Genomic DNA, 114,894 nt, shown 5'->3' with positions numbered 1-114,894 from the left:
GAACCGGTCGGCGTACCGGCGGCCGTGCGCGGCGTGGTCGCGGTGGGTGAGGAGTACGTCGGTGACGGGCCCCGGCGCCTCGTAACGGGCGGCGAGCGCCGGGCTCCAGCGCGGGGTGTCGATCATCATCGACGTGCCGTCGGGGCGGCGCAGGAGGTAGGAGTTGGCGCCGGCGGTGTGCGGCGAGTTGTGCCCGCACAGCAGCACGGTGCCGGTGCCGGAGCCGGTGTCGTCGGCCAGGGGCATCGGGAACGGGTCCCGGGCCGGGTCCAGCCGCCCGCCCGGGGGCCGGACGGACCGGGTGGGGCAGGCGTGCGCCGCAGCGTGCAACCGTGCCGCCTCCGCCGGGTCGCGCGGCTGGCGCAGTACGGCCGAGCGCCCCGCCACCTCCCCGATGAGTCCCGGGGCGAGCTGCCGCGCGACGTCGCAGTTCGTGCAGCGCCCGTCCACCCGCCAGCCCCGTTCGGCCTCTTCGATTCCCATGACCCCGTCCTCTTCCGTTCCCGCACCGCCGGTCGCCCGGTCGCCTGGTCGCCTCAGAGGTATCCCCGGCGGGACGGAAAGCGGAAGGGGGCCAGGATCTGGTGGTTACGGCAAGGGGCTGCTCTGCCGAAGACGCCTCACGGCGGCTCACATCGGCTTGGGCTTGAAGACCGCGAAGGCGGCGCCCTGCGGGTCGGCGACCACGGACATGCGGCCGGCCATCATCTCGAACGGCGGTGCGATCACCGTGCCGTTCCGCTTGACCAGGGCGTCCACGGTGGAGTCGACGTCGTCGACCGCGAAGTAGGTGAGCCAGTGCGGCGGGACGCCGGGCCGGTCGTCGCCGAGCCGGGCGGCGCCGCCGACGCCCCGGCCGCCGACGTTCAGGGACCAGTAGGTCCCGTCGGCGCCCTCCATCGGCTGGATCTCGATCCCGAAGGCCTCGCCGTAGAAGCCGGTGGCGCCGGGTACGTCGCTGGTGTTCAGCTCGTTCCAGATCAGCGCGCCCGGCTCGTTGACCACCCCGGCGCCGTGGAACTCACCCGGCTGCCACACCCCGAACACCGCGCCCTGCGGGTCGGCGGCGATCAGCATCCGGCCGATGGTGCCGACGTCCATCACCGGGGCGATCAGCGTGCCGCCGGCCGAGACGATGGTGTCCTGGGTGGCCTGGGCGTCGGTGCTGGCCAGGTAGGTGGTCCACACGGTCGGCGGCTCCGGCTGCCCCTCCGGCGCCATGGCCGCGCCGATGCCCGCCACCGGCCTGCCCCGCAGCGTGCAGACCGCGTACCCGCCGAAGTCGGCCCCGCCGACCTCGCCCTGCCAGCCGAACAGGTCACGGTAGAAGTCCAGCGCCGCCTGCTGGTCCTGCGCCATCAGATCGACCCAGCACGGGGTGCCGGTCGCGTACGGAGTGGTGATCTCGGGCATGTGCAGCTCTCCCTGCGCGCGAAGAAGTTCCCCGCCGCCCACCATCACCGCCCCGGCGATTTCCCGCCACCGGAGCGACCGGGGTTTCCACGCTCGGCTCACCTACGCGCCCCCGATCCCGCAAGCCGTGGCGGCCAGGTGATGACGGTGACGGCAGCCCCCTACCGCGGTCGCCGCACGCGGAACTCGTTGCCGTCGGGGTCGAGCATCAGGACGCGGACACCGTCGTCCTCGCCGGTGTCGGGGCGCGTCGCGCCCAGCGCGACCAGGCGGCCGACCTCCGCCTCCCAGTCGGCGCCGGCGGGAGTCTCCAGCTCGAAGTACAACCTGTTCGGACCCGTCTTCGGCGCCACGGGCGGACCGCCCCACGTGATCTTCGTACCGCCGCCCGGCGACTGGATCGCGGTCTCCTGGTCCTGGTCCCACACCAGCGGCCACCGCAGCGCCTCGCTCCAGAAGCAACCGACCTCCCGCGTACCGTCGCAGGCCAGCGCCCCGATGAAGCCGGTGTCGGCGAGGAACTCGTTGCCCGCCTCGATGACGCAGAACTCGTTGCCGTCCGGGTCGGCGAGCACGACATGCCCCTCTTCCGGGCGCTGCCCCACGTCGATGTGTTTCCCGCCGAGCTCCAGCGCCCTCGCCACCGTCTGCCGCTGCTCCTCCGGGGAGGCGCTCGTCAGGTCGAAGTGCGCCCGGTTCTGCCCGGTCTTCGGCTCCTGGCCCGGCAGGAAACGGATGCGGAACCCGGCGGCGCCCGGGGGCAGGATCGCCACGCCGTCGTCCGGACCGTCGGCCGGTTCCCAGCCCAGGACCCCGGACCAGAACCGCGCCAGGTCCGACGGCCGGGTGGCGTTGAAGCAGATCGCGTACAGCTGACTGGCCATGTCCCGGGCATCTCCGATCCGCTGACGGCCGATACGTCGCCTTGCCCTTCCCGCGGGCGGCAGCCTAGGGGGCCGCGTGGTGCCCCCGCATCCGAAAATCCGGCGCGGGCGGACCGTCGGGTCCGTCGGCCCTCCGGGGCTACCCGGCGTCCTGGTTCGAGGTCGCGTGGAGCGAGCCGAGCAGGGCGAGGGCCTGGGCGCCGGGGCTGCCGGGCTCGGCCTGGTAGACGACGAGTTGCTGGCCCGGAGCGTCGCGTACGTCGAAGGCCTGGTACGTGAGGGTCAGGGGGCCGACGTCGGGGTGGAGCAGGTGTTTGGCGTCCTGGGTCTTGCCGCGGACGGCGTGGGTGTTCCAGAGGTGGGTGAAGTCCGCGCTGTGCCGGGCGAGGCCGTGGACGAGTTCCCGCAGGCGTGGGTTGTCCGGGTCGAGGCCGGCTGCCTGACGCAGATGACCCACGATGGTCTGTGCCGTGTCGGTCCACCGGGTGTAGAACTGCCGCCCCGCCGGGTCGAGGAAGGCCATGCGAGCCAGGTTGTCCGCCGGTTCGAACGGTGAGTGCAGGGCTTCGGCCAGCGTGTTCGCGGCCAGGATGTCCAAGGTCCGGTTGAGGACGAACGCGGGGGCGCCGGGGTAGCCGTCCATCAACTGGCGAAGGGCGGGACCGACCCGGTCCGTGGCGTGGCTGAACTGGTCGCCCGGCACGGTCCCGGCCAGCCGGTGCAGGTGGGCGTGGGCGTCGGCGTCCAGCCGCAGGGCGCGGCCGAGCGCGTCGAGGACGGGGGCCGAGGGGTGGCGTTCGCGGCCCTGTTCCAGGCGGGTGTAGTAGTCCACGTTCACCCCGGCCAGGACGGCGACCTCCTCGCGGCGCAGTCCGGCGACCCTGCGCACGCCGTGGCTCGCCATGCCGACGTCCTGCGGCCGCAGGGCCGCCCTGCGTGCGCGCAGGAACTCTCCCAGGTGGTGGTCGGTCATGCGCCCAGGCTAGGACGCCGGTGCCGGGTGCTGCCTGGGTGCGGTACACCCAGGCAGCACCCGCCCTGGCCGACCGCCTCCCACCTGCCCAGACTCGGCCGGGTGGGCGGCATGCGCGACGGAGAGCTCTCCCACGAACACCTCGTGCTCCACCGAGAGGAACAGCAGGCATGACGACGACAGACACCGCCAAGGTCGTGGCGGTCACCGGAGCGAGCAGCGGGATCGGTGAGGCGACCGCCCGCCGGCTCGCCGCCGACGGCCACCGCCTGCTCCTCGGAGCGCGCCGCACCGACCGTCTCGCAACGCTCACCGAGGAGATCACCACCGCGGGCGGCACCGCGGCCTTCCGACGGCTGGACGTCACGGACGCCGCCGATGTCCGGGCCTTCGTCTTTGCCGCCCGTGAGCGCTACGGCCGCGTGGACGTGCTCGTCAACAACGCCGGGGTCATGCCGCTCTCGCCGCTGGAAGCCCTGCGGACCGACGAGTGGGACCGGATGATCGACGTCAACGTGCGGGGTGTCCTGCACGGCATCGCCGCCGCCCTGCCCGTGATGCGCGCGCAGGGCGGCGGCCACTTCGTGAACATCGCCTCCGTCGGGGCGTACGAGGTATCTCCCACCGCCGCCGTCTACTGCGCCACCAAGTTCGCCGTCCGCGCGATCTCCGAAGGACTACGACAGGAGTCCACCGGCGCCGTCCGGGTCACCCTCGTCTCCCCGGGCGTGACCGAGTCCGAACTCGCCGAGGGCATCTCCGACCCCGCGGCCAGGGACGCCATGAAGACCTACCGCGCCGTGGCACTCCCCGCCTCCGCCGTCGCGGAGGCCATCGCCTACGCCGTCTCCCAGCCCCCGCAGGTGGACGTCAACGAAATAGTCGTCCGTCCCTCCGCGAGCGCTCAGTAGTCCCGAGCGGTCTCGTCGACGAAGCGCAGCAGCACGGCGGCCTCCGCGCGCAGCCGCCCGGCCCGGTCGGCGTGCGCGGGTGAGGTCAACTGCGCGGCGGCGTCCAGTCGTTCGGTGGCCTCCGCGTGTACGACACGCACCACGTCGCGCTCGCTCAGCTCACGCCGCGCCACCTCGGTTGCACCGGCCCCGACCGGCGACGCCTCAAGGGCCAGGCCACGCAGTTCCGTCCCGTCCACGGGCACCGCCTCGGCGTTGTCCAGCGCGGCGAGCGTGGCGCGCAGGGCGCTCACCGCGACCTTGTCACGGGCACGCATGGCTTCCGGCAGGGCTCGACGCATACGGAGGCGTACAGACTGGCGGGGAGCATCAACCATGCGCTGTATCCGGAGTTCGTGGTGAAGCGGCAAGTCGTGTCGGCATCCGTTCGGCGAGCCGCGGACAGTGACCGGCTGTCAGCGTAGTGGGAGAGTTCGACGCGTGCCCACCTCGGGCGGGATGAACTCCTGGCCGCAGCCGGTTCAGCGACCCCTGGAACCCGCGATCGCGTAGAGATGCTCAACGTGGGCTTTCCTGGCCGTGTAGTCGGGGTCTCGCGAGGTCTTCCAGGTCTTCAGGCGTTGAAAGGCGACGCCTCCTCGCGCAACCTGATGCGCAGGCCCTCAAGACTGATGTCGTCGACCGGCCCTCGCCGACCAGGAAGTTGGCCGGCTCGCCAGGCTCCGGGCGAAAACGGCAGGTTGTCCCCGGTCGGTCGGCCTGGACTTGGCGATCTTCTTGATTCACATCGTTCGGGCAGTGCGAAGGTCTTCGGTCGGCCGCCCTTGTACTTCGGGTGAAGGGAGTCGAAGCCGTCGGCACGGCGCCGCCTCGGCGAGTTGTTTGTCGATCGGTCCCGCGCCGCGCAGCACGGCGGCGTCGTAACCGAGTTCTCGCCTCAGCCTCCGAGCCTTGTCCGGTGAGCCGGTGCTGCCGACCACCCGGGCGGCACCCAGCAGCCGGGCGATCTGGCCCGCCAGGGTGCCCACAGCACCGGCGGCCCCGGTCACGAACACGGTGTCGCCCTCGTGGACCTTGGCCAGTCGGGTCAGCGCGCCGTACGCCGCAGAGCCCTGGGCGAGGTGGGCCACCGGGTAGGGCAGCGAGTCCGGACGCTGAGCCCGACCCATGGGGCAGGGGCAAGACCTGGCTGAGGATGCCGTTCAAGGTCGAAGCCACCGGCATCGCTGTTCAGAGGCACTGTCTGCTTTCGCGATCACGGGCGGGACAGTCCGCTTCGTGAAGACGCGAGGCCAACGGTGACGAGATCTCCGAGCCGGTGATCCGTGCTCACTCCGCCGGGTCGAGGTCCACGTAGGTGCGCACCCCGAGGTTGGCCGAGAGGATTCCTGACAGCGTGAGGCTGCGGTCGGCCGGCATGGGCAGCAGCACGGCGAGCGGGATGATCGCGTCGTACCAGGAGCCGATCGCGGAATCGTAGACGGGGATGTTGACCTTGCCGGCGGTGACGACGGCGCTGGCGGAGAAGCTGTAGATCGGGCTGCCGACGGTGACGAACGCCACCGCGCGGACCTTGGTGTGGGCCGGAACGTTGATCGTGACGGTGTTTGTCCACGTGGCGGTGTTGGTGGTGGTCTGGGACTGGGTGCCGGTGAAGCTGAACTCGCCGCTGACCGTCCACTCCGTGCCGGCGAAGGGCACGCCGGCCTTGAACTTGGCGGACACGCCCACCTTCAGCCCCTCGGTGAAGGAGAAGGTGAAGGTGTCGGTGGTGGTCTTGGAGTAGCTGAACTGTTCGGTGACGGTTGCGTCGGAGTTGTTGTCGATCTCCTTTTCGTCGACCAGTTCGGGGATCAGGACGCCGGGCAGCGTGTTGGTGAACTTCCAGTCCTCGACTGCCAGGTCGTAGGTGTAGAGGAAGGCGTCACCGCCACTGAGCTGGGTGATGGCGGCCGAGTCGGGGTAACCGGTCTGGACGAGGTACTGCTTGACGCGGGAGAGCATGTCCGGCCCGGACTTCTTCGCGATGGTTGTCTCCACCACCGCCTGCGGGTCCTGCGCGGTCCCGGCGGCGGACTGTCGGTGGTGGACGTGCTTCCTGGGCTCCGGAGAGCCGAGAGATGGCTCGGTGACGGTCATGCGATCTCCTTGAGTCGTGTCCCGACCTGCTGACCACCCCACTGTTCCGGACAGGCGTAAATATTTGATATATGCCGAATAATCGGGCGTATCGAGAATCGATCCCCGGGCTTGTCGGCTGGCCGACCGCAAGGCGGTGGTTCGAGTCCCGCGCCGGTCGTGGAGAGCCGGGGTGCGGACCGCGTCAGACGTGGATGCGGGCGCGGGGCTGCCCGTCGGTGCGACTGACCTCGATACACAGCCACGGTCCCCGCTCGGAAGCGGCGGCCCGGTCGCCCCTGCGGGGGCGGGGGGTCGAGCAGGAGTTCCGCGACGTGGCGCAGCTTGATGTTCGTGTGCTGCGGAACGTTCCGGTCAGGGCGCAAGGCGCTGGTGCCCGCCTACGCCGCGGCCAGCTCGCACCACACGTATTTCCCCCTGTTGCCGAACCTCGACAGCGGCTGCCAGCCCCACAGATCCGAACAGGCCCGCACCAGCGCCAGCCCCCGCCCCTCCTCCACCTCCCCGAGCCGCTCCAACGGCACCGGCGGCTCGGGCGGTTCGGGGTCCGCGTCCCACGCGCCGATCCGGAGAGTGCCGGGCGGCGACCAGCGGATGCGCAGGGCGGCGGGGCCCTTCGTATGCCGTACGGCGTTGGAGACCAGCTCGGTGGCGAGGAGTTCGGCGACGTCGAGGAAGGGGACGAGTTCATGCGCGGTGAGGACCAGTCTGAGCGTGTGCCGGCTGACGGGGACGGCGCGCAGGTCGTTGGGGATGGTGAGCGTGTACTCCCAGGCTGCGGGCATGCGTCATCAACTCCGGTGGTCGTGAGGGAGTTTGCCGCAGGGTGGCGTTGTCGCGGCCGTCGTGGCAGGACGGGGCGGTGCACTTCCGCTGCGTGTGTGGTGCGTCACTGACGGTACGGCTTTCATGTAAGACGGGGCAAGTCGATCGCGTAATCTGACCCCGAACGAGCTGCGTTCGCAGGCATGTTGAACCGGGGAGCAATTGATGGTCCTGAGGCGCGAACCAACCGCACGGCAGTTGCGCCTGGGGGCCGAGCTGCGCAGGCTCCGCGAGGCCGCGGGGCTCACCGCCATAGAGGCGGCGGCTCTGCTCGGTGCGAATCGCGTCCAGATCACCCAGATCGAATCCGGGCTCTCAGGCGTGAGCGAGCAGCGAGTGCGGCGCCTCGCATCGCACTATGCGTGTACGGACGATCAATTCATCGATGCTCTGGTGGCGATGGCCACCGATCGCACGCGGGGCTGGTGGGAGGAGTACCGGGGCCTGTTGCCCACTTCGTTCCTGGACCTGTCCGAGCTGGAGCACCATGCCGCATTCCTGCGTGATGTGGCGATCCTTTTCGTGCCGGGGCGCTTGCAGACGGCTGACTACGCCCGCGCCGTTTTCTCGTCCAGGCTGCCCGAACTTACCGGCGACGAGATCGAAGTGCGGGTCCGGCACCGGTTGGCGCGTCAGGAGCACGCTATCCCGCATGAGGTCGTCATCCATGAGGCGGCCCTGCGTATGAGGGTCAGCGACCGCGCCACTTCCAAGGCTCAGCTCTCTCGGCTGCTTCAGTTCTCCGAGGCGGACCACATCACCCTGCGGGTCGTCCCCTTCGATCTGGACTACTTCGCCGGGGCCTCGGGTGCGATGACGTACGCGGGTGGCCCGCTGGCCAAGTTGGACACGGTGGTACGTGACGCACCCTACGGTTCGGTGCTCATCGATTCCGAAGCTCAACTCAACACCTACCGAACAAGCTTCCGTAGAGTGGAGACGGCGTCCCTCGATGTCGACAGGTCGCGTGACTTCATCTGCAAGCTGGTAGAAGAGCTGTGAGGCATAGCGTGGACAACTGGCGGAAGTCGTCTTACTCCGGCGAGGGCGATGGCAACAGTTGCGTGGAGATCGCGGCCACTCCCCTCCGGATCGCCGTCCGCGACTCCAAGGCCCCCACCCGAGCCACCCTCACCTTCCCGGCAGGAGCCTTCGCCGCCTTCGTCGGGGAGATCAAGTCCGCGGGCTCGCCTGGACGCTAGGCGGCCGCGCCCTGACGCGCCGTGACCCGCTCGATGACCAGCCCCACCAGCACGGCCGCCGCGAGCATGAGTGCCTCCGTCACCACGAGGCAGGCCATCGAGCCGGGGGCCACTCGGCTTGCCAGCACGAGCAGCAGCGCGTGCCCGACCCAGGCGGCCCACCACAGATTCACCAGCGCCGTGTCCCGCTTCTCCCACGACGCGGAGCCGGCGCGGCCGATGTCGAGGACGATCCGGCGCGGGGCGACGAGGTTGACCACCGGTATGAACCAGGCGCCGATCGTCCAGCCCGGACTCGGGACCGCGGCCTCGGGGGACAGCTCCTGGGCGGTGCGCCGGGAGCGGGCGAGCCATACGAGGAACAGCACGGTCGTGAGGGTCATCAGATAGACGAAGATCATGGAGATGAGGCCGGACCTGTGCAGGGACGCGTCCGTGGGGTGCAGGTAGTGGTCCCGGAGGGCCACCGCGCGGAACAGGTCCGCCACGGCCGCCGCAGCTGTGAGCGCCTGCGCGGAGCGGGCGAGGAGGCGGGGAGTCGTGCGGGCGGCGCTCGTCATCGTCTTCGGCCTGTCTCGGAGGTGTGCGCCGTCGTGGCGGACGCTGGGGCGGAGTGATCATAGGGCCGGGCCGAGACCGGACGTCAGGACGCCGGCGGGCAGGGACGGGGACGGCCGGCCGGGATCGGGGCGCCAGGCCCGCCAGTCCGCCTCCCTGGTGAACGGGGTGCGACGCTCCTCGATCATGCGCACCGCCTGCGCGCGGGCCTTCTCGACGGCCCGGTGATCGGCCTCGCTGACCACACCGAGCCGGCGGCCGTGGGCGTACTCGTCCTCGTCCTTCCACTCCCACCGGGACAGGTCGGGCGCCACCACCAGGTCCAGGAGGAGGTCGAAGGTGTCGAAGCCGAGGTCAGTGCGGTGCACGGGCCGCTGGAAGTTGACGTACCAGTTGGCCAGCCGGTGGCCGTCCGAGACGTCGTAGAACGCGTTCACGCTGAACCAGGTGTCCGGCGGGACCCACTGCAGATGTGCCGTGTCGCGCCAGGACCAGCGGCCGAGCCGCCAACTGCCGTCGGCCAGGTTGGGCAGGGCCCGGATCCTGGCTTCCTCGTCCCCGGTCAGCAGCCACTCGATCCAGGTCGTCGGCGCCAGCACGTCCGCGCCGGGCAGGCAGCCCACGACCAGTGCCTCGGCGCCGTCCTCGACGACATGGAGCGCTTGCGCGCTCCACACCTTCCCGCGGAACACGTCACGTCGGACGGCGGTCTCACCCGGCCGGAACCATGCCATGGCGCATTATGACGCGCGCCGCCGCGGCGGCTGCACTCTCTCGGCGCCCTGAACAGAACAGAGAACCGGCGTTGTCGGCACGGTCTTGACGAGGCGTCCGTACCCCGCGCCTCTACGTCGCTGCTGCGGTCGTCTGTTCGTCGTGTTCGCGCAGCATCCGCATGCTCGCAAGACCGATCTCGCCGGGACACCAGTGCCGTATGGCCGTGGAGCCTCATCCGTGAGCCCTACGGGCCGGGATGGACGCTCGCAGGGAGCCACGGTGGGCGCGCCAGGCCGAAGTGTTCCTCAAGCATCAGCTCCGCCTGGGTGAGCGTGCCGTAGACCCACCCTTGCCCGGTCGACCAGGCATCTCCGCAGACGTACAGGTTGGCGTCGCGGAGTGGGCGGCGCATGCGCGGCACGACCTCCCAACTCTTCGCCCCTTACCTGCCAAAAGCGGTAGGCGGCTCCGCACGGGCCCTGCACCCAGTTCCGGAAGTAGGCGGCCGTCGGTTCGGGGTTACGGGCCTCGGGGTCGTGCAGTTCGCGCAGCTGGAGCTGTGCCTCGTCGACCAGCGGCCCCGACGCCGTCGCGCGCAGCGGACGGGGCGTCCGAGGCACCGCCACCGGGGCGAGACGGTTCGGCCGGGCCAGCAACTCGTTCCGGAACTCGACGTCGTTGAGGTCGTTGTAGGAGGCCAGCAGAAGGGCGTTGCGGCTGTCGGGGTCGGCCCCGGCGCGCAGGCCCAGATCCTCCCACCACGGCCGGTCGTAGCCGAGGAAGAGCTTGGAGGCGGGCCTCGGGACGATCGAGCCGAGGTCGGACATGAACCGGTCGCTGGTGAAAAGGGTCTGGGCGCGTGGGCCTTCGGCCGCGCTCGGCTGGGGCGCCGTACGGCCGCGGGCGGCAGCCGGAGCGCGTAGATCGTTGTCACGGCACACGCGAACACCGAAGGCGGTACATGGGCGCATCCTCCGCCGCCGGAGGCAGTTACTCCGGTACACCCCTCGCCCGGACGATCGGCATCAAGCCCGCACAGCAGGTGCGACTGTGTCACGCCCCCGCGCCGTGGGGCGTTCTGGGGCTGCCGTGAGGTCGCAGAGGGGGCCGACCGGAGCGGACGCCACCGTGGAACTGCCAGTAATCCGGACGGAGTCTGCCGGTGAACACGCACCGGGCCAGGCAGTCGTCACAGTTGGTCGTGGTTCAGCGACCCGGTGGGCGGACAGTTGGCGGTCCGTCGATCCGGTGTCTGCCGCCGTCCTCGCGCTGGAGCGGCAGCGCTGAAAGGGCTGAATGGGTGCTCTTCGGCAGAGCGGACCGGCGCACCGCAGCACGCTCCGAACCAGGCCTGTATCTCTGTCTGGAACGGCACCTGAGGCGATGGAAGGCTGGAGAAGATGGCTTTTGAGCGAAGGAAATTCCTCATGGCCGACGCCATGGGGGGTGCGGCCATGCTTCCACAGGGTGTTCTGGGGGCGCGGGCGTATGCGGCGACGGCTCACGAGGCAACGTGTCCGGGCGGCCCGATCCCGCACACCCCTTCGCTGAAGAAGTACGTCGACCCGCTTCCCACGCCGTTGACAGCCGTCCCGGATCCCTCCGCCTATCCGGGCCGACTACTACGAGATCACGATGCGACAGGACTCGTGGCGCTTCCACCGGGATCTCGGGCCGGCAACCGTGTGGGGTTACTGGGCCAACAACCCGCACGATCCGCACAAGCCGACCGGCATGGGCTACCTCGGGCCGACCATCAGCGTGAGCACGGACCGTCCGACGGTCGTCAAATACCGCAACGAGCTGCCGACCACCCACCTGTTCCAGTTCGTGATCGACGCCATCCGCAGCGGGTGCGACGAGCTCACCCCGACCCCTCCGCCTCCCTACAAGCCCGTCTTGCCTTTTCCCTCGAATGTCAATGTGTGGAACGTCGTACATCAGCACGGCGGTTTCACAGCGCCACAGTCCGACGGAATGCCGATGCAGTCGTTCAGTCCGGACGGTATCCACGCCGCGCACTACACCACCTTGGAACCGGGCCGGGTCGAACCCAACGAAGCGATCTACGCCTACACCAACCACGACCGTTCGTGCATGCTCTGGTATCACGATCACGGCATGGGGATGACCAGCCTCAACGTCTACGCGGGCCTGGCCGGGCTCTGGCGTATCGGTGACCCCGCCGACGAGCGGCTCGGGCTGCCGCGAGGCGAATTCGAGGTCCCCCTCGTCCTGCAGGACCGGACCTTCCACCCGGACGGCTCGCTTGCTTACACCATGACCCTGCAGGAAGGCGAGGACACCCCGATCGTGAACGGGAAGGCGTACCCCTTCCTGACCGTCGAGCCGCGACGCTACCGGCTGCGCCTTCTCAACGCTTCGAACGAGCGTTTCTGGCGGCTGAGGTTCGAGACCCAGCCCAGGGACGCAGTGCCTGAGGCCCAACTGCCGTTCTGGCTCATCGGCACCGACAGCGGTTTCCGCGCCCCGTTGCAGATGCTGAACTTCCTGATCTCGCCGGCCGAGCGGTACGACCTGATCATCGACTTCAGCCAGGTGCGCATGGGTACGAAGGTCAGACTGGTGAACTACCATGCGCCGGTCCACTACCCCGGCATGCCGGGCGAGGGGCCGGAAATCCGGGACATCATGGAATTCCGGGTCACCAAACCGCTGTCCGGAGGCGTGGACAGGTCGAGGCCGCCCAGGGAACTCAGGCTGCCGACACCCGCACCGGTCAAGCCGAAACCGCACACCCGTCGCCGGCAATGGGTCGTGTACCAGCACCAGCTGTTCAGGACCATGACGTTCAACGCGGTGCCGTTCGAGGCGCCGTCCCAGGACTTCATCGAGGAGGGCTCGACCGAGATCTGGGAGTACATCAATCCCAACCACGACGCCCACCCGATGCACGTCCACCTTGTCAACTTCCAGGTGCTGGACAGGCAGCCGATCGACGCGGCCGCCTACCAGGCCGATTACGACAAGTGGATTGACGGTGGCCGCAAAACGAAGGACCTGCCGGTGCTGGAGAACTATTTCACCGGCCCACCGGTACCGCCGGACCCGGACGAAGCACGGTCCAACAAGGACACGTTCAAATCCTATCCGGAGACGGTCACCAGAATCATCATCCAGGAATTCACCCCGCCGACGGCTACGATCGCGTCGATTCCGGGCAGCGGTACCAAGCTCCCGGCGACGTACATCCACCACTGCCACATTCTCGAACACGAGGACGACGATCTGATGCGCCCGTGGACGATCGTCGAACACGGCGACCACAGCGGTGGCGGCCATGACGGCGGCCACGGCCGCTGACGGGATCGATCGACCCGCGTGTGCCGGTCCGCGCCCACAAGGGGCCCTGACCGGCACTGACGCCGTCCGGCCTCGCCCTGCGTCCCAGCGCGGTGCGAGCTCAGCGATCAACTCGCCGAGATGCTGGGCTGAATGCCCACAGAACGCACGGTGGGACATGGCGGCACGAGCCTTCTTGATCTGCACACCCCAAGAACCCACACGGGCGTCGTCAGTCACGGCAGAGTCCAGTGGATCGCTCCTGTCTACCCTCACCCGTATGACGATCGACTGGATAGCGGAAGCCCAACGCCTGGCCCATGGGCGACGCTTTGACGAGTTCAGCTGTCCGTCCTCGGGACAGGACTCCTCCCCGGCGCCGCTGTCCGAGTACGAGGTGTTCCAGGAGCGCAAGACGTCCGGCGCCGTGTTCATCCAGGACAACGGCTGTGGCTTCTCGACACTGCTCGTCGTCACTGGTCCGCACCGAGGCACGATGTGGTTCGACGGCCGCGCGACCTGTGACCAAATCCTTCCGCTCAATCTGGAGGGTCGGCCCGTGTCGTTCACGGACTGGCTCGGTCGGAGTTCCATGGATCTGCTCAACTGGTGAACGCGCCGAGCCGACACCCGGCCAGATCAGGAGCGGTCAGATCAATCGCGGGTCAGGTCGTTAGTGGTCGGCTCCGGAAGTCCTTCGAGGGCTGACGTGAGTCAGATTGGGTGCGGGTTCTCGGGAGGGCGAGGTAGCGGCCGGTCGCGCAGTCCAAGACATGCTCGGGGGACCGAGGGATTCATCCGTGGGCAGGAAGCCGTCTTCATGCCTGTCGGATCTGGTCAGGCAGGGAACGTGGGAGTGTCAGGTGATGGCCGAGTCGCTGTCATCGAGGGGCTCGCTCCGCAGCAGCTCGCTCGCCGCCCGGTGGACCTTCGCCAGGGCGTTCAAGAGGGATTCGCGTTCGGTCTCGGTGAGATCCGCGGTGACCTTCTCCTCAATCAACCGCCGTTCCGCCTCCACCGGTTTCTGTAGCGCACGCCCCGCGTCGGTGAGCCAGAGGCGGACGAGGCGGTTGTCCCGGTCGTCGCGGCGGCGGATGAGCATCCCGGCCGCGGTCATTCGGTCGGCCATCTTGACGACGGTGGGCGTCGTGACGTTCAGCGCGGCGGCGACTTCGCCGGGCGTGCTGCCGTCCCGCTCCCACAGCACGGCGAGCAGGTAGTTCTGTCCGACGTGCAGCCCGTGGCGTCGCATGGCCGCGTCGGCCAGGGCCCGGAGCACCTTCGACGTTCTGCCGTGCAGGTCCAGGAACTCTGACATTGCGGCCTTTCGGTGATGTGCGGGAGTGACTGCCCAGCCTCAAGCAAGTCGATTGACGGCTAATCATTCACCGGCTAGCGTTCTCTCGATCTCGTTAGACGGCAAACGACTTTGGGGAGCCATGATGATACTGGTCACCGGAGCCACCGGGAACATCGGCCGCGAACTCACCCGCGAACTCGACGCGAAAGGCGCGAAGTTACGTCTCCTCGTCCGCGACCCCAACCGCGCCGCCGGACTGCCCGAGGGTGCCGAGCGCGCCGTCGGCGACCTGGGGGAACCCGCGACACTGCCTCCCGCCTTCGCCGGCGTCGACAAACTCTTCCTGCTCACACAGGGCATCGGCACCGAATACACCGCCGCCGCCATCGCCGCCGCCGCCGGGGTGCACCACATCGTGCACCTGTCCTCTTTCCACGTCGTCCTCGACCCGATACCCGCCATGGGACGCTGGCACCACGATCGCGAGGAGATCATCCGCGCCTCCGGCATACCCGCCACCTTCCTGCGGCCCGGCGGCTTCATGACCAACGCGCTCGACTGGCTGCCCACCATCCGCGAGGCAAACTACGTCCTCGACCCGGTCGGCCCGGGCCGCTATGCGCCGATCGACCCCGCGGACATCGCCGCGGTCGCCGCCCTCGCCCTGACAGAGGCCGGCCACCAGGGCAAGGAGTACGTCCTCACCGGCGACGAGATGTTCACCGTCACCGAGCAGGTCCGGATCATCTCCGAGACGATCGGCCGCGACATCGAGGTCCGGGAAGCGGCCACACCGGCCGAGGCCGTACGGTTCCGCTTCCCCAACGGGGCACCCCAAGCACTCGCCGACGCTCTCACGGAGGGCCTCACCCTCATGCGTGCCGACACCGTCGGGTTCCGGACGGACACCGTGGAGCGGCTGCTCGGACGCAGCCCGCGGACTTTCGCGGACTGGTGTGCGCGTAACGCCGACGCGTTCCGGCGGCCTGAAACCGCCTGAGCCGACGGACGACCGCGCCCTCTTCTGCTTCTGCTGATCGGTCTGCCTGCTGTTGCCGGCCGCCTGCCGGACAGCGCGGCGCTAGCGCACCGCAGCAACACCGGAACCGTCGCGGCCACTCGGCTACGCCGGCCGTCGCCGAGTGGACGGGGCCGCCGTCCGCATGGGGCAGTCGGCCGTCCCGGGCAAGTGTCCATTGTCCGCAACAGCGTTCATAAGATGGTCGGCATGCTGTCTCTTCGGAGCATCCCCCGCAGGGTTCGCCGCCTGACCCCGCTCACCGAGGTGGCGCACGTCCGCGTGCTCGACGAGTTCAACGCCGCCGTGCGATGCCCCGACGCGCACGGCGGGCTCGCTCGCTTGCCGCTCCTCCTCGATGTCCTCGCCCAGGACGAGGACCGGCCCGACGGCACGCGGTGGATCGTGGACGACAACGCGCGGCTGGACATGGCGGCATTGCTGCGCTCCTTCTTTCCTCAGCCGGAGATTCACGTGGTGGCCGCGGAGTACGGCGCCGCAGCTCACAAGCATGGTTGGCTGCGTCTCGACCGAGCCCTGCGGACTGACGAGTACACGAGCCTCGTCGAGACAGCCGAAGGCTGGGCGGAGACCGACCGCACCGTCGACGACGTTCTGCGGGTCCATGGCCGGCCTTCCGTGATCTTCGGCGACCAAGACCCGCGTTCGGCCAAGACCCTTGGCTACGCCTCCGGCGACCGGACCTCCCCGCTCGCTGTTTTCCACTTCGACGCGGCGGGAGACGCCCCATCGGCACGCCTGCTCGCCTTCCGATGTGGTGACGGCCTGTTCGGAGGGAGCATGGGCTTCACGCCGTTCGGCGACGCCCTGGCTGACGAGCGCGAGCGGCTCCAGCACTGACCCGGCCGCTCTCACGCGAGGTCGGGCCCAAGAACGTCACGCACCGCCGCGTCCTGCATGGTCACCTGTGACAAGGCGCCCGGGACCAGGCGACAATCCAGCACATGGATGACGCGTTCACCCTACTTCGGCAGGCCGCCGACCTGCTGTCCGAGGACGCCGTGGCAGAGAACGGCCAGACGGTCGCAGACGTTCGCAGGGACATCCAACTCCAGGAGTGGGAGACGGCGCTGGACGTGCTCATCGAGATCGCAGATACCCATCCGGCATCCGTCACCTTCTGGGAGAAGCTCGCCGAGGCCGCTCGGCAGATGATGCTCGACCGCAGTCGCCGTTGGTGCGATTGGCGAGGCTGGGAGGTCAGACACGGCACGATCCGTGCGACGTTGACCCTGCTGCGTGCCGACGAGGGCGGACGCCAGAGTGCCTTCTCCGGAGACGGCGTGCTCAGGCCTCTGTGGGACATCGGTCACCGCACCGCAGCCGGACAGCAAGATCTGAACATCGCGCTGCTCTGGGTGGAGTTCGCACCGCGGCTCGGCCCGGGGGAGACAGCCGACGTTCGCCTGGCTCCTCTGCAGCCCGAGCAGTGGCGGCATCTGCAGCCCGGTGATGTGATCACCATGCACGAGGCCCAACCTGTTGCCGGAATCGCCGAGATCATCGAGGTCCTGCCGCCTCGTGCCTGAGATCGCCGGAACCAAGCCGGCAGCTCGTACGAGTACGAGCGCAGAGAGGCCGGCCTGTCGTCGTCGGCGAGCATGTCGGGCGTTCCCCGTACGACTTCAGTTAACGACGCGTCCGCGAGCCCCAGCTGCTCGGCCAGCCACTCGGCCACCTCCGGCGGCACCTGCCGCGGGCCCGGCATGAACCGGCTCCGGGAACCGCACGCTCATGAGCTGGACCGCGAGCCCGAGCCGGTGGTGCGCCCGTCGCTCGACCCGAACTGTCTCCCGGCCCTCTCTGTGCCCGGATGTCCACACCCCACCGCCGGCTGTCAGTCCGCACCAGTACCGTCGGATCATGGCTCAGCAGGCGGGGACCCCCACAGGCGAACGACGACTCGCCACCGTCGAAGGCGTGCTCGAACGCATCACGTACGCGAACGAGGAGAACGGCTACACGGTCGCGCGGGTCGACACCGGCAGAGGCGCCGGCGATCTGCTCACGGTCGTCGGCGCGCTGCTCGGTGCCCAGGTGGGGGAGTCGCTGCGGATGGAGGGCCGCTGGGGATCGCATCCCCAGTACGGCAAGCAGTTCACCGTCGAGAACTACACGACCGTGCTGCCGGCCACCGTGCAGGGGATACGGCGCTATCTGGGGTCGGGGCTCGTCAAGGGCATCGGGCCGGTGTTCGCGGACCGGATCACCCAGCACTTCGGTGTGGACACCCTGCGGATCATCGAGGAGGAGCCGAAGCGGCTGGTCGAGGTGCCCGGTCTCGGGCCGAAGCGGACGAAGAGGATCGCCGACGCCTGGGAGGAGCAGAAGGCGATCAAGGAGGTCATGCTCTTCCTCCAGACCGTCGAGGTGTCGACGTCCATCGCCGTGCGGATCTACAAGAAGTACGGGGACGCGTCGATCTCCGTCGTGAAGAACCAGCCGTACCGGCTCGCGGCCGACGTGTGGGGGATCGGGTTCCTCACCGCCGACAAGATCGCCCAGTCCGTCGGGATTCCGCACGACAGTCCGGAGCGGGTGAAGGCGGGGCTGCAGTACGCGCTGTCGCAGTCCGCCGACCAGGGGCACTGCTACCTCCCCGAGGAACGGCTCATCGCCGACGCCGTGAAGCTGCTCCAGGTCGACACGGGGCTGGTCATCGACTGCCTCGCCGAGCTGGCGGCGCCACCCGAGGACGGGGAGGACCCGGGTGTCGTACGGGAGAAGCTCCCGGGCCCCACCCCCGACGCCGAACCCGTCACCGCGATCTACCTGGTCCCCTTCCACCGGGCCGAAGTCGCCCTCGCCTCCCAGCTCCTGCGCCTGCTCCGCACGGACGAGGACCGGATGCCGTCGTTCCAGGACGTCACCTGGGACAAGGCGCTCGCCTGGCTGAAGGGCCGCACCGGCGTCGACCTCGCCCCCGAGCAGGAGGCCGCCGTCAGGCTGGCGCTGACGGAGAAGGTCGCGGTGCTGACCGGCGGGCCCGGCTGCGGCAAGTCGTTCACCGTCAGGTCGATCGTGGAGCTGGCGCGGGCGAAGCGGGCGAAGGTGGTGCTCGCCGCCCCCACCGGCCGTGCGGCCAAGCGGCTCGCCGAGCTGACCGGGGCGGAGGCGTCGACCGTCCACCGGCTGCTGGAGCTGAAGCCGGGCGGCGACGCGGCCTACGACCGGGACCGGCCGCTGGACGCCGACCTGGTGGTCGTGGACGAGGCGTCGATGCTGGACCTCCTCCTCGCCAACAAGCTCGTGAAAGCCGTACCCCCCGGTGCGCACCTCCTCTTCGTCGGGGACGTCGACCAACTGCCCAGCGTCGGGGCGGGGGAGGTGCTCCGGGACCTGCTCGCGGAGGGCGGTCCGATCCCGGCGGTGCGCCTGACGCGGGTGTTCCGGCAGGCCCAGCAGTCCGGCGTGGTCACCAACGCGCACCGGATCAACGCGGGGCAGCACCCCGTCACCGACGGCATGAAGGACTTCTTCCTCTTCGTGGAGGACGAGACGGAGGAGGCCGGCAAGCTCGCCGTGGACGTCGCGGCCCGGCGGGTTCCGGCCAGGTTTGGGCTCGACCCGCGGCGCGACGTGCAGGTCCTCACCCCCATGCACCGCGGGCCCGCGGGTGCCGGCGCGCTCAACGGCCTGCTCCAGCAGGTCATCACCCCGGCCCGCCCCGACCTGCCCGAGAAGCGGTTCGGCGGGCGGGTCTTCCGGGTCGGTGACAAGGTCACCCAGATCCGCAACAACTACGAGAAGGGCGAGAACGGCGTCTTCAACGGCACCGTGGGCGTGGTCACCGCGCTCGACCCGGTCGACCAGCGCCTGACGGTGCTGACGGACGAAGATGAAGAGGTGTCGTACGAATTCGACGAACTGGACGAACTGGTGCACGCCTACGCGGTGACCATCCACCGTTCACAGGGCAGTGAATATCCCGCCGTGGTGATTCCGGTCACCACCGGAGCCTGGATGATGCTCCAGCGCAACCTGCTCTACACGGCGGTCACCCGGGCCAAGCAACTGGTCGTCCTCGTCGGTTCGCGCAAGGCGATCGGGCAGGCGGTGCGCACGGTCTCGGCAGGCCGGCGCTGTACGGCCCTGGACTTCCGGCTCGGGCGGAGCGGATCTCCGGAAAAATGATCGATCAAATGAGTCGTGAAGGTCACAAGGGCCTTCCAGTTGGGGAAACAAGGGGGCAGGATGAGCAGGTTGGCGGCACTGAGTGCCGCCGACAGGCCCAATGGTCGACCCCGAGTGCACTCTCCTGAGCCAAATGGGGGATGGTAGAGACAGTCAGGGCACCTCGAAGATGAGGCACTACGTCGGTGAGGGAAGACGTGAGCGACAACTCTGTAGTACTGCGGTACGGCGACGGCGAGTACACCTACCCGGTGGTCGACAGCACCGTCGGCGACAAGGGCTTCGACATCGGGAAGCTCCGCGCCCAGACCGGTCTCGTGACCCTGGACAGCGGCTACGGCAACACCGCTGCCTATAAATCCGCCATCACCTACCTCGACGGCGAGGGGGGCATCCTCCGCTACCGCGGCTACCCGATCGAGCAGCTGGCGGAGCGCTCCACGTTCCTGGAGGTGGCCTACCTGCTGATCAACGGTGAGCTGCCGACGGTCGACGAGCTCACCACGTTCAAGAACGAGATCACCCGGCACACCCTGCTCCACGAGGACGTCAAGAACTTCTACCGGGGCTTCCCGCGCGACGCCCACCCGATGGCCATGCTGTCGTCGGTGGTCTCCGCGCTGTCCACCTTCTACCAGGACAGCCACAACCCGTTCGACGCGAAGCAGCGCGACCTCTCCACGATCCGCCTGCTCGCCAAGCTTCCGACCATCGCCGCGTACGCGTACAAGAAGTCGGTCGGCCACCCGTTCGTCTACCCGCGCAACGACCTCTCCTACGTGGAGAACTTCCTGCGCATGACGTTCTCGGTGCCGGCGCAGGACTACGAGCTCGACCCGGTCGTCGTCTCGGCCCTGGACAAGCTGCTGATCCTGCACGCGGACCACGAGCAGAACTGTTCGACGTCGACGGTCCGCCTGGTCGGCTCGTCGCAGGCGAACATGTTCGCGTCGATCTCCGCCGGTATCTCCGCGCTCTGGGGCCCCCTGCACGGCGGTGCCAACCAGTCTGTCCTGGAGATGCTGGAGGGCATCCAGGCCAACGGCGGTGACGTCGACTCCTTCATCCGCAAGGTGAAGAACAAGGAGGAGGGCGTCCGCCTGATGGGCTTCGGCCACCGGGTCTACAAGTCCTTCGACCCGCGCGCCAAGATCATCAAGTCGGCCGCGCACGACGTCCTCTCGGCCCTCGGCAAGTCCGACGAGCTGCTGGACATCGCGCTGAAGCTGGAGGAGCACGCGCTCTCCGACGACTACTTCGTCTCGCGCAACCTCTACCCGAACGTCGACTTCTACACCGGCCTGATCTACCGCGCCATGGGCTTCCCGACCGAGATGTTCACGGTCCTGTTCGCCCTCGGCCGGCTGCCCGGCTGGATCGCCCAGTGGCAGGAAATGATCAAGGAGCCGGGCTCCCGCATCGGCCGCCCGCGCCAGATCTACACGGGCGTCGTCGAGCGCGACTTCGTGCCGGTCGAAGAGCGCTGACGTTTCGACGCCGCCGGCTGTCCACGGCCACCGCGGCAGGCCTGAGGCGAGTGAACCGAAGGGGCGCCGACTGTGGCGCCCCGGAGGCCGATGAGCTCTGAGAAAAGCGCAGCAGAAGGCGCCCTGGAGCGCCGGTCCCCCCACGGGCCGGCGACCAGGGCGCCTTCCCGTGTCCCGGTGCGGATTCCCCCCACGGGATCCGGCCGGGCGCTCGGTACGGCAGCGCCTGAATCGCTGCGTTGAGCACAACGAGCAGAACTCGCCGTACTTCGTCCAGTGATGCGGTGCGATCTGCCGGGACCCGCACCGCACGGGAGGGCCGCTCAAAGCTTCCCGTCGTCCGTGCCCCGGCAACGCATCTCTGAGGAAGTCCCCCAAGACATCCCCAGATGCCAGGTCAGCGCCCCCCAAGACGCATCCCTGACATCGCCAACTTAGACCTTCGAAGCCCTTCGATGGTTACGTTCACATCACTGTGATCTGCGTCTCTTGCATCGGTCCGTTGGATGCGCAAGAGCCCCGATACGGTGATCGGGACTCAAGCGTAAGGATGATGCGCGAGCCTTGTGAAGAGCTTATGTGAGGCACGCGTTGGACTCCAGGGGGACTCCTACATCCACTGCGGCGAACCGGCGGTAACTTTCACCGGAAGGTGCGCAGCCGCAGGCTGTTGGTCACCACGAACACCGACGAGAAGGCCATCGCGGCGCCCGCGATCATCGGGTTCAGGAGCCCCGCGGCGGCCAGCGGGAGCGCGGCCACGTTGTAGCCGAACGCCCACACGAGGTTGCCCTTGATGGTGGCGAGGGTCCGCCGGGAGAGCCGGATCGCGTCCGCCGCCACCCGCAGGTCCCCGCGCACCAGGGTCAGGTCGCCGGCCTCGATCGCCGCGTCCGTGCCGGTGCCCATGGCCAGCCCGAGGTCCGCGGTGGCCAGCGCGGCCGCGTCGTTGACGCCGTCGCCGACCATGGCGACCGTCCGCCCCTCGCTCCGCAGCCGCCGTACGACGTCCACCTTGTCCTCGGGCAGCACCTCCGCGATGACCTCGGTGATCCCGACCGCCCGCGCGACCGATTCGGCCACCGCCCGGTTGTCCCCGGTCAGCAGCACCGGCGTCAGCCCGAGCGCGCGCAGTTCGCGCACCGCCTCGGCGCTGGTCTCCTTGACCGTGTCGGCGACGGCGAGGACACCCCGTGCCTGCCCGTCCCACCCGGACAGGACGGCCGTACGCCCCTCCTGCTCGGCCCGGGAGCGGGCCAGGGCCAACTCCTCGGGCACCACGTCGAAGAGGCGCCCCACGGCCACCTCGCGGCCCTCCACGCGCCCGCGTACGCCCCGCCCGGGGACGTTCTCGAAGTGCTCGACCGGCGGCAGGCCTCCGACCCGCTCCGCGGCGCCGGCCGCGATCGCCTTGGCGACCGGATGCTCGGAGGCGTGTTCGAGGGCGCCCGCGAGCCGCAGCACCTCGTCCGCGTAGTCCTGGTCGGCGCCCTCGGCGACGTACACCTCCTGGAGGCTCATCCGCCCGGTGGTCACCGTCCCGGTCTTGTCGAGGACGACGGTGTCGACCCGGCGGGTGGACTCCAGCACCTCCGGGCCCTTGATGAGGATGCCGAGCTGGGCGCCGCGCCCGGTGCCGACCATCAGGGCGGTCGGCGTGGCCAGGCCCAGGGCGCACGGGCAGGCGATGATCAGGACGGCGACGGCGGCCGTGAACGCGGCGGCCGTGTCCCCGGTGACGCCGAGCCAGACCCCGAAGGTGCCGAGCGCGACGAGGATGACGACGGGGACGAAGACGGCGGAGATCCGGTCGGCGAGGCGCTGCACCTCGGCCTTGCCGTTCTGCGCCTCCTCCACCAGCCTCGCCATCCGGGCCAACTGCGTGTCGGCGCCGATCCGGGTCGCCTCGACGACCAGCCGCCCGCCCGCGTTGACGGTCGCGCCCGTGACGGCGTCGCCGACGGCCACGTCCACCGGCACCGACTCGCCGGTCAGCATGGACGCGTCCACCGCGGACGCCCCTTCCACCACGGTGCCGTCGGTGGCGATCTTCTCCCCGGGCCGTACGACGAACCGGTCGCCGACCGCCAGCGACGCCACCGGGACCCGCACCTCGCGCCCGGCCCGCAGGACCGCCACGTCCCGGGCGCCCAGCTCCATCAGCGCCCGCAGGGCCGCTCCCGCGCGCCGCTTGGAACGCGCCTCCAGATAGCGGCCGAGCAGGATCAGGGCGACGACCCCGGAGGCGACCTCCAGGTAGATGGTGGACGCGCTGTCCATGCGCGAGACGGTGAACCGGAACTCGTCGTGCATCCCCGGCATGCCCGCGTCGCCGAAGAACAGCGCCCACAGCGACCAGCCGAACGCGGCCAGCGTGCCGACCGAGACCAGGGTGTCCATGGTGGCGGCGCCGTGCCGGGCGTTGGTCCAGGCGGCGCGGTGGAACGGCCCGCCGCCCCAGACGACGACGGGAGCGGCGAGCGTCAGCGACAGCCACTGCCAGTTGTCGAACTGCAGCGCCGGGACCATCGCGAGCAGCACGACCGGGGCGGCCAGCAGGGCGGAGACCAGGAGGCGGTGCCGCAGACCGGCGAGTTCGGGATCCGGCGCGGCCTCGGTGTCCTGCCGCGGCTCCGGCTCCGGGGGCGCGGGCTCCTCGGCCGTGTACCCGGTCTTGACGACCGTGGCGATCAGGTCGGCGACCTGGACCCCCTGGGGGTATGTGACCTTCGCCTTCTCGGTCGCGTAGTTCACGGTGGCGGTGACGCCGTCCATCCGGTTGAGCTTCTTCTCGACCCGCGCGGCGCAGGAGGCGCAGGTCATACCGCCGATGAGCAGCTCGACCTCGGACTCGCCGGCCGGGTGCGGCGCGGCTATCGGTGTCTGTGCGGTGCTGGTGGTGCTGCTGGTCATGTCCGGACTCCAGACGACGGCCGGACCGTACGGAGCCAGTATCAGCTGGTCGGCACGGCCCGGCGGAGAGATGGCGTTTCCGTCGTACGTACTGCTCGCGGTGCTTGCCGTGCGGGCGGTCAGGCGCGGCCGGCGAGCTCGAAGCCCGCCTCGTCGACGGCGGCGCGGACCGCCTCCTCGTCGAGCGGGGCCGCGGAGACGACCGTGACCTCGCCGCTGGCCGCGACGGCCGTCACCGAGCTGACGCCGGGGAGCCCGGAGATCTCGGCGGAGACGGAACCCTCGCAGTGTCCGCAGCTCATGCCGGTGACCTTGTAGACGGCGGTCACGGAGCCCGGGGTGTCGGTCTGGGCGGTCATGTCGTTCTCCTCGTCGAGACGGGCGGGGCCGGTGGGGCCCATGAGGGAGCCCCACTGTCGCCAGACTATACCCCTAGGGGGTATTTCTCCAAGAGGTGCACCGGCGCGCCAGCGAGTGCACCCAGGCGACGCCGAGCAGCGAGACGAGGACCAGCAGGCCGACCGAGAACAGCGTGAAGAGGTGCTCCTGTGCCGCGCTGGGACGCGGGATGTACCCCGCGGCGAACAGCCGCCGGTCCGCTCCGGTGCCCGCCAGGCGCGCCACCAGCCAGATCGCGATGCCCTGCGTGGAGTCCCACAGGGCGTGCAGCAGGGCGGCCCCCAGGCAGGCGGAGACCACCGGGGCGGCGAGGCGGAACCGGCCGTTCGGGCGGCGGAAGGAGAGCAGGACGGCGCCGGTGATCGCCGTCCACAGGCCCTGTCCGAAGGGAGCCGGCACTCCGCGCAGAAGCTCCGTCTCGATCAGGGCGCGCAGATCGACGCCCTCGGTGGAGACGGCGGCGTCGAACGCGTACCCGGCGCTCTCCAGGGCCGCGAAACCGAAGCCGACGGCGGCGCCGAGCACCAGCCCGGCCCGGATGCCCCGGATCCCGGGCATCCGGCGCAGCACGAACACCAGCGCGCCGAGCTTCACCGCCTCCTCGGCCAGGCCGACGCAGACGAACATCCCCCAGGAGGGGCGGACCAGGTAGGACTCCGTCACCGAGGCGCCCAGCACCCCGAGCGCGCCGCCGGTCAGGAAGCAGCCGAGGATCGCGCTGACCCCGAGGTCGCGGGCGTGCCGCTCGTACGCCCACAGCACGAACACGACCGGGCCGAGGAAGCTGCCGAGCAGGATCAGCGTCGGCAGCGAGGCGGTGTTCCCCGTCGCGTACGTGAGCGCCGCGGTCAGCACCCACAGGGCGAGCCCCCCGCCGAGGCAGCGCTTCCACAGGCCGGCGCGGATCCGGGGGTACGGCGGTGGCGGCTGCTGCGGACCGGGGATACGGGCCCGTGGCCGGCCGGACTGCGGAGAGTGGGTCAAGGCGGGTCCCCTTGTGCTCCTGCGGGTACGGGTGGCGCTCGTCGGCTCGGAACCGGGGCGTTTATCCGCACTTTAGGCAGACGCGCCGCATGTCGCAGTCCGGGTGGTTCGCAGGAGTGGTCGTCCGGTGCCGTGCGGTGGTGGGGGCGTGCCGCGGGGGAGTGGCGGGCCGGCCGGCGGGTCAGCCGGCGGCGCGGCCGACCCGGTCGCCGACCAGGGGTTCCAGGTAGCGGGTGAGGACGTTCTTGATCTCCTGGATGTACGCCTGGCGCTCGGCGCCCTCGTGGCTGAGCACCAGCTCCAGCCCCGACTTGTAGATGCCGAGGCTGACGTGTGCCGTACGTGTGATGTGGGCCTTGTCGGTGTCCGGCGGCAGGAGCGAGGCGAGCAGGCCCTCGATGCGGCCGAGCAGGTTGGTGTGCAGCGCGTCGTGGGCCTCGGTGATCCCGCCGGGCACGTCGGGGCCGTGCATCAGCGCGAAGAACACGGGGTGCTCGGTGTTGAAGGCGGTGAGGCGGTCCACGGTGGCGCCGACCGCGTCCGTCAGCGAGGTGCCGGGGTCGATCGGCGCGAGTGCCTCGCCGTAGGTGGTCCGCAGGTCGTGCATGAGCCGGCCGCCGAGCTCGATTGCGATCGCTTCCTTGTTCGGGAAGAACTGGTAGAGCGTGCCGGGGGAGACGCCGGCCTCGCGGGCGATGGCGTTGGTGCTGGCGGCCGTGTAGCCCGTGGTGCAGAAGACCGAGGCGGCGGCTTCGAGCAGCTGCTGGATGCGCCGCTCGCCGCGGGCCTGCCGCCGGCGCGGCTGCTCCTTGCCCGGGGCCGTGCCGCCGGGCTGCTCTGGCATGTCGGGCTTGTCGGGCACGCGTTATCCCCAGCTCTTCGAACGCGATTGACAAATGCGAGCGGTCGCTCGCATTCTGGTGGAACGCGAGCGCCGACTCGTGTTTGCCAGTCTAAAAGGCAATGGCCGACCCATGCTGCCCTGTGCACGAAGCGGACGTGTACCGGCAGGCAGTGGTCATGGTGAAGGGGACACCGCAGGATGACCGGAGTCGACAAGCCCTCGGAGGCCGGGAGCGGGGCCCGCCCGGGAGGCTGGACCAGGTTCGTGACCGCCCGCCCCCGGCTCTCCCTGCTGCTCGCCCTGGTCATCACCGCGCTCGCCGTGCTGGCTGGCAGCGGGGTCGCCGACCGGCTGGGCAGCGGCGGCTGGGAGGACCCGGCCGCCGAGTCGACGTATGCGACGAAGGCACTGGAGCGCGAGTTCCCGGACTCCCAGCCCAACCTGCTCCTCCTGGTGGACGCGCGGGGCGGCTCGGTGGACAGCCCGGCGGTGTCGGCCGAGGCGAAGGACCTCGCCACCCGGCTCTCCGGCGAGAAGGGCGTCATGGGCGTCGGCTCGTACTGGCAGACCAGGTCGCCGTCCCTGCGCGCCGAGGACGGCCACGAGGCCCTGATCGCGGCCCGCATCACCGGTGACGAGAAGGCGGCGGCCGACACCCTGGACCGCATCGCCCCGCACTACCGGGGCGCGCACGGACCGGTGACGGTCAAGGTCGGCGGCATGGTGGCGGTCCGCGGCGACATGCAGACGATCATCAAGGAGGACCTGGCCCGCGCCGAGCTGATCGCCCTGCCCATCACCCTGGTCCTGCTGGTGATGGTCTTCGGCAGCGCGATCGCGGCCCTGCTCCCGCTGGGCATCGGCATCGTCGCCATCCTCGGCACGAACGCGGTCCTGCGCGGCATCACGTCCTTCACGGACGTCTCGGTCTTCGCGATGAACCTGACCACGGCCCTCGGTCTCGGCCTGGCCATCGACTACGCCCTCTTCATCGTCCGCCGCTTCCGCGAGGAACTGGCCACGGGCGCCGCCCCGCTGACGGCGGTCGGCACGACACTGCGCACCGCGGGCCGCACCGTGCTCTTCTCGGCCCTGACGGTGGCCGTCTCCCTGGCGGCGATGCTCGTCTTCCCCCAGTACTTCCTCCGCTCGTTCGCCTACGCCGGCATAGCGGTGGTCCTGCTGGCTGCGGCGGCCGCCCTGATCCTGCTCCCCGCGGCGCTGATCCTGCTGGGCGACCGGGTCAACGCGCTGGACCTGCGGCGGCTGTTCCGCAGGGGCCGGGAAGCCCGGCCCTCGGGCGCCGAGGGCACGGCCTGGGCCCGTACCGCCACCCTGGTGATGCGCCGCGCCCCGCTCTTCGCCGTCGCCACCACGGCTTTCCTGATCGTCCTCGGACTGCCGTTCCTCGGCGTGAAGTTCGGCACCGCCGACGACCGTCAGCTTCCGGCCGGCGCCGAGTCCCACGTCGTCCAGCAGCACATCCGGGACGGCTTCCCGGGCAACCCCGGCGGCGACCTCGAAGTCCTGGCCGAGGGCGGGGCGACCCAGGCGCAGTACACCTCGTACAAGGAGCGGGTGGCGGCCCTGCCGGAGGTGGCCGGGGTGGCAGGTCCCCTGGTCAAGGGGGACGCGGCCTACTTCACCGTGCAGCCGAAGGGCGAGTCTGTGGACGACGGCGCCCAGCGCCTGGTGGGCGAGCTGCGCGCGCTGCACACCCCCTTCGACACGAAGGTGACGGGGACGGCCGCGGTCCTGGTCGACTCCAAGCACGCCATCGCAGAGCGCCTGCCCTGGGCGGCGGCGATCATAGCGATCGTCACCCTGCTGCTGGTCTTCCTCCTCACCGGCAGCGTCCTCATCCCCCTACAGGCGGTCCTGCTCAACGCGCTCAGCCTCACGGCGATGTTCGGCGCGGTGGTCTGGGTCTTCCAGGACGGTCACCTCTCGAACCTGCTGGGCTTCACCAGCCCCGGCTCGATCGAGACCACCCTCCCGGTCCTGATGTTCTGCGTGGCCTTCGGCCTTTCGATGGACTACGGGGTGTTCCTGCTCTCCCGCATCAAGGAGGAGTACGACAGGACCGGCGACCACGAGCGGGCGGTCCGCCTCGGCCTGCAGCGCACCGGAGGCCTGATCACCGCGGCGGCGATCATCCTGGCGGTGGTGATGGTGGCGATCGGCACGTCCCGGGTCACCAACACCAAGATGCTGGGTCTCGGCATCGCCCTGGCGGTCCTGATGGACGCGATGGTCGTCCGCAGCCTCCTGGTCCCGGCCATCATGCGCCTGACGGGCAAGGCGACCTGGTGGGCACCGGCCCCCCTGCGCCGCTTCCACACCCGGTTCGGCCTGAGCGAGGGCGAGCCGCAGACACCCCCGTCAAACAGGCCCCGGTCGGACACGACCCCGGTCGCACACGCCTGAGCCGGACGCGCCCCCCGGTCGCACACGCCTGAGCCGGACGCGCCCCGCTCGGACGCGGCCCCCGGTCGCACACGCCTGTGCCGGACGCGCCCCAAAGGGGCGCGGGGAACTGCGCGACCAGCCACGACGGTGCCGCAGACGGCAGACGGCAGACGGCACATCACGGCACTCCCAGCGGAGCGCCTACCCTTCGCGCAGCCCCCGAAAGGAGCACGCGCGATGCGAGCCGTCGTCTTCGACCACTACGCCACCCCAGCCGAGGTACGGGACGTCCCCGACCCCCGCCCGGCCCCCCACGGAGTGGTCGTCCGCGTGGAGGCCACCGGCCTCTGCCGCAGCGACTGGCACGGCTGGCAGGGCCACGACCCGGACATCACCCTCCCGCACGTCCCCGGCCACGAGCTGGCCGGGGTCGTCGAGGAGGTCGGCACCGGGGTGACCGCCTGGCACCCCGGCGACCGGGTCACCGTCCCCTTCGTCTGCGCCTGCGGCAGCTGCCCGTCCTGCGCGGCCGGCGACCAGCAGGTCTGCGAGCGCCAGACCCAGCCCGGCTTCACGCACTGGGGCTCCTTCGCCCAGTACGTGGCGCTGGACCACGCCGACGTGAACCTGGTGGCGATCCCGGACGGCATGCCGTACGCCACCGCCGCCTCCCTGGGCTGCCGCTTCGCCACCGCCTTCCGGGCCGTGGTGCAGCAGGGCAGGGCCGCGGCGGGGGAGTGGGTGGCGGTGTACGGCTGCGGCGGCGTGGGCCTGTCGGCGGTGATGATCGCGGCGGCATCCGGGGCGCGGGTGGCGGCGGTCGACGTGTCACCCCAAGCCCTGGACCTGGCAAGGAAGTTCGGCGCGGCCCACACCGTGAACGCGACGGACACCGAGGACCCCGCGGCGGCGGTCCGCGACCTGACCTCCGGCGGCGCCCACCTCTCCCTGGACGCCCTCGGCTCACCGGCCACCTCGGCCGCCTCGGTCCACTCCCTGCGCCGCCGCGGCCGTCATGTCCAGGTGGGCCTGCTGCCGTCCCCGGACGGCAACACCCCCGTGCCGCTGGCCCGCGCGATCGCCCTGGAGCTGGAGCTCCTCGGCAGCCACGGGATGGCGGCCCACGCCTACCCCGCCATGCTCGAACTGGTCCGCGCCGGCGCCCTCCGCCCCGACCTCCTGGTCACCTCGACGATCACCCTGGACGCGGCCCCGGCGGCCCTGGCGGCGATGGACCGGGCACCGGCGGCGGGCGTGACGGTCATCGAGCCCTGGGCCTGACGCGGTCGCGCCCCGCCCCGGCGGGCGGGGGCATCCCGCGACCGGGCTCAGAAGTCGCCGCGCCCGCGGTTGCGCGGCCGGGAGGCGACCCAGGCCCGGACCGTGTCGGCGTACCAGTAGGGCTTGCCGCCCTCGACATGGTCGGGCGGGGGAAGCAGCCCGTGCTTGCGGTAGGAGCGGACGGTGTCCGGCTGCACCCGGATGTGCGCCGCGATCTCCTTGTAGGACCAGAGCCTTCGGTCGGTCATGAGATGCACCTCCCTGCGCGCACCGCGGGGGCGACCGGAGGCGGTCGTCGGGGGAGCCGGGCGCTGCGCTGGCGATCACAAAGCCTGCGCTCGGTGAACGACGGAGAGTGACTGTGGGCAAGCGGCTGTCGACCTGATGTGACCGAGGACCCGCGTAGGCGTGACATGTGTGACACAAGGGGGGTGTTTGTGACGCGGCTGATACGCGGGTGCGCGCCAAGTCTCGTCCGAATGTCCGGACAAAGCATTGACACGACCTCCTGTCCCGGACTACAAACCACGGGAGAGCCATGACGAAGGGAAGCCGATGGCGTACGACCTGATCACCATGGGGCGGATCGGGGTGGATCTCTATCCGCTCCAGACCGGAGTCCCGCTCGCCCAGGTGTCGTCCTTCGGCAAGTTCCTCGGCGGGTCGGCGACGAACGTGGCGGTGGCCGCCGCCCGCCTCGGCCGGAACACCGCGGTCATCACCCGCACCGGCGAGGACGCCTTCGGCGCCTACCTGCACGAGGCCCTCCGGGGCTTCGGCGTGGACGACCGCTGGGTCACCTCGGTACCGGGCCTGAACACCCCGGTCACCTTCTGCGAGATCTTCCCGCCGGACGACTTCCCGCTCTACTTCTACCGGCAGCCCAAGGCCCCGGACCTGGAGATCGACGCCCACGAGCTGGACCTCGACGCCGTCCGGGACGCCGGCATCTTCTGGGTCACCGGCACCGGCCTGAGCGAGGAGCCCAGCCGCACGGCGACCCTCGCGGCCCTCGCCCACCGCGCCAAGGCGGGCACCACCGTCTTCGACCTGGACTGGCGCCCCATGTTCTGGGGCAGCGACATCAGCGACTCCCGCCGCGGGCCGGAGGCCGCCCGGCCGTTCTACGCCGAGGCGCTCCGGCACACCACCGTCGCCGTCGGCAACCTCGACGAGGTGGAGGTGGCGACCGGCGTGCGCGAGCCGCAGGCCGCCGCCCAGGCTCTCCTCGACGCCGGTGTCGAGATCGCCGTGGTCAAGCAGGGACCCAAGGGCGTCCTCGCCGTCAGCCGCGACGGCGACCGTGCCGAGGTCCCGCCTCTGCCCGTGAACGTCCTGAACGGCCTCGGTGCCGGTGACGCCTTCGGCGGCTCCCTCTGCCACGGCCTGCTCGAAGGCTGGGACCTGGAGAAGACCATGCGACACGCCAACGCGGCCGGCGCGATCGTCGCCTCCCGCCTGGAGTGCTCCTCCGCGATGCCGACCCGCGAAGAGATCGACGCCGCGCTCGCCGCCGGAGCGGTGCTGTGAGGGCCGGCCGCGTCACGGGCGCGCACCACGACGGCGGAGCCGGCGCCCCCGCCGGGCAGGTGAAGGTGGACGTCTCCGCCCTCGTCCACACCCGCACCCACCACCCCGAGGCCATCGCCGAGGCGGCCGCCCGCCGCACCCGCCGTCCGCTCCTCAACGAGGACGGCAAGCTGATGATCGTCGCCGCCGACCACCCGGCCCGCGGCGCCCTGGGCGTGGGCGGCGACCGGCTCGCCATGGCCAACCGGGCCGAGCTGCTGGAGCGGCTCTGCCTGGCGCTGTCCCGGCCCGGCGTCGACGGCGTCCTCGCCACCGCGGACATCCTGGACGACCTGCTGCTGCTCGGCGCCCTCGACGGCAAGGTCGTCATGGGCTCGATGAACCGCGGCGGACTACAGGGCGCCTCCTTCGAACTCGACGACCGGTTCACCGGCCACCGCGCCGAGGACATACAGCGCCTCGGGTTCGACGCCGGCAAACTGCTCCTGCGCATCGACTACGACGACCCGGGCTCCCTGACCACCCTGGAGTCCACCGCCCGCGCCATCGACGACATGGCCGCGCGCCGGCTGCCGGTCTTCGTCGAGCCGTTCATCAGCCGCCGCACCGCCGAGGGCAAGGTCGGCAACGACCTGTCCGCGGAGGCGGTCACCAGGTCGATCGCCATCGCCTCGGGCCTCGGCGGGAGTTCGGCCTACACCTGGCTGAAGGTGCCGGTCACCGACGACCCCGACGACATGGCCCAGGTCATGGAGACGTCCACCCTCCCCGCCGTGCTGCTGGGCGGCGAGGTGGGCGAGGACCAGGACGGCGCCTACGAGAAGTGGCGCAGCGCCCTCCGACTCCCCACCGTGCGCGGCCTGGTGGTCGGCCGCTCGCTGCTGTACCCGGCGGACGGCGACGTGGCCGCCGCCGTGGACACCGCCGTCGGACTCCTGTGAGGGCGAGGAAATGACGACCAGCGAGCTGCATCTCACCAAGGGGTCGACCGCGAACGCGCAGTACGCGCTCGACATCGATCCCCAGCGGGCCGGTTGGGCGCACAGCAGTCTGCGGATCGTCGAACTGGCCCCGGGAGGAATGCATTTGTTCACCACCGGGGACAGCGAGTGGATCGTGCTTCCGCTCCAGGGCGGTTGTACGGTGCGAACAGAGGGAAACGAGTTCCAGATCCTGGGCCGGGAGAGCGTGTTCAGCGGGGTCTCCGACTTCGCGTACGTGCCCCGGGACGCCCAGGTCCAGATCGCCTCCGGCGCGGGAGGCCGCTTCGCCCTGGCAGGAGCGAAGTGCGAGCGACGACTCCCCGCCCGCTACGGCCCCGCGCCGGAGGTCCCCGTCGAAGACCGCGGCAGCGGCACCAGCGCCCGCCAGGTGCGCAACTTCGCCTCCGCGTCCGCCTTCGACTGCGACAAGCTGATCGCCGTCGAAGTGATCACACCCGGCGGCAACTGGTCCTCGTACCCGCCGCACAAGCACGACGAGCACCGGCCCGGCGAGGAGTCGGAGCTGGAGGAGATCTACTACTTCGAGATCGACGGACCGAACGGTATCGGGTATCAGCGCGTATTCCCCTCCCGTGAGGGCGGTACGGACGTCCTCGCCGAGGTCCGCTCCGGCGACGCCGTGCTCGTTCCCGACGGATGGCACGGGCCGTCGATCGCGCAGCCCGGGCACGACATGTACTACCTGAACGTCATGGCGGGGCCCGGTGCGACGCGGGAGTGGCGGATCTGCTTCCACCCGGACCACACGGAGGGTTACCGATGACGATTCGGCTGACCGTCGCGCAAGCGCTTGTCCGCTTCCTCGCCGTCCAGTTCACCGAGCGGGACGGCGAGCGCCGCCGCCTGATCGGCGCCACCTGGGGCATCTTCGGCCACGGCAACGTGGCCGGGCTCGGCCAGGCACTCCTCCAGCACGGCGACGAGATGCCGTACCACCAGGGCCGCAACGAACAGGCCATGGTGCACGCGGCGGTCGGCTACGCGCGTCAGTCGAACCGGCTCGCCACGCACGCCGTGACCACGTCCATCGGTCCGGGCGCCACCAACCTCGTCACCGGCGCCGCCCTCGCCACCATCAACCACCTCCCGGTCCTGCTCCTGCCCGGCGACGTCTTCGCCACCCGCCCCGCCGACCCGGTCCTCCAGCAGCTCGAAGTCCCGCACGCGGCCGACGTGTCCGTGAACGACTGCCTGCGCCCGGTGTCGAGGTTCTTCGACCGGATCAACCGCCCCGAGCAGCTGATCCCCTCCGCCCTCGCCGCCATGCGCGTCCTCACCGACCCCGTCGAGACCGGCGCCGTGACCCTCGCGCTCCCGCAGGACGTCCAGGCCGAGGCGTACGACTGGCCGGAGGAGTTCTTCGCCGAGCGGGTGTGGACGGTACGCCGGCCGGGCGCCGACCCCGCCGAACTCGCCGCCGCGGTCCAGGTGATCAGGAGCGCGCGCCGACCGATGATCATCGCCGGCGGAGGGGTCCACCACAGCCGGGCCGAGGCCGTCCTCGCCGAGTTCGCCGCGGCCACCCGCATCCCGGTCGCGTCCACCCAGGCCGGCAAGGGCTCGCTGCGCTGGGACCACCCGCAGGACGTAGGCGGCGTCGGCCACACCGGCACCGCCACCGCCGACGAACTCGCCCGCACCGCCGACCTGGTGATCGGCGTCGGCACCCGCTACACCGACTTCACCACGGCCTCCGGCACCCTCTTCGAGAACCCGGACGTCCGCTTCCTCAACCTCAACATCGCCCCGTACGACGGCCACAAACTCGCCGGTCTGCCGCTGGTCGCCGACGCCCGCAGCGGTCTCGCGGAGCTGAGGAAGGCCCTGGACGGCCACCGGACCGCCGACTCGTACGTCAGCGAGTACACCGAGGACAAGGAGCGCTGGGAGCAGCGCGTCGACGCCTGCTACGAGGCCGACGAGCCGGACATCCGGCCGACCCAGCCGCAGGTCCTCGGTGCCCTGGACGCGCTCGTCGACGAGACGGACGTACTGATCAACGCGGCCGGCTCCCTGCCCGGCGACCTGCACAGGATGTGGCGGGCGCGGTCGCGGGACCAGTACCACCTGGAGTACGGGTACTCGTGCATGGGCTACGAGATACCGGCCGCCATCGGCGTGAAACTCGCGGCGCCGGAGCGCAACGTGTGGGCGCTGGTCGGCGACGGCACGTATCTGATGATGCCGACCGAGATCGTCACCGCCGTGCAGGAGGGGATAGCCATCAAGGTGCTGCTGGTGCAGAACCACGGCTACGCCTCCATCGGCGGCCTGTCCGAGTCGGTGGGCGGCGAGCGGTTCGGCACCGCGTACCGCTTCCCCTCGGACGACGGCACCTTCACGGGCGCCCCGCTCCCCGTCGACCTCGCCGCCAACGCGGCGAGCCTCGGCATGCGGGTGCTGCGCGCGAAGACCGTACGGGACCTGCGCACGGCGCTCGCCGAGGCGCGGGCCGCCGACACTCCCACATGTGTCTACGTGGAGACGGAAACGGCCGACACTGTGTCGGGCCCGCCTCCCGCGCAGGCCTGGTGGGATGTACCTGTGGCCGAGACCGCGGCCCGAACCGCCGCGGTCAAGGCACGTGAGCTCTACGAACGGCACGTCTCGACCCGACGCCGCCATCTGTGAAGGAGTAACCGGTCATGACGAAGATCGTCAACCACTGGATCGGCGGCAAGTCCGTCGACGGCACGTCGGGCACCTACGGTCCGGTCACCGACCCGGCCACCGGCGCGGTGACCACGAAGGTCGCGTTCGCGTCGGTCGACGAGGTCGACGCCGCGGTCGCCGCCGCCAAGGACGCGTATCTGACCTGGGGCCAGTCGTCGCTGGCCAAGCGCACGGAGATCCTGTTCCGTTTCCGTGCCCTGCTGGACGCCAACCGGGACGCGATCGCCGAGCTGATCACGGCCGAGCACGGCAAGGTGCACTCCGACGCCCTCGGCGAGGTCGCCCGCGGTCTGGAGATCGTGGACCTGGCGTGCGGGATCAACGTCCAGCTGAAGGGCGAGCTGTCCACGCAGGTCGCCAGCCGTGTCGACGTCTCCTCGATCCGTCAGCCGCTCGGTGTCGTCGCGGGCATCACGCCGTTCAACTTCCCGGCGATGGTCCCGATGTGGATGTTCCCGATGGCCATCGCGTGCGGCAACACGTTCGTGCTGAAGCCGTCCGAGAAGGACCCGTCGGCGTCGATCAAGATCGCCGAGCTGCTGGCCGAGGCCGGGCTGCCCGACGGCGTCTTCAACGTCGTGCACGGTGACAAGGTGGCCGTGGACCGCCTCCTGGAGCACCCGGACGTCAAGGCGGTGTCCTTCGTCGGCTCGACCCCGATCGCCCGCTACATCCACACCACGGCCGCCGCCAACCACAAGCGCGTCCAGGCCCTGGGCGGCGCCAAGAACCACATGCTGGTCCTCCCCGACGCCGACCTGGACGCGGCGGCCGACGCGGCCGTCTCCGCCGCCTACGGCTCCGCGGGCGAGCGCTGCATGGCCATCTCCGCGGTCGTGGCGGTGGGTGCGATCGGCGACGAGCTGGTGGCGAAGATCCGCGAGCGCGCCGAGAAGATCAAGATCGGCCCCGGCAACGACCCGGCGTCCGAGATGGGCCCGCTGATCACGGCCGTGCACCGCGACAAGGTCGCCTCGTACGTCGAGGGCGCGGCGGCCGAGGGCTGCGAGGTGGTCCTGGACGGCACCGGCTACACGGTCGAGGGCTTCGAGGACGGCCACTGGATCGGCATCTCGCTGCTCGACAGGGTGCCCACCACCGCGAAGGCGTACCAGGACGAGATCTTCGGCCCGGTGCTGTGCGTCCTGCGCGTGGACACCTACGAGGAGGGCGTGGCGCTGATCAACGCCTCCCCCTTCGGCAACGGCACCGCGATCTTCACCCGGGACGGCGGCGCGGCCCGCCGCTTCCAGCTGGAGATCGAGGCCGGCATGGTCGGCGTGAACGTGCCGATCCCGGTGCCCGTCGGCTACCACTCCTTCGGTGGCTGGAAGGACTCGCTCTTCGGCGACCACCACATCTACGGCAACGACGGCACGCACTTCTACACCCGCGGCAAGGTCGTCACCACCCGCTGGCCCGACCCGGCGGACGCTCCCGCGGGCGTCGACCTGGGCTTCCCGCGCAACCACTGAGCGCGACCGCTTGACCTCGTCGAGGCCGTCCGGTATCCGGACGGCCTCGACTTTTTTTGCCCACGCGGCTGCGGTTATCGTTTCGAAGGGATGAAACGGATGCCTTAAGTTCTTTGTGTTCATGACCTTCAAAAGCAAGGTCATGCGACGAGAAATCTTGATGATTGACTCACGTGACCTTCTTCCCCTGCGAAAGCGATGTGACGCGCATCGCTTTAAGAGTGCGGAATCCGAAGGTAAACGGCCATTGACGCAATGGTTTTCGTCGGGGTTCCATGCAGCACGGCCCAACCGCCGGAGGCATCCGCACGAGTCGATCGGAACCGCCCGCATGACCGACACGCTCCGCCCTGTCGACAACGCCGCCCCAGAGGCGTCCGACAGTCCCCAGACGCTCAAGCGCTCCATCGGAGTAGTTGGCGGCACCCTTCTTACCCTCTCCTGCGTCACCCCCGCCTCCACGCTCTTCGTGGTCGTCCCCGACCTCTTCGGCTCCCTCGGGACCGCCACCGCGCTCACGATCGCCATCGGCTCCCTCCTCTGTATCGCCGTGGCGTTCTGCTACTCCGAGCTGGGCACCCTGATCCCCAGCGCGGGCGGCGAGTACGCCATGGTCTCGACGATGGCGGGCCGCCTCGCCGGCTGGCTGGTCTTCGTCCTCTCCCTCCTGGTCGTGATGATCGTGCCCCCGGTGATCGCGATGGGCACGGCCGACTACCTGGCCCCGATCGTCCACCTGGACCCGGCCATGACCGGCGCCGGCGTGATGCTCCTCGCCACCCTCGCGGGCCTCCTGGACCTGCGCGCCAACGCCTGGATCACCGGCATCTTCCTGGTCCTGGAGGTCATCGCGGCGGGCTTGGTGGCCGTGCTGGGCTTCTCCCACAGCCACCGCGGGATCGGCAGCCTCACCTCCATGCAGGTGGCCGACGCGGGAGGCCACACCACCACCGTCACCGCGATGCTCGTCGTTTCCGGCCTGGCCATCGCCCTCTTCGTCACCCAGGGCTTCTCGACGGCCGTCTACCTCTCCGAGGAACTGGAGGACCCGCGCCGCAACGTCGCCCGCACGGTCCTCGCCACCCTCGCCATCTCCACGGTGATCATCCTGGTCCCGGTGGCCGCGATCACCATGGGCGCGACCGACATCAAGGCCCTGACGGGCGGCGACATCAGCTCCATGGTCACCGCCTGGTCGAACTCGGCGGTCGGCACCTTCGTCAGCCTCTGCGTGGCCCTCGCGATCATCAACGCGGGCATCGTCATGGTCATCCAGAACTCCCGCGTCCTGTTCGCCTCGGCCCGCGACAAGGCCTGGCCGACCCCGGTCAACACCGCCCTCTCCCGCCTGGGCCGCTTCGGCTCCCCCTGGGTCGCCACCCTCGCGGTGGGCGTCCCCGGGGCCCTCCTCTGCTTCGTCAACCTCGACACCCTGTACGGCGTGACGGGCGTCTCGGTGACCGGCATGTACCTCCTGGTCGCCGTCGCCGCCCTGCTCTCCCGCCGAGCCCACCACAAGCACACCCCGGCCTGGCGCATGCCCCTGTGGCCGGCCATGCCGGTCCTCCTCATCGCGGTCCTCGCCTACATCCTCACCCAGCAGGAAACCAGCTACCTCCTCTGGACCGGCGGCATCACCGCCACAGCCACCCTCTACTGGGCCTTCTACCTCCGCCCCCGCAAGGAAACCCACTGGGTGGTCTCCATCCCGGAGGACGCCCAACCGTAAGCCCCCCACCGACCGGCCCGGCACCGCCGAACACCGCCGTCGCGGCGGGCTCGGGGGCGGCGGTATGTGTGAGTGCCGGGTGCGGCAGCCGACCTCAGGGGCGCGGGGAACTGCGCGCTCGACCCCCACCGGCCCGCGCGTCCCCACCGACCGGCCCGGCACCGCCGAACACCGCCGTCGCGGCGGGCTCGGGGGCAGTCGCGGAAGGGGGACGGCGCGGAAGGGGCAGTCGCGGAACGGGGCGGCGGCGGTATGTGTGAGTGCCGGGTAGGGCGGCCGACCTCAGGGGCGCGGGGAACTGCGCGCTCGACCCCCACCGGCCCGCGCCCTTTTCGTCGGCCGAGCGCCCGCCGGGCCTCGCACCCGAGGCCAACCCGGCATACCGCACCCGGAGTACAGGTCAACGCCCCCGTACTTCCCGGGGATGGCCCGGTGTTCACCCCTCCGTCGGCATCGGACGTCAGTCCCTGCCCGTACCGTTGAAGCATGGATCTTCGACCCCCCGGCCTACGAGCCCTGCTCCGGCGGCCGCGACGGCTCCTGTCCGCCGCGGCCGCCGTCGTCGTGCTCGTGGGCGCCGGCACGTGGACGGCCGTCGCCTCCGGCGGCCCGGCCCCCGTGCACCGCACCGACAAGGTCATGGCGGTGGACGGGGTGCATCTCGACACCTCCTTCTTCACCACGTCCGGCACCGGCCGACGCCCCGCGGTCCTCCTCGCCCACGGCTTCGGCGGCAGCAAGGAAGGCATGCGCACCGAGGCCGAGGACCTCGCCCGCCACGGCTACGCGGTCCTCACCTGGTCCGCCCGCGGCTTCGGCGACTCCACCGGGAAGATCGGCCTCAACGACCCCAAGGGCGAGGTCGCCGACGTCTCCAGGCTCATCGACTGGCTGGCGAAGCAGCCCCAGGTCCAGCTCGACAGGGCCGGCGACCCGCGCGTCGGCATGGCGGGCGGCTCCTACGGCGGCGCGATCTCCCTCCTCACCGCCGCCTACGACCACCGCGTCGACGCCATCGCCCCCTCCATCACGTACTGGAACCTCGCCGACGCCCTGTTCCCGGACGGCGTCTTCAAGAAGCTGTGGGCCGGGATCTTCGTCAACACCGGCGGCGGCTGCGCCGACTTCCAGCCCGAGCTGTGCGCGATGTACAACCGGGTCGCCGAGTCGGGCAAGCCGGACGCGGCGGCCGTGAAGCTCCTCGAGGAGCGGTCACCGTCGGCCGTCGGCGACCGCATCAAGGTGCCGACCCTGCTTTTCCAGGGCCAGACCGACTCCCTGTTCACGCTCTCCCAGTCGGACGCGGCGGCGAAGGCGATCCGCGCCAACGGCGCCCCGGTGGACGTCGACTGGATCGCCGGCGGCCATGACGGCGGCGACCTGGAGACCAGCCGTGTCGAGGCCCGGACGACCGCCTGGTTCGACCGGTATCTGAAGGGCGACAAGGCCACCGGCACCGGGCCCGCCTTCCGGATCACCCGTACCGGAGGTCTGGACTCCACCGACGGCGCCGCCCAGTTGCGCGGCGCGAGTGCCGACAGCTACCCCGGTCTGGAGAGCGACCGGAAGAGCATCGCGCTGACGGGCGGCACCCAGCGCGTCGACAACCCGGCCGGCGCCAGCCCGCCCGGCGTCTCCGCGCTGCCCGGCCTCGGCGGCGCCGGCGGCCTCGCCCAGCTCTCCTCCCTCGGCGTCGGCGTCTCCCTCGACTTCCCCGGCCAGTACGCCCGCTTCGACTCGGCGCCGGTCACCGGGACCGTGCAGATCACCGGCACCCCCACGGCCACCGTCCACATCACCTCGACGGCCGACGACGCCGTCCTGTTCGGCAAGGTGTACGACGTCGGCCCGGACGGCACCCAGCAGGTGCTGCCCTCCCAGCTGGTCGCCCCGGTCCGCGTCGAGGGAGCCAAGGCCGGCAAGGACGTCACGATCACCCTCCCGGCCATCGACCACGAGGTGCAGAAGGGCCACCGGCTGCGCCTGGTCCTCGCCTCCACCGACCTCGGCTACGCCTCCCCGACCGCCCCGGCGACCTACACGGTCTCCCTCAAGGGCGCCCTGAGCGTGCCGACGGCACCCCAGGTGGACACGGCCGCCGCGCCGCTGCCCGCCTGGGTGTGGTGGCTGCCGCTGGCCGGCGCGGTGGCCGCCCTGGCCCTGCTGCTCACCGGCCGCCGCCGTACCGCCGGCCCGGCACCGGCCGCCGAGCTGGCCGAAGTGCCCCTGCACATAACGGATCTGAGCAAGCGCTACGCGGGCTCGACCGACCGGTACGCGGTCCGCGAGTTGTCCTTCCGCGTCGAGAAGGGCCAGGTGCTCGGCCTCCTCGGCCCCAACGGCGCGGGCAAGACCACCACCCTGCGCATGCTGATGGGTCTGATCAAGCCGGACGGCGGTGAGGTCCGCGTCTTCGGCCACGCCATCCGCCCCGGCGCCCCCGTCCTCTCCCGGGTCGGCGCCTTCGTGGAGGGCGCCGGTTTCCTGCCGCACCTGTCCGGCCGGGAGAACCTGGAGCTCTACTGGCAGGCCACCGGCCGCCCGCCCGAGGACGCCCACCTCGACGAGGCCCTGAAGATCGCCGGCCTCGGCGACGCGCTGGCCCGCGCGGTCCGCACGTACTCCCAGGGCATGCGGCAGCGCCTCGCCATCGCCCAGGCCATGCTCGGCCTGCCGGACCTGCTCATCCTCGACGAACCCACCAACGGCCTCGACCCGCCGCAGATCCGCGAGATGCGCGAGGTGATGATCCGCTACGCGGCCGCCGGCCGTACCGTGATCGTCTCCAGCCATCTCCTCGCCGAGGTCGAGCAGTCCTGCACCCACCTCGTGGTGATGGACCGCGGCCGGCTCGTCCAGGCCGGGCCGGTCGCCGAGATCATCGGCTCCGGCGACACCCTCCTCGTCGGCACCGGCACCCCCGTGGCGGAGCCGGTCGTGGAGAAGGTGGCCGCGCTGCCCGGCGTGGCCACCGTGACCAGTACGGACGACGGCCTGCTCGTCCGCCTGGAGCCCGGCGGCAGCGCCCCGCAGCTGGTCGCCGAACTCGTCCGGCTCGACGTTCCGGTGGCATCGGTCGGCCCGCACCGCCGTCTGGAAGACGCCTTCCTGACCCTGATCGGAGGTTCCGCATGAGCACGCTCACCGAGGAGTCCGCGGTCGCCTCCGGCTACCGGGCGGGCCGCACCCTGCCGCTCCGCGTCGAACTGGTCCGCCAGCTCAAGCGGCGCCGCACCCTGGTGATGGGCGGCATCCTGGCCGTACTGCCCTTCGTACTGCTGATCGCGTTCGCGATCGGCGGCCGGCCGGGCAGGGAGAACGGCCAGGTCACCCTGCTGGACACGGCCACCGCGTCCGGCGCCAACTTCGCCGCGGTCAACCTGTTCGTGTCGGCGGGCTTCCTGCTGGTCATCCCGGTCGCCCTGTTCTGCGGGGACACGGTCGCCTCGGAGGCCGGCTGGTCCTCCCTGCGCTACCTGCTCGCCGCACCGGTGCCGCGGGCCCGTCTGCTGTGGTCCAAGCTGGTCGTCGCGCTCGGCCTCAGCCTGGCCGCGATGATCCTGCTGCCCCTGGTCGCGCTGGCCGTCGGCACGGCCGCCTACGGCTGGGGCCCGCTCCAGATCCCCACCGGCGGCGCACTCGACACCGCCACCGCCACCCAGCGCCTCGTCGTCGTCATCGCGTACATCTTCCTGTCCCAACTGGTCACCGCGGGCCTGGCGTTCTGGCTCTCCACGAAGACCGACGCCCCTCTCGGCGCGGTCGGCGGCGCGGTCGGCCTGACCATCGTCGGCAACGTCCTGGACGCGGTCACCGCCCTCGGCCACTGGCGCGACTTCCTGCCCGCGCACTGGCAGTTCGCCTGGGCGGACGCCGTACAACCGCACCTGGAGTGGTCCGGCATGATCCAGGGCACCGCGGTCTCGATAACATACGCCCTGGTGCTGTTCGCCCTGGCCTTCCGGGGTTTCGCCCGCAAGGACATCGTCTCCTAGGTCACCGGACGATCTCCCTCCGGCCTCGGAACCCCTGGTCCGTGGCCGCTTCGAGATCCATCCGCAACGCATCGGGGCGCACGTTCCGGCCCCCTGTGCCGTCAGAGTCGACGACAAGTCAGGAAGTCGACTCCGACCGGCACAGGGGGCGCACGCGATGAACCGACACCGGACACGACGACAGACCTATGGGGCGCTGCTCGCCCTCACCACCGCCGGCACCCTGCTCCTGGCGGGCTGCGCGGCCGACGGCACAAACCATTCCAGCGGACCGGCCAACACCCGCGCCCCCGCCCCCTCCCAGGCCCAGGGCGCCGAGACCGCCCCGGCCTCCGACGACCTCTCCACCTTCGCCCTCGACGTCGACACCGCCTCCTACGGCTACGCCCGCCGCACCCTCGCCGACGGCGGCCGCCCCGACCCCTCGACCGTCCGGCCCGAGGAATTCGTCAACAGCTTCCGCCAGGACTACCGCACCCCCGAGCACAACGGCTTCACGGTCACCGTCGACGGCGCCCGTACCAGCAGGCCGAACTGGTCCCTGGTCCGCGTCGGTCTCGCCACCCGCCCCGACGACACCGGGGAACGCCCGCCGGCCGCCCTCACCTTCGTCATCGACGTCTCCGGCTCCATGGGCGAGCCGGGCCGCCTCGACCTCGCCAAGAAGTCCCTGGACACGATGACCGACCGGCTGCGCGACGACGACTCGGTCGCCCTCGTCACCTTCAGCGAGCACGCCGAGCGGGTCCTGCCGATGACCCGCCTGGGCGGCCACCGTGCCGAGATCCACGACGCCGTCGACGGTCTCGACGCCCTCTCCTCCACCAACCTCGGCGAGGGCGTCGAGACCGGCTACGCCACCGCCGTCGAGGGCCTGCGCAAGAACGCCACCAACCGTGTCGTCCTCATCTCCGACGGCCTCGCCAACGACGGCGAGACCGACCCCGACGCCATCCTCAGGCGCATCGACGGCGACCGCCGCGAGTACGGCATCACCCTCTTCGGCGTGGGAGTGGGCAGCGACTACGGCGACGCCCTCATGGAACGCCTGGCGGACAAGGGCGACGGCCACACCGTGTACGTCGCCGACACCAAGGCCGCCGCCGATGTCTTCTGCCGCCAACTCCCGCAGAACATCGACCTGGTGGCCCGCGACGCCAAGGCCCAGGTGGCCTTCGACCCGCACACCGTCGCCGAGTTCCGCCTGATCGGCTACCAGGACCGCAAGGTCGCCGACCGGGACTTCCGCAACGACCGGGTGGACGGCGGCGAGATCGGCCCCGGCCACACGGTCACGGCCCTCTACGCCGTCCGCACCAACCCCGGCACGGACGGCCACCTCGCCACAGCCACCGTCCGCTGGCTGGACCCCGAAACCCGCACCCCGCACGAGAACACGGGCGCGATGGAGACCGACGCCCTGCACGACGACGTCTGGTCGGCCTCCCCGCGCTTCCAGGTGACGGCGGTGGCGGCCTACTTCGCGGACGCGCTGGCGGGCGGCGACTACGACATCCCGGGAGCACCGGGCCTGACGAAGCTCCAGTCCCGGGCAGCGACTCTGGCAGAGGTGACTGAGGACAAGGAAGTCGCCGGACTCTCGACAGCGATCAGGGAGGCAGCGTCCCTCTAGGGGCGCGGGGCCGTATCAATGCGCGGCTCCGCCGCGTGGGCGCGACCAGCCACGACGCACCCGCACCCGGCGTATCACCGTACCCCCTGCGGCGAGACCCATTGACCTCCCCTTACTTCCGAGTAAGTTGACGGCCCATGAGCGTACGCGGCGACCTCGAACGAGCCCGTCAACGAACCGACCTGGCCGACCGGGGCAAGGTCGAGGTCATCAAGGACGCGGCCGGGGCCGTACGGGAGGTGCGCCGGGAGCGGCTGGCCCCGCCCCTCACCACCGGCTCCCTCGCCGACCTTCCGTACACCAACGCGGCCGGGGAACCCCACGCCACCGCGGTCCGCCGCGGCGAGGGCACCGTCACGGCGGCCGCGTTCGCCGCCCAGGTGACCTCGGTGGCGAAGGGGTTGATCCGCGCCGGCCTGTCCGCGGGCGACCGCGTGGCCGTCATGTCCCGCACCCGTTACGAGTGGGCGGTCCTCGACTTCGCCATCTGGGCGGCCGGCGGTGTGACCGTCCCGGTCTACCCCACCTCCTCCGCGGACCAGGTGGACTGGATCGTCCAGGACTCCGGCGCCCGTCACGTCGTCACCGAGACCCCGCAGAACACGGCGACCGTCATCACCGGCACCGCCTCCCACCCGCACCCCCCGCGCACCTGGGAACTCGACGGCGGCGCGCTCGCCGACCTCGCCCTCCTCGGCGAGGGGATCCCGGACGAGGAGGTGACCAGGCGCCGGGCCGGCCTCACCCCCGGCAGCGTCGCCACGGTCTGCTACACCTCCGGCACCACCGGCCGCCCCAAGGGCTGTGTCCTCACCCACGCCAACCTGCACGCCGAGGCCGCCAACACGGTCGAGCTGCTGCACCCCGTCTTCCAGGCGGTCACCGGGCAGACCGCCTCGACCCTGCTGTTCCTGCCGCTCGCCCACATCCTGGGCCGTACGCTCCAGATCGCCTGTCTGATGGGCCGGATCGAGATGGGCCACTTCCCGAGCGTGAAGCCGGACGAACTCCGGCCCGCGCTGCGGGAGTTCCGGCCCACCTTCGTGGTCGGGGTGCCGTACCTCTTCGAGAAGATCCACGACACCGGGCGGGCGACCGCGGAGAAGATCGGCCGGGCCGCCTCCTTCGACCGCGCCGAGCGGATCGGGGTGCGGTTCGCCGCGGCCCACCTGGAGAAGTTCCTCGGCACAGGGAAGGGACCCGGGGCCGGCCTGTACGCCGCCTGGGCGCTGTACGACCTGCTGGTCTACCGCCGTATCCGCAAGGAACTCGGCGGCCGGATGCGGTACGCCATCAGCGGCGGCTCACCCCTCGACCGCGACCTCAACCTGTTCTTCCACGCGGCCGGGATCGTCGTCTACGAGGGCTACGGTCTGACCGAGACCAGCGCGGCCGCCACGATCGTCCCGCCGCTGGCGCCCCGCCCCGGCACGGTCGGGCAGCCGATCCCGGGTACGGCCGTCCGGATCGCCGACGACGGCGAGGTGCTGGTGAAGGGCCCCGTGGTGTTCGGGTCGTACTGGAACAACCCGGCCGCGACCGCCGAAGTGCTGTCGGACGACGGCTGGTTCGAGACCGGCGACCTCGGCGAGCTCGACGCGGACGGCTATCTCACCATCACCGGCCGCAAGAAGGACATCCTGGTCACCTCCGGCGGCAAGAACGTCTCCCCGGCCGTGCTGGAGGACCGGCTGCGCAGCCGGTCGCCGGTCGGCCAGTGCCTGGTCGTCGGAGACAACCGGCCCTTCGTCGCCGCGCTCATCACCCTCGACCCGGAGGCCGTCGCCCACTGGCTGTCCGTGCGGAAGCTCCCGCCCGACACCCCGCTCGCCGAGCTGGTGCGCGACGACCGGATGCGGGCGGAGGTGCAGAAGGCGGTCGACCACGCCAACCTGGCCGTCTCCCGCGCCGAGTCGATCCGCGCCTTCGCGCTGGTCGAGGGCGAGTTCAGCGAGGAGAACGGGCTGCTCACCCCGTCCCTGAAGGTCAAGCGGCACGCGGTGCTCGCCCGGTACGCGGCCGAGATCGAGGCGCTCTACCGCGGCTGACGCGGCGATCGCCGCCGTGCCGTCCGGGTCCCCGGCGGTCACCCACCCGATCGGCCCTGCTCGCGTGAGGGGCCGGATCTGTACACGGGTATGCCTCCCCGAAAGGCGCATGAAGGACATGTCAGGCGCCGTGGTCAGAGGCCCGGTCGTCGTGGGCGGCGGGCCCGATGAACTCCTGGGAGGACCAATGCCTCGCCGTATGCTCCGCTCGGCGGCCACCGTGCTGGTGGCTTCCGCGCCGCTCTTCACCGCCGCACACGCACGGGCCGCGTCGGGGGACTTTCCCTGCGCCGTGGCCATCCAGAAGTTCAGCACCCCGACGGTGAGTCAGATCAGCCTGAGCCTGTACTGCGGTCAGGCGCGGACCGTCGACGTGAGCGTCGCGGCAGGCGGTGTCGAACTCGCGAGCCTCCAGGAGGCCGTCCAGGCCGGCGTCCAACGGACCGTCACCCTCGCCGTGCCCAAGGCCCCTCAGGTCTGCGCCACGCTGCGGACCGACGGTGCGAGCACCGTGGTGTGCACCCCCGACAACAGCCGATTGTCCGAAAAGAGTTAATAGTTCGATTAATTGCACTCGGTTGGGTGTGTCTGGAATGTGGGGCTAAGTGAGGTGCGTGTTATCGTCTGTGACGAGTCAGGCACGGTCCGTAAGGAGGGTCGTGTGCGTGAGGAAAACGGAGACATCATGCAGAAGCTCAAGAAGGCCGCTGCCGTGGCGGTCATGGTCGGCGGCATCGGGCTTGCCGGTGGAGGGGTTGCCAGCGCGGGGGACTTCAACGACCCGTACCCGGTTGACGTCGCCGCCAACAACGTTCAGCTCGCGGACTGCCAGCAGACGTTCGACTCCGGCGCCGCCTTCGCTCCTGTCAATGGCGCGGTCACCGGCGACCTGAACCAGAACATCGGCAACTTCTGCGCGAACGTCAACGTTCCGCGCTGATTTCAGAGGTGCTTCGGAGAGCCGACCTCGCGCTGCCGCACGAGGTCGGCTCCTCGTTGTGTGTCGGATAGGGCCAGTTACAGAATTTATAGGCCTGTTGTCGGCACTCGTTGGAGTATGTCTGGAATAACACGTTAAGTGAAGTGCGTGTTATGGTCTGTGACGAGTCGGACACGGTCCGTAAGGAGGGCCGTGTGCGTGAAGGAATCGGAGACATCATGCAGAAGCTCAAGAAGGCCGCTGCCGTGGCGGTCATGGTCGGCGGCATCGGGCTTGCCGGTGGAGGGGTTGCCAGCGCGGCGAACTGTGACGACCCGTCCCCTGAGGTCGCCGTCAACAACGTTCAGCTCGCCGACTGCCGGCAGTCGTTCGACTCCGGCGCCGCCTTCGCCCCCACCAACGTCGCGGAGCTCGGCGGCAACCGTACCCAGGACTTCGGCAACTTCTGCGCGAACGTCAACGCTCAGCGCTGATCAAGGGTGTTGCGGAGGGCCGGTCTTGTGCTGCTGCGCGAGACCGGCCCTTTGGTGTGTGCCGGGCCTTCGGCGGGTGAGGGCGGGCGGGTGCGAACTCGCTCTTCCCATGTCCGCCGGAGGCTCTTTTCCGTGTATGGCCCGGTGGGCCGGGTCCTGGTCTGCCGCTCGGGCGAGTTACGTGATTTATAGGCCTTATGGCGCTATTAGTGCCACTCAAATGGGTGTGTGTGGAATGTGGCGTTAGGTGAAACGCATGTTATTGTCTGTGACGAGTCGGACACGGTCCGTAAGGAGGGTCGTGTGCGTGAAGGAATCGGAGACATCATGCAGAAGCTCAAGAAGGCCGCTGCCGTGGCGCTCATGGTCGGCGGCATCGGCGTCGTCGGCGGTGGCGTCGCCAGCGCCAATGACGGTCCGCACGTCATCGTCGACAACCTGCAGGTCGCGCGCTGCCACCAGGACTTCGACGGGGGCACGGCCTTCGCCCCCGTTGGCGGTGCCGTCGCCGGTGACGAGCACCAGAACATCGGCAACTTCTGCGCGAACGTCAGGTAGTTCCGCTTCTCAGGACGCCGGCGGCAGTCGGGTCCAGGCACGAACAAGGGGATGTCGAGCAACGAGAGCTCGGCATCCCCTTGCCGTGTCAGTCGCATCCCGCCGCGCGGCGGTCGGGGGTCAATACATGGAGGTTACGTGCGCAGGTTCAAGAAGGTCATGCTGATGACCGGCGTTATCAGTGGCGTCGGCCTGGTGGCCGCGGGTTCCGCCCAGGCGGCGGAGTGCGGCCACGAGCCGCCCCCCGCCAATACGCAGCTCCTTAACTGCGAACAGACGTTCAAGTCCTCTCTGGTCACCATCAACGCGCCGATCACGGTGGGCGGGGACGTCACGGAGAACATCGGCAATTTCTGCACCGCCCTCGCGCCGCACCAGTGACCGGCGGGACGGCCCGGCGGCAGGCCGGGTGAGCCTCCGGGCTCGTGCGCAGAGATGGATCACAAAGTCAGCGGCCGTCACGTGCGGTCGCTGACTTTTTTCACATCAAAGCGCGGACCGCCAATCGCAATTAACACCAATCGTCCTATGGCTCCAGGCGGATGAAAACCGGCCGCGGCTCGGCCGAAAGAGGGGTTACCGCTTGATACGGGTTTTCCTGCTGAGGCACCATCTGGTTCATCCTTCTGCTGAAGAGGGTGTGAGCCGGTCCGCGCCTCGGAGGGGACATGAGCAATTCGATCATCATGCCGCGCTGTCCGCAGACGGGGAAAGCGTCGTTCCGCACCGAATCCGAGGCGCGATGCTGGCTCATCAAGCAGCCGCTGCTGGAGAGAATCCCGGACCGCATCTACCTCTGCTCGGAATGTCGCTATTGGCATTTCACCGGATCCCATCACTGGACCAGTCAGAAAATCAGATGGCAGCGAAACTACGGCAGACGTGAGGCAGCTTCCCGGCGCCACGGCGGACGGCGGAAGAAGAACTGACCCCTCTACCTGCCGGCAGCCGCCCGCTTTCCTCTTCCAGCTTCTTCTTCGACCAGAAAGACAACCAGAATGCGACAGAACCTGACCAAGGGAATGATCGTGGCCGGTTGCGCGACGACCCTCCTGTCGCTGTGGGGCATCCCGGCGCTCGCGGACTCGCGGACCGACGCGAGCACGGCCGAGGCACCCGACACCCTGCCCGCACAGAGCGCCGCCGACGTCCAGGCGGACGCGCCGGCGAAGACCGCCGAGGCGCCGGCCCACAGGGCGCAGGGCGCCGAGCAGCCCGCCGAGCGCGGTGACGCCGGCAGGACCAGTGACCACGGTCGCGCCGGCGGTCAGCGGGACGTCGACGGTTACGGCGACGACACCGCCGCCGGCCGCGGGGCCGCGCAGGGTGACACGAGCGCCTCCGGGCAGACGGCCGGACACGGTGACGCGGACGGCGTCGGCCGGGTGGTCGGGCAGGGGGTGGAGAATGTCTCCGAGATCATCGCCGGACACGGTGACGCGAACGGCTCCGACTCGATCGCCGGACACGGTGTCGGCAGCGGCCGGGACGACGTCGTCACCGGCGGCTACGGTGACGACGAGACTCCGTCCCCGACTCCCCCCGCCCCGCAGCCGACTTCGCCGCCCCGGGCGGTGACGCCGCCCAAGCCGGCTCACCACGTGCACACCCCGTCCCCCAAGCCGTCGACGGCGCCGCCCGCGGCACGTCCCGAACAGCCGTCGTCCCTCGCGCACACCGGCGTCGGAAGCGAGACCATGGCCGCCTCGGGCGTCGCCGCGTTCCTGATGGCGAGCGGGGTCGTCTTCTACCGACGGGGCCGGGCCGGGTCCCGTCGGTAGTGATCTTCGTCAGGGGGGGCCGGACCTGCCACGTCCGGCCCCGGGACTGACCGTCAGCAGCGGGCCCGGGACGGTGTTTCCGCGGCGCTCCATCCCACCCGCGCGGGCGACGCGTCGCTGAGCGGTGTGTCGCGCAGGCGGCGGCGCACCCCTCGTACCAGTGCCGTGGCCGTGAACGTGGCTCCGTGGACGAAGCGCATGGCGGGGCCGAACGAGGAAGCGGTCAGCAGGCCTGCCAGGAAAAGCCCCGGGTGCGAGGACTCCAGGTCCCGCCCGGCGACCGGGGAGCCGTCGGGCGCCGTCGCGAGGCCGCCGCGCAACTCGTCGGAGAGCAGGCCGAGCCGGTCCAGGGTCGCCCGGAACCCCGTCGCGGCGATGACGTGTTCGGTCTCCAGTGTCAGCGGCCCCCCGGTCAGGCCGGCCGTGTCCAGCCGCACCCCGCCCGGTACCGCACGAGCCGCGGTGATCTCCCGGTCGAGCAGCACCTCCACCACCGGCTCCACCCGGTCCCGTACCCACCAGGCTCCCGCCGGGCCCAGCGCGGTGGCCGCGACGCGGGTGCGCACCGACTCCGGGAGGCGTCGGAAGAGGCCCGGGCGCTCGGCGTAGAACCAGTTGCGCCAGCCGCAGCCCAGGCCGCTGTGCGGCATGCGGGCCGACTGCCACCAGGGACGCTGCCAGGGAGGCGGCACATCGTTCCAGTGCAGCCGGTCGGCCCGGGCCATCACCCGCACCCGAGTGCCCTGTTGGGCGAGCAGCGCCGCGGTCTCCAGGGCCGCCTGGCCGCCGCCGACCACCGTGACGTCCCGGCCACGGAACTGTTCGAGATCACCGTGATGGCTGCTGTGCGAGACGAGCGAGGGATGCAGACGGCGCAGCGGAGCCGGGATCTGCGTGAAGGGCATGACACCGACCGCCAGCGCCACCGTCCTCGCGTGCAGCACCTCGCCGTCCTCGGTGACCGCCTCGAACCCGGCCGGATGGGCCGCCACCCGGCTCACCATGCGCTCGTCCACCGGGGGGACGGCGTTCGACGCGAACCACAGACCGTACGCGGCGAACGTCGTCACCGGGATCGGCTCGGCGTGACGAGCCGTCATCCCCCGCGTGGCGCAGTACGTGTCCAGCCGCCAGCGGCCCTCGGGATCCGCGAGGTTGGAGGCCCACGGCTCGGACTTCAGGAACATACCGGGTGGCATGTGGTCCCGCCAGGAGGCCATCGGCCGTCCCAGCACACGCAGGTTCAGCCCGGCGGCCGCCGCGTGGGACGCGATGGACAGGCCGTACGGGCCGGCACCCACCACTAGAAGGTCGTACATCAGGAGCTGCTCGCTTTCTCGTCGTCGGTCGAAGCAGACGTGGTTCTTCGGGGGTCCGGGCCTGCCGGAGCGGGAGCCACCGGGGCGGGGCGCAGCCGCTGCCGCAGCCGGTGCGCGACATGCCGGCACCACAGCGCCCGCATCGCGCGGCCGGGGGCGGGGTCGTCCGGCGCGTGCCAGGCGAGTTCACGTCCGCCCGGGGCCGGTCGCAGCGCGGCGAACGGCGCGTAGTTCTCCACCACGAACGCCCGCCCCGCCCTCGGCGCCGCCCTCGGCAACGGACGGTGTGTCAGGTCGAGGTGCAGGGCTCGTACGACGTCCAGGCCGCCGGTGTCGGAGAACAGCCGGAACTGGGCACCGGGACGTGGGTTGAAGTCGAGCAGGTGATACCGGCCCGTGGTGCCGCACTGCCGGAAGTCGATGTCGAGGACGCCCCGGTAGCCCAGTTCGCAGGTGAACCGCTCGGCCAGCGCCCGCACCTTCGGGTTCGGTGTCCAGTGACCGACCGCGGTCAGCCCGGCTCCGGGCGGCCAGGCCCGCCGTTTCTGCCCGACTCCGCCCGCTCGCACGGCGCCGGAGCGGTCGGCGTACCCGTGGAAGAACCAGTCGCGGCCCGGCCCCGGTGGCAGACGCTGCTGGAGCAGCAACGGGCTGCCGGCGTCCTCGGCGCGCGCGTACAACTCCCGCGCCTGCCGGGCCGAGGTCACCACCGTCGTGCTGCGCAGTCCGCTGCCGGCCGGCAGCAGCCAGGGCCGGCTCCACTTCGCCACCGCCGGCAGACCCAGCCGAACGGCGGCGGCGACGGCCTGTGCCGGACTGTCCGGAACCAGGGTCACCGGATGCGGAACGCCCACGGACGCGCACAGGGCGGCCAGTTCGCCCTTGTCGGCGAGGCGTTCGGGCAGCTCACCGGAGACGGCCGGCAGCAGAAAACAGGGTGCCAGCGTCCCGCCCGTGCGGCCCACGGCGATCGCGCTCGCGTCGTCCATGGGGATCAGGACGGCGGGAGTCCTGATCTGGGCGGCCACCCTCAGCAGCACGTCGGCGATCTGGCCCGGGGAGGCCCCGAGCGGCGGCGGAGTGTGCAGCCGGTGCAGAAATCGCGATTGCGACACGGGACTTCCGGTGGAATCCGCGACCACATGTACCTCCACTCCGGCTCTGCCGAGTGAGCGCACGGCCCCCAGCGTTCCGTGGTGAAAGGGATTCCGGTCCACCCGCAGCACAACGGCGGGGACGCGGATGTCGAGCAGTGACAAGGGCTTTGTTCCTTCGCGTCGGCTCACCCGTCCGGGCGAGCAAGGCACTCGAAAGCCATGGGACGGTGGCGTATTTCCATTTCATGTGACTGACTTCAGATGACAGAGCGTCAACAACGCGAAAGCGCGGACGCAGACGATGCGGCAGCGGAGAGGAAAAGGAATGGCCCCACAGCACGGCTGGACCCGAACCGGGCGTCTGGCGGTGACGGCCGTGACGGTCGCCGCCGCGATGGCGCTCACGTCCGCCCCCGGCTTCGCGGCGGGGACGGTGCGTCCGGCCCACCCGCCCCTCCCGCCCCTCCCCACGCCGGTCACGACGCCGTCGCCGTTGCCGTCGCGGGTGACCACACCGTCCCCGTCGGCAGCGAAGGTCCCCGCCGCCACACCGGTCCCCGTCGTCACACCGGTCCCCGCCGCCACGCCGGTCCCGTCCGTTTCCAAGCCGCCGAAGCAAGTCCCGTCCGCGCCCGCCACCGGGACACCGGCACCGACGCCCCGGGAGGAGACTCCCGCCTACGGTGCCTTCCTCGGTTCCGGCGCCCTGGGGGTGGCCCGCATCGCGTCCTTCAGCAACTGGCTCGGCGGTGCCGACGTGCGGGTCGGACACACCTATCTGCCGGGCGACCGCTGGAGCAACATCGAGGGCGAGCCGGACTTCCTCGGCGTGTGGGCGGACTGGCGCGGGGCGAAGGACAACCGGATGTTCGTCCTCAACGTGCCCATGCAGGAACGCAACGAGGAGAACGTCTCCGACGCCGCCGTCCGCGTGTTGTTGCGGCAGGGCGCGGCCGGAGAGTTCGATCAGCACTTCCGGGTCCTCGCCCAGCGGCTGGTCGCCGCGAAGGTGCCGGACACGGTCCTGGTGCTGGGGTGGGAGATGAACGGCACGACGTACACCCACCGCTGCGGGCCGGATCCGGAGGCCTGGAAAAATTACTGGAAAAGAATCGTCACCGTCATGCGTTCGGTGCCGGGCCAGAGGTTCCGGTTCGACTTCGCGCCGAGCCGCGGTCTGGACGCCGTCCCCTGGACCCGGTGTTACCCGGGGGACGACACGGTCGACATCATCGGAATGGACGCGTACGACCAGCCGCGCGGTCTTTCCTTCGACGAGCAGGTGAAGGAGCCCTACGGACTCCAGGCACAGGTGGATTTCGCGAAATCCCACGGCAAGCCCATTTCCTATCCCGAGTGGGGTCTCTTCCGAAACGGCGACAACCCCGTGTACATGCGGCGCATGCTTGCGTGGATGGACCAGCACAAGCCGGTGTACAACACACTGACCGACTACTGCCCTCACGGTGTCTGGGAGTGCAACCGGTACTCCCTCTCGTCCCTGGTCTACCGGTCCGCCCTCTTCTCTTCCGCGAGCCGGCCCACCGCGTCGGCCACACCCGTGACACCCGTGACACCCGTGACCCCCGTCCTACGGCCGCCCGCGACCGGTTGCTCGCCGCTGGACACCGGTGACTGGCTCCAGCACTGGCCCGGCGTGCTGACGTGTCTGCGCCCCGAGTCGTGGTTGCGGGCCCGGTGACGGTCCTGGCCGACGGCCGCCTCCGGGGCCGGCCCGCCGCCGTCACCACGCGTGGCGAAGCGGCGCAGCACCTCCTTGCCGCGCCGGCGCGCGACCACGTCCCAGGCGACCGCCGACATCAGCGGAGCGGTGGGCCGCCGGGCCAGCAGCAGCCGGTGGTTGGGGACCGCCCGTGGCCGCCAGTGGTGCTTGTACGGCTCGTCGCCACGCAGGAGACTCAGCGTGGCCGGCCCGTCCGCATGCATGTGCCGGGCGCACGCGTCGAGCAGCATCACCGCCACGTCCGCCTTGCGTTCCCGCAGGCGCGGATGGGCGCCGTACAGGTAGGCACCGGCGAGCGGCCGCGACAGCAGGGTCAGATCCACGGCCACCACGTCGTCGTCGATCCGGAACTCGGTGACCATCGCGCTGCCCGAACGCACCATCGGCCCCACCGACCGCACCAGGTGTTCGCAGAACCGGCTGCGCAGGTGCTCCGGCGTCACCTTTCGGCCCTGCCACTGGAGCCGGTGCAGCTCCAGCAGTCTGCGCAGCGCCGCGTCCACCTCGTCCGGCCGTGCGACGTGCCGCTCCACGCCGAGCGTCTGGAGCCTGCGGAGCTTGGCCCGCACCCGCTGGGCCTTGCCCGAGGGCAGCCGGGAGAGCAGTTCGTCCATGGGTACGGCGGGCAGTTCCAGGCACAGGGAATCCTGTATCCGCAGCCGGGGGCCGCCCCAACGGTCGTACACCCGCTCGACGGCGCTGCCGGGGCGTACTTCGCGGAAGTCGATCAGCGCGGTGCGGGCGGCGGCCGACAGGCCGTCGGCGAGGGCGGCGGTCGCACGGTCGGCGCGCTCGTCGTCGACCAGTACGTCCGCGTGGTCGGAGATGTCGCCGCCGAGCGGGATCAGCACCGGCAGCGGGCGGCGCCGCAGCATCAGGGGGGCGGCCGCGACCAGGTCGCCGCCCTCCCGGACCAGGAGCACCCGGAGCCGGCCTTTCCGGCCGTAGGACAGCCACCACGAGTGCAGCCAGGCGTGGCTCTGGAACGGGGTCGCCGTGCCGCACCGCGCGTACAGCCGTTCCCAGTCCGCCGCCAGTTCGGCGAAGGCGGACGCTTCGGTCACGAGTTCGGTGGAGAACGCGGGCCTCACCGGGTGCTCCGTTCGCACTCCGGACGCCGACGGTGTGTGCTGCGCGGGAACCGGTCCTGCACAGTTGCCTCCCTTGCGAGGAATCCGGGCGGTGTCAGTGCGCGTCGACGGCGGCGTCGGCGTCGATGACGGCGGCGGTATCGGTGTCGATGACGGCGTCGGCGGCGACGGCCGGCCCCGGAACGAGCGCCGTGGGCACGGCATCCTCCTTGGGCCTCCGGGGCCGCGCGAGCAGGAACAGGCCGCCGAGCAGGCCGCCCGCGCTCGCGCCGACGGCACACGTCACCACCGGCGACGCGGACGTCGGCACAGTCGGCCGCACCGCCGGGGAGAATTCGAGGAGCTGGATGTGGGTGCTGCCCTTGGTGCCGTTCGCGTGCCGGACCAGCGCGCGGGTGACCCCGTTGGCCATGCCGGAGGCGAGGCGGGGCCGCGAAGAGGTCGCCGAGACCGCGACCACCGGAGCGTCCGGAGAGGTCGCCGTCCGCACACTGTGCTGCAGTGTCCGGACCGGCACGTGCGCCTCCGCCTGGGCGTCCAGGAGGACCGCGAGCTGGGTGGCGGCCCGGCCGTACGCCTGGGCGAAGCCGAGCGCGGTGCCCGGGTCGAAGCGGTCGGTCGGGACGACGACGACGTAGCTGGTGGCCGTGTACACGGGGCCCCGGTACACGGCGTAGCCGCCGCCCAGCGCACCGCCCACGAGGGTGCAGCCCGCGAGCAACGACCAGGCCAGCAGGGCCCGGCGGGCCGAGCGGCTCAGCCACCTGCGCCGCGTGGGGTTGTCGGTCATGGCGAAGTGACTCCCTGAGGTGAGGAGGAGGACGAACTGGACACCGCCGCCGCGTACACGTCCATGAGCCGGGCGGCACTGCGGGCGATGCTGTAGTGGCGGGCGGCGTCCGGGGCCGATCGAGGGCCGGGGCCGGCCGCGCGGATCTCGGCGACGGCATGGGCGTACGCCTCGGGGCCGCCGCGGACCCGCCGGGCGGCGGGGGCGGCCTGCGGGGGCAGGTCCTCGATCGCCGGACAGGAGGCGTAGACCACGGGCAGTCCGCAGCCGAGGGCTTCCACGACGGCCAGTCCGAAGGACTCGTCCGGCGACGGCGACGCGAGCAGGTCCATCGCGCAGGTGAGGGCGGGCAGGTCGACGCCGTCGGCATCGTCGGACAGGTAGGGGCGCTCGCCGGCGAACACGACGCGGCCGGCCACGCCGGCCTCGTGGGCCGTGCGGCGCAGGACGCTCTCCTGCGGGCCGCCGCCGACCAGCAACAGCCAGTGATCGTCGGGAAGCCGGGAGATCGCCCGGACCAGGACGCCGAAGCGCTTGCCCTCGGCGAGCCGGCCGACACAGCCGACGACGTACGCCTCGTCCGGCAGTCCCAGACGGCGGCGGGCGCGGTGGCGTCGTACCGGGTCGAAGCGGAAACGGGTCAGGTCGATGCCGTTCGGGACGACCTCGATGCGTGGGGCGGGCACTCCCCAGCGCCTGAGACGGTCGGCGACCGTGGGAGAGACGGCGACCGTGGTGGAGCCGAGCCGCTCGGCGGCCAGGTACAGCGCTCGGACGCCCGTGGTCAGCCTCCGGCCCTCCAACTGCGCCTCGCCGAGGGAGTGTTCCGTCGCCACGACGGCTCTGACACCGGCGAGCCGGGCGGCCGGCCGGCCGTAGACGCAGGCGCGGTACAGATGGGTGTGCACCAGGTCGTAGCCGCCCGCGCGGATCAGGCGGACCAACCGCGGAAGCGCGGCGAGGTCGCGGTTGCCGCGCATGCCGAGGTGGTGCACGCGGACACCGTCGGAGATGAGCCCGGCGGCGACGGCACCCGGATTGGTGAGGGCCGCCACCTCGCCCTCCACGGGAAGATGCCGCAGCAGCAGGCGCAGTTGCTGTTCGGCGCCGCCGATGCCGAGGCCGGTGATGATGTGCAGCACCCTCATGTCACACGCCCCCCACCGGACGCCGACGCAGCCGGTGGAGCCGGTACTTGAGGTGGAGCCGCCAGGAGGTGTCGTTCTGGCCGATGTGCAGTCGGGGCAGGGCGTGCCGGCCGGTCAGCGGACCGGGATCGATGGCGCAGGCGTAGGCGTAGCCCGCGTCGCGTACGGCGGTGACCGCGCGCCGGTCGACCGTGCCGTACGGGTAGCAGAAGCCGTCGACCGGTTTGCCGGTCAGCTCCTCCAGCAGCTTCCTGCTGTGGGCGGCCTCGGCGGCGAGGGTGATGTCGTCGACCCGGGTGAGGTCGACGTGTGTCAGCCCGTGCGAGCCGATCTCCACCCCCGCGGCGGCCGCGTGCCGGACGCCTTCCGCGGTGAGCAGCGCCTTGCGCGGGCCGAGCGGATCCCAGGAGTTGACGCCGCCGAACCGCCCGGGCAGCACGAAGAGGGTGGCACCGCAGTCCCAACGGCGCAGCACCGGAAGGGCGTGGGTGAGGAAGTCGGCGTATCCGTCGTCGAAAGTGAGAGCGACCAGGCCGTGCCCCTCGCCCCGGGCACGGGCGGCGAACAGCTCGCGCAGCGTCACGGCGCGCAGTCCGCGTCGGTGCAGCCAGGCCAGCTGCCGCTCCAGCCGCCCGGGGGTGACGGTGATGCGGTACGGGTCGTCCGAGCAGTCGCCGACGGAGTGGTACATCGCCACCCACGGCACCGTGCCGGGGCGCACCGCCGGGCGACCGCCGATGACGGCGGAATCAGTGGGAACGGCCATGAGTCAGCCTTCGTGTGACGGTGTGTGCGGACTGGAAGACGGCCGTGCAGCCCTGGGCGCCCAGGGCCCGGCCGAGCAGGACGAAGACGGCGGTCACGGTCAGGCTCCCGGCCGCGAGGCCCGCCACCGGGGAGTCCGGCCCGCGCGCGGCGAGCGTTCCCGCCGTCGTCGCGACCGCGGCCGCCAGGGCGGGCTTGCTCAGCTCGGCCAGTACCTGCCGGACCCGGATCGGGACTCCACGGGCGCCGCCGTGCGGCATGAACCCTCCTCGGGGCGCCGGTGCCGGTGCCGGGACCGCGACCGCGACCGCGACCGTGCCCGGGGCGTCGGGCCGCTCGCCGCTGCCGGGGTCCGCCGCGCCGCAGGAGGGCCCGGCGTGCGGGACCTCGGCCGTGGCGTGCGGGACCTCGGCCGCGGTGGCCGGGACCTCGGTCGCGGCGTTCGGCTCGCCCGCGAAACCGACGAGCAGCAGTGCCGCCGTGACGGTGATGCCGGCCGCGTTGGCGGCGGCGATCCCCGACACGCCCCAGGTGCCCACGGTCCCCACCCCGATCCAGGTGGTGGTGACGATGCCCGCGGTCATGGTGAAGAACGGGTACCAGGTGGCCCGTCCGGCCGAGAAATAGGAGCGGATCAGGACGCCCACCAGGGTCTGGCCGAGCAGACCGAGGGCGTACACCCGCAGCACGTCCGCCGTGGCGGCCGTGTCCTGCGCGGTGAACGCGCCCCGTTGGAAGAGGACTTGGATGATCTGCGGGGCGCAGGCGATCACTCCGGCCGCGCCGAGGAGCACCAGGCAGGAGGCCAGGGCGAGGTCCCGCTCCACCCGGTCCCGGGCCCGTTCGAGGTCGCCGTCGGCGATGGCCCGCGCCACCAGCGGGAAGGTGACGGTGCACAGCATCAGGGACAGCGTCATGGGGATCTGGGCGATCTTCTGCGCGTAGTTGAGGTGCGAGATGGCCCCGGCGGACAGCGTGGAGGCGAGGAAGCGTTCGATCAGGACCTGGGACTGACGGCACAGCGCGAACAGGAGAACCGTGGCGACCAGGGCGAGGCTCATCGGCCGTGCCTCGGCCGGGGCACCGGCGGCGGCACCGGCGCGTCTGCGCAACTGCCGCCACAGGGAGGGAAGCTGCACCATCGCCATCAGGCAGCCGCCCACCGCGACTCCGGCCGCCGCGGACCGCACGCCCCAGCCCCGGCCGAGCAGCAGCATCGAGGCGATGATGCCGGCGTTGTAGACGACGTAGATGGACGCGGGCGGCAGGAAGCGCCGGTGCGCCCGAAGGGCCGCGCTACAGTACCCGGCCAGGCCGAAGGTCAGTGCGCAGGTCGCGGTCAGCCGGGTGCAGTCGACGGCGAGCCGCGGGTCGGGCAGGCCGGGGGCCAGCGCCTCGACCAGGTAGGGGGCTCCGCCGGCGGTCAACGCGGACACGGCGACGAAGCCGAGGGACAGGCGGGGCAGGGTGGTGGCGACCAGGCTGCGGACCGGATCCCCCGGCGCTCCTTGCGTGCGCCGTGCCAGCGCCATGCTGAACGCCGGGATCAGCGCAAAAGCCAGTCCGTCCTCGATGAGCAGGGTGGCGGCGAACTCCGGCACGGTCCACGCGATCAGGAAGGCGTCTGTCTCACTGCCCGCCCCGAACAGGCGGGCCAGCGCCTGGTCGCGTACCAGTCCGAGCAGCGCCCCGAGGACCGAGAGCGACGCGGTGATGAGCGTGGCCCTGGCGAGAAAGCCCCCGGTGACCGCGGTGGATTCGGCATGCTCCCCGGCCCGCGCGTCGGCCGGCGCGTCGGCCGGCGCCGTGGGTCCGGCCGCGCCCTCCCCGGGAGCGCCGGCAGCACGCCGGGTGCGGGCGGTCGTCGTCGTCATCGCGCGACGGCCTCCTTCGCCGTCAGCGGCATCGCGACCGGTGCCGCTGCCCCCTCCTCGCCGGTCCCGCCCAGCGCCCACCACGCCACCAGCCCGAAGGCCATGGAGGTCACCACCGTGGAGTGGCCGCCGATGTCGCTGTAGGCGAAGTCGGTCAGCTGCCACACCAGCAGTCCGCAGGCGACGAGCCCGGAGTCCATGCCCTGTCGCGGCGTGCTCCGCGTCCGCCGCAGCGCGCACACCAGCAGGGCCAGCCAGCTGCCGACGAGGCAGAGCAGCCCGATCAGACCCTGTTCACCGAGGACCAGCAGATACATGTTGTGCGGTGACAACAGCGGCTGCCTCAGGTACGCGGAGCCCGCGCCCTCGGTGTCGCTGGCCGACGACAGCGCCACCGAGGCGTAGCCGTCCCGGTACTCGGGGAAGCCCTTCAATCCGACGCCGGTCACCGGACGTTCGCGCCACATGGCGGTCGAGGCCGACCACATCGCGTACCGGTCGGCGACGGACTGGTCGGGGGCGTCGGCGACCTGCGTGATGCTGTCGATCCGTTCCTGCAGCATCTGGGTGCCGACCCCCAGGCCGCCCACCAGGACCACGCACGCGGCGGCCGTGGCCGCGGCGACCTTGAGCGCGCGCCGCAGCCCGGCCAGCACCAGTTGCAGCGTGCAGGCCACGGCCGTCGCGATCCACGCACCCCGGCTGAAGGACAGCGCGAGCGGCAACAGCAGCGCCAGCGCGCACCCGGCGGCACCGACCCGCTGCCGTACGCCGGTGTGCCCGAGCGCGAGACCGACCGCGCACACCATGCCGACGGCGACCACCGTCGCCATGCCCATCACGTCCTGCGGCCCGAACGTGCCCACGGCCCGGATGTGCGCGCCCCGGTAGGAGGCACCGGTCCCGGTGACGTACTGGTGCACGCCGACGGCGCCCTGCCACAGGGCGAGCCCCACGAACGACCACGTCAGCAGCCGGACGTCCGCCCGGTCGCGGACCAGCAGCAGCACGGCCGCCGGCACCAGGACGAAGATCTGCAGATAGCGGGCCAGGCCGATGATCCCGCCTTCGGCCGAGGGCGCCCCCAGCGCGGCGACCGTGACCCCGACGACCGGCAGGCCCAGCACCACCGCGGCGGTATGCGACAGGGGGCGCCGCCGGTCCCGTACGAGACGGAGCACGCAGACCAGCACGACCAGCCCGGAGGCCACGTCGGCCGGCCCCGGGCCGTCCGTGCCGCCCGCGGAGGGCGGCAGCGCCAGCAGGCCGAGCACGGCGACCGCGGGCAGTACCGGCAACAGCGCGGCGATACGACGGGACGGCGGGGCCGGGGCATGGCTCACTGTGGTCAGCTTCCCGTCGGGCGTACGAGCGCGGCGGCGGTGCGCAGCAGGATGCAGACGTCCTGCCACAGCGACCAGTTGTCGATGTAGGCGTTGTCGAACCGGCAGCGGTCCTCGATCGAGGTGTCACCGCGCAGCCCGTGCACCTGGGCGAGGCCGGTGAGGCCGGTCCGCACCCGGTGACGCGCCGCGTAACCCGGATGCTTCTGGCTGAACTGCGTGACGAAATAGGGACGTTCGGGGCGCGGTCCGACCAGGCTCATGTCCCCCCGGAGCACATTCCACAGCTGGAGCAGCTCGTCGAGCGAGGTGCGTCGCAGAATGCGGCAGAACCGGCGCATCTCGTGCTCGTTCGCCACGCTCCACCGGGTCGCCGCCTCGTGTGCGTCGGCCGGGCGGTGCGTGCGGAACTTCAGCAGCGTGAACGGCCTGCCGTCCTTTCCGATCCGCTCCTGCCGGAACACCACGCCCGGCCCGTCACAGATCCGCAGCACCACCGCACAGGCCAGCAGCAGCGGGCTGACCAGCAGCAGCAGCGACCCGGACAGGACGACGTCGAGCGCGCGCTTGCCGGCACCGCCGCGGCGCCGCGAGGTCATCTCCAGGCGCCGGCACGGAAACCCGGCCAGCCGGCCCCTCGGCCCGTACGACGGTGTCTCCGCGTCGACCTCCCAGATCAGGCAGCCCGACTCGGCCAGAGCCCGCAGCAGCGGTCCCTGCTCGGTCCGCACCGAAGGGTGGACGGTCAGCACCGCGCGCACCCCGTTCTGGATGGCCGCCCGCTGGACCTCCTCGCCCGTCGTCAGTACCGGCAGACTCCCGGTGCCGTCCGCCCGGTCGGACACGACGCCCACCGGGCGCACCCCGCACCCCGGATGCCGCAGCACGGCCGCCGCCACGAGCTGGGCGGTGGCCGCCGGGCCGATGACGAGCGCGGTGCGCGGGTGACGCAGCAGCGCCGCGCGTCGCCTCGCGTGCACGGCTCCGCGCAGTGCGCAGCTCGCCGCGATCTGCACGGCGAGGCCCGCCAGCAGCACACGGAGGGACAGCGTGTGCTGCGGCCGGTACATCGCCACGAGGGCCGCGAGCGCCAACCAGGCGACCGCGATCCGCCCGCACACGGCGGGCAGTTGCTCCAGGAACCCCTCTTCCGGCGGTCGTGCCCGGTCCGGACGCAGCAACAGCGACGCGGCCACGAGCACGCCCACGGACAGCGCGGGAGGCGCCGTCGCGAACGGCGTCAGGCCGGCCAGCACAGCGGCCGCGCCGTCGGCGACGAGCAGCGGCACCGGCGAGGGGAACCGGGCCGGTGCCCCGCGGACGGGGGACCGGAACCCAGGGGGGGTGCCGCCGCGCGGCGGCAGGACCGAGACGGGCGAGAATCCGTGGTTCCGACGCTGTGCGCCGGGGAGGGGAACGGTGCTTTCCGCGGTCACGAGTGGATGGACTCCCTGTGCGAGGTGGGCGCGGAGGGGGGCGCCGCCCACGGGCCGATCAGGTCGCGGTAGAGGTCCGCCATCGCCCCGGTGGCGTGCCGTACGTCGTGCCCGGTGAGTACGTGGTTGCGTCCCTGGTGACCGAGCGACTCGCGCAGCGGCGGGTCGAGCAGGAGTGCGGCGAGCGCCTCGGCCAGCGCTGTCGGGTCCCCGGCCGGGACCAGGCAGCGCGGGGCCAGTGCGGGTGGCAGGCTTTCGCGGGCGCCGGCGACGTCCGTGACCACCACCGGCCGTCCGCAGGCCATCGCCTCCAGCGGGGCCAGCGCCATGCCCTCCCAGCGCGACGGCAGCACGACCAGATCCGCCGCCTGGTACCAGGGGACGACGTCGGCCGCGCCGCCCGCGAACAGCACCGAGGCCGGCGCCCGGCGGAGCAGGAGACCGCGGTCCGGTCCGTCGCCGACCAGGGCGAGACGCGCGCCGGGGACCCGGCGGGCGACCTCGTGCCACGCCTCCAGCAGGACGTCCTGGCCCTTCTGCCGGCACAGGCGTCCCACGCAGACGACGAGCGGCGTGGCGGGGTCGAGCCCCCGTAGCGGTGCCGGCCGGCTGTGTCCGGCACCCTGGGGGGCGGGCCGGTACCGCTGCGGATCGACGCCGTTGGGAATGACGCTCCACCGGGCCTCGACCCCGGCGCGCACACCGGCTGCCCGTTCCGCCTCGCTGACGCACACGACGCGCGAGGCCCAGCGCGCTCCCCACCGCTCCCACCGCAGGGCGAGCGCCGAGGTGAGACCGCCCACGGCCTGGAACGACCACGCGTGCGGCTGGAAGACGGTGGGCAGGCGCCCGCGGACGGCGAGCCGTCCGGCGATCCCGGCCTTCGCGCTGTGCAGGTGCACCAGATCGGGGCGTACCTCACCGACGACGCGGGCCAGGTCACGTACCTCCCGGACGAGTGACGCACCGGGTGACCGTGTCGCGTGCCAGCGCCGTACGTCCGCGCCCAGCGTTCCCAGTTCGGCGGTGAGCGCGCTGTCGGGGCAGGCGACCGTGACGGCCGCTCCGGCGGCGCGCTGAGCCCGTACCAGGTCCGCCACGACCCGCGCGACTCCGCCGTCCACGGGTTGCGTGACGTGCAGGACACGGGGCCGAGGGCCGGTTGCTGACAGATGCATACGCGATGTCCTCGCTCACAGTGGCGCTCGGTTCGGCGGGGGAGTACGTCTGACCGTCAGACGTCGACGGCGACGAAGAACGCGCCTGCCCAGGCCCTGTCCTGACGGGATGTCAGCCGGAAGGCCAGCCGGTCGCCGCCGTCCCGCAGCGCTGGTGCGAGGTCGAACACGTCCGAGTCGTAGCCGAGGGTGTTGGCGTAGGCGGGCACCCGGTCCGGCTGGGCCGCACCGGGCTGGCTGATCGTCGAGTTGAGGACGTCGTCCACCGGGTCGGCCGGACCGGCGAGCGCGGTGACGGCGGTGCGCTCACCGCGCTCGGTCTCGCGGGTGGTGGCGAGGCGGAGCGTGTCACCGCGCACGCCGCGGTCGCCGTCGTACGCCACCAGGCCCGCGCGGCCCCCGCTGCCCGCGGGCAGCGGCCAGGAGAGTTTCCCGAGTTCGACCTCCCCGGTCGGTGCCAGCGCGTCGAAGCCGTCCCAGAGAGAAAGCTGCCGCAGTGGATCCGCCGGGTTCTCGTACGCCACCACCAGCGTCCAGCCGCCCCACGCGCCGGCCTGGGACGTTCCCTTCGCCACGTTGACCTGGCCCACCGTGTACAGGCCCGGCTTGCTGTCCCGTACCAGCTCCGTCACGTCGGCGGAGGCCTGGAAGGCGTCGGCGCCGTTCGCCACGCGGTGGCCGACGACCGTGTCCGCGAGGACCTCCTTGTACTGCCCGCCGGGTTCGGCGATCAGCACGCGCCCGTTGTCCTTCGGCGGCTTCTGCTCGCCGACCCGGAGGTTGCCGCCCCAGTACAGCCGTGCGTAGCTGACCCGTGCTCCTTCGGGAAGACGGACCTCCGCGCGCGAGGAGTTGTACGTGTTCGGGTCCCGGTCGACGTCGATGTACGTCATGTCGAAGGCGCCGTTCACCCCGGTCTTCCCGGCGCGCACCGCAGGACAGGCCGCCGTCGCCGTCGTGGGAACCGGTTGGTCCGCACGGCAGGTGATGGAGGAGTTGGCGGCACGCACGATGCCGCCGTGCTGCAGGGCGTTGTACCGCTCGGTGAACGGGACACGGTCCGCCTCCGGTGCCGGTGCCGGCGGCGCCGCGGACGCGGCGGCCAGGGCGGCGGGCGCCAGGAGCCCGGCCAGGGCGAGGGCGGTGACCGTCCCATGGCGCAGCGGGGAGAGCAGGAAGTCGCGCATGACCGGGTTCGGGCCTTCCGGAAGGTTGTGAAAGGAGGAGGGGAGGACGCCGTGGAGTCGATGCGTGCGCCGCGCGGGGCACGCCGGAGGTGAGTAACTCTAGACGCTAGTGGTACTAATCCGGCGAAACCGAAGAAAGTGTCGTAATTGCGAATTTCGGTCGAGTGTCGTGCGGTCACGCCGGAACAGGCCGGTTCGCGTCCTCCGCCGCACCGGCGTGCCCTGGTCGGCTCGGTGTGCCCGCACCGGCATGACGCGCTCGCGCGGATCGCTGCCGGGCCGGGTTCGGCATCCGCGTCGGCGTCGCCACCGCACACGCCCGCGCGACGACCGCCGTCGGCCTGCTCGCCGCGCCCGCGCACGGTCCCACTGCGGCCGAATCGAATCTCGTCGGTCTCCGCGGCCGTCCTCACCCTGGCCTCACTCTGGAGCGGCGGCGCTGAAAGGGCTCCGTGACTCATGGATCTCATATGAGGACTCGGTAATTTCGGCCCGCCCGGTTTCCGGATCGTCCGGGGCTCGTTGATTACGACGACAGCATTACCGCTGGCTGTTTACCCGTCGAAGAAAGGAACACCAATGAAGTCTCTGAAGGCCGCCGCCGTTGTTGCCGGGTCCCTCGTCGTGGCCGGTGCCGCCGCACCCGCGTTCGCGGTGGACGCGCCGTCCGGCCTGAACGGCACGGTGAAGAGCGTGACCCAGGGAGTGGACGGGCTCGGTGTCACGAAGAACAGCCCGGTGAACCGCACTCTGCAGGGCGCCACCGGCGCTTTGAACGGTCAGAAGCCGCTTGTCGGCGGTCTGCCCCTGGGCGGCTGACGATGCCGCGATCTCCGCTGGCCGCCGGTTTCTGACCGGCGCTCACCGGCGTATCGGTTTTCGAACAGGCCGATTCCGTACGACGCGGAGTCGGCCTTCGGTCTCTTCTGCGCTCCGCACCGGCTTTCGCAGGAGCGGGCGGGCGGGCGGGAAGAAACCATACGGCAGAGTCGGTTCCCGCGGCTTTGAATGCGTATGGGGAATTTTCCGTCGAGGGGGTTTCCGGCGTCCTAGTGGTTCGTTGACCGTGAGGGGGCCGTGCTCTTCGCGGACCCGCATGTTTCACCGATGAAAGGAAACCACCATGAAGCCCATGAAGGCTGCCGCGCTCGTCTTCGGCGCCCTGACCGTGGCCGGTGCGGCCACGCCCGCCGTCGCCCACGGCGGCACCAGCGCCGAGGACGCGGGTCTCGCCGGAGTGGTGAAGCAGGTCACCGGGGGGCCTGTCAGCGTGCAACCGCTGCAGACCCTGCACTCGGTCGCCGCGAAAGGGGAGGGGGCCCTCCCCGGCCCCCTCAAGGACGAGGGGCACGCCGTGCACCAGCGCACGGTCGGCCGGTTGATCGGCGGACTGTAGAACGGGCCGGTGCCGGAACCACATTCGACGGGAAGTTCGGAGGAGCGTTGACCGTACCGGTGAACACCGCGTCGAAGCCCCCGGAGCGGCGTCGGGTGCTGTGGGGGCTGCTGGCCACGGGAACCATGGCGGCGATGGCGCCGGCCCCGCCGGCGCCGGGGCGGTCCGCTCCCAAGAAGGCGCGGTTCGCCGAGACATACCGTGGGCGGCGCATCACCGGAGTGAGTCACGGTGCCGGCCCGTCCGGGGACCCCTGCCGCGACATGTGGCACGTCACGGTCGACGGACACCCGCTGCCCCTGATGCGCCGGGCGGACGGCAGCTGGATGACCATGGTCGACCACTACCAGTCGTACCCGACCCCGCTCCTCGCCGCCCGCGCCGCCGTGGACGAACTGGGCCCCACCGCGCGGCCGGCGGCGCCGGACGGGGACGACGGCCGCATGGTCCACGGCGGCGGGCGGAGCGAGCGGTCGAGAACCCCGAAGGACCATGTCCATGGTGTACACGCGTAAGGACGTCAGCACGCTCACCCGTTCCGAGCGGCGCCGGTTCGTCAACGCGCTGCTTGAGCTCAAACGCAGCGGTGAATACGACGAGTTCGTGCGCATGCACATCGAGTACTACACGCCCGACGGCGAGAGCGGCCTGCGTGCCGCCCACATGACGCCCTCCTTCCTGCCGTGGCACCGGAAGTTCCTGTTGGAGTTCGAGCGGGCACTGCGCCGCGTGGACGCGTCGGTGACCGTGCCGTACTGGGACTGGACCCGCAACCGCACCCCGACCGCCGTCCCGTGGACCGAGGATCTGCTGGGAGGCGACGGGCGGCGTTCCGACCGGCAGGTCAGGTCCGGGCCGTTCGCGTTCCGCAACGGCCGGTGGACCATCACGGCAGGGGTGACCGACACCGAGTACCTCATGCGTGATCTCGGCCGTTCGCACGATCCGCTCGCCCTGCCGACGTCCCGGGACGTGGAGTCGGCCGTCGCCGATCCGCTGTACGACACGGCTCCCTGGAACTCCACCTCCCCCAGGGGATTCCGCAACAAGCTGGAAGGGTGGGGGCCGGGACACCCTCCGGCTTCGTGGCGCAACCACAACAGGGTGCACCGTTGGGTGGGCGGTCACATGGTCAGCGGCGCGTCCGTCAACGACCCCGTGTTCTGGCTGCATCACGCCTTCGTCGATCTCCAGTGGTCCCGGTGGCGGCAGCGCCATCCCCATGCCCGCTACCTCCCCGCGGAGCCGCCCGCCCCCGGCGACGCCCAGCACGGCAGGATCGTCGCACGGCGGGAGAAGCTGCCGCCCTGGGACGTCACACCGCAGCAGATGGAGGACCACGGCGGGATCTACCGGTACGCGTAGCCCGCTCGGGCGCCGCGTGGCCGGGGCCGGCCGGGACATGGTCCCGCCCCCGAAGGGCCCCGAAGGGCCCGGTGGGGGCCACCGGCCCCGGTACCGGGCGCAGCGGGTGCCGGGCGGAGAATCAGTTCGTCGCGAGGGTCCATCGATACCAGTGCTCGGCACGGCCGAACCAGGTGGCGAACCCTCCGCCCGGACGCTGACCGAGGTCCGACCAGAGGGCGCCGGCCTCGAAGAAGTGATCCGTCGTGAGGATGTCGAGCATGGCCGGCGGAACCCCCTTGGCCGCGAGGATCGCCTTGGCCCCCTCGACGGTGAGGTCGGCACGCGGCCAGTCGATCCCCGCGCAGTCGGCGACCGCCCGCAGCGCGCAGCCGACGGTGACCGGCGTCGGATCCGCGGCGTGGTACACCCGCGAGGCCAGGGCCCCGTCGGGCGCCAGCGCCGTGGCGACCAGCAGCCGGGCCAGGTCCGGTGCCCCGATGACCGACGTCCGCGACAGCCAGCCGGCCACCACTCCCGGCAGGGCCCGCAGCAGCCGTGCCAGGTTGGGACCGACCCACATGTCGCCTGTTCCGAAGACCAGATGGGGCCTGAGCACCACACCGCCGGCCGCGAGGACCGTGTCCTCCGCCGCCGCGCGGGTACGGGAGGTGACGGAGCCGGGGTTGCGGGCGAGCTCCTCGGGCCGGTGGCCGCGGAAGGTGCCGCGGCCGTACACCGAGGCCGTGCTGAGCTGGACGATCCGGCGCACGCCGGCCCGCCGCGCCTCGGCGACCAGCGCCGCCGTACCGCGCGCGTTGACCGCCTCGTTGGCCGCGGCGCTGCCGCCGATCTGCGCCGCGCAGTGCAGGACCACGTCGACTCCGTCGCACACCCCGCGCAGCGAGCGGGGGTCGCGGAGATCCGCGTGCACGGTCCGGGTCCCGGAGCAGGACCGGGGCAGGGCCCGGCGGTGGCTCATGAGCCTGAGGTCGGCCCGCCGGCGCTGGGCCTCGCGCGTCACGTGGGCTCCGACGAACCCGGACGCGCCGGTGATGAGAAGAACGGGCACGAGGACTCTCCCGGGGTGCGGTCGGGGTCAGCGGACACGGGGCCGCAGGACCAGTTCGGCGGTGAAGACCGTCTCCTCACGCTGGCTGCCGCGCACTCGCACCAGCAGGTCGCCGGTGGTGCCGTACGGCTCGGGATCGGCGCTGATCCAGCAGGGCGCGTCCAGTTCGGCGTACCGCGTGAACTCGCTGCGCACGCCGAGCAGCAGGGCGCAGGGCACGCCGGTGCGGGCGTGCGCCGCCTGCCGGGCGGCCTCCAGCAGGAACATGCCGGGTATGTGGTCGACCGGATGGTCGAAGTAGGTCGGATGCGCGGTGTCGACCCGTAGTTCCCATCTGCCGCACGTGCCGGGCACGGGCTCGCCCAGGACGACGTGCCGGGCGCTGGCGTGACCCACGGCGGCCGGGTCGAGGGCGGCCGGCTGGACGCGGTCGGTGGTGGTGGAGCGCTCGCCGCGCATCCTCCGGTACACCTCCGGGCTCATGCAGCGGAACGCGGCCGAGGCGGTGGCGCGGGCCCCGTTCCCGCGCACCACGGTGACGTCGTAGCGCATCTCCCGCAGCCGGCCGGCCCGGCGGACCACGTCCCGGCAGACCGTGTGCATCTCGACGTCGGTGGGGACCGCCTCCGTGACGAGCAGGCCGGGCTCGGTGGTCACGGACATGTCAGACATGAGGAACTGCTGGCCGAACGGCACACCGAACTCGGCGTGCGCGAGCAGGGACCCGATCTGGCGGATGGACTCGATCAGCAGCATCGGGTCCTGGTAGCCGCCGTCGGGGGCGAACAGCGCGTGGCTGCGCGGCCATTGGGCCCGGACGACGAAGCCGTCGAAGCCGTCGCCGTGCGGGGACTCGTCGCGCTCCCAGCCGGTGAGCAGGACTTCGGAGACGGCCGCGCGGTGGACGTACTCGCGCGGCACGGTGGTGGTCAGTCCGGGAAGCAGGGGCTTCGGGGCGATGGCCCGGTCAGTGAGGTGCGGCATGTGCAGCGCTCCTGTGTCGGTGTGACGGAGGGGAGGGGCAACAGGCCGTACGTCGGCTGTCACCCCCCGTGGCCGACGTTCTGGGCAACAAGATACAGACAGGTCGGTCCGGTTCTGCAAGAGACGCCGGGCAATTTCTTGTACGGGTCGGGATGTCCGCGGGTCTGGCGCCGGTACCGACTGACCCTTATGTCGGAATTGCAAGCGTAAAACATGCAGGGCTGCATGGTTATCTCGGAACGTGCGAGGCTTGGTTGATTCTTTTGCGAAGGTGCCTGAGTGGAGCCTGACCTCCCACTTGTCCGGTAATTCAACGAAATTGCAGGTCGCGATGGCAGTGTCGGAGGTCGGCCGGGGCGACGCGCTCCTGGGGCTCGCCAGTTGACAATCAGACAAGTCTGTTTGGTACGGTCTGGTGGTGAACCCGCAGTCCGAGATGACGTGGATGTGCCTCAGGGGGAGCAGATGAACCGCCAGTTCGCGGACCTCGTGACGCCGTCGCCGCGGCACCACCGCTCGCCCGGCACGGCCGTCCCGGCCGGACACTCGGCCCCGGCCGGGCACTCGGCCCGCCCGGTCCCCGTGTCCGGCGCGCCCCGGGCGGGAGCGCTGAGCGTCCTGGTCGTCGAGAACGACCCGCGGGCCGCCGAAACGCTCCGGCAGGGGCTGGTCCGGCACGGCTACGCCACCCACGGCGCCGCCACCGGCGCCCAGGCGCTGCGCGGCCACCGCGAGGCCGACCTGGTGCTGCTCGGCCTCGACCTGCCCGACCTCGACGGCCTCGAGGTGTGCCGGGGCATCCGTGCGGTCAGCGACCTGCCGATCATCGCCGTCACGGCGCGCGGCTCGGAGCTCGACTGCGTGCTCTGCCTGCAAGCGGGCTCGGACGACTACCTCGTCAAACCGTACGGATTCCGGGAGTTACTGGCCCGGATGGAGGCGGTGCTGCGCCGGGTGCGGGTGCAGCCGGCGGACCAGCCGGCCGCCGGCCGGGCCGTCACCCACGGGCCGCTGCGCATCGACCCGGGCGCCCGCACGGCCACCCTCGACGGACGGCCGCTCGACCTGACGCGCAAGGAGTTCGACCTCCTCCACCTGCTGGCCTCGCAGCCCAGCACGGTGATCCCGCGCCGCCAGATCATGGCCCAGGTGTGGGAGGACGCGTGGTCGCCGCGCGGCCGCACCGTCGACACCCATGTGGGCACCCTGCGCGGCAAACTGGGCTCCAGTTCCTGGATCGTCACCGTCCGCGGGGTCGGTTTCCGGATCGGCGGTCCCTAGCCCTCTTCTCCCAGGTCGTGCCGGGTTCCGGCACCCGGCCACGGGACCGTTTTCTGACAACTCCCGCCGCGGTACTGACCGCAGGCCGTCCTTGCGGATTACGATACAGACCAGTCTGTTGAATTCGGTGGGAGAGCGTAGGAATCTGGCATGGCTCAGCAGGAACGCGGCAAGCGATCACGGCGGTCGATCCTGGAGGCGGCGGCCCAGGTCTTCGACGAGCGCGGCTACGACGCCGCCAGCACCAACGAGATCCTGGCCCGCACCGGACTCACCCGGGGGTCCCTCTACCATCACTTCCCTTCCAAGGAAGCCATCGCGTTGGCCCTGGTGCAGGCCCACGCCGAGGCTTTGGAGGTGCCCGAACGCCCGGTCAGGTTGCAGTCGGTGATCGACCTGACCCTGGAGTTCGCCCGGCGCCTCCAGCACGACGCGGTGCTGCGCGCGAGCGTACGGCTGGCGACGGAGCAGACGTCGTTCGACTGCCCGCCGCAGACCACCTACGAACAGTCCATGGACACCATCCTGGCGCTGCTCCAGGAGGCCGAGAAGCGGGACGAGCTCCTGCCGGGGGTGGACGTGGGCGAGGTCGCCTCGCTCATCGTCGGCTCCTTCACCGGCCTGCAGATCATGTCCCAGGCCTACACCGGCCGCGCCGACCTTCCCGAACGCACCAGCGTCTTCTGGAGGTTCCTGCTGCCCGGCCTCGCCACGCCGGGCCTGGTCGGGCGGCTGCGCACCACGCCGCCCGCGGAGTGAGCGGCCCTCTCTCAGATCCTGCGCTCGCCGCCCCGGCCCGGCCGGTCCCGGTCGAACAGCGGGCGCAGCAGTCGCCACAGTCGCTGGGTGATCTCGCCGTCCCACCAGCTCGGGTCGGTGTGTCCCAGGGTCTCGATGCCCGCGGCCATCACCACGGTCAGGTCGGCGAGGTCCTCGGCCGGCTCCGTGGACTCCTTCTGCGCCTCCGCGACCCGCTCGTGGACCGAGGCCAGCAGGTCGTCACGCAGCCGGGGCGGCCCGGCCGAACCGTCCGCGGCCAGCTGCATGCCCGCGCGGACGACCTTCTCGGTGCGCATGGCCTCGCCGAGCGCGAACAGGAAGCGTTCGGGCGCGTCCGCCACCGGGCCCGCGAAGGCCTCCTCGGTCAGCGCCTCCACCCGCGCTCTCGCCTCCTCGTACACGGCGGCGGTCAGTGCGGTGGTGGAGGAGAAGTGGTGGTAGAGCGCCCCCCGGCTCACCCCGGCCCGGCGGCAGATGTTGACCAGACCCGCGTCGGACAGCCGGCCGTCGGCGATGAGCTCGGCGGTGGCATGGACGAGAGCCTGCCGCGTTTGCTCGGATCGCGCCTGCATCAGGTCGCACCCGCCTTCCCTGCCAACAGTGTGTCCGGTACATGCACTTTCTGCGGGCACCGGTGCCAATGGTGGAATGAATCATACAACCATGCCTGTTTCCTGGGAGGAACCCGGCGGGGGCCCGCCTCCTCATGATCTACACAGGATCCCAACTTCCCTGGCAACAGCGATGTTTGTCTGGAAACATGCATGACGAGCGATGATCCAAGATGGTCGCCAATCAGACAGGTCTGTTTGTAATAATGATCAAATCGGGTCACTTGACACGGGTTTGACACTCCGCTGACAGAGCTGCGGAGGATTGTGGGAACCCTGAACCGCCGTGCGTTGAAGCGCCCTCCGGGCCCCGTGAGACTGGTGGCAGTTCCACACGGACCGAGGATTCGGGGGATGGAATGGAAGAGCCGGAGCGACTCACGGACGGCCACGCCAGCCGCGACTGCCGCAGGCGCTGCGGCCGGATCTGTGTCCGCTGTCTGGACCGGATCGACAGCGGACTGCGCACCCTGCTCGACCTGTACCGGGAGAGCGACCAGGCGCTGGTGCCCGGGGCGCCGGTGCTGCGCGAGCGGGTGAGCGGCAGCCGCGCCACGGTCGGCATCGTGCTCGACGAGCGGGTGCTGGCCCTGCGGGCCCGGACGGGGGAGGTCATGGCGTCGTGGGCGCGGCTCGTCGTGGACGAGCGCACCGGCGCCCGGCCCGCCGGCCGCGGGGTGCCCGCGCTGGCCGGGTTCCTGCGCGGGCAACTGCCCTGGTTCGCCGGGCACCCGGCGGGCGCGGACCTCGACGAGGAACTCGCCGAACTCCTCACCGACTTCCGCCAGCTGCTCGGCCCCGGCCCGGTACGCCGGTTCGCCCTCGGCCCGTGCACCAGGCCGGGCTGCGCGGGGACGCTCCACGGCATCCTGCCGGCGGACGGCGGCGACCGGGTACCGGACCAGGTCACCTGCGACACCGGCCACGCACTGCCGCCACGGCAGTGGCTGCTGGTCGCGGGCCGGATCCGGGAGGCGGCGACGACATGACGGAGCCGAACGTTCCGGCCGCGCCGGCCACCGGTACCGCGAGCGGGACGGAAAGCGGGGCCGCGAAGCCGCGCACGGTCCCGACGGAACTGGCGGCCCTCGCGATGGGCGTCACCCAGGCGACCATCCGCAAATGGGCCAGCCGCGGCAAACTCACCCGGTACGGCGGCCCCCGGCGGGCCGAATACGACCTCGACGAACTCTTCGCGCTGGCCCGCGACAACGACACCGAATAACCGGGCGCGACGTGCCGCCCCATTACCGGAGAGAATTCGAGTAACCGTCCGCCGCACTCTCCGCCGGCGCCCCGTTCTCTCGGCCACCCCCAGGAAACCGGACCCGTGCGGGGGTCCGGTGCGAAGCAGCCCCCGCGGCCCTCCCCCCTGCCGCGGGGGCTTCTTCTGTTTACCCGCCTAACTGTCAACTCGCTTCATCTAAAGGGGCGTTGACGCATCCGAACAGAGGTGTCACACTCTTTTCGGCGCCCCCATGCCCTGATGGCGGCGGCGCTTCTCGCGGGCCTGTGGCTTTCGCGCCCGTGGCCTCCTTCTCGAAATCCGAATCCGTGTCCCCGCCGGGGGCGCGGATTTCTTTGTTTTCCCTCCGCCCCGACTTGAGGAAGTGTGGTCGATGCCTGTTTCCACCTGGACACCCGTCGGTCAATGGACGGGTACGGTCACGCACGACGGCGAGGTGGACGAGTACACCGTCGCCTTCGCCCCGGACGGCTCGCTCTCGGTCACCACGCGCAAGAGCTCCGGCACCGGCGCCTGGACCGTCACCGGCGACGACTCGCTGGAGTTCTCGCTGCGCGAGGACTTCAACCTCGACGTCACCCAGATCAGCCCCAACGGCCACCGGGCCGCGTACATACAGATCGACATCACCGCGCGGCACGACGGCGACGCGCTCACCGGCGAGGGCAAGGCCGTCGTGCACGGCCCCGACGACGTCGTGATCTACGCGACGGACGCCCGGACCGAAGCGCGCCGGGTGTCATGACGGCCGAGCTCGCCCGGCTCACCGACGTGCTGAGCCTGCGGGACCTGGCCGGGCGCTATCTGGCCGGCCTCGACGAGGGCGGCTTCGACGAGACCTGGGCGAGGTCCCTGTTCACCGAGGACATCGAGATGACGTTCCCGGTCGGCAGCCACCAGGGCCTCGCCGGGGTGGCCGGCTTCACCACCGAGATCATGGCGCGCTGGGGCCGCACCCACCACCACGGCTCGGAGACCCGGGCCGACGTCGACGGCGACCGGGCCGAGCTGAGCTGGAGCCTGATCGCCTCCCACGTGCACCACGGCTCGCCGCTGCCGCCGGATCCCACCCAGTACTTCCAGCTCGGCGGCCGGTTCACCGGCACGGCCCGGCGCACTCCCGACGGCTGGCGCTTCGACCGGCTGCGGCTGCGGATCGTGTGGACCACCGGCGCCGTGCCCAGGGGAGTGACCCAGGTCGACCGACAGACCCTCGACACCCGAGGAAACACGCCCACTTCAGCCAAGGAGAACCCACCCATGCCGACCACGCTCACCGCGGACCAGCAGAAGGAACTGATCGAGAAGGTCTTCCACGAGGGCCTGGACCTCGGCGACCTGTCGGCCGCCGACCGCTACCTCACCGCCGACTTCCGCAACCACGGCAGCCACGACGACTCCATGCGCGGCCCGGAGGCGTTCAAGCACACCATCAGGATCCAGCAGTCCGCGTTCAGCGACATCAAGTACGAGATCCTCGACTTCCTATCGATGGGCGACAAGGCCGCCATCCGCTGGGTCATGCACGGCCGGCACACCGGCCCGTTCATCGGCATCCAGCCGACCGGGCTTCAGGTGCAGCACCAGGCGATCATCTGGTTCCGGTTCGAGGGCGACCGGATCGCCGAGCGCTGGGGCATCGTCGACAACTTCGCCCTGGAGCGCTTCCTCAAGTCCGGCGGCAGGCCGGCCGGCCCGCTGACCCCGGCCGGCGGTCCGGCCGGTGGTCCGGGCGCCGGCAAGCCCGCGGCCTGATCCGCCCGCCCGGCCGGCGCCCGGCCCCCGCTGACGGCGGCGGGGGCCGGGCGCCGTACCCGGCCGTATCCCCGACGGAACCGAAGGACCTGACCGAGCAAGGGACTTGAGACATGCCGATCGACAGGAAAGTCGCCCGCTTCAACCGGCGGTTCGCCAACCATCTCGTCGGGCCGCTGTTCAGCCGGCTGCCCGGTTTCGGGAAGGTCCACCACCGCGGCCGCAAGTCGGGGCGCGAGTTCACCACGCCCGTCAAGCTGTTCCGGCGCGGCACGGACATCGTCATCACACTGCCGTACGGGCCCGGCTCCGACTGGGTCAAGAACGTGCTGGCGGCGGGCGGTTGCGAGATCACCACGCGCGGCCGCCGGATCCAGGTCACCGGGCCGGTGGTCTTCACCGACGACGGTACGACGAGGATGCCCGCCCTGACCCGGCGCATCCTCTCCCGGGTCGAGGCCACCGAGTTCCTCGCGCTGACGCCGGTCCCCACGCCCGTGCCGGCGGCCCGGCGGTGACCGCCGCCGGCCTGGTCACCCGGCCCCTCCGGGTGGTGCTGCTGGTCGGCTCCGCCCGGGACGGGCGGCTCGCCCCGGACGTCGCCGGCTGGTTCGCGCGGGTGGCCGCCCGCCGTGACGACCTGGTCCTGGACGTCGTCGACGTGGCCGAGCACCCGCTCCCGGCGAGCCTCGACGCGGCCGACCCGCGGGCGGCGGCGCTGCGGCCCCGGCTGGACGGGGCGGAGGCGTACGTGGTCGTCGTACCGGAGTACAACCGCAGCGTGCCGGGCCCGCTGAAGACCCTCATCGACAGCTTCCAGACCGAGTGGGAGGCCAAGCCGGTCGGCTTCGTCGGCTACGGCCTCGGCATGGCGGGCGGGATGCGGGCGATCGAGCATCTGCGGCAGGTCTTCGCCGAGTTCCACTGCGTGGGGATGAAGGACGTCGTGACGTTTCCGCGGGTGCTGGAGCACTACGCCGCCGACGGCACGTTTCCGGCGGAGCCGGAGGGCGCCGAGACCGCGGCCAAGCTGATGCTCGACCAGCTCACGTGGTGGGCGACCGCGCTGCGCGAGGCCAAGGCAGCGCGTCCTTACGGCGCTTGAAAGCGCCGCTCAGAACTGCGCCCCGTAGGGGCGCGGGGAACGGCGCGATCAGCCACGACGGCGCCGCAGCCGCCCGGCAACCGTGCTCGGCACGGCGATGCGCAGGAAGTGCCGGGATCCGTGGTGGATCGGCCCCAGGCCCGATGTGGCTTGTCGCGCAGTTCCCCGCGCCCCTTACGGGGCACGTCACCTGACCCCCTTTCACAGGAGAACGTAATGGCCGCCGTCCCCGATCCCCTCACCCCTCTTCTCGTCGCCGTGCCCGTGGTGATCCTCGCCTGCCGGGCCGGTGCCCAGTTGCTCAAGCGGCTCGGGCAACCCCCTGTCGTCGGCGAGATACTCGTCGGCATCCTGTTCGGCCCGTCCCTGCTGGGCTGGCTCTGGCCCGGCGCCCAGGCGTGGCTGTTCCCGCAGTCGGCGTTGCCGTTCCTCGGCGTGCTCGGCAACCTCGGCCTGCTCGTGTTCATGTTCCTCGTCGGACTCGAACTGGACCTCAAGTCCCTGCGCGGGAACAGCAGAACGGCCGTCGCCGTCTCCCAGGCCGGCATCGCGCTGCCGCTGGCGCTGGGCGCGCTGCTGGCCCTCGGCATGTACGGCGACCTCGCGCCGCCCGGCACCGGGAGGCTGCCGTTCGTGCTGTTCATCGCGGTGTCGATGAGTATCACCGCGTTCCCGGTGCTGGCCCGCATCCTGACCGACCGGGGCCTGTACCGGACCCGGGTCGGCGCGCTCGCCATGGCCAGCGCGGCCGTGGACGACGTCAGCGCCTGGTGCCTGCTGGCGGTCGTGGTGGCGGTGACGAAGAGCAACTCGCCGATGGAGGCCCTGACCACCGCCGGGTACGCGCTCGGCTTCACCGCCGTGATGTTCCTCGTCGTACGGCCGCTGCTGGCCAGATGGGCCGCCCGGGCGGAAGGCCGGTACGCCGACGGTGTCGTGCTGGTCGTGCTGTTCAGCGGGCTGAGCCTGGCCGCGTACGCCACGGACCGGATCGGGGTGCACGCGCTGTTCGGCGCGTTCCTGTTCGGCGTGGTCACCCCGCGCGGCAGCCGGCGGACCGAGGCCACCGCGGCCCGGATGCGGGCCTTCGCGGTGCCGGTGCTGCTGCCGCTGTTCTTCGTCGGCACCGGGCTGAAGACCGATGTGGGGCTGCTGGGCGGCAGCGGCACGCAGTGGCTGTGGGCGGGGGCCGTGCTCGCGGTCGCCGTGGCCGGCAAGTGGGGCGGCGGCACGCTCGCGGCCCGGCTCTCCGGCCGGGACTGGCGGGACTCCATGTCCCTGGGCGCGCTGATGAACTGCCGGGGCCTGACCGAGCTGATCGTGCTCAACATCGGGCTCGGGCTGGGCGTCATCGGGCCCGAGCTGTTCACCGTCCTCGTACTGATGGCGCTGCTCACCACGGCCATGACCACCCCCGCGCTGACCCGGATCCGCAAGGGGATCGACGAGGACCTCGGACGGGAACCGGCCGGAATCGGCCAGGAAGAACCCGCCCTGGAGATCGTGAGAACCCGCTGACCTGCGCCTTCGGGCGCGGCAGCGGCGTCAGCCGCCGACCGGCGAATAGTTCAGGCCCTGATGGTTGGCTAATTGCTAGTTGGAAGCTTGATAGATAAGCAGGTTGACGATACTCTCGCGGTACGACGACGAAGCAGTGAGGCAGTGAGGGAGAGACCGATGAGCCAGAACTTCAAGAACCTCGACATGACGATGATGTTCGCGATCCACGACGCGCTGCGGCGCGAGCTGGAGCGCATCGCCCGGATCACCGCGCGGGTCGACGAGGACCCCCGGCACGTACTGAGCACCGCGGTCGGCTGGGAGCTGTTCAAGAAGTTCCTGACCATCCACCACGTCTCCGAGGACGTGAAGATCTGGCCCGTCATGGAGGCGGCCCTGGTCGGCCAGAGCTCCGAACTGGCGCTGCTCGCCGACATGGAGGCCGAGCACGGCGTCATCGACCCGCTGCTCGCCGACATAGACGCCGCCCTCGCCGACCGCGACGGGGGGCTGGAGCGCCTCACCGGTCTGACCGACAGCCTCTACACCCAGCTCAGCGCCCACCTCGACCACGAGGAGCGGGACGCCCTGCAACTGATGGACATCACGCTGTCCCAGGAGCAGTGGGCGGACTTCGCCGGCGAGCAGCGCACCCGGGTCGGCGACGACTCCGTCCGCTACCTGCCCTGGCTGCTCGACGACGTGGACGCCGCGAAGGCCGCCAAGCTCCTCGGCAACATGCCCGAACCGCTGCGCAACGCCTACGAGAACGACTGGCGCAAGGCCTACGAGGACCTCGCCATCTGGACTCCCGGGACCGCCGCCACCAGCCGCTGACCGGATCCCGAGGGCTCCGCTCGACGCCCCCCACCCCTGAGACACGCGCAGACACGCGCAGACGCGCGCAGACACGCGCAGACATACGCAGACAGACACAGGCAGACACAGACAGACACGGAGACCCCCCATGTCGCTGCAAGACCGCACTCAGGCCGTCCCCGAGGCCGCGGCCCCGCCGCAGCAGGACGGCAGACTCGGACTCGCGTTACTCGTGATCGCCGCGGCCCAGCTCATGCTCGTCCTCGACAACACGATCGTCGCCGTCGCCCTGCCGAGCATGCAGAGCGCCCTCGGGCTCAGCGAGTCCGGCCTCGGCTGGATCGTCACCGCCTACGCCCTGGCCTTCGGCGGCCTGCTGCTGGCCGGCGGCCGCGCCGGTGACCTCTTCGGCCGCCGCCGGGTCTTCCGTACCGGACTGATCCTGTTCACCGCGGCCTCGCTGCTCGGCGGCCTCGCCCAGAGCGGTGAACTGCTCATCGCCGCCCGGGTGATCCAGGGCGCGGGCGCCGCCATCGCCGCACCCACGGCCCTGTCCCTGCTGGCCACCACCTTCCCGGCGGGGCCCGCCCGCAACAAGGCGCTCGGCGTCTACGGCGCGATGGGCGGCCTCGGCTCGGTCGTCGGCCTGCTGCTCGGCGGCGCGCTCACCGAGTACCTGAGCTGGCGCTGGGTGATGTTCATCAACGTCCCGATCGCCCTGGCCGTCCTGTTCGGCACCGGCGTCCTCGTCGAGGGCGAGCGCGAGCGCGGCAAGGTCGACGTGCCCGGCGCGCTCACCGCCACCCTGGGCTTCGGCTCGCTCGTCTACGCCATCAACCGCGCCGGCGACAAGGGCTTCGGCGACGGCGTCACCCTGATCGGCCTGGGTGCCGCGCTCGTCCTGATCCTCGCCTTCGTCCTCATCCAGCGCGCCGCCGCGGCGCCGATGATCCCGCGCGGGGTGCTCGCCGACCGGAGCCGGGTCGGCGCCAACCTGATCATGTTCCTGGTCGGCGCGGGCATGCTCGCCACCTTCTACTTCCTGACCCTCTACATGCAGGTCGTCAAGGGCTACGCCCCGATGGTCACCGGCGTCGCCTACCTGCCCTTCGCGCTCGGCATGGGCATCGCGGCCGGCGGCGTCGGCCCGCAGCTGCTCGCCAAGCTGCCCGAGCGCAACGTGATCGCCCTCGGTCTGCTGATCGGCACCGCCGGCATGGTCTGGTTCAGCTTCATCGAGCCCGGCCAGACCCCGTGGGCCGCGCTGCTGCCCGCCCAGCTGGTCGCCGGTCTCGGCCTCGGCATGGTCTTCGTGGCCGTCACCATCGTCAGCGTCCGCGGGGTCGCTCCGCAGGCCACCGGCGCGGCCTCCGGCCTGGTCAACACCGCCCAGCAGATCGGCGGCGCCATCGGCCTCGCCGCCCTCGCCGCGGCCGCCACCGCCGTCACCGACCACGAGCTGCCGGGCAGCGTCCCGCACGCCCTCACCACCGGCTACTCGTACGGGTTCCTGCTCGGCGGCGGCCTCTACCTGCTGGCCCTGATCGTGGCCCTGGCCACCCTCCCGGGCACCCGCCCCCAGCAGCAGGACGCCGAGCACCCGCCCGTCGCCCTGTGACCGGCCCCGGCGGCCCCGCCCTGACCGATCGGGCGGGGTCGCCGGTTTCCGGTGCCGGACCGGCCGGGAGTCCGTCGATATACTCGGGCAGGAGGTGCTGTCTTGCGGTACGAGAGCGATGAGGAGCGCGGCCCGGTGACCGGGACCGAGCAGACCGCGGAGGTGCCCGGAGTCCTCCCGGACTCGCTCACGGGCTTCATCGGCTACCTCCTGCGCCGCGTCTACGCCCAGTTCTCCGCCACCGACGACGGCGACGGCGGCGACTCCCGCGACTTCCTGGTCCTCGACGCGCTCACCGGCCGCGACTGGGAGTCCCAGCTCGACCTCGCCGAGCGGCTCGGCATCAACCGCACCATCATGGTCGGCGTCATCGACCGCCTGGAGGCCCGCGACGAGGTCCGGCGCACCCGCAACCCCGACAACCGGCGCCAGTACGTGCTCTCCCTGACCGACAAGGGGCGCGAGGCCGTCGAGGCCAGCCGGCGGGCGGTCGCCGAGCGGGACGCCCGGCTCACCGCCGTACTCACGGACGAGGAGACCGCCCGGCTCGACGAGCTGCTGGCCCGGCTGCTGCCCGAGTCGGCGCAGCCCCTCGTGCAGGGCACCGAGTACCTGGTCGCGCAGGCCCACCACCGGCTGCGCAAACACGGCGACGACAAGCTGGCCGGCACCGGACTCAGGGTGCGGCACTACGGCCCGCTGTACGCCCTCGACGTCCTCGGTCCCATCGCCCAGCAGCGGCTCGCCGAACTGCTCGCCATCACCGGGCCCGCCGCCTCCCAACTCGTCGACGAACTGGTCAGGCTGGGCCTGGTCCGGCGGGGGCGGGATCCGCACGACCGGCGCCGGTACGCCCTGGAGGTGACCGACCTCGGCCGTGAGCAGCTCGGTGTCGTGGCCCGCGCCGTCGCGGAGCTCGCCGCGGACGTCTCCGCGATGCTCGGCCCGGGCGGCGACGACGAACTGCGCGGACTCCTGCTGAGACTCCTGGCCCCGACGCATTCCGGACCGGCATTCACCGAGAACGCCAAGTCATCCGTTCCCGCCAGGGGTTGACCCTCTGGCCAAAGAATGTCACGCTTGATTCGGCGGATTAACCGCGCCCTTTTCCAGGCTCTTCACTGTTCTTCCGAATTCCTTTCGGAAGGGCCGCGAGGGGCCTTTTTTCATGCTGATTTCCCGTTGCGCACCGCCCCTCGACGAAGGAGACAGTCATGGTCGCCAAGAAGACCGACGGCGCGCCGGAACCGGCGCGCATACCCGAGGACATGACCTTCGACGTCATCATCCTCGGTTCGGGCCTCGCCGGCTCGGTCACCGGTGCCGTCCTGGCCAAGCACGGCGCCAAGGTGCTGCTGGTGGACGCGGCCGCGCACCCGCGCTTCGCCATCGGCGAGTCCATGACCCCGCAGCTCGTGGAATGGATCCACATCCTCTCCGAACGCCATGACATTCCCGAGCTGAAAAGCCTTGCGAGTGTCGAGGCCTCCACCCGCGACATCGGCCCGACCTTCGGTACGAAGGCGCATTTCGGTTTCCTGAAGCACGAGGTCGGAAAAGAGCCCGACCCGCGCGAGGCCACCCAGCTCGCCCTGCCGAAGATATTCCACCAGAACAGCCACATGTTCCGGCAGGACAGCGACTCCTTCATGTTTCACGTGGCCATCAAGTACGGCTGCACCCCGCGGCAGAACTGGCGGGCGAACGAGGTCGAGTTCGACGACGACGGCGTGACCGTCCTCGGCCGCAGCGCCGCCCCCGGCGCCGAGCCCGAGCTGTACCGGGCGAAGTACCTGGTGGACGCCTCCGGCTTCCGCTCCCCGCTCGCCGACAAGTTCGACCTGCGCGACAAGCCCACCGCCCGCTTCAAGCACCACTCCCGCTCGATGTTCACGCACTACGTCGGCATCAAGCGGTTCGACGACGTCAGCGGCCACCCGCAGGAGCTGCGCCCGCCGGCCGACTGGCACACCGGCACCATGCACCACCTCATCGAGCGCGGCTGGTTCTGGATCATCCCCTTCGACAACCACCCCAAGTCCCGCAACCCGCTGTGCAGTGTCGGGCTGACGATGGACGAGCGCACCTACCCGAAGCCCAAGGACCTCACCCCGGAGCAGGAGTTCCAGTCCTTCCTCGACAAGTACCCGGCGGTGAAGCGGCAGTTCGACGGCGCCACCCGGGTCCGTGAGTGGATCTCCACCGACCGGCTGCAGTACTCCTCCAAGCAGACCGTCGGCGACCGCTGGTGCCTGATGTCGCACGCGGCCGGCTTCCTCGACCCGCTGTTCTCCCGCGGCCTGTCCAACACCCTGGAGGTCGTCGACGCGCTCACCTCCCGGCTGGTCCTCGCCCTCAAGGACGGCGACTTCTCCGCCGAGCGCTTCGAGTACGTCGAGCGCGTCGAGCAGGGTCTGCTCCAGTACAACGACGACCTGGTCAACAGCTCCTTCATCGCGTTCTCCCACTTCCGGCTCTGGAACGCGGTCTTCCGGGTCTGGGGCTCCTTCATCACCCCCGGCACCATGCGGCTGACCCGGGCCCGCCTCAAGCACTTCAAGGACCACGACGTCCGTCACTTCGACGAGCTGGAGAAGGTGCCGTACCCGGGCCTGTGGTGGCCGCAGAGCGACTCCTTCAAGCGGATCCTGGAGACCACCGCCGAGACCTGCGAGAAGTACGAGGCCGGCGCGCTCACCGGCGACGAGGCCGCCGACATCGTCTTCGGGCTGCTCAAGGAGTCCCCGGTCGTCAACCCGGTCTTCGGCTGGAAGGACGAGGAGCGGCGGTTCATCTACCCGAACACGCTGACCATGGCCCGCTTCCTGTACTGGGCCTCCGTCGAGGCGCCCGCCGAGATGAACAGCGTCGGCCGCGAGTTCCTGCTCGGCATCGTCAAGGCCGGCGCGAAGGTCCGCAAGCTCCTCTGACCCTCCCGGAAGGGCTCCTCCCAGAAGGGCTCTTCTCAGAAGGGTCCTCCCGGAAGGCTCATCGCAGAAAGGGATGCGCATGTCCGCAGCAGCGCGGTCGCTGACCCGCGCCGAAGAAGAGACCCGGATCGTCGAACCGCTGGACCTGCGCCGCGTGTGCGGCCTGTTCACGACCGGCGTCACGGTCATCACCACCGGCCCCGACGGCGACGCGGACGGCACCACCGTCAACTCGTTCACCTCGGTCTCGCTGGAACCCCCGCTGGTGCTGTTCTGCCTGCACCGGCAGTCCCGGCTGCACACGCTCCTGGAGCAGAGCGGCGGGTTCACCGTGAACTTCCTGTCCGGCCGCCAGCAGCAGCTGGCCCGGCACTTCGCCGGGCGCCGGGCCACCGCCGGCGCCTTCGAGGGCGTCCCGCACCACTTCACCGCGGACGGGCTGCCCGTGCTCAGCGAGGCCCTCGCCCACCTGACCTGCACCACGGTCGACGTGCACACCGCCGGCGACCACGACATCGTCATCGGCGAGGTGGTGGAGCTGGGCGTCCCCGAGCACGGCCTGGAACCGCTGATCTTCTTCGACGGCTCCCTGGGCCCGCTGGAGACCGGCGCGGACCGTTTCCAGCACGCCCGGCAGGCGTCCTGACATGCGCAGAGTGCTCATCGCCAACCGTGGCGAGATAGCCGTACGCGTGGCCAGGGCCTGCCGGGACGCCGGGATCGCGAGCGTCGCCGTCTACGCGGACCCGGACCGCGACGCCCTGCACGTCCGGGTCGCCGACGCGGCCTTCGCCCTGGGCGGTGACACCCCGGCCACCAGCTACCTGGACATCGAGAAGGTACTGCGGGCCGCCCGGGAGACCGGCGCGGACGCCGTCCACCCCGGCTACGGGTTCCTCTCCGAGAACGCCGAGTTCGCGCAGGCGGTCCTGGACGCGGGCCTCACCTGGATCGGGCCGCCGCCGTCCGCCATCCGCGACCTCGGCGACAAGGTGGCGGCCCGGCACATCGCCCAGCGGGCCGGGGCGCCCCTGGTGGCCGGCACCCCGGACCCGGTGAGCGGCGCGGAGGAGGTGGTGGCCTTCGCCGCGGAGCACGGCCTGCCGATCGCCATCAAGGCGGCCTTCGGCGGCGGCGGGCGCGGGCTGAAGGTCGCCCGGACCCTGGAGGAGGTGCCGGAACTCTATGACTCGGCGGTGCGGGAGGCGGTGGCCGCCTTCGGACGCGGTGAGTGCTTCGTGGAGCGCTACCTGGACCGGCCGCGGCACGTCGAGACGCAGTGCCTCGCGGACCGGTACGGCAACGTGGTGGTCGTATCGACCCGTGACTGCTCGTTGCAGCGTCGCCACCAGAAGCTGGTGGAGGAGGCTCCGGCGCCGTTCCTGACCCCGGAGCAGACCGCCGAGCTGTACCGGGCGTCCAAGGCCATCCTGCGCGAGGCCGGCTATGTCGGCGCGGGGACCTGCGAGTTCCTCGTCGGGCAGGACGGCACGATCTCCTTCCTGGAGGTCAACACCCGGCTCCAGGTGGAGCACCCGGTCACCGAGGAGGTCGCCGGCATCGACCTGGTCCGGGAGATGTTCCGGATCGCCGACGGCGCCGAACTCGGTTACGGCGACCCCGAGGTGCGGGGCCATTCCTTCGAGTTCCGGATCAACGGCGAGGATCCGGGGCGGGGGTTCCTGCCCGCGCCGGGCACGGTGACGCTCTTCGAGCCGCCGTCGGGGCCGGGGGTACGGCTGGACGCCGGCGTGGAGTCGGGCAGCGTCATCGGCCCCGCCTGGGACTCGCTCCTGGCCAAGCTGATCGTCACCGGCCGCACCCGCGCGGAGGCGCTGGAGCGGGCCGCGCGGGCGCTCGACGAGTTCCGCGTGGCGGGGATGGCCACGGCGCTCCCGTTCCACCGGGCGGTCGTCCGGGACCCGGCCTTCACCGGTGACCCCTTCCGGATCCACACCCGCTGGATCGAGACCGAGTTCGTCAACGAGATCGAGGCCTTCACGGCGGCCCCGGCGGCCGGCTCCGAGCCGGCGGAGTCCGGCCGCGAGACGGTGGTGGTCGAGGTCGGCGGGCACCGGCTGGAGGTCTCGCTGCCGGCGGTCCTGGGAAGAGTCCCGGACCGGACGCTCGTGGGGGCGGCCGCCGCGCCCCGCGCCCGCCGCCGAGGCGCCGCCGGTTCCGCGCCCGCCGCCTCCGGGGACACGCTCACCTCTCCCATGCAGGGCACCGTCGTCAAGGTGGCCGTGACCGAGGGGCAGCGGGTCGAGAAGGGCGACCTGGTCGTCGTACTCGAAGCCATGAAGATGGAGCAGCCGCTCAGCGCGCACCGGTCCGGCACCGTGACCGGGATCGCCGCCGAGGCGGGGCAGGCCCTCGCCGCGGGCGCCGCGATCTGCGACATCAAGGACTGATCCAGGACACATCCAGGGCACATCCAGGACTGGTCCAGGACTGGTCCACGACTGATCCAGGACTGATCAAGACCGATCGAGGACTGATCGCTTTGGCAGCACTCACCTATACCGACGCCATGAACGGAGCGCTGGAGCGGCTGCGTTCCGTGGGGTACGAACACGGGCGCGGCTTCGTCAACCACGCCCCGATGGCCGCCGAGGCCCTCGCCCACATGGGATACGCCGACGAGGTGCCCGGCTGGGTGGAGGGGCATCTGCGCGGCCACACCTTCCACGACGTCCCCGAGCGGCGGTTCACCCTCGACCCGGCCGACGAGGCCGACTGGCGGCAGGCGCTCGGCGAGTTCGGCCGGGTCGCCGACTGGACCACCCTGTTCGAGCGCGAGCTCGCCGAGGGCGAGTGGACCGACGTCCTGGCCCGCTGGTGGCCCCGGCTGCTGCCCGGCATGTCCGGGGTGCTCAGGCACGGGGTGATCCGCACCGCGCACGCGGTCCGGGCGGTGGTGACCGCCGGCCCCGGCAACCGGCCGCAACTCGCCGAACTGGCACAGGGGCTGGGGTACTGGGCGGCCCGGTACTCCGAGGGCGGGGTCGTGGTCGAGGAGGGGGGTGACGAGGGCGGCGACGGCGACGGCGACGTCGTACGGGCGCTGGACGACCTCGTCGCCGAGTTCTCCGGGATCTACGCCACGCTCTCGCTCCCGCACCCGATCCCGCTGATCCACTCGGTCACCGGCCCCGCCGCCGTACGGCTGGTGGTGGAGCACCTGCCGGCGGACCAGCGGTGGCCGTCGTACCGGGTCGCGCGGGCCGTCAGCCGCACCATGCTCGACTGGTTCCACGCCGTGCCCCGGCCCGCGGTCCCGCTGCCGGACGCCCCCGACCCGGCGGCCCTGTTCGCCGAGGCGGTCCAGATCAGCGACGAGCACGCGATCAAGCTCGCCGAAGTGGCCGTACGGCACGAGGCGCTGGCGCCCGACCCGCGGCACGCGGCGGCCGCGCACGTGGCCAACCGGGCGATCGGGCGCCTGTACCGCTGACAGTTCGTCTTCGCCGACGGTCTCCCCGACGGGACCGTACGGAACCGTTCCCGAGGAGTGTCATGGACGCACAAGTCATCGTCGTGGGCGCCGGACCGGCCGGCATGATGCTCGCGGGCGAGCTACGGCTCGCGGGCGCCGACGTCATCGTCCTGGAGAAGCTGCCCGCGCGCACCGGAGAGTCGCGCGGCCTCGGCTTCACCGCCCGCACCATGGAGGTCTTCGACCAGCGCGGACTGCTGCCCCGCTTCGGGGACATCGAGGTCAGCAACGTGGGCCACTTCGGTGGCCTGCCGGTCGACTTCGGTGTCCTCGACGGCGCCCACCAGGCTGCCAAAACGATCCCGCAGTCGGTCACCGAGACCGTCCTGGAGGAGTGGGCCGGCCGGCTCGGCGCGGACATCCGGCGCCGGCACGAGGTGCTGTCCGTCAAGGAGAAGGAGGACAGCGTCGAGGTCGAGGTGCGTGGGCCCGAGGGGGTGCACCGGCTGCGCGCCGAATACCTCGTGGGGTGCGACGGCGGTCGCTCGACCATCCGCAAGGCCGCCGGGTTCGACTTCCCGGGGACGCCGTCGACGCTGGAGATGTACCTCGCCGACGTGCGGGGCATCGAGCTGGAGCCCCGGATGATCGGGGAGACCCTGCCCGGCGGGATGGTGATGGTCGGTCCGCTGCCCGGTGGCATCACCCGGCTGATCATCTGCGAGCGCGGCACCCCGCCGCAGCGCCGGGAGAAGCCGCCGACCTGGGCGGAGGCCGCGGCGGCCTGGCAGCGGCTGACCGGCGACGACATCTCGCACGCCGAGCCGGTGTGGGTGTCCTCCTTCGGCGACGGCACCCGCCTCGTCACCGAGTACCGGCGCGGCCGGATCCTCCTCGCCGGCGACTCCGCGCACATCCATCTGCCGGCCGGCGGCCAGGGCATGAACACCAGCATCCAGGACGCCGTGAACCTCGGCTGGAAGCTGGGCGCGGTGGTGCGGGGGCGGGCACCGGAGACGCTGCTCGACACGTACCACGACGAACGGCACCCGGTCGGGCAGCGGCTGATGATGAACACCCGGGCGCAGGGGCTGCTGTTCCTGTCGGGGCCCGAGGTGCAGCCGCTGCGCGACGTGCTGACCGAGCTGATCCGGTATCCGGAGGTCAGCAGGCATCTGGCGGCGATGGTGTCGGGGCTGGAGATCCACTACGACGTCGACGGGGGCGCGGGCGCGCTGCTCGGCCGACGGCTGCCCAACGTGCCGCTTGCCGGTCACAGGAGGGTGGCCTCCAGCACCGAGGCGCTGCGTGCCGGGCGGGGTGTGCTGCTCGACCTCGCCGACAACGCGCGGCTGCGGGACCGGGCCTGGGCCTGGCGGGACCGGGTGGACGTGGTGACGGCGGTGGCGGAACTCCCGGCCGGCAGTCCGCTGGCCGGTACCACGGCCGTGCTGGTGCGGCCCGACGGTTACGTGGCCTGGGCGGCGCCGGGTAGTCACGCGGATCTGCCGATGGCCCTTGAGCGGTGGTTCGGGCCCGCGCGGTGAGGCAGTGCCGGGATCTTCCGTCGTGCGGCTGTCGCGCCGTTGTGGCTGGTCGCGCAGTTCCCCGCGCCCCTTACGGGGCGCTGTCGCGGACGCCTGTCGATACGTTCGCGCGCCCTGACGGGGCGCTTTTCCCTGAGGAGATTTCATGCACAGCACCCTGATCGTCGCCCGGATGGAACCGGGCAGCAGCCAGGAGGTCGCCCGGCTTTTCGGGGAGTTCGACCGGACCGAGATGCCGCACCTCATGGGCACCCGGCGCCGTGAGCTCTTCGCCTACCGCGGGCTGTACTTCCACCTCCAGCACTTCGACACCGACAACGGCGGCGAGCTGATCGAGGAGGCCAAGACCGACCCGCGGTTCGTGCGGATCAGTGCGGACCTGAAGCCGTTCATCCAGGCGTACGACCCCGCCACCTGGCGGTCTCCCGCCGACGCGGTCGCCACACGCTTCTACGACTGGGAGGGCCGGGCGTGAACGCCAGGCGAGTGGTCATCACCGGGGTCGGTGTCATCGCCCCCGGCGGTGTCGGCACCAAGAACTTCTGGAACCTGCTCAGCGAGGGCCGCACCGCGACCCGTGGCATCACCTTCTTCGACCCGTCCTCCTTCCGGTCCCGGGTCGCCGCCGAGGTCGACTTCGACCCGGAGGAGCACGGGCTGAGCCCGCAGGAGATACGGCGGATGGACCGGGCGGCGCAGCTGGCCGTCGTCAGCGCCCGCGAGGCCCTCGCCGACAGCGGGCTCGACCTGTCCGGCGCCGACCCCTACCGGGTCGGGGTCAGCATCGGCAGCGCGGTCGGCGCGACCATGGGCCTCGACCAGGAGTACCGGGTGGTCAGCGACGGCGGCCGGCTCGACCTCGTCGACCACACCTACGCCGTCCCGCACCTCTACAACTACCTGGTGCCCAGCTCGTTCGCGGCGGAGGTGGCCTGGGCGGTGGGCGCGGAGGGCGCGGCCACCGTCGTGTCCACCGGGTGCACGTCCGGGCTGGACTCCGTGGGCCACGCCGTCGAGCTGATCCGGGAAGGCTCGGCCTGCGCGATGATCGCCGGCGCCACCGACGCCCCGATCTCCCCGATCACCCTGGCCTGCTTCGACGCCATCAAGGCCACCACCCCGCGCAACGACGACCCCGAGCACGCCTCCCGCCCCTTCGACGGCACCCGCAACGGGTTCGTGCTGGGGGAGGGGTCGGCCGTCTTCGTCCTGGAGGAGCTGGAGGGGGCGCGGGCACGCGGGGCGCACATCTACGCCGAGATCGCCGGGTACGCCTCCCGCTGCAACGCCTTCCACATGACCGGGCTGCGGCCCGACGGCGCGGAGATGGCCGAGGCCATCACGGTCGCCCTCGACGAGGCCCGCCTCAACCCGGAGGCCGTCGACTACATCAACGCGCACGGCTCCGGCACCAAGCAGAACGACCGGCACGAGACCGCCGCGTTCAAGAAGAGCCTCGGCGACCACGCCTACCGGACCCCGGTCTCCTCGATCAAGTCGATGGTCGGGCACTCGCTCGGCGCGATCGGCTCCATCGAGATCGCCGCGTCCGTCCTCGCCATGGAGCACAGCGTCGTGCCCCCGACGGCCAATCTGCACACCCCCGACCCCGAGTGCGACCTGGACTACGTGCCGCTCACCGCCCGTGAGCACCGCACCGACGCGGTGCTCACCGTGGGCAGCGGGTTCGGCGGCTTCCAGAGCGCGATGGTGCTCGCCCGACCGGAGAGGAGCGCGGCCGCATGACGACGCGGACCGTGGTGACCGGGCTCGGCGTCGCCGCGCCCAACGGCCTTGGCACGACCGACTACTGGGCCGCCGCCCGAGCCGGCAAGAGCGGGATCGGCCGCATCACGCGGTTCGACCCGTCCGGGTATCCGGCGAAGCTGGCCGGTGAGGTGCCCGGGTTCAACGCCGGTGAACACCTGCCGAGCCGGCTGCTCGCGCAGACCGACCACATGACCCGGCTGGCGCTCGTCGCGACGGACTGGGCGCTGGCCGACGCGGACGTGAACCCGGCCGACCTGCCCGCCTACGACATGGGCGTCGTCACCGCCAGCTCCTCCGGCGGCTTCGAGTTCGGGCAGGGGGAGCTGCAGAAGCTATGGAGCCAGGGCAGTCAGTTCGTCTCGGCATACCAGTCGTTCGCCTGGTTCTACGCCGTCAACAGCGGCCAGATCTCCATCCGCAACGGGATGAAGGGCCCGAGCGGGGTGGTCGTGTCCGACCAGGCCGGCGGGCTGGAGGCGCTGGCGCACGCACGCCGGCAGATCCGGAAGGGGACGCGGCTCATCGTCTCCGGGGCGATCGACGCGTCCGTCTGCCCGTGGGGGTGGGTGGCGCAGCTCGCCAGCGACCGGCTGTCCACGTCGGAGGAGCCGGACCGGTCCTACCTGCCGTTCGACTCCGCCGCGGCCGGGCATGTGGCCGGCGAGGGCGGGGCGATCCTGATCCTGGAGGCCGAGGAGACGGCCGTACGGCGCGGCGCCCGGGTGTACGGGGAGATCGCGGGGTACGGCGCGACGTTCGATCCGGCGCCGGGGACCGGGCGGCCGCCGGGGCTGCGCAAGGCGATCGAGCTGGCGCTCGCGGACGCGGGCGCCGACGCGGCCGACGTGGACGTCGTGTTCGCCGACGCGGCGGCCGTGCCGGAGCTGGACCGGGTGGAGGCCGACGCGCTCAGTGACGTGTTCGGGCCGCACGGGGTGCCGGTGACCGCGCCGAAGACGATGACGGGGCGGCTGTACTCGGGTGCGGCGCCGCTGGACGTGGCGACGGCGCTGCTGGCCGTCCGGGACGGGGTGGTGCCGGCGACGGTGAACGTCTCGCCGGAGGCGGGTTATGACCTCGACCTGGTGGTGGGCGAGCCGCGGCTGACCGAGGTGCGGACGGCGTTGGTGCTGGCGCGGGGGTATGCCGGGTTCAACTCCGCGATGGTGGTGCGGGCGTAGGCCGCCGACGAGCGTAGGGGCTTGTGCGGTCGTTCGGCCGCGGGTGCGCGGGGGCTGGTCGCGCAGTTCCCCGCGCCCCTTCGGGGCGCCTCAGCCGCGGGCAGTCGTGCCGCAGGGCGGCACGGGTGGGCGCGGCGGCACCCGGCCGGCGCCGGTGAGCGTCCCCCCCCCCAACCTCAGCCCCCCAAAGACCCGCCCGTCCTCCCGGCCCCCGCCGTCTCTCCCCCGCCAGGGGACCGGCAGGGCGGGCGTTCCCATGCGTGCCCATTCGTAGTCGTGAAAGGAAGATCACCGTGGCAACTCAGTCCTTCACCCTGGACGACCTCAAGCGGATCCTGCTGGAGGCCGCCGGTGCCGATGAGAGCGTCGATCTCGACGGGGACATCCTCGACACCGACTTCGAGGAGCTCAGCTACGAGTCCCTCGCCATCCTGGAGACCTGCGGGCGCATCGAGCGGGAGTACGACATCACGCTGGACGACACCGTGGTGACCGAGGCCAAGACGCCCCGCGAGCTGCTGGCGCTCGTCAACGCGCAGCTCAGTGACGTCGCCGCCGCGGCCTGACCTCTCTCCCCTCCCCTCCGGCCGCCGGCGCCCGCCCTGACCGGGCGCCGGCGGCCTTCCCATGCCCCTGAAAGGGAGCTGCAGACATGTCCGAACAGCAGCAGAGGGTCGCCCTGGTCTCCGGGGCCACCAGCGGAATCGGTCTCGCCACGGCGCGGCTGCTGGCCCAGCAGGGCCACCGCGTGTTCATCGGCTCCCGCGACGCCGGGAACGTCGAGCGGACCGTGAAGGAACTGCGCGCGGACGGGCTGGACGTCGACGGGACGACCCTCGACGTGCGGTCCGCGCTGTCCATCGAGAACTTCGTGCGGGCCGCCGTGGAGCGGTACGGCACCGTCGACGTGCTCGTCAACAACGCCGGCCGGTCCGGCGGCGGGGTGACCGCCGACATCGACGACGAGCTCTGGTACGACGTCGTCGAGACCAACCTCAACAGCGTCTTCCGCCTCACCCGCGCCGCCCTCACCACCGGCGGCATGCGGAACAAGAGCCGGGGACGGATCATCAACATCGCGTCCACGGCCGGGAAGCAGGGCGTCGTGCTCGGGGCGCCGTACTCCGCATCCAAGCACGGGGTCGTCGGGTTCACGAAGGCCCTCGGCAACGAGCTGGCCCCCACCGGCATCACCGTCAACGCCGTCTGCCCGGGGTACGTGGAGACGCCCATGGCGCAGCGGGTGCGCGCCGGTTACGCGGCCGCCTACGACACCAGCGAGGACGCCATCCTCGACAAGTTCACGGCGAAGATCCCGCTCGGCCGCTACTCCACCCCCGAGGAGGTCGCCGGCCTGGTCGGCTACCTCGCCTCCGACACCGCCGCCTCCATCACCGCGCAGGCCCTCAACGTCTGCGGCGGCCTCGGCAACTTCTGAAAACCCCGGCACCCTCAAGGAGTCACCCATGTCCGAGCCGAAGGAAGTCGAGCACGAGATCACGATCTCGGCGCCGGCCGCCGAGGTCTACCGGCTGATCGCCGACGTGGCCAACTGGCCGCGGATCTTCCCGCCGACCATCTACGTCGACCACCTGGAGCGCTCCGGGAACGAGGAGCTGATCGGCATCTGGGCCACCGCGGGCGGCCAGGCCAAGAACTGGACCTCGCGCCGCGTGCTGGACCCCGAGGGCCTGCGGATCACCTTCCGCCAGACCGTCTCCGCCCCGCCCGTCGCGAGCATGGGCGGCACCTGGATCATCGAGCCGGTCGACGAGGGGACCTCGCGGGTGCGGCTGCTGCACGACTACACCGCCGTCGACGACGACCCGGCGGGGCTGGCCTGGATCGACGAGGCCGTCGACCGCAACTCCCGCTCCGAGCTGGCCGCGCTGCGGACGAACGTCGAACTCGCCACCGCCTCGGACGAGCTGACGTTCTCCTTCGAGGACACCGTCCAGGTCGACGGTGCCGCCAAGGACCTCTACGACTTCGTCAACGAGGCCGACCGCTGGTCCGAGCGGCTGCCGCACGTGGCGACCGTCCGGCTCACCGAGGACACCCCGGGCCTGCAGACCCTGGAGATGGACACCCGGGCCAAGGACGGCTCCACGCACACCACCAAGTCGTACCGGGTCTGCCTGGACGGCCGGAAGATCGCCTACAAGCAGACCACCCTGCCGGCCCTGATGAACCTGCACACCGGCTACTGGACCTTCCGCGAGACCGACGAGGGCACCTTCGCCTCCTCGCAGCACACCGTCGTGCTGCGCCCCGAGAACATCGCGAAGATCCTCGGCCCTCAGGCGGGAGTCGCCGAGGCCCGGGAGTACGTGCGGGGGGCGCTCAGCACCAACAGCCGCGCCACCCTGAACCACGCCAAGGCGTACGCCGAGGCGAGGCGCTGACCCATGGCCGGTGCCGACACGGTCGACACGCACGTCCTGGTGGTCGGCGCCGGCCCCGTCGGGCTGATGCTCGCCGGGGAGCTGCGCCTCGGCGGCGCCGACGTGACCGTCCTGGAACGGCTGGCCGCCCCGACGACGGAGTCCCGGGCGTCCACCCTGCACGCCCGGACGATGGAACTGCTGCGGCAGCGCGGCCTGCTGGACGGGCCCGGCGGTTTCAGCGACCCCGAGCCGCCGCCGAACGAGCCCCGCGGCCACTTCGGCGGCCTCCCCCTCGACCTCACCCTGCCCAGCAGCCACCCCGGGCAGTGGAAGGTCCCGCAGACCCGCACCGAGGAACTCCTCGGCGCCTGGGCGGCGCGGCTCGGGGCGCGGGTGCTGCGGGGCCATGAGGTCCTGGAGCTGGCGCAGGAACCGGACCAGGTCCGGCTCGTCGCCGAACACCAGGGCGTCCGGCGGGAGTTCACCGCCCGGTACGTCGTCGGCTGCGACGGCGAGCAGTCGGCCGTACGACGCCTCGCGGGCATCCCCTTCCCCGGCGACGACGCCGGACGGGAGCTGATCCGCGCCGACGTCGACGGCATCGACATCCCGAACCGGCGGTTCCAGCGGCTGCCGAACGGGCTCGCCATCGCCGCCCGGCGCGGCGACGGTGTCACCCGGGTGATGGTCCACCGGTTCGGCACCCCGCCGCGCACCGGGCGGGCCCGCTTCGCCGACATCGTGGCCGCCTGGCGGGACGTCACCGGCGAGGACATCGCCCATGGCACCCCGCTGTGGGTGAACTCCTTCGGCGACGCCTCCCGGCAGGCCGAGCGCTACCGCGCGGGCCGGGTGCTGCTCGCCGGCGACGCGGCCCACCAGCAGATGCCGATCGGCGGCCAGGCCCTCAACCTCGGTCTCCAGGACGCCGTGAACCTCGGCTGGAAGCTCGCGGCCACCGTCCTCGGCCGCGCCCCGGCGGGGCTGCTGGACACCTACCACGACGAACGGCACGCCGTCGGCCGCCGCGTCCTGTCCAACATCCGCGCCCAGGCCCGGCTGCTGCTCGGCGGGCCCGAGGTGGAGTCGCTGCGCTCGGTCGTCGGCGAACTCACCTCGTACGAGAAGGTCCGGGCGCACCTCGCCGGGATGATCAGCGGCCTCGACGTGCGGTACGGGGCCGCCGAGGGCGACGAGGCCGCACCGGCCGGCGCGCGGCTGCCCGAGCTGCGGCTCGACTCGGGAGCGAGCACGGCCGAACTGCTCCGCCCGGCCCGCGGGTTGCTGCTCGTGACCGACCCGGCGCTCGCCGCGGCGGCGGAGGGCTGGTCGGCGTCCGTCGACACCGTCGTCACCCGCCCCACCGGCCCCCTGGAGGGCCACGCCGCCGTGCTCGTACGACCGGACGGATACGTCGCCTGGGCCGGCGACAGGGCGGACGGCCTGCTCCCGGCCCTCGCCCGCTGGTTCGCACCCGACCGGCGCACCCCCCACCCACCACAACCGACCGTCAGGAGAAGGAAGATGGGCAACCTGACCGGAAAGACCGCGCTCGTCACCGGCGCCAGCCGGGGCATGGGCCGGGCCACCGCCGAACGCCTCGCCGCCGACGGCGCGCTGGTCGCCGTGCACTACGGCAGCAGCGCGGAGGCCGCCGCCGAGGTGGTCGCCGGGATCGAGAAGGACGGCGGGCGGGCGTTCGCCGTCGGGGCCGAACTGGGCACGCCCGGTGACGTCCACGAGCTGTTCCTCGCGCTGGAGGCGGGACTCAAGGAGCGCACCGGCGAGACCGAGCTGAACATCCTGGTCAACAACGCGGGCGTGATGGGCGGCGTCAAGGCCGAGGACACCACCCCGGAGCAGTTCGACCGGATCTTCGCCGTCAACGCCAGGGCGCCGTTCTTCGTCATCCAGCGGGCGCTCGCCAACATGCCCGACGGCGGCCGGATCGTGAACATCTCCTCCGGCCTGACCCGGTTCGCCAACCCCGACGAGATCGCCTACGCCATGAGCAAGGGGGCCGTCGAACAACTGGCCCTCCACTTCGCCAAGTTGCTGGGCCCGCGCGGGATCACCGTCAACAGCGTCGCGCCCGGCATCACCCGCAACGGCAACCCGCTGTTCGACATCCCCGAGGCCGTCGAGGCCATGTCCGCGCTGTCCGCCTTCAACCGCGTCGGCGAGCCACAGGACGTCGCCGACGTCGTCGCCTTCCTCGTCTCCGACGACGCCCGCTGGGTCACCGGCTCCTTCGTCGACGCGAGCGGCGGCACGCTCCTCGGGTGACGCGGTGACCAGGACCCTTCCGTCACCGGTCGCGACCGGCCCGGACGAGCGGTTCGGCCCCCGGCTGTGGGGGCTGCTGCTCGTCCTCGCCGGCAACATGCTCATCGACGCGCTGGAGGTGTCCGTGGCGGTGGTGGCGCTGCCCGCCATCGGCACGGACCTGGGACAGCCGCCGACGGTCACCCAGTGGGCGATGACCGGCTTCGCGGCCGGCTTCGGCGGCCTGCTCCTCTTCGGCGCCCGCGTGGTGACCCTCCTCGGCCGCCGCCGCGTCTACCTGGCCGCCCTCCTCGCCTTCGCCGCCGCCTCCGCCCTCAGCGCCCTCGCCCACGACCCCTGGCTCCTCCTGGCCACCCGCCTGCTCAAGGGCTTCTGCGCCGCCCTGACGGCCCCCACCGGCCTGGCGATCATCACCAGCACCTTCCCGGAGGGCCGCCCGCGCTCCCGGGCGGTCTCCGTCTACACCCTGTTCGGCGCGGGCGGCTTCACGGCGGGGCTGGTCCTGTCCGGCTGGCTGACAGAGACGTCCTGGCGCTGGGCCTTCGCTTTCCCGGCGCCGGTGGTGCTCCTGCTGTTCGCGCTCGGGCTTCGCCTGATACCGGGGGAGCCGCCGGGCACCGCAAAGGGAACCGGCCCGGGCGTTGCGAGCGCCCCAAAGGGGCGCGGGGCTGTGTCGGATATGCGGCTACCGCCGCGTGGGCGCGACCAGCCCCCACGGCGCCGCGCTTGGACCACGACCGCCCGCCGTTACGACATCCCCGGCGCCCTCACCTTCCTGGGAGCCCTCCTCGCCCTCGTCCAAGGCATCACCCAACTCCCGGCCCACGGCTGGAGCGACCCGAGAGCCGTCGGCCCGCTCTGCACGGCTGCCCTCTTCGCGCTGGCCTTCTGGCAGATCGAGCACCGCTCGGCCCACCCCCTGCTGGCCATCGGCCCCTCGCTGCGCCGCAACCCCGCCCTCATCCGCTCCGCCGCCGGCGCCGCCTGTCTCAACGGGTCCTACCTGGGCCTCCTGTTCGTCCTGACGTACCAGACCCAGACCCTCGCCGGCTGGTCCCCCCTGCGCACCGCGCTCGCCCTGCTCCCGGCCGCCGCGCCCCCGGCGCTCACCGCGCCGGCCGCCGGCCGCCTGGTCGCCAGGTTCGGTGCCCCGCCCCTCATCGCGGCCGGCGCCGCCTGTGCCTTCGCGGGCTGTCTGCTGCAACTACGGCCGCACGCATGGCCGTTGGACTACCCGGGCCGGATGCTGCCGACCCTCCTCCTCATCGGCGCCGCCTTCGTGCTCTCCTTCGCCGCACTCAACATGCAGGCGATGTCCCGCCTCGCCCCCGCCGACCGGCTCACCGGCAGCGGCCTGTACCAGACGGCCGTACAGCTCGCCGCGCTCCTCGCGGTCGCGCTCGTCGCCGCCCTGCTCGCCGCCCACGCGCCGACGCCCGGCGCGGGTCCGGCCGCCGCGGCCGCCGCCTGCCGGCCGGCGCTGACCCTGGTCGCCGCCCTCGGCTTCCTGGGCCTGCTCGTCGGCCTCACCGGCCTGATCCGCACCCCACCCCCACCCTCCTCACTCCACCACGGGGAATGACCATGGACCAGACAACCCAGACCTGGGTCTTCGACGACCTGGACGACGAACTCGACGACCTCGACTACGAGTTCGAGCACGACCAGATCGTCGAGGTGGTGCCGCCCAGCCTCACGCACCTCGCCTCCGTCGGCCTCGCCGAACGCACCCGGCTCATCGACGCGTACGTCCGCGGCGAACTCGCCCGGGTGCTGCGGGTGGCCCCGGAGAGCATCGACACCGTGGGCCGCCCGATGAACAGCCTGGGCATCGGGTCCATCACCGGCCTGGAACTCCAGCGCCGGATGGAGGCCTCGCTCCGCGTCGACGTCAACCTGAACCGGCTGCTGCGCGCCAACAGCGCCGCCGAACTGGTCGACTGCCTCGCCGGACAGCTCGGCCCGGAGGACAGCCCGCACAAGCACGCCGGCCGGGACGAGCACCACCTGGTCACGCACGTGCCGAGCCCGAGGTGATCGGGCAGATGCCGGTCCTGGAGTTCGGGACGGCCACCCTCGCCGCCGGGCCGGCACTGCCCGCGGCCGGGCACCTGGACGTCTGGCTGGTCCGCCGGGCCGCCCTGGAGACCGCGGCCGAACTGCTCGACCTGTCCGAGCTGAGCGAACCCGAGCGCCGGCGGACCGCGTCCTTCGTCCGGCCCGCGGACGGGGTGACGTACGCCTCCGCGCATGTCGCCCTGCGCCGGCTGCTCGGCGCCTACCTGGGGCTGCCCCCGCAGGACGTGCCGTTCGTGCGGGAGCCCTGCCCGGGCTGCGCCGAGCCGCACGGCCGGCCGGCGGTCGCCCACCCCGACCCGCCGCTGCACTTCTCCCTCGCGCACAGCCACGGCATGGCCGTGGTCGCCGTCTCGCGTACGGTCGTCGGCGCCGACGTGGAGCGACTCCCGCGCGCCGAGACCGTCGAGGTCTGCACCCCGGCACTGCACCCGGGGGAGCAGGCGGAACTGGCCGCGCTCGGCGACGCCGGGGAGCGGCGCGCGGCCTTCGGGCGGCTGTGGACCCGCAAGGAGGCCTACCTCAAGGCACTCGGCACCGGGCTCTCCCGCGACCCCGGCCACGACTACCTGGGCGCCGACCCGGACCGCAGGCCGGCCGGCTGGACGCTCCTCGACCTGCCGTCCGGGCCGCGGCACAACGCGGCCGTCGCGGTGCGCGGCGGGGCGCCCGACCAGGTCACCGTGCGCTGGGTGCCGCCGACCGCGCTGTACGCGGGCGAGACGGTCGACCTGGACGCCGACGGGACGGTGGGCGTGCCCGTGGGCGTGACCACCCGAGTATCCGACTGGGGAGCGTGACCCGCCAATGTCACTCGAACAGCAGACCGACCGCCCGAGCCTGCACGACCGTGAGCACCGCGGCCAGTGGACCGCCGCCGAGCGCATCGAGGAACTCGGCCTGATGAAGGAGGCCGCCCGGCACGGTGATCCGCTCGCCACCGAGCGCCAGCACGCCAAGGGCAAGCTCACCGCGTACGAACGTATCGAACTCCTGCTCGATGAGGGGTCGTTCAACGAGGTCGAGATGCTCCGCCGGCACCGCGCCACCGGCTTCGGCCTGGAGAAGAAGCGGCCGTACACCGACGGCGTGATCACCGGCTGGGGCACGGTCCACGGCCGTACCGTCTTCGTCTACGCGCACGACTTCCGCATCTTCGGCGGCGCCCTCGGCGAGGCCCATGCCCAGAAGATCCACAAGATCATGGACATGGCCATCGCGGCGGGTGCGCCCCTGGTGTCCCTCAACGACGGCGCCGGCGCCCGGATCCAGGAGGGCGTCTCCGCCCTCGCCGGCTACGGCGGCATCTTCCAGCGCAACACCAAGGCGTCCGGTGTCATCCCGCAGATCAGCGTGATGCTCGGGCCGTGCGCGGGCGGCGCCGCCTACTCGCCCGCCCTGACCGACTTCGTCTTCATGGTGCGGGACATCTCCCAGATGTTCATCACCGGCCCCGACGTGGTGAAGGCGGTGACCGGCGAGGAGATCACCCAGAACGACCTCGGCGGCGCCGACGTCCACGCCGGTGCCTCGGGCGTGGCCCACTTCGCCTACGACGACGTGCGCAGCTGCCTGGAGGACGTGCGGCACCTGCTGTCGCTGCTGCCGTCCAACAACCGTGACCTGCCGCCCCGTTCGGTGACCGCCGACCCGGCCGACCGGCGCACCGACCGGGTGGTGGAACTGGTCCCGGACGACCCCGGGCGGGTCTACGACATCCGGGCCGTCATCGAGGAGATCGTCGACGACGGCGACTACTTCGAGATCCAGCCCGGCTGGGCCACCAACGTGGTGTGCGCGCTGTCCCGGCTGGACGGCGACGTGGTCGGCCTCGTCGCCAGCCAGCCCGCCTCGTTCGCCGGGGTCCTGGACATCGACGCCAGCGAAAAGGCGGCGCGGTTCGTGCAGTTCTGCGACGCCTTCAACATCCCGCTGGTCACCCTGATCGACGTACCGGGCTTCCTGCCGGGCGTGGACCAGGAGCACAACGGCATCATCCGGCGCGGCGCCAAGCTGCTCTACGCGTACTGCAACGCCACCGTGCCGCGGATCTCCCTCGTGCTGCGCAAGGCCTACGGCGGCGCCTACATCGTCATGGACTCCCGGTCCATCGGCACCGACCTCGCCCTGGCCTGGCCGTCCAACGAGATCGCCGTGATGGGCGCCGAGGGCGCGGCGAACGTCATCTTCCGCCGGGAGATCGCCGCCGCGGACGACCCCGAGTCCACCCGCGCGCAGAAGATCAAGGAGTACCAGGCGGAGCTGATGCACCCCTACTACGCGGCCGAGCGGGGCCTGATCGACGACGTCATCGACCCGCGCGAGACCCGCTCCACCCTGATCCGCGCCCTCGCGATGCTCCGCAGCAAGCAGGCCGACCTGCCGTGCCGCAAGCACGGCAACCCGCCGCAGTGAGCGCGCCGGAGAGCGTGAAGGCCCCGGGCGGCGCGGACGGTGCCCTGGTCATCAGGGTCGTGAAGGGGCAGGCGAGCGCCGCCGAGCTCGCCGCCCTCACCACCGTCCTGCTCGCCCGCGCGGCCGCCCTCGCCGCGGTGGACCCCTGCCCCCTGGAGCCCCGCCCGGTGGCCGCCTGGCGCCGCCCGGAACGCCTGGCGACCCACCGCGACCCCCGAGGCTGGCGCGTCACCGGCAGCCGCGCGGCCTGACCGGCGGCGCGCACGGCTTTACCAGCCGCCGTGCGGCTGACCGGCGGCCAGACGGCGTGGCCGGCCCCCTCGACCGAATCCCCGACCGAATCGGAGTCACGGACCCCATGACCTCCCCGCCCCTCGACCGCACCGACACGCTCTCCGCCCTGCGCTCCGAACTCGACTCTCTGCGGGTCGAGTTCGGGGCTCTCGCCGACCGTGCGGCGGTCGCCGAACTGATCGACCGCTACATCACCCTGCTCGACACCCAGGACGACCACGGCTTCGACCCCACCTGGCCGGTCACGGTCTTCACCCCGGACTGCCGCCTGGAGTTCCCGGTCGGCGCCGTCGAGGGCCGGGACCAGGCCGCCGCCTTCCACCACGACCGCAAGTCCCGCTTCGCCCGCACCCACCACCTGGCCGCCAACTACGGCATCCACGTGTCCGGGGACACCGCCCGCGTCCGCGTCCACCTCATCGCGTCCCATGTGCACCACGAGGACGGCCCGGACCCGGACGGCCGCTTCGACATCGGCGGCTACAGCGAGGGCGAGGCGGTCCGCACCCCGGACGGCTGGCGGCTGCACCGCTGGCGGTTCCGGCTGCTGTGGTCCGACGGCGCCGGCCCCCGCCCCGGCCCCGACCCCCGCGAACTGCGCAGTTCCCAGCCCCGACCACGCCACCCGAAAGGACGATGAGACCGTGTCAGGCATACCAGCCACCACCGCGCTGAACCTGGGCGCCCTGCGCGACACCTCCGGCGACGACCGACGGCAGGCATTCGAGACGTTCCTCTGCCAGAACCTCGCCCGACACCTGGACATCCCCCCGGCCCACCGCATCGCCCGCAACCGCCCCCTCTACACCCAGGGCATCGACTCCCTCACCGCGCTGACCCTCCAGCGCACCCTGGAGGCGGCCCTGAACATCCCGGTACCGGCCCACCATCTGCTGCGCGAGCAGTCGGTCGGCGAACTGGCCGCGACCCTGAGCGAGTTGGTCGACCGCAGCTGAGCCCCGGGACGGCGCCACCGGTGGCCGGGCCCGGTCCCACCGGTGGCCTCGGGCACCCGGCGACGGAGACAACGTTGTCGCCCGAGTACTCGCGGCCGTTCGCGAGTGAAAGCCGTCGGGGCGCTTGCTGTCACTTCCTGCGCCCATCGGCTGGAATCTGTGACGCTGCCCCCGCGGGGGCGGAGACGGGGATGGCGGGACGCCGACGTGGCCGTGGCGCCCGGTCAGGGGCCGCGGCCACGGACTCGCTCAGCGCGCGTGCGCTGTTCTCACGACGTCACCGGTGGATCATCCGGCGACGCCCGCCGCGCGCCCCACCGTCCGGGTGACAAAGTTGCCGCGGCTGCCGGCTGCCGGCGGCCCGGACGCGCAGCGTGACGTACCGCGCCGGCGCGGGGGCCCTCAGGGGGACGGCGACCTTGCCGTTGCCCCGGCCGCTGAGGCGGGCCGTGGTCCAGGGGGCGCCGTCGTCGTAGGACGGTTCCACCTTCCTGGTGGCGAGCGCCGCGGGCGCCTATCTGGGCGGCCGAGTCGCTGAGGGTCGCCTCGGCCTTACCGTCGAGCCACACCTTCGCCACGCCGCCCTCGAACCCGGGCTGCGCGTCCTGGCCGCCGCCCGAGACGTCCGCGTCACGCCCCCGCGCCCCATTGCCCGTTTCCCGACGCGCGCCGAGCATGCGGGGGCGGCTCCTCGTAGGAGCCGGTTTCAGCCGGAGTCAGCCGGACTCCCGCACCCCCGGCCGAGGCGGGGCATGCTGTGAATCGGTACCGGCCGGACGCGGTATGGCCTGCGGAAAAGTGGCCAATCCGACCTGCTGTCAGTGGCGCCCCCGGCAGGACTCGAACCTGCGGCCAAGCGCTTAGAAGGCGCCTGCTCTATCCACTGAGCTACGGGGGCCGGTTGTGCTGGCCTCGTACGTACTGCCCTGGTGGGGGCGGGTCCGTGACGTTGCCGGGGACAAGGATAGGACTTGCTGATCCGTGTCCCTGTTGCTTCGCCTCCGTGGCTCAATGTGGAGGTTCGGTGAAGCGGTCCTGATAATCGCAGGCAGGTACGAATCGTGCATCGCTTTTGGCGCCTGGCGCACCGGGTGTTGTGCACTCGTTATGCCTGGACTGTGCCTCCGTCCCGGTCGCCCCTTCCGTCCGTTGTGTCCTGTCGGCGCGCAGACATGTCTATATGCTTCAGAATTCCCCTAAAATTGGGCATTCTTCGCATGTGGTGACCTTGGACGTACGGCCTCAGCTGCTCGACACACTCTCCGCCCTGCGCGACCGTGTCGCTGCCGCACGCTTCCCGCTGCCCCTGGCGGGGGCTCCACGCGCGCGTGCCAACCGCGACGAACTCCTCGCACAGCTCGACGACTATCTGGTGCCCCGCCTCAGAGAGCCCGAAGCGCCACTTCTGGCCGTCGTGGGCGGCTCCACGGGCGCGGGCAAGTCGACCCTCGTCAACTCACTCGTGGGCCGCCGGGTCAGCGAGGCGGGCGTGCTGCGGCCGACCACCCGCACGCCGGTCCTGGTCTGCCATCCGGAGGACCATCACTGGTTCAGCGGCATGCGCGTGCTGCCCGACCTCACTCGCGAGTGGGTACCGCACCAGGAGCCCCGCGACGACCTCCTCCTCCCCGGCGAGAACCCCGCGCGCGTGCTGCGCGTGGAGACCGCGGAGAGCATCCCCCGCGGCCTCGCCCTGCTCGACGCCCCGGACATCGACTCCCTGGTCGTCGACAACCGCGTCCTCGCCGCAGAACTCATCTGCGCCGCCGACGTCTGGGTGATGGTGACCACGGCAGCCCGCTACGCCGACGCCGTCCCCTGGTACCTGCTGCGCACCGCCAAGGAGTACAACGCCGCCTTGGTGACCGTCCTCGACCGGGTCCCGCACACGGTCGTCTCCGAGGTCTCCCGGCAGTACGGCGCCCTCCTCACCAAGGCCGGACTCGGCGACGTACCCCGGTTCACGGTGCCCGAGCTGCCCGAGTCGGCCTGGGGCGGCGGGCTGCTCCCGGCCACCGCGGTCGCCCCGCTGCGCGCCTGGCTCCTCCACCAGGCCCAGGACCCCGGCGCCCGCAGCCACACCCTGGCCCGCACCGCCCACGGCCTCCTCGACTCCCTCAAGGCCCGCCTGCCCGAGCTGGCCGGCGCCGCCGCCGCCCAGTACGCCGCCACGCTGCGCCTGACCTCCGCCGTCGACACGGCGTACGACAGCGAGCACGCGCGCGTGCGAGGACGCCTGCAGAGCGGAGCCGTCCTCGCCGGCGACGCCCTCAAGCGCTGGCGCGCCTACCCCCTGGACTGCACCGCCGGTGAACTCCTGGACGCCCTGGCAGAGAGCCTCGCCGCCCTGCTGCTGTGCGCCGTCACCGCCGCCGACGAACGCGTCGACGACGCCTGGCGCCGCGAGCCGGCCTCCGCCGCCCCCGGCCTCGCCGACCGCGACCCCTCCCTGGAGAGCGCCGAGCACCGCATCGGCCTCGCCGTCCGGCGCTGGCGGCGCGAGCTGGAGGAGTACGCCGAGGACGAGGTGCGCGAACTCGACCGCGGCGTCGCCCCGGACTCCGAGGCCGTCGCCGCCCTGGTGGCCACCGCGCTGCTCGGCGGACGGCGTACCAGGGCGGCGGGGGAGCGGCTCGCCGAGCGCATCGGCGCCCATGGCGCGCTGCGGCTGCGTGACCGGGCGGGACGGCTGCTCACCGAGCACGTGGACCGCGTCCTGTACGCCGCGCGCGAGCGCCGCCTCGCCCCGCTGGACGCCCTCGATGTGCACCCCGAACCCCAGTCCGAACTCATCGCCGCCCTGTCCGTCCTGCAGAAGGAGAGGTGACCGGTGACCGCCGTCACTGACCACGACCACACGGATCACATGGAACGCATGGATCACACCAGTGACTACACCGGTGACCACGCCAGCGACGTCGAGACCGGCCCGACCGCGGCGGACTCCGCACCGGACGCCGGACGGGAGTCCGTACGGGAGTCCGGACGGGAACGTGTCCCGGACGGCGCCCAGCAACGGGACGGGACCGAGGGGGAGCCCAAGGGGCCCAAGGGGCCCCACGCGTCCGCGGGCGCCGGCAGAGCCACCGAGCGCCCGCGAGCCGCCGAAGCCATCGGATCTCCGCAGGCTCCCGAGGCGGCCGAGGCCGCCGCCGGAACCGAGAACGTCCCGCACGCGCGCGTGCGGGACCAACAACGGGAGCCGGCCGACGACGGCCCGCCCGCCGCCGACGATCCGGCCGCCGACGACGCGTGGGACGACGGCCTCATCGCCCGCCGCGTCACCGAGACCGCCAAAGCCGCCGTCCCCGTCCTGGAGCCCCGCGGCCCCGGCGCCCCGCCCCCCGCCCCGCTCGCGTACGACGGCCCCCTGCGCTCCCGCCTCGACGCACTGCGCGAACTGGTCGGCCTCTCCCGCACCCGCCTCGACAGCAACACCCTCGCCGAGGCCGGCCGGGTCCTGGACGAGGCGGCCACCCGGCGCCGGCTCTCCGGCCAGCACACCGTCGTCGCCCTCGCCGGCGCCACCGGCAGCGGCAAGTCCCAGCTGTTCAACGCGCTCGCCGGAGTCGCCATCTCGGAGACCGGGGTGCGACGGCCCACCACCGCCGCGCCCATCGCGTGCAGCTGGAGCGACGGCAGCGCGGCCCTCATCGACCGGCTCGGCATCCCCGGCCGGCTGCGCCGCCGCCCCGTGCACAACCCGGAGGCGGACGAGCAACTGCGCGGCCTGATCCTGATCGACCTGCCCGACCACGACTCGGCCGCCGTCCAGCACCGCGAACAGGTCGACCGGATCCTGAAACTGGTCGACGCGGTGATCTGGGTCGTCGACCCCGAGAAGTACGCCGACGCGGTCCTCCACGAGCGCTATCTGCGGCCCATGGCCGGCCACGCCGAGGTCATGTTCATCGTCCTCAACCAGACCGACCGGCTGCCCGGCGAGGCCAGGGACCAGGTCCTGGACGATCTGCGCCGGCTGCTCGACGACGACGGCATCGCGCTCGGCGAGTACGGCGACCCGGGCGCGACCGTGCTCGCGCTGTCCGCGCTCACCGGCGACGGCGTCGGCGAACTGCGCGATGTGCTCGGCCAGTTCGTGTCCGAGCGGGGCGCGGCGGCGCGCCGTGTCGCCGCCGACCTGGACGCCGCCGCGGCCCGGCTGCGCCCGGTCTACGCCACCGGGCGGCGCGCCGAGCTCAGCGAGGAGGCGCGCGACGAGTTCGCGGCGCGGCTCGCGGACGCGGTCGGCGCCACCGCCGCCGGCGAGGCCGCCGAACGGGCCTGGCGGCGCAACGCCAACCGGGCCTGCGGCACGCCCTGGCTGCGGCTGTGGCGCTGGTACCAGAAGCGCGGCGAGCCGCCCACCGGGCGCCTGCGGAAGGCCCAGCCGGAGGAGGAGGCCACGGCGCGGCAGCGCGTCGAGCAGGCGGTGCGCACGGTCTCCGAGCGGGCCTCGGCCGGGCTGCCCGCGCCCTGGGCGCAGGCGGTGCGCGAGGCGGCCGTACGCGGCTCGCAGGGCCTTTCGGAGGCGCTCGACGAGCTGGCCGCACGGGCCGGGCTGCCGCCGGGGCGGCCACCGCGGCCGGGCTGGTGGCCGGTGGCGGTGCTCACCCAGGCCGCCATGACGCTCCTCCAGGTGCTCGGCGGGCTGTGGCTGGTCGGGCAGATCGCCGGGGTGATGGCGCCCAACCTGGGCGTTCCGGTGCTGTTGATGATCGCCGGGATCGTCGGCGGACCGCTGGTCGAGTGGGGCTGCCGGATCGCCGCCCGCGGACCGGCCCGCCGGTACGGCCTGGAGGCCGAGCGCCGGCTCCGGGAGGCGGCGGCCGGCTGCGGACGGGCCCGGGTCCTGGACCCGGTGGCGGCGGAGCTGCTGCGCTACCAGGAGGTGCGGGAGCAGTACGGGAGGGTGACACGGGCGGGCGCCGGAGTGAGGTGACGCGGGCGGGCGCCGGAGTGAGGTGCCGCGGGCGAGGCCGGCCGGGATCGGGTGTCGCGGGCGGCGCCGGGGCCGGGGGACGCGAACGGATCGGGGCCGGGGGACGCGGACGGGCCGGGGTGAGGTGAGGCTCCGGCCGGGGCCGGGGCCGGGGGCGCGGGTCACCCGTCCGGGCGGTGGAGTTTTCCACAGGTCGGCGGTGGTCCACAGCGCCCGGCGGACCCGGGCCGGCGGCGGCAGTCTGGTCCCACGGCGATCACGACGCACATGGGCTGCACCCCGATGTACGAGGATGCGCGCGAATGCACCCCCGATGTGCTCGGACGGATGCGGGCGCACACGGACACGTTCGGCGAGCGAGAACGCGAACGCGAGCGAGAACGCGAACGCGAACGCGAACGCGAACGCGAACGCATCCCCTGCACGCGGTCGCCGCGGTGGACACAGCCGTACGGGACGGACCCGTACGCGGATCCGCCCGGCCACGGCGGCCGGGCGAGGGAGGGGTTCGTGATGAACGAGACGATGGTCTGCGCGGTGGGCAACGTGGCGACGCAGCCGGTGTTCCGGGAGCTGGCGGCGGGACCGTCGGCGCGGTTCCGGCTGGCGGTGACCTCGCGCTACTGGGACCGTGAGAAGAACGCCTGGACGGACGGCCACACCAACTTCTTCACGGTGTGGGCCAACCGGCAGCTCGCCACCAACGCGGCGACCTCGCTGGCGGTCGGCGACCCGGTCGTCGTGCAGGGGCGGCTGAAGGTGCGCACCGAGACCCGGGAGGGGCAGCAGTGGGCCTCCGCCGACATCGACGCGGTCTCGATCGGGCACGACCTGGCCCGCGGCACGACGGCCTTCCGGCGCACCGGCAAGCCCGACACGACGACACCCGCACCGGCACCGGCGCCACCGAGCCCGGAACCGAACTGGGAGACACCGGCGGAGTCCCCCGACACGTCCGCACAGGCGCAACCGGAACCGGCGGCGGTGACCTGATGTGACGTGAACCACCCCCGCACTGACCGCCCTTGACGGCTTATCGGCGAATGCGCTGCGCGGCGCCCGCCGCCACGACCGCGGTGACCGGGTGGATTTGCCGACAAGCCACGCTCACCGAGGCTCCCGCGATAACGATTGCGGATCGGATCGCTCATCGGACCATCTCACCGGGAAAGGCCGGTCCGGCTGATCCATAGGATGCCGGGCGTGGCCCCCGGGGCCGCTGATTCTGCTGGTGGGACCATCCCCCCCCCGCGTCCAACGGGTCCTGCTCGAAGGGGAATTCTGTGCTCGCTGCGTTCTCTGGTCCTTCGGCGCCCCGCGCGTCCACCAGGCACTACGGCACCGCCGTGGCCGCGAGAGGCATGGCCCGCCTCGCCGCCGCGACCCTGGTGTCCGGGCTGGTGGCCGCCGTCGCGCTGACCGGCGCCGGCCGGGCCGCGGCCGACGACGGGACCGCCGCGAGCCAGAGCGGGGCGACGGCGACCATGGGCGGGCTGAAGACCTACGGCGAGGCCGTGGTCCACGGCGACGGCGGCGACGAGCAGGTGGCCGCGGGCCTGTTCGAGATGTCCGTGGACGGCGGCGGCACGCTCCAGACGTACTGCGTCGACCTCCACAACCCCGCCCAGCGGGACGCCAAATACCGCGAGACCGCGTGGAGCGGCACCTCGCTCGGCGCCAACAAGAACGCCGGCGACATCCGCTGGATCCTGCAGAACTCCTACCCGCAGGTCAACGATCTCGCGGCGCTGGCCCGCAAGGCCGGGGTCGGCAGCCTCACCGAGCAGGACGCGGCGGCCGGCACCCAGGTGGCGATCTGGCGCTACTCGGACGGGGCGGACGTCGACGCCGTCGACCCGCAGGCCGAGAAGCTGGCCGACTACCTGGAGAGGAACGCCCGCGGCCAGAACGAACCGCAGGCCTCGCTGACCCTCTCCCCGGCGGCCGTCTCCGGCCGGCCGGGCGGCCTGCTCGGCCCGGTGACGGTCCACACCAACGCGCGCACGGTCACCGTGATACCGCCGTCCGACGCGGCGCTGAGCGGCGTACGGATCACCGACAAGACCGGCAAGCCGGTCACCACCGCCCAGGACGGCGGCAAGCTGTACTTCAAGGTCCCGGACGACGCCGCGGACGGCTCGGCCGAACTGACCGTCCAGGCGTCGACGACGGTGCCCGTCGGCCGCGCCTTCACCTCCGACAGCCGCAGCCAGACGCAGATCCTGGCCGGCTCCAGCGAGTCGACGGTCGCCGCGACCGCGAACGCGACCTGGGCGGGCCAGGGGTCGATACCGGCACTGTCGGCCGAGAAGGACTGCGCCCGGGGCGGCGTGGACATCACCGCGGCCAACACCGGGGACAAGCCGTTCACCTTCGAGCTGGTGAGCACCGAGTACGCCATCCCCGCCGGCACCTCGCGCACGGTGACCATCCCGCTCCAGGAGGACCAGGCCTACGACTTCACGATCACCGGCGCGAACGGCCTCGAACGCCGCTTCACCGGCGTCCTCGACTGCAAGACCCAGGGCACCGACGCCGGCCTCACCACCCAGACCCTCAGCGAGCCCAGCCCCGCCTCGGTCGGCGGCGCCGGGGCCGACGTCAACCTGGCCGCGACCGGCGGCGACTCCGCGACCGGCGTGATCACGGGCGTGGCCATCGGCCTGGTGGTGATCGGCGGCGCGGTCCTGGTGATCCTGCGCCGGCGCGAGAACCAGCAGACGGACTGACTCCCGGACGGGCACCATGACGGCATGACCACCTCACCCGCACCCCGCACGTCGTCGTCCTCGGACTCCGTCCTGTCCCTGTGGTCGCACGACTCGGTACTGTCGATCGGCTCGGTGGGCTCCGTGCTCTCCATCGGCTCGGTGGGCTCGGCCCTCTCCGTCGGCTCGATCGGCAGCGCCCTGTCGGCAGGGTCGATCGGCTCGGCCCTGTCCCTCGTCTCGGCCGGTTCCTGGCTGAGCACGGGCTCCGTGCTCTCGGCCAACTCCCGCTGGTCCACCCTGTCCTGGCGCTCCACCCGCGCCTTCCGATCAGCCGGAGCGGTGGGAGCGGTGGCAGTGACCGCCCTGCTCCTGCACAAGGCCCTGCACAAGCCCTCCGTCTAGGAGCTCTCCGCCACCCTGGCCCGATGTGCCGCGACCGTCGTCCGGCCCGCGCACGCATCGGACCAGAACCGGCGTGTCGCCGAGTCGCCCGGCCGATCGATGGTCCTCTGACTGCGGCTCCGGCGGCCTCGGGAGCGACTGGGCCCTTGTCGCGCGATGCTCGACGTGCTCACCTTATGAAGTGAGTTACGGGTGGAGCAGACGTTCGCTCGTGCTGCTCTTCGCGGTCTCGGCGGGGGTTCCGGTGGTGCTCGTCCTCGGAGCCGTCACGGGGTGGAGTCATTCAGTGACGGGCGCACCGGCCTGGGCGTCATGGACGATCGCGGTTCTGGCGGTCTTCACTGGTTTGCCACTTGCCTGGTTCTCCACCACGCCGGGTACCAGGAGCGCGACGAACCTCCTGCTCAAGGCCTACCGCCGCGAGGGACTGGAGTATGTCGAGCAGCAGTACCTGTCCAAGTTGGCGCCTCACAGGGCCGGACTTCAGCTGTTCAACCTCGCGCTCGCCCTTGATCGTGCGGGCGATCAGGATGGCGCCCTCGCGGTCTACCGGCGCGCGGCGGACTGCGGATCTCCGCCGGCCATGGCGAATCTGGCGTATTGGCTGAGCCGGCATGGGGAGAAAGCCGAGGCCCAGGAGTGGTACCGCCGCGCAGTGGAGGCCGGATACACGCGGGTTGTGCCAGGAGCGGGGGAACACTGAGCAGGAGAGGTGTGCGCAGGGGGCGAGCGTGGCGGGAGGTCCGGGCCGGTGACAGGCCAGGACCAGGACGGGGGATGATCCGCTCATGCGCATACGACGAGAGGTCCGCTGGGTCGGGTGGGGGCTGTGGCTTGGGTGCCTGGTGTTCTCCGTCTGGTTCTTCGCGGAGGTGACCACGCTGTTCCTGCAAGCCGAGTCCTGGTGACGCAGCGAGGTGTACGTGCCGCCCCGCGCCGCCCGAGGCAGGCAATCCCAGGCCACGGCGTGATCGCGCACCCGCGGAGCGCCGTTCCCGGCTACGGTTTCGCAGAGCCGGCCTGCCGCTGCTCCGTGCCGGTTGCCGGCGGGACCGTCCGGAGCTTCGCCTCAAGCTGCACCCAGGACAGGTGCGGACCCTCGAGCTCGACGACAGCACTCCAGACAGGGGGCAACTCGGTGAACTCCCCGACCGGCTGCCGGTGCATCCGGACCACCCGGGCCGGGGTCATCACGGCTCCCGGTGGGCTGTCCACCGGGAGCACCGAATCGCCGAGGAAGACCCCCCGCTCCAGACTGACGCTGCGGGCGTGGCAGACCACCCGGTGCGCCGAAGGGCGCTCGTAGACGATCAACACGTGCAGCAGGCCAAAGGGCTCAGTGCCCGTCATGGTGCGGATGCCTCCTTCTGGGGTCCGATGCGGACGAGACAGCAATGCCGACCGCACTGAAGGCCGGAGCCCCCGACCTCAGCGCCCTGATCACCCAACCCCACTGCCGGAGTGGTTACGGCGGCGGCTCGATGTCGGCGGAGCCGAGTACACCACGGCGGGTCGGTGCGGCCCGCACACCCGCTCGGTCGACGGGCGAAGCGAGCGGGGCGACGAGTAGCCCTGGCCGTCCCCGGCCGGCGGCTGTGCCCCACGGCAGGCGCACACGCCGACGGCCCCCGACCGTCTCGCCTGGGGCAGGGGTCGTAAACGTCCCCCGGTGGGTGTGGGATCTGAACCCACGGTGGCTCGCGCCACGGCGGTTTTCAAGATTGTTCGTCTGGTGGTTCCCGACTTCCGACGATATCGAACAGGCCCCGTCACCTGGCCCACGAGTCGGCTGGATCCTGGGCCGTCCCTGGGCCGTCCGAGGCTCCCCGAGGTCACTCAACAGCGACCGGCAGTGACAGAATGGCCGTCGCGACCACCAGTGAAACCCCAGGTCACAGCCCCCCAGTCAAACGGGTTAACACCCAAGGCTGGACGTCAGGCAAGATGGGGTGTTACTTGCCGCGAGAGGATACGAAAAGGCTGCTCACCAGCGGTTTCGTTGCCGATGAGGGGCCGTGTCAGGTGGCTTGGGCCGTGTCTGGGCCGTCCCTGGGGAAGCTCGCCCGCGAGGAAGCCGAATCGACAATGATGTGCTGATGGCGGCTGTCAGCCCGTCGGCCGGAATGCTTGCGGCTTGGCAGCCCATCGAACAGCTTCTCTATGATCTCGCACCCGGTGGCACGGCATCCCAAATGCGCCCGATCGGGAGAATCATCGACTCATTGCCTGATGTACCGCACGACGTGAGGAACTCGCTTCACGACCTGCGCCGCCTCAGGAACGAGGCGGCACACGAACGACGAGTAGAGACCGTTAGTCCGTCAGCCGCCCTCGATTACGTGAGGAGTTGTAGAACCATGCTGACTTGGTTGGAGGAGTACCAGCGTCGGCGTGAGTCGGCCGCCTGAGCCCGGTCCCGGCTTGTTATGAGGCCCGCTCACCAGCGTGCCTCATTGACGCAGGTCATATCAGCACTGCTAGACCTTTAGAAGACGAACTCAGCCGTCCATGAACCCAGGTGAACGACCCCGAACGACGCTCCAGCCCCCACCACCGCAGTTGGAAAGAGTGTTGCTGGTCGACACTGTCGCTGCTTGCGTGTCTGGACGGCGGATCAGCAGCTGCGCACGGCTCGGCCGTCAATTTCCCCGTGGGAGGGTTCTGGTTGAGCGGTAGGTGCAACCATGTGATGTTCCAGGGGTGTTGACCGGTTCGGACGGGGGCGGGGTATGGCGGCCGTGCGGTGGGTGGTGGCGGTGGTGGCCTCGGTTGCGGCGTTCTTTGCCGTGGCTGTGCCGTGGGCGGTGCTGTCTTCGGGTGGGCATGACCCGTGGGAGGTGATCGGCCCGGTCGGCGGCGTGGTCGCGGCCGGGGTGCTGGCCGCGCTGGGCTGGTGGGCCTCCCAGACCGGCACACCCGCAGGCGCCGGGCCGGAGCGCACCGTGCGGCAGTCGGCCCGCGCGAAGGGAAACATCAGGCAGACCGCGGGAAACGTCGGTGCGGTTGACAGGACCGGGCGTCGGCCGGTGCGGGAGAGCATCCGCCAGAAGGGGCGCGGCGGCGGTGACGTTGACCAGGTCGGCGGGGACCGGGCCTGAGGGGGCCGGCGGTGGTGGAGCGTTCGGGGCAGCGTCGTACGCGGCAGCAGGCACGGACGCGGCGTGATGTCACGCAGGTGGCGGGGGACATGCATGTGTATGCGCCACCGGTACCGGGCGCGTCGGTGCAGTGGCCGGTGTGGGTGGGGGACGTGCCGCGGCTCGCAGCGGCGTTCCAGCCGCGTACGGCGATCCGGGACCAGGCCGATGGGGCACGGCGCGAGGGCCGTGACGTGGTGCTGTCCGGGGCGGGCGGAGTGGGCAAGAGCCAGCTGGCAGCGTTCCTGGCGCGCCAGCTGCGGGACCAGGAGCACACAGAGGGTGCCGGTCTGGATGTGCTGGTGTGGGCGAGAGCCACCAGCCTCGACCAGATCGTCACCGCGTACGCGGAAGCAGCCGGGCAACTACATCTTCCCGGGGCCGACCCGGACGACGAAGGCGGGGCGGCACGGCTGTTCGTACGGTGGCTAACGGCTACGCGGCGACGGTGGCTGGTGGTGCTGGACGACCTCACCGACCCGGCTCCCTTGGAGGAATGGTGGCCGGACAGCGGTGCGGGTAACGGCTGGGTGCTGGCTACCACTCGGCGTGAGGATGCCCAGCTCAGCGGCCAGGGCCGGACCCTGATCCGATTCGGCCTCTACACGCGGGACGAGGGGGCTGCCTATCTGCGCCGCCGGCTCACCGACGCCGGACACGCCCACCTCCACGACCCCAACCGGGCGGACGAACTGGCAGACGAACTGGGCGATCTGCCCCTCGCGCTCGGCCACGCCACCGCCTACGTCATCAACACCCGGCGCACGATGCACGACTACCTCACCCTGCTGCGCGACGCCAACAGCCGGCTGAGCGATCTACTCCCGCCCAGCGCCGACACCGAAGGCTACGGACGGCCCGTCACCGTCTCACTCCTGCTCTCTCTCGACGCGGTCGACGAGGCCGACACCAGTCATCTGGCCCGCCCCCTGCTGCACCTCGTCTCCCTTATGGACCCACTCGGCCACCCCGCCACCGCATGGACCACTCCCGCAGCCCTCAGCCATCTGCGCACCGCACGCCCACCACAACGCCGCCGACTGCGCCGCCACTACCCGGCCGTCACCGAAGGCGAGGTGCGTAGCGCGCTGGAATGCCTGCGCACCTATGCCCTGATCACCCAGGACACCGCCACCGCCCCCATCCGTATGCACGCTCTGACCGCCCGCGCGGTGCGGGAAACCTTCCCGTCCGGAACCCTCCCGGCCATGGCCTGTACCGCGGCCGACGCGATCTTGAGCCTGTGGCCCCGCCACGACCACGAGGAACGGGAACTGGCTGCCGCACTGCGTGCCAGCGCGGTGCACCTCGATGAGGTCACTCGCCCTGCCCTGTGGCAGCCCCAAGCTCACCCGTGCATCTACCGGGTCAGCAGCAGCCTCACGGATGCGGGGCTCTACCAGCAGGCCATCGCATACGACGAGACCACCGTTTGCCACAGCACTCGCATACACGGCCCCAACCACCCCGACACCCTTTCCGCCCGCAGCAACCTCGCCGTCTCCTACAGCGATGCCGGGCGGGTCCAGGATGCCCTCGACCTGCTTGAGCGGGTGCTTGCAGACCGGGAGCGCATCCTGGGCGACGACCACCCCGACACCCTCGACGCCCGCAGCAACCTAGCCGTCTCCTACAGCGCTGCAGGACGCATCCAGGATGCCCTCGACCTGCGTGAGCGGGTGCTTGCAGACCGGGAGCGCATCCTGGGCGAGGACCACCCCGACACCCTCTCCGCCCGCAGCAACCTCGCCAACTCCTACAGCGCTGCAGGACGCATCCAGGACGCCCTCGACCTGCGTGAGCGGGTGCTTGCAGACCGGGAGCGCATCCTGGGCGAGGACCACCGCGACACCCTCTCCGCCCGCCACAACCTCGCCAACTCCTACAGCGCTGCAGGACGCATCCAGGACGCCCTCGACCTCAGCGAGCGGGTCCTGGCCGACCGGGAGCGCATCCTGGGCGACGACCACCCCATGACCATCGACGCGCGCCACAACCTTGCCGTCTCCTACAGCGATGCCGGGCGGGTCCAGGATGCCCTCGACCTGCGCATACGGGTCCTGGCCGACTACGAGCGCATCCTGGGCGAGGATCACCCCGACACCCTCGACGCGCGCCACAACCTCGCTGTCTCCTACAGCGATGCCGGGCAGGTCCAGGATGCCCTCGACCTGCGTGAGCGGGTGCTTGCAGACCGGGAGCGCATCCTGGGCGAGGACCACCCCGACACCCTCTCCGCCCGCCACAACCTCGCCATTTCCTACGGCGCTGCAGGACGCATCCAGGACGCCCTCGACCTCAGCGAGCGGGTCCTGGCCGACCGGGAGCGCATCCTGGGCGACGACCACCCCGACACCCTCCGCGCCCGCAGCAACCTCGCCGTCTCC

103 protein-coding genes, 1 tRNA gene and 3 pseudogenes (2 of these 107 running past the window's edge) are annotated in these 114,894 nt (G+C 71.5%); 73 read left to right on the top strand and 34 right to left on the bottom strand.

The genetic code is table 11. The features are described 5' to 3' along the window. The 4 genes from AB0P24_RS03290 to AB0P24_RS03275 form a co-directional block, all read right to left on the bottom strand. A protein-coding gene (locus tag AB0P24_RS03290; protein ID WP_365790467.1) for an MBL fold metallo-hydrolase crosses the window boundary here: on the bottom strand, positions 1-483 show its 5' portion. 426 nt of this gene lie to the left of the window's left edge; only the first 483 of its 909 coding nucleotides appear in the window; its start codon is at positions 481-483; its stop codon lies off the left edge, out of view. Positions 484-630: 147 nt separating this feature from the next. Continuing rightward, complete coding sequence (locus AB0P24_RS03285) at positions 631-1,413, bottom strand: VOC family protein (protein ID WP_365790466.1); 783 nt, start codon at positions 1,411-1,413, stop codon at positions 631-633. 161 nt (positions 1,414-1,574) lie between these two features. After that, positions 1,575-2,297 (bottom strand): VOC family protein, encoded by a 723-nt coding sequence (locus tag AB0P24_RS03280; RefSeq protein ID WP_365790465.1) that lies wholly within the window; start codon positions 2,295-2,297, stop codon positions 1,575-1,577. Between the two features lie 139 nt (positions 2,298-2,436). Beyond that, on the bottom strand, positions 2,437-3,270 hold the full coding sequence (locus AB0P24_RS03275; RefSeq protein WP_365790464.1) for a helix-turn-helix transcriptional regulator: 834 nt from the start codon (positions 3,268-3,270) through the stop codon (positions 2,437-2,439). Positions 3,271-3,440: 170 nt separating this feature from the next. Between AB0P24_RS03275 and AB0P24_RS03270 the strand changes: the two genes are divergently transcribed. Then, positions 3,441-4,181, top strand: coding sequence for an SDR family oxidoreductase (locus AB0P24_RS03270; RefSeq protein WP_365790463.1), 741 nt, complete (start codon positions 3,441-3,443; stop codon positions 4,179-4,181). Here the strand turns inward: AB0P24_RS03270 and AB0P24_RS03265 are convergent. From AB0P24_RS03265 to AB0P24_RS03245, 5 genes and pseudogenes are all read right to left on the bottom strand, one after another. Continuing rightward, the gene (locus tag AB0P24_RS03265) at positions 4,175-4,498 is read right to left on the bottom strand and encodes a hypothetical protein (RefSeq protein WP_365790672.1); all 324 of its coding nucleotides are present in this window, start codon (positions 4,496-4,498) and stop codon (positions 4,175-4,177) included. The two genes, AB0P24_RS03270 and AB0P24_RS03265, sit on opposite strands and share 7 nt — an antisense overlap. Positions 4,499-4,720: 222 nt before the next feature. Further along, positions 4,721-5,040: pseudogene (locus tag AB0P24_RS03260) on the bottom strand (IS630 family transposase); the annotation flags it as partial. Position 5,041: 1 nt separating this feature from the next. After that, positions 5,042-5,329 (bottom strand): annotated as a pseudogene (locus AB0P24_RS03255) (NADP-dependent oxidoreductase); the annotation flags it as partial. A gap of 181 nt (positions 5,330-5,510) precedes the next feature. Beyond that, positions 5,511-6,320 (bottom strand): ETX/MTX2 family pore-forming toxin, encoded by an 810-nt coding sequence (locus AB0P24_RS03250; RefSeq protein WP_365790462.1) that lies wholly within the window; start codon positions 6,318-6,320, stop codon positions 5,511-5,513. 380 nt (positions 6,321-6,700) lie between these two features. Further along, the gene (locus AB0P24_RS03245) at positions 6,701-7,105 is read right to left on the bottom strand and encodes an ATP-binding protein (protein WP_365790461.1); all 405 of its coding nucleotides are present in this window, start codon (positions 7,103-7,105) and stop codon (positions 6,701-6,703) included. A gap of 205 nt (positions 7,106-7,310) precedes the next feature. Between AB0P24_RS03245 and AB0P24_RS03240 the strand changes: the two genes are divergently transcribed. Further along, positions 7,311-8,147 (top strand): helix-turn-helix transcriptional regulator, encoded by an 837-nt coding sequence (locus tag AB0P24_RS03240; RefSeq protein WP_365790460.1) that lies wholly within the window; start codon positions 7,311-7,313, stop codon positions 8,145-8,147. A gap of 8 nt (positions 8,148-8,155) precedes the next feature. Continuing rightward, positions 8,156-8,347, top strand: a complete 192-nt coding sequence (locus tag AB0P24_RS03235) for a DUF397 domain-containing protein (protein WP_365790459.1) — start codon at positions 8,156-8,158, stop codon at positions 8,345-8,347. On the opposite strand, the gene AB0P24_RS03230 is transcribed toward AB0P24_RS03235, so the two are convergent. The 3 genes from AB0P24_RS03230 to AB0P24_RS03220 form a co-directional block, all read right to left on the bottom strand. Beyond that, positions 8,344-8,907 (bottom strand): DUF4328 domain-containing protein, encoded by a 564-nt coding sequence (locus tag AB0P24_RS03230; protein ID WP_365790458.1) that lies wholly within the window; start codon positions 8,905-8,907, stop codon positions 8,344-8,346. The genes AB0P24_RS03235 and AB0P24_RS03230 overlap by 4 nt on opposite strands. A gap of 57 nt (positions 8,908-8,964) precedes the next feature. Beyond that, positions 8,965-9,639 carry a DUF402 domain-containing protein gene (locus AB0P24_RS03225; protein WP_365790457.1) on the bottom strand — a complete coding sequence of 225 codons (675 nt, stop codon included), beginning with the start codon at positions 9,637-9,639 and terminating at the stop codon, positions 8,965-8,967. A 288-nt stretch (positions 9,640-9,927) separates the two neighbouring features. Further along, entirely contained in the window at positions 9,928-10,449 is a 522-nt protein-coding gene (locus AB0P24_RS03220; protein WP_365790456.1) for an FAD-dependent oxidoreductase, read from the bottom strand. 808 nt (positions 10,450-11,257) lie between these two features. On the opposite strand from AB0P24_RS03220, the gene AB0P24_RS03215 reads away from it, so the two are divergent. Further along, positions 11,258-12,946 (top strand): multicopper oxidase domain-containing protein, encoded by a 1,689-nt coding sequence (locus AB0P24_RS03215; RefSeq protein WP_365790455.1) that lies wholly within the window; start codon positions 11,258-11,260, stop codon positions 12,944-12,946. A 259-nt stretch (positions 12,947-13,205) separates the two neighbouring features. Next, entirely contained in the window at positions 13,206-13,538 is a 333-nt protein-coding gene (locus AB0P24_RS03210) for a hypothetical protein (RefSeq protein WP_365790454.1), read from the top strand. Between the two features lie 246 nt (positions 13,539-13,784). On the opposite strand, the gene AB0P24_RS03205 is transcribed toward AB0P24_RS03210, so the two are convergent. Continuing rightward, on the bottom strand, positions 13,785-14,243 hold the full coding sequence (locus tag AB0P24_RS03205) for a MarR family winged helix-turn-helix transcriptional regulator (protein ID WP_365790453.1): 459 nt from the start codon (positions 14,241-14,243) through the stop codon (positions 13,785-13,787). A 121-nt stretch (positions 14,244-14,364) separates the two neighbouring features. Between AB0P24_RS03205 and AB0P24_RS03200 the strand changes: the two genes are divergently transcribed. The 5 genes from AB0P24_RS03200 to AB0P24_RS03180 all read left to right on the top strand — a co-directional run bounded on the left by AB0P24_RS03200 (position 14,365) and on the right by AB0P24_RS03180 (position 20,885). Beyond that, complete coding sequence (locus AB0P24_RS03200) at positions 14,365-15,225, top strand: NAD(P)H-binding protein (RefSeq protein ID WP_365790452.1); 861 nt, start codon at positions 14,365-14,367, stop codon at positions 15,223-15,225. 219 nt (positions 15,226-15,444) lie between these two features. Next, the gene (locus tag AB0P24_RS03195) at positions 15,445-16,104 is read left to right on the top strand and encodes a hypothetical protein (RefSeq protein ID WP_365790451.1); all 660 of its coding nucleotides are present in this window, start codon (positions 15,445-15,447) and stop codon (positions 16,102-16,104) included. A gap of 104 nt (positions 16,105-16,208) precedes the next feature. Further along, positions 16,209-16,793, top strand: a complete 585-nt coding sequence (locus AB0P24_RS03190) for a hypothetical protein (RefSeq protein WP_365790450.1) — start codon at positions 16,209-16,211, stop codon at positions 16,791-16,793. Between the two features lie 334 nt (positions 16,794-17,127). Beyond that, a complete protein-coding gene (locus AB0P24_RS03185; protein ID WP_365790449.1) occupies positions 17,128-19,398 on the top strand; it encodes an ATP-dependent RecD-like DNA helicase in 2,271 nt (756 codons plus the stop codon). 197 nt (positions 19,399-19,595) lie between these two features. Next, complete coding sequence (locus tag AB0P24_RS03180; protein WP_234535713.1) at positions 19,596-20,885, top strand: citrate synthase; 1,290 nt, start codon at positions 19,596-19,598, stop codon at positions 20,883-20,885. A 642-nt stretch (positions 20,886-21,527) separates the two neighbouring features. Here AB0P24_RS03180 and AB0P24_RS03175 read toward each other — a convergent pair. The 4 genes from AB0P24_RS03175 to AB0P24_RS03160 all read right to left on the bottom strand — a co-directional run bounded on the left by AB0P24_RS03175 (position 21,528) and on the right by AB0P24_RS03160 (position 26,025). Beyond that, positions 21,528-23,798, bottom strand: a complete 2,271-nt coding sequence (locus AB0P24_RS03175) for a heavy metal translocating P-type ATPase (RefSeq protein WP_365790448.1) — start codon at positions 23,796-23,798, stop codon at positions 21,528-21,530. 119 nt (positions 23,799-23,917) lie between these two features. Then, positions 23,918-24,157 carry a heavy-metal-associated domain-containing protein gene (locus AB0P24_RS03170; RefSeq protein WP_234535975.1) on the bottom strand — a complete coding sequence of 80 codons (240 nt, stop codon included), beginning with the start codon at positions 24,155-24,157 and terminating at the stop codon, positions 23,918-23,920. A 73-nt stretch (positions 24,158-24,230) separates the two neighbouring features. Further along, a complete protein-coding gene (locus tag AB0P24_RS03165; protein ID WP_365790447.1) occupies positions 24,231-25,181 on the bottom strand; it encodes a PrsW family intramembrane metalloprotease in 951 nt (316 codons plus the stop codon). A 181-nt stretch (positions 25,182-25,362) separates the two neighbouring features. Then, positions 25,363-26,025 (bottom strand): TetR/AcrR family transcriptional regulator, encoded by a 663-nt coding sequence (locus AB0P24_RS03160; protein WP_365790446.1) that lies wholly within the window; start codon positions 26,023-26,025, stop codon positions 25,363-25,365. Between the two features lie 198 nt (positions 26,026-26,223). Here AB0P24_RS03160 and AB0P24_RS03155 point away from each other — a divergent pair, with 198 nt between their 5' ends. Both AB0P24_RS03155 and AB0P24_RS03150 read left to right on the top strand, forming a co-directional pair. Then, complete coding sequence (locus AB0P24_RS03155; RefSeq protein WP_365790445.1) at positions 26,224-28,452, top strand: MMPL family transporter; 2,229 nt, start codon at positions 26,224-26,226, stop codon at positions 28,450-28,452. 219 nt (positions 28,453-28,671) lie between these two features. Then, positions 28,672-29,715 carry a zinc-dependent alcohol dehydrogenase family protein gene (locus tag AB0P24_RS03150; protein ID WP_365790444.1) on the top strand — a complete coding sequence of 348 codons (1,044 nt, stop codon included), beginning with the start codon at positions 28,672-28,674 and terminating at the stop codon, positions 29,713-29,715. Positions 29,716-29,762: 47 nt separating this feature from the next. On the opposite strand, the gene AB0P24_RS03145 is transcribed toward AB0P24_RS03150, so the two are convergent. Further along, positions 29,763-29,963, bottom strand: coding sequence for a MerR family transcriptional regulator (locus AB0P24_RS03145; RefSeq protein ID WP_365790443.1), 201 nt, complete (start codon positions 29,961-29,963; stop codon positions 29,763-29,765). Positions 29,964-30,270: 307 nt separating this feature from the next. Here AB0P24_RS03145 and iolC point away from each other — a divergent pair, with 307 nt between their 5' ends. The 17 genes from iolC (at position 30,271) to AB0P24_RS03060 (ending at position 49,554) form a co-directional block, all read left to right on the top strand. Then, a complete protein-coding gene (gene iolC / locus AB0P24_RS03140; protein WP_365790442.1) occupies positions 30,271-31,245 on the top strand; it encodes a 5-dehydro-2-deoxygluconokinase in 975 nt (324 codons plus the stop codon). A gap of 59 nt (positions 31,246-31,304) precedes the next feature. Next, entirely contained in the window at positions 31,305-32,186 is an 882-nt protein-coding gene (locus AB0P24_RS03135) for a deoxyribose-phosphate aldolase (protein WP_365790671.1), read from the top strand. Between the two features lie 10 nt (positions 32,187-32,196). Continuing rightward, on the top strand, positions 32,197-33,012 hold the full coding sequence (gene iolB / locus AB0P24_RS03130; protein WP_365790441.1) for a 5-deoxy-glucuronate isomerase: 816 nt from the start codon (positions 32,197-32,199) through the stop codon (positions 33,010-33,012). Beyond that, positions 33,009-34,880, top strand: a complete 1,872-nt coding sequence (iolD, locus tag AB0P24_RS03125) for a 3D-(3,5/4)-trihydroxycyclohexane-1,2-dione acylhydrolase (decyclizing) (protein WP_365790440.1) — start codon at positions 33,009-33,011, stop codon at positions 34,878-34,880. Before iolB ends, iolD begins: the two co-directional genes overlap by 4 nt. A 14-nt stretch (positions 34,881-34,894) precedes the next feature. Further along, positions 34,895-36,397, top strand: coding sequence for a CoA-acylating methylmalonate-semialdehyde dehydrogenase (mmsA, locus tag AB0P24_RS03120; protein ID WP_365790439.1), 1,503 nt, complete (start codon positions 34,895-34,897; stop codon positions 36,395-36,397). A 331-nt stretch (positions 36,398-36,728) separates the two neighbouring features. After that, the gene (locus AB0P24_RS03115; RefSeq protein ID WP_365790438.1) at positions 36,729-38,126 is read left to right on the top strand and encodes an APC family permease; all 1,398 of its coding nucleotides are present in this window, start codon (positions 36,729-36,731) and stop codon (positions 38,124-38,126) included. 486 nt (positions 38,127-38,612) lie between these two features. Continuing rightward, positions 38,613-41,261 carry a CocE/NonD family hydrolase gene (locus AB0P24_RS03110; protein ID WP_365790437.1) on the top strand — a complete coding sequence of 883 codons (2,649 nt, stop codon included), beginning with the start codon at positions 38,613-38,615 and terminating at the stop codon, positions 41,259-41,261. Further along, complete coding sequence (locus tag AB0P24_RS03105) at positions 41,258-42,121, top strand: ABC transporter permease (RefSeq protein WP_365790436.1); 864 nt, start codon at positions 41,258-41,260, stop codon at positions 42,119-42,121. Before AB0P24_RS03110 ends, AB0P24_RS03105 begins: the two co-directional genes overlap by 4 nt. A 157-nt stretch (positions 42,122-42,278) precedes the next feature. Then, complete coding sequence (locus tag AB0P24_RS03100; protein WP_365790435.1) at positions 42,279-43,754, top strand: von Willebrand factor type A domain-containing protein; 1,476 nt, start codon at positions 42,279-42,281, stop codon at positions 43,752-43,754. 137 nt (positions 43,755-43,891) lie between these two features. Next, positions 43,892-45,802, top strand: a complete 1,911-nt coding sequence (locus AB0P24_RS03095) for an AMP-dependent synthetase/ligase (protein ID WP_365790434.1) — start codon at positions 43,892-43,894, stop codon at positions 45,800-45,802. Between the two features lie 187 nt (positions 45,803-45,989). Continuing rightward, complete coding sequence (locus tag AB0P24_RS03090) at positions 45,990-46,358, top strand: hypothetical protein (RefSeq protein WP_365790433.1); 369 nt, start codon at positions 45,990-45,992, stop codon at positions 46,356-46,358. Positions 46,359-46,463: 105 nt separating this feature from the next. Further along, positions 46,464-46,742 carry a hypothetical protein gene (locus AB0P24_RS03085; RefSeq protein WP_365790432.1) on the top strand — a complete coding sequence of 93 codons (279 nt, stop codon included), beginning with the start codon at positions 46,464-46,466 and terminating at the stop codon, positions 46,740-46,742. A gap of 194 nt (positions 46,743-46,936) precedes the next feature. Then, on the top strand, positions 46,937-47,215 hold the full coding sequence (locus tag AB0P24_RS03080) for a hypothetical protein (protein ID WP_365790431.1): 279 nt from the start codon (positions 46,937-46,939) through the stop codon (positions 47,213-47,215). A gap of 303 nt (positions 47,216-47,518) precedes the next feature. Further along, positions 47,519-47,773: a hypothetical protein gene (locus AB0P24_RS03075; RefSeq protein ID WP_365790430.1), complete on the top strand. Its 255-nt coding sequence runs from the start codon at positions 47,519-47,521 to the stop codon at positions 47,771-47,773. A 138-nt stretch (positions 47,774-47,911) separates the two neighbouring features. After that, the gene (locus tag AB0P24_RS03070; RefSeq protein WP_365790429.1) at positions 47,912-48,154 is read left to right on the top strand and encodes a hypothetical protein; all 243 of its coding nucleotides are present in this window, start codon (positions 47,912-47,914) and stop codon (positions 48,152-48,154) included. Between the two features lie 287 nt (positions 48,155-48,441). Further along, on the top strand, positions 48,442-48,702 hold the full coding sequence (locus AB0P24_RS03065; RefSeq protein ID WP_181803019.1) for a hypothetical protein: 261 nt from the start codon (positions 48,442-48,444) through the stop codon (positions 48,700-48,702). A 69-nt stretch (positions 48,703-48,771) separates the two neighbouring features. Next, a complete protein-coding gene (locus tag AB0P24_RS03060; RefSeq protein ID WP_365790428.1) occupies positions 48,772-49,554 on the top strand; it encodes a hypothetical protein in 783 nt (260 codons plus the stop codon). A 53-nt stretch (positions 49,555-49,607) separates the two neighbouring features. On the opposite strand, the gene AB0P24_RS03055 is transcribed toward AB0P24_RS03060, so the two are convergent. Together AB0P24_RS03055 and AB0P24_RS03050 are read right to left on the bottom strand one after the other, a co-directional pair. After that, on the bottom strand, positions 49,608-50,873 hold the full coding sequence (locus AB0P24_RS03055) for an NAD(P)-binding domain-containing protein (RefSeq protein WP_365790427.1): 1,266 nt from the start codon (positions 50,871-50,873) through the stop codon (positions 49,608-49,610). After that, the gene (locus tag AB0P24_RS03050; protein WP_365790426.1) at positions 50,873-52,132 is read right to left on the bottom strand and encodes an ATP-grasp domain-containing protein; all 1,260 of its coding nucleotides are present in this window, start codon (positions 52,130-52,132) and stop codon (positions 50,873-50,875) included. Before AB0P24_RS03050 ends, AB0P24_RS03055 begins: the two co-directional genes overlap by 1 nt. A 163-nt stretch (positions 52,133-52,295) precedes the next feature. On the opposite strand from AB0P24_RS03050, the gene AB0P24_RS03045 reads away from it, so the two are divergent. Further along, entirely contained in the window at positions 52,296-53,672 is a 1,377-nt protein-coding gene (locus AB0P24_RS03045) for a glycosyl hydrolase (protein ID WP_365790425.1), read from the top strand. A 32-nt stretch (positions 53,673-53,704) separates the two neighbouring features. Here the strand turns inward: AB0P24_RS03045 and AB0P24_RS03040 are convergent. The 9 genes and pseudogenes from AB0P24_RS03040 to AB0P24_RS03000 form a co-directional block, all read right to left on the bottom strand. Further along, positions 53,705-54,805: pseudogene (locus AB0P24_RS03040) on the bottom strand (GNAT family N-acetyltransferase); the annotation flags it as partial. Positions 54,806-54,899: 94 nt separating this feature from the next. Next, positions 54,900-55,595, bottom strand: a complete 696-nt coding sequence (locus tag AB0P24_RS03035) for a lipopolysaccharide biosynthesis protein (protein WP_365790424.1) — start codon at positions 55,593-55,595, stop codon at positions 54,900-54,902. After that, positions 55,592-56,743, bottom strand: a complete 1,152-nt coding sequence (locus tag AB0P24_RS03030) for a glycosyltransferase (RefSeq protein ID WP_365790423.1) — start codon at positions 56,741-56,743, stop codon at positions 55,592-55,594. The genes AB0P24_RS03035 and AB0P24_RS03030 overlap by 4 nt, the downstream gene beginning before the upstream one ends. A gap of 1 nt (position 56,744) precedes the next feature. Further along, a complete protein-coding gene (locus AB0P24_RS03025) occupies positions 56,745-57,509 on the bottom strand; it encodes a polysaccharide deacetylase family protein (RefSeq protein ID WP_365790422.1) in 765 nt (254 codons plus the stop codon). Next, positions 57,493-59,382: a lipid II flippase MurJ gene (locus AB0P24_RS03020; protein WP_365790421.1), complete on the bottom strand. Its 1,890-nt coding sequence runs from the start codon at positions 59,380-59,382 to the stop codon at positions 57,493-57,495. Before AB0P24_RS03020 ends, AB0P24_RS03025 begins: the two co-directional genes overlap by 17 nt. Next, positions 59,379-60,725, bottom strand: a complete 1,347-nt coding sequence (locus AB0P24_RS03015) for an O-antigen ligase family protein (protein WP_365790420.1) — start codon at positions 60,723-60,725, stop codon at positions 59,379-59,381. The genes AB0P24_RS03020 and AB0P24_RS03015 overlap by 4 nt, the downstream gene beginning before the upstream one ends. A gap of 5 nt (positions 60,726-60,730) precedes the next feature. Further along, on the bottom strand, positions 60,731-62,161 hold the full coding sequence (locus AB0P24_RS03010; protein WP_365790419.1) for an exopolysaccharide biosynthesis polyprenyl glycosylphosphotransferase: 1,431 nt from the start codon (positions 62,159-62,161) through the stop codon (positions 60,731-60,733). Then, a complete protein-coding gene (locus AB0P24_RS03005; protein ID WP_365790418.1) occupies positions 62,158-63,339 on the bottom strand; it encodes a glycosyltransferase in 1,182 nt (393 codons plus the stop codon). The genes AB0P24_RS03010 and AB0P24_RS03005 overlap by 4 nt, the downstream gene beginning before the upstream one ends. A 56-nt stretch (positions 63,340-63,395) precedes the next feature. After that, a complete protein-coding gene (locus tag AB0P24_RS03000) occupies positions 63,396-64,526 on the bottom strand; it encodes a DUF3344 domain-containing protein (protein ID WP_365790417.1) in 1,131 nt (376 codons plus the stop codon). Between the two features lie 579 nt (positions 64,527-65,105). Here AB0P24_RS03000 and AB0P24_RS02995 point away from each other — a divergent pair. From AB0P24_RS02995 to AB0P24_RS02980, 4 genes are all read left to right on the top strand, one after another. Further along, complete coding sequence (locus AB0P24_RS02995; RefSeq protein WP_365790416.1) at positions 65,106-65,345, top strand: hypothetical protein; 240 nt, start codon at positions 65,106-65,108, stop codon at positions 65,343-65,345. 304 nt (positions 65,346-65,649) lie between these two features. Beyond that, complete coding sequence (locus tag AB0P24_RS02990; RefSeq protein WP_365790415.1) at positions 65,650-65,922, top strand: hypothetical protein; 273 nt, start codon at positions 65,650-65,652, stop codon at positions 65,920-65,922. Between the two features lie 125 nt (positions 65,923-66,047). Beyond that, positions 66,048-66,437, top strand: coding sequence for a tyrosinase family oxidase copper chaperone (locus AB0P24_RS02985; RefSeq protein WP_365790670.1), 390 nt, complete (start codon positions 66,048-66,050; stop codon positions 66,435-66,437). Next, entirely contained in the window at positions 66,421-67,287 is an 867-nt protein-coding gene (locus AB0P24_RS02980; RefSeq protein WP_365790414.1) for a tyrosinase family protein, read from the top strand. The genes AB0P24_RS02985 and AB0P24_RS02980 overlap by 17 nt, the downstream gene beginning before the upstream one ends. Positions 67,288-67,408: 121 nt before the next feature. On the opposite strand, the gene AB0P24_RS02975 is transcribed toward AB0P24_RS02980, so the two are convergent. After that, positions 67,409-68,338, bottom strand: coding sequence for an NAD-dependent epimerase/dehydratase family protein (locus AB0P24_RS02975; protein ID WP_365790413.1), 930 nt, complete (start codon positions 68,336-68,338; stop codon positions 67,409-67,411). 27 nt (positions 68,339-68,365) lie between these two features. Beyond that, positions 68,366-69,322 carry a ScbA/BarX family gamma-butyrolactone biosynthesis protein gene (locus AB0P24_RS02970; RefSeq protein ID WP_365790411.1) on the bottom strand — a complete coding sequence of 319 codons (957 nt, stop codon included), beginning with the start codon at positions 69,320-69,322 and terminating at the stop codon, positions 68,366-68,368. Positions 69,323-69,787: 465 nt separating this feature from the next. Between AB0P24_RS02970 and AB0P24_RS02965 the strand changes: the two genes are divergently transcribed. Both AB0P24_RS02965 and AB0P24_RS02960 read left to right on the top strand, forming a co-directional pair. Further along, positions 69,788-70,603 carry a response regulator transcription factor gene (locus AB0P24_RS02965; RefSeq protein WP_365790409.1) on the top strand — a complete coding sequence of 272 codons (816 nt, stop codon included), beginning with the start codon at positions 69,788-69,790 and terminating at the stop codon, positions 70,601-70,603. Between the two features lie 150 nt (positions 70,604-70,753). After that, positions 70,754-71,362, top strand: a complete 609-nt coding sequence (locus tag AB0P24_RS02960) for a ScbR family autoregulator-binding transcription factor (protein WP_365790407.1) — start codon at positions 70,754-70,756, stop codon at positions 71,360-71,362. Positions 71,363-71,373: 11 nt separating this feature from the next. Here the strand turns inward: AB0P24_RS02960 and AB0P24_RS02955 are convergent, their stop codons facing one another. Then, on the bottom strand, positions 71,374-71,955 hold the full coding sequence (locus tag AB0P24_RS02955; RefSeq protein WP_365790405.1) for a TetR/AcrR family transcriptional regulator: 582 nt from the start codon (positions 71,953-71,955) through the stop codon (positions 71,374-71,376). Between the two features lie 398 nt (positions 71,956-72,353). On the opposite strand from AB0P24_RS02955, the gene AB0P24_RS02950 reads away from it, so the two are divergent. The 29 genes from AB0P24_RS02950 to AB0P24_RS02810 all read left to right on the top strand — a co-directional run bounded on the left by AB0P24_RS02950 (position 72,354) and on the right by AB0P24_RS02810 (position 101,315). Further along, positions 72,354-72,983, top strand: a complete 630-nt coding sequence (locus AB0P24_RS02950; RefSeq protein ID WP_365790403.1) for an OvmZ protein — start codon at positions 72,354-72,356, stop codon at positions 72,981-72,983. After that, positions 72,980-73,219, top strand: a complete 240-nt coding sequence (locus AB0P24_RS02945; RefSeq protein ID WP_365790401.1) for a hypothetical protein — start codon at positions 72,980-72,982, stop codon at positions 73,217-73,219. Before AB0P24_RS02950 ends, AB0P24_RS02945 begins: the two co-directional genes overlap by 4 nt. Positions 73,220-73,613: 394 nt before the next feature. Continuing rightward, on the top strand, positions 73,614-73,985 hold the full coding sequence (locus AB0P24_RS02940; RefSeq protein WP_220214763.1) for a dehydrogenase: 372 nt from the start codon (positions 73,614-73,616) through the stop codon (positions 73,983-73,985). Continuing rightward, entirely contained in the window at positions 73,982-74,995 is a 1,014-nt protein-coding gene (locus tag AB0P24_RS02935) for an ester cyclase (protein ID WP_365790399.1), read from the top strand. Before AB0P24_RS02940 ends, AB0P24_RS02935 begins: the two co-directional genes overlap by 4 nt. 113 nt (positions 74,996-75,108) lie before the next feature. Beyond that, entirely contained in the window at positions 75,109-75,513 is a 405-nt protein-coding gene (locus AB0P24_RS02930; RefSeq protein ID WP_365790397.1) for a nitroreductase family deazaflavin-dependent oxidoreductase, read from the top strand. Further along, a complete protein-coding gene (locus tag AB0P24_RS02925; RefSeq protein WP_365790395.1) occupies positions 75,510-76,100 on the top strand; it encodes an NAD(P)H-dependent oxidoreductase in 591 nt (196 codons plus the stop codon). Before AB0P24_RS02930 ends, AB0P24_RS02925 begins: the two co-directional genes overlap by 4 nt. Positions 76,101-76,316: 216 nt before the next feature. Then, complete coding sequence (locus AB0P24_RS02920; protein ID WP_365790393.1) at positions 76,317-77,618, top strand: cation:proton antiporter; 1,302 nt, start codon at positions 76,317-76,319, stop codon at positions 77,616-77,618. A gap of 159 nt (positions 77,619-77,777) precedes the next feature. Next, complete coding sequence (locus tag AB0P24_RS02915) at positions 77,778-78,437, top strand: hemerythrin domain-containing protein (protein ID WP_365790391.1); 660 nt, start codon at positions 77,778-77,780, stop codon at positions 78,435-78,437. Positions 78,438-78,567: 130 nt separating this feature from the next. Further along, positions 78,568-80,037, top strand: a complete 1,470-nt coding sequence (locus tag AB0P24_RS02910) for an MFS transporter (protein WP_365790389.1) — start codon at positions 78,568-78,570, stop codon at positions 80,035-80,037. Positions 80,038-80,172: 135 nt separating this feature from the next. After that, positions 80,173-81,093, top strand: a complete 921-nt coding sequence (locus tag AB0P24_RS02905; RefSeq protein WP_365790669.1) for a MarR family transcriptional regulator — start codon at positions 80,173-80,175, stop codon at positions 81,091-81,093. A gap of 158 nt (positions 81,094-81,251) precedes the next feature. After that, entirely contained in the window at positions 81,252-82,967 is a 1,716-nt protein-coding gene (locus AB0P24_RS02900) for an FAD-dependent monooxygenase (protein WP_365790387.1), read from the top strand. A 79-nt stretch (positions 82,968-83,046) separates the two neighbouring features. Further along, a complete protein-coding gene (locus AB0P24_RS02895) occupies positions 83,047-83,613 on the top strand; it encodes a flavin reductase family protein (protein WP_365790385.1) in 567 nt (188 codons plus the stop codon). A 1-nt stretch (position 83,614) separates the two neighbouring features. Then, positions 83,615-85,378, top strand: a complete 1,764-nt coding sequence (locus AB0P24_RS02890; protein ID WP_365790383.1) for a biotin carboxylase N-terminal domain-containing protein — start codon at positions 83,615-83,617, stop codon at positions 85,376-85,378. Positions 85,379-85,497: 119 nt separating this feature from the next. Next, positions 85,498-86,421, top strand: a complete 924-nt coding sequence (locus AB0P24_RS02885) for a hypothetical protein (protein ID WP_365790381.1) — start codon at positions 85,498-85,500, stop codon at positions 86,419-86,421. Between the two features lie 62 nt (positions 86,422-86,483). Continuing rightward, positions 86,484-87,950, top strand: a complete 1,467-nt coding sequence (locus tag AB0P24_RS02880; protein ID WP_365790379.1) for an FAD-dependent monooxygenase — start codon at positions 86,484-86,486, stop codon at positions 87,948-87,950. Between the two features lie 145 nt (positions 87,951-88,095). Further along, positions 88,096-88,425: a TcmI family type II polyketide cyclase gene (locus tag AB0P24_RS02875; RefSeq protein WP_234535814.1), complete on the top strand. Its 330-nt coding sequence runs from the start codon at positions 88,096-88,098 to the stop codon at positions 88,423-88,425. Further along, positions 88,422-89,696 carry a beta-ketoacyl-[acyl-carrier-protein] synthase family protein gene (locus AB0P24_RS02870; RefSeq protein ID WP_365790377.1) on the top strand — a complete coding sequence of 425 codons (1,275 nt, stop codon included), beginning with the start codon at positions 88,422-88,424 and terminating at the stop codon, positions 89,694-89,696. Before AB0P24_RS02875 ends, AB0P24_RS02870 begins: the two co-directional genes overlap by 4 nt. Next, positions 89,693-90,901 (top strand): ketosynthase chain-length factor, encoded by a 1,209-nt coding sequence (locus tag AB0P24_RS02865; protein ID WP_365790375.1) that lies wholly within the window; start codon positions 89,693-89,695, stop codon positions 90,899-90,901. The genes AB0P24_RS02870 and AB0P24_RS02865 overlap by 4 nt, the downstream gene beginning before the upstream one ends. Before the next feature lie 293 nt (positions 90,902-91,194). Continuing rightward, the gene (locus AB0P24_RS02860; RefSeq protein WP_181808217.1) at positions 91,195-91,467 is read left to right on the top strand and encodes an acyl carrier protein; all 273 of its coding nucleotides are present in this window, start codon (positions 91,195-91,197) and stop codon (positions 91,465-91,467) included. Positions 91,468-91,553: 86 nt separating this feature from the next. Then, entirely contained in the window at positions 91,554-92,339 is a 786-nt protein-coding gene (gene fabG / locus AB0P24_RS02855) for a 3-oxoacyl-ACP reductase FabG (protein ID WP_365790373.1), read from the top strand. Between the two features lie 28 nt (positions 92,340-92,367). After that, on the top strand, positions 92,368-93,306 hold the full coding sequence (locus tag AB0P24_RS02850) for an aromatase/cyclase (RefSeq protein ID WP_365790371.1): 939 nt from the start codon (positions 92,368-92,370) through the stop codon (positions 93,304-93,306). A 3-nt stretch (positions 93,307-93,309) separates the two neighbouring features. Next, positions 93,310-95,574 (top strand): SDR family oxidoreductase, encoded by a 2,265-nt coding sequence (locus AB0P24_RS02845; RefSeq protein ID WP_365790369.1) that lies wholly within the window; start codon positions 93,310-93,312, stop codon positions 95,572-95,574. 4 nt (positions 95,575-95,578) lie between these two features. Beyond that, positions 95,579-97,156 carry an MFS transporter gene (locus AB0P24_RS02840; RefSeq protein WP_365790367.1) on the top strand — a complete coding sequence of 526 codons (1,578 nt, stop codon included), beginning with the start codon at positions 95,579-95,581 and terminating at the stop codon, positions 97,154-97,156. Between the two features lie 2 nt (positions 97,157-97,158). Further along, positions 97,159-97,611 (top strand): acyl carrier protein, encoded by a 453-nt coding sequence (locus AB0P24_RS02835; protein WP_365790365.1) that lies wholly within the window; start codon positions 97,159-97,161, stop codon positions 97,609-97,611. Positions 97,612-97,619: 8 nt separating this feature from the next. After that, complete coding sequence (locus AB0P24_RS02830) at positions 97,620-98,450, top strand: 4'-phosphopantetheinyl transferase superfamily protein (RefSeq protein WP_365790363.1); 831 nt, start codon at positions 97,620-97,622, stop codon at positions 98,448-98,450. Positions 98,451-98,553: 103 nt separating this feature from the next. Next, positions 98,554-100,065, top strand: a complete 1,512-nt coding sequence (locus tag AB0P24_RS02825; protein WP_365790668.1) for an acyl-CoA carboxylase subunit beta — start codon at positions 98,554-98,556, stop codon at positions 100,063-100,065. Beyond that, a complete protein-coding gene (locus AB0P24_RS02820) occupies positions 100,062-100,316 on the top strand; it encodes an acyl-CoA carboxylase subunit epsilon (RefSeq protein ID WP_365790361.1) in 255 nt (84 codons plus the stop codon). Before AB0P24_RS02825 ends, AB0P24_RS02820 begins: the two co-directional genes overlap by 4 nt. Before the next feature lie 107 nt (positions 100,317-100,423). Then, positions 100,424-100,999: a nuclear transport factor 2 family protein gene (locus AB0P24_RS02815; RefSeq protein ID WP_365790359.1), complete on the top strand. Its 576-nt coding sequence runs from the start codon at positions 100,424-100,426 to the stop codon at positions 100,997-100,999. Between the two features lie 4 nt (positions 101,000-101,003). Continuing rightward, positions 101,004-101,315: an acyl carrier protein gene (locus AB0P24_RS02810; RefSeq protein ID WP_365790357.1), complete on the top strand. Its 312-nt coding sequence runs from the start codon at positions 101,004-101,006 to the stop codon at positions 101,313-101,315. Positions 101,316-102,137: 822 nt separating this feature from the next. Here AB0P24_RS02810 and AB0P24_RS02805 read toward each other — a convergent pair. Then, a tRNA-Arg gene (locus AB0P24_RS02805) sits at positions 102,138-102,213 on the bottom strand. Between the two features lie 321 nt (positions 102,214-102,534). On the opposite strand from AB0P24_RS02805, the gene AB0P24_RS02800 reads away from it, so the two are divergent. From AB0P24_RS02800 to AB0P24_RS02775, 6 genes are all read left to right on the top strand, one after another. Continuing rightward, entirely contained in the window at positions 102,535-104,142 is a 1,608-nt protein-coding gene (locus tag AB0P24_RS02800; RefSeq protein ID WP_365790355.1) for a dynamin family protein, read from the top strand. A gap of 3 nt (positions 104,143-104,145) precedes the next feature. Next, positions 104,146-106,257 (top strand): YfjP family GTPase, encoded by a 2,112-nt coding sequence (locus AB0P24_RS02795; protein WP_365790353.1) that lies wholly within the window; start codon positions 104,146-104,148, stop codon positions 106,255-106,257. A 513-nt stretch (positions 106,258-106,770) separates the two neighbouring features. Beyond that, complete coding sequence (locus tag AB0P24_RS02790; protein WP_365790667.1) at positions 106,771-107,250, top strand: single-stranded DNA-binding protein; 480 nt, start codon at positions 106,771-106,773, stop codon at positions 107,248-107,250. A gap of 368 nt (positions 107,251-107,618) precedes the next feature. Beyond that, positions 107,619-108,986 carry a Cys-Gln thioester bond-forming surface protein gene (locus tag AB0P24_RS02785; protein ID WP_365790666.1) on the top strand — a complete coding sequence of 456 codons (1,368 nt, stop codon included), beginning with the start codon at positions 107,619-107,621 and terminating at the stop codon, positions 108,984-108,986. A 24-nt stretch (positions 108,987-109,010) separates the two neighbouring features. Beyond that, on the top strand, positions 109,011-109,370 hold the full coding sequence (locus AB0P24_RS02780) for a hypothetical protein (protein WP_365790351.1): 360 nt from the start codon (positions 109,011-109,013) through the stop codon (positions 109,368-109,370). A 211-nt stretch (positions 109,371-109,581) separates the two neighbouring features. After that, positions 109,582-110,073, top strand: a complete 492-nt coding sequence (locus AB0P24_RS02775) for a tetratricopeptide repeat protein (RefSeq protein ID WP_365790349.1) — start codon at positions 109,582-109,584, stop codon at positions 110,071-110,073. Positions 110,074-110,369: 296 nt separating this feature from the next. Here AB0P24_RS02775 and AB0P24_RS02770 read toward each other — a convergent pair whose 3' ends face one another. Further along, complete coding sequence (locus AB0P24_RS02770) at positions 110,370-110,720, bottom strand: hypothetical protein (protein WP_365790347.1); 351 nt, start codon at positions 110,718-110,720, stop codon at positions 110,370-110,372. Between the two features lie 1,379 nt (positions 110,721-112,099). Here AB0P24_RS02770 and AB0P24_RS02765 point away from each other — a divergent pair. Next, on the top strand, positions 112,100-112,468 hold the full coding sequence (locus AB0P24_RS02765) for a hypothetical protein (RefSeq protein WP_365790345.1): 369 nt from the start codon (positions 112,100-112,102) through the stop codon (positions 112,466-112,468). Positions 112,469-112,557: 89 nt separating this feature from the next. Beyond that, a protein-coding gene (locus AB0P24_RS02760) for a tetratricopeptide repeat protein (protein WP_365790343.1) crosses the window boundary here: on the top strand, positions 112,558-114,894 show its 5' portion. Its footprint extends 216 nt past the window's final position; only the first 2,337 of its 2,553 coding nucleotides appear in the window; its start codon is at positions 112,558-112,560; its stop codon lies beyond the right edge, outside the window.

The organism is Streptomyces sp. NPDC086519, from assembly GCF_040686075.1.
GTDB classification, from domain to species: domain Bacteria; phylum Actinomycetota; class Actinomycetes; order Streptomycetales; family Streptomycetaceae; genus Streptomyces; species Streptomyces shenzhenensis.
This window is presented reverse-complemented; position numbering and strand designations above follow the sequence as displayed.

Coding starts and splice junctions, on each gene's coding strand:
- AB0P24_RS03285 (WP_365790466.1), bottom strand. CDS start 1,413: ATGCCCGAGATCACCACTCCGTACGCGACCGGCACCCCGTGCTGGGTC.
- AB0P24_RS03280 (WP_365790465.1), bottom strand. CDS start 2,297: ATGGCCAGTCAGCTGTACGCGATCTGCTTCAACGCCACCCGGCCGTCG.
- AB0P24_RS03275 (WP_365790464.1), bottom strand. CDS start 3,270: ATGACCGACCACCACCTGGGAGAGTTCCTGCGCGCACGCAGGGCGGCC.
- AB0P24_RS03270 (WP_365790463.1), top strand. CDS start 3,441: ATGACGACGACAGACACCGCCAAGGTCGTGGCGGTCACCGGAGCGAGC.
- AB0P24_RS03265 (WP_365790672.1), bottom strand. CDS start 4,498: ATGCGTGCCCGTGACAAGGTCGCGGTGAGCGCCCTGCGCGCCACGCTC.
- AB0P24_RS03250 (WP_365790462.1), bottom strand. CDS start 6,320: ATGACCGTCACCGAGCCATCTCTCGGCTCTCCGGAGCCCAGGAAGCAC.
- AB0P24_RS03245 (WP_365790461.1), bottom strand. CDS start 7,105: ATGCCCGCAGCCTGGGAGTACACGCTCACCATCCCCAACGACCTGCGC.
- AB0P24_RS03240 (WP_365790460.1), top strand. CDS start 7,311: ATGGTCCTGAGGCGCGAACCAACCGCACGGCAGTTGCGCCTGGGGGCC.
- AB0P24_RS03230 (WP_365790458.1), bottom strand. CDS start 8,907: ATGACGAGCGCCGCCCGCACGACTCCCCGCCTCCTCGCCCGCTCCGCG.
- AB0P24_RS03225 (WP_365790457.1), bottom strand. CDS start 9,639: ATGGCATGGTTCCGGCCGGGTGAGACCGCCGTCCGACGTGACGTGTTC.
- AB0P24_RS03220 (WP_365790456.1), bottom strand. CDS start 10,449: ATGTCCGACCTCGGCTCGATCGTCCCGAGGCCCGCCTCCAAGCTCTTC.
- AB0P24_RS03215 (WP_365790455.1), top strand. CDS start 11,258: ATGCGACAGGACTCGTGGCGCTTCCACCGGGATCTCGGGCCGGCAACC.
- AB0P24_RS03210 (WP_365790454.1), top strand. CDS start 13,206: ATGACGATCGACTGGATAGCGGAAGCCCAACGCCTGGCCCATGGGCGA.
- AB0P24_RS03205 (WP_365790453.1), bottom strand. CDS start 14,243: ATGTCAGAGTTCCTGGACCTGCACGGCAGAACGTCGAAGGTGCTCCGG.
- AB0P24_RS03200 (WP_365790452.1), top strand. CDS start 14,365: ATGATGATACTGGTCACCGGAGCCACCGGGAACATCGGCCGCGAACTC.
- AB0P24_RS03195 (WP_365790451.1), top strand. CDS start 15,445: ATGGTCGGCATGCTGTCTCTTCGGAGCATCCCCCGCAGGGTTCGCCGC.
- AB0P24_RS03190 (WP_365790450.1), top strand. CDS start 16,209: ATGGATGACGCGTTCACCCTACTTCGGCAGGCCGCCGACCTGCTGTCC.
- AB0P24_RS03185 (WP_365790449.1), top strand. CDS start 17,128: ATGGCTCAGCAGGCGGGGACCCCCACAGGCGAACGACGACTCGCCACC.
- AB0P24_RS03175 (WP_365790448.1), bottom strand. CDS start 23,798: ATGACCAGCAGCACCACCAGCACCGCACAGACACCGATAGCCGCGCCG.
- AB0P24_RS03170 (WP_234535975.1), bottom strand. CDS start 24,157: ATGACCGCCCAGACCGACACCCCGGGCTCCGTGACCGCCGTCTACAAG.
- AB0P24_RS03160 (WP_365790446.1), bottom strand. CDS start 26,025: ATGCCAGAGCAGCCCGGCGGCACGGCCCCGGGCAAGGAGCAGCCGCGC.
- AB0P24_RS03155 (WP_365790445.1), top strand. CDS start 26,224: ATGACCGGAGTCGACAAGCCCTCGGAGGCCGGGAGCGGGGCCCGCCCG.
- AB0P24_RS03150 (WP_365790444.1), top strand. CDS start 28,672: ATGCGAGCCGTCGTCTTCGACCACTACGCCACCCCAGCCGAGGTACGG.
- AB0P24_RS03145 (WP_365790443.1), bottom strand. CDS start 29,963: ATGACCGACCGAAGGCTCTGGTCCTACAAGGAGATCGCGGCGCACATC.
- iolC (WP_365790442.1), top strand. CDS start 30,271: ATGGCGTACGACCTGATCACCATGGGGCGGATCGGGGTGGATCTCTAT.
- iolB (WP_365790441.1), top strand. CDS start 32,197: ATGACGACCAGCGAGCTGCATCTCACCAAGGGGTCGACCGCGAACGCG.
- iolD (WP_365790440.1), top strand. CDS start 33,009: ATGACGATTCGGCTGACCGTCGCGCAAGCGCTTGTCCGCTTCCTCGCC.
- mmsA (WP_365790439.1), top strand. CDS start 34,895: ATGACGAAGATCGTCAACCACTGGATCGGCGGCAAGTCCGTCGACGGC.
- AB0P24_RS03115 (WP_365790438.1), top strand. CDS start 36,729: ATGACCGACACGCTCCGCCCTGTCGACAACGCCGCCCCAGAGGCGTCC.
- AB0P24_RS03110 (WP_365790437.1), top strand. CDS start 38,613: ATGGATCTTCGACCCCCCGGCCTACGAGCCCTGCTCCGGCGGCCGCGA.
- AB0P24_RS03105 (WP_365790436.1), top strand. CDS start 41,258: ATGAGCACGCTCACCGAGGAGTCCGCGGTCGCCTCCGGCTACCGGGCG.
- AB0P24_RS03100 (WP_365790435.1), top strand. CDS start 42,279: ATGAACCGACACCGGACACGACGACAGACCTATGGGGCGCTGCTCGCC.
- AB0P24_RS03095 (WP_365790434.1), top strand. CDS start 43,892: ATGAGCGTACGCGGCGACCTCGAACGAGCCCGTCAACGAACCGACCTG.
- AB0P24_RS03090 (WP_365790433.1), top strand. CDS start 45,990: ATGCCTCGCCGTATGCTCCGCTCGGCGGCCACCGTGCTGGTGGCTTCC.
- AB0P24_RS03065 (WP_181803019.1), top strand. CDS start 48,442: ATGAGCAATTCGATCATCATGCCGCGCTGTCCGCAGACGGGGAAAGCG.
- AB0P24_RS03060 (WP_365790428.1), top strand. CDS start 48,772: ATGCGACAGAACCTGACCAAGGGAATGATCGTGGCCGGTTGCGCGACG.
- AB0P24_RS03055 (WP_365790427.1), bottom strand. CDS start 50,873: ATGTACGACCTTCTAGTGGTGGGTGCCGGCCCGTACGGCCTGTCCATC.
- AB0P24_RS03045 (WP_365790425.1), top strand. CDS start 52,296: ATGGCCCCACAGCACGGCTGGACCCGAACCGGGCGTCTGGCGGTGACG.
- AB0P24_RS03035 (WP_365790424.1), bottom strand. CDS start 55,595: ATGACCGACAACCCCACGCGGCGCAGGTGGCTGAGCCGCTCGGCCCGC.
- AB0P24_RS03030 (WP_365790423.1), bottom strand. CDS start 56,743: ATGAGGGTGCTGCACATCATCACCGGCCTCGGCATCGGCGGCGCCGAA.
- AB0P24_RS03025 (WP_365790422.1), bottom strand. CDS start 57,509: ATGGCCGTTCCCACTGATTCCGCCGTCATCGGCGGTCGCCCGGCGGTG.
- AB0P24_RS03020 (WP_365790421.1), bottom strand. CDS start 59,382: ATGACGACGACGACCGCCCGCACCCGGCGTGCTGCCGGCGCTCCCGGG.
- AB0P24_RS03005 (WP_365790418.1), bottom strand. CDS start 63,339: ATGCATCTGTCAGCAACCGGCCCTCGGCCCCGTGTCCTGCACGTCACG.
- AB0P24_RS03000 (WP_365790417.1), bottom strand. CDS start 64,526: ATGCGCGACTTCCTGCTCTCCCCGCTGCGCCATGGGACGGTCACCGCC.
- AB0P24_RS02995 (WP_365790416.1), top strand. CDS start 65,106: ATGAAGTCTCTGAAGGCCGCCGCCGTTGTTGCCGGGTCCCTCGTCGTG.
- AB0P24_RS02990 (WP_365790415.1), top strand. CDS start 65,650: ATGAAGCCCATGAAGGCTGCCGCGCTCGTCTTCGGCGCCCTGACCGTG.
- AB0P24_RS02985 (WP_365790670.1), top strand. CDS start 66,048: ATGGCGGCGATGGCGCCGGCCCCGCCGGCGCCGGGGCGGTCCGCTCCC.
- AB0P24_RS02980 (WP_365790414.1), top strand. CDS start 66,421: ATGGTGTACACGCGTAAGGACGTCAGCACGCTCACCCGTTCCGAGCGG.
- AB0P24_RS02970 (WP_365790411.1), bottom strand. CDS start 69,322: ATGCCGCACCTCACTGACCGGGCCATCGCCCCGAAGCCCCTGCTTCCC.
- AB0P24_RS02965 (WP_365790409.1), top strand. CDS start 69,788: ATGAACCGCCAGTTCGCGGACCTCGTGACGCCGTCGCCGCGGCACCAC.
- AB0P24_RS02960 (WP_365790407.1), top strand. CDS start 70,754: ATGGCTCAGCAGGAACGCGGCAAGCGATCACGGCGGTCGATCCTGGAG.
- AB0P24_RS02955 (WP_365790405.1), bottom strand. CDS start 71,955: ATGCAGGCGCGATCCGAGCAAACGCGGCAGGCTCTCGTCCATGCCACC.
- AB0P24_RS02950 (WP_365790403.1), top strand. CDS start 72,354: ATGGAAGAGCCGGAGCGACTCACGGACGGCCACGCCAGCCGCGACTGC.
- AB0P24_RS02945 (WP_365790401.1), top strand. CDS start 72,980: ATGACGGAGCCGAACGTTCCGGCCGCGCCGGCCACCGGTACCGCGAGC.
- AB0P24_RS02940 (WP_220214763.1), top strand. CDS start 73,614: ATGCCTGTTTCCACCTGGACACCCGTCGGTCAATGGACGGGTACGGTC.
- AB0P24_RS02935 (WP_365790399.1), top strand. CDS start 73,982: ATGACGGCCGAGCTCGCCCGGCTCACCGACGTGCTGAGCCTGCGGGAC.
- AB0P24_RS02930 (WP_365790397.1), top strand. CDS start 75,109: ATGCCGATCGACAGGAAAGTCGCCCGCTTCAACCGGCGGTTCGCCAAC.
- AB0P24_RS02920 (WP_365790393.1), top strand. CDS start 76,317: ATGGCCGCCGTCCCCGATCCCCTCACCCCTCTTCTCGTCGCCGTGCCC.
- AB0P24_RS02915 (WP_365790391.1), top strand. CDS start 77,778: ATGAGCCAGAACTTCAAGAACCTCGACATGACGATGATGTTCGCGATC.
- AB0P24_RS02910 (WP_365790389.1), top strand. CDS start 78,568: ATGTCGCTGCAAGACCGCACTCAGGCCGTCCCCGAGGCCGCGGCCCCG.
- AB0P24_RS02900 (WP_365790387.1), top strand. CDS start 81,252: ATGGTCGCCAAGAAGACCGACGGCGCGCCGGAACCGGCGCGCATACCC.
- AB0P24_RS02895 (WP_365790385.1), top strand. CDS start 83,047: ATGTCCGCAGCAGCGCGGTCGCTGACCCGCGCCGAAGAAGAGACCCGG.
- AB0P24_RS02890 (WP_365790383.1), top strand. CDS start 83,615: ATGCGCAGAGTGCTCATCGCCAACCGTGGCGAGATAGCCGTACGCGTG.
- AB0P24_RS02885 (WP_365790381.1), top strand. CDS start 85,498: ATGAACGGAGCGCTGGAGCGGCTGCGTTCCGTGGGGTACGAACACGGG.
- AB0P24_RS02880 (WP_365790379.1), top strand. CDS start 86,484: ATGGACGCACAAGTCATCGTCGTGGGCGCCGGACCGGCCGGCATGATG.
- AB0P24_RS02875 (WP_234535814.1), top strand. CDS start 88,096: ATGCACAGCACCCTGATCGTCGCCCGGATGGAACCGGGCAGCAGCCAG.
- AB0P24_RS02865 (WP_365790375.1), top strand. CDS start 89,693: ATGACGACGCGGACCGTGGTGACCGGGCTCGGCGTCGCCGCGCCCAAC.
- fabG (WP_365790373.1), top strand. CDS start 91,554: ATGTCCGAACAGCAGCAGAGGGTCGCCCTGGTCTCCGGGGCCACCAGC.
- AB0P24_RS02850 (WP_365790371.1), top strand. CDS start 92,368: ATGTCCGAGCCGAAGGAAGTCGAGCACGAGATCACGATCTCGGCGCCG.
- AB0P24_RS02845 (WP_365790369.1), top strand. CDS start 93,310: ATGGCCGGTGCCGACACGGTCGACACGCACGTCCTGGTGGTCGGCGCC.
- AB0P24_RS02835 (WP_365790365.1), top strand. CDS start 97,159: ATGGACCAGACAACCCAGACCTGGGTCTTCGACGACCTGGACGACGAA.
- AB0P24_RS02830 (WP_365790363.1), top strand. CDS start 97,620: ATGCCGGTCCTGGAGTTCGGGACGGCCACCCTCGCCGCCGGGCCGGCA.
- AB0P24_RS02825 (WP_365790668.1), top strand. CDS start 98,554: ATGAAGGAGGCCGCCCGGCACGGTGATCCGCTCGCCACCGAGCGCCAG.
- AB0P24_RS02815 (WP_365790359.1), top strand. CDS start 100,424: ATGACCTCCCCGCCCCTCGACCGCACCGACACGCTCTCCGCCCTGCGC.
- AB0P24_RS02790 (WP_365790667.1), top strand. CDS start 106,771: ATGAACGAGACGATGGTCTGCGCGGTGGGCAACGTGGCGACGCAGCCG.
- AB0P24_RS02785 (WP_365790666.1), top strand. CDS start 107,619: ATGGCCCGCCTCGCCGCCGCGACCCTGGTGTCCGGGCTGGTGGCCGCC.
- AB0P24_RS02780 (WP_365790351.1), top strand. CDS start 109,011: ATGACCACCTCACCCGCACCCCGCACGTCGTCGTCCTCGGACTCCGTC.
- AB0P24_RS02770 (WP_365790347.1), bottom strand. CDS start 110,720: ATGACGGGCACTGAGCCCTTTGGCCTGCTGCACGTGTTGATCGTCTAC.
- AB0P24_RS02765 (WP_365790345.1), top strand. CDS start 112,100: ATGGCGGCCGTGCGGTGGGTGGTGGCGGTGGTGGCCTCGGTTGCGGCG.